This window comes from Sphingobium sp. TomMM35A (assembly GCF_054771735.1).
The window spans coordinates 1472013-1583453 of the sequence record NZ_BSRC01000001.1 but is presented as its reverse complement, the minus strand read 5'-3'; the positions used below and the strand labels follow the sequence as shown (position 1 = coordinate 1583453).

112 protein-coding genes and 3 tRNA genes (2 of these 115 running past the window's edge) are annotated in these 111441 nt (G+C 62.9%); 56 read left to right on the top strand and 59 right to left on the bottom strand.

Features of this window, described 5'->3' with window-relative positions; genetic code table 11:
• On the top strand, positions 1-13 hold the 3' end of the coding sequence (gene ahpF / locus ACYU8T_RS07840; RefSeq protein ID WP_461159025.1) for an alkyl hydroperoxide reductase subunit F. 1568 nt of this gene lie to the left of the window's left edge; the window shows 13 of its 1581 coding nt (coding positions 1569-1581); its start codon lies beyond the left edge, outside the window; the stop codon is at positions 11-13.
• A gap of 68 nt (positions 14-81) precedes the next feature.
• Here the strand turns inward: ahpF and ACYU8T_RS07835 are convergent, their stop codons facing one another.
• From ACYU8T_RS07835 to ACYU8T_RS07825, 3 genes are all read right to left on the bottom strand, one after another.
• Positions 82-993, bottom strand: coding sequence for an alpha/beta hydrolase (locus ACYU8T_RS07835; protein ID WP_461159024.1), 912 nt, complete (start codon positions 991-993; stop codon positions 82-84).
• 198 nt (positions 994-1191) lie between these two features.
• The gene (gene ubiG / locus ACYU8T_RS07830; protein ID WP_461159023.1) at positions 1192-1929 is read right to left on the bottom strand and encodes a bifunctional 2-polyprenyl-6-hydroxyphenol methylase/3-demethylubiquinol 3-O-methyltransferase UbiG; all 738 of its coding nucleotides are present in this window, start codon (positions 1927-1929) and stop codon (positions 1192-1194) included.
• A 42-nt stretch (positions 1930-1971) separates the two neighbouring features.
• Complete coding sequence (locus tag ACYU8T_RS07825) at positions 1972-2178, bottom strand: hypothetical protein (RefSeq protein ID WP_097092054.1); 207 nt, start codon at positions 2176-2178, stop codon at positions 1972-1974.
• Positions 2179-2337: 159 nt separating this feature from the next.
• Between ACYU8T_RS07825 and ACYU8T_RS07820 the strand changes: the two genes are divergently transcribed.
• The 3 genes from ACYU8T_RS07820 to ACYU8T_RS07810 all read left to right on the top strand — a co-directional run bounded on the left by ACYU8T_RS07820 (position 2338) and on the right by ACYU8T_RS07810 (position 5719).
• Entirely contained in the window at positions 2338-3603 is a 1266-nt protein-coding gene (locus ACYU8T_RS07820; RefSeq protein WP_097092053.1) for an aspartate kinase, read from the top strand.
• 135 nt (positions 3604-3738) lie between these two features.
• Positions 3739-4752 carry an NAD(P)H-dependent flavin oxidoreductase gene (locus ACYU8T_RS07815; RefSeq protein ID WP_461159022.1) on the top strand — a complete coding sequence of 338 codons (1014 nt, stop codon included), beginning with the start codon at positions 3739-3741 and terminating at the stop codon, positions 4750-4752.
• Between the two features lie 184 nt (positions 4753-4936).
• Positions 4937-5719, top strand: coding sequence for a hypothetical protein (locus tag ACYU8T_RS07810; RefSeq protein WP_236574979.1), 783 nt, complete (start codon positions 4937-4939; stop codon positions 5717-5719).
• A gap of 7 nt (positions 5720-5726) precedes the next feature.
• On the opposite strand, the gene ACYU8T_RS07805 is transcribed toward ACYU8T_RS07810, so the two are convergent.
• A complete protein-coding gene (locus ACYU8T_RS07805; protein ID WP_461159021.1) occupies positions 5727-6413 on the bottom strand; it encodes a winged helix-turn-helix transcriptional regulator in 687 nt (228 codons plus the stop codon).
• 112 nt (positions 6414-6525) lie between these two features.
• Between ACYU8T_RS07805 and ACYU8T_RS07800 the strand changes: the two genes are divergently transcribed.
• The 5 genes from ACYU8T_RS07800 to ACYU8T_RS07780 are packed head-to-tail and all read left to right on the top strand — an operon-like array spanning position 6526 to position 9148.
• Positions 6526-6969: a VOC family protein gene (locus ACYU8T_RS07800; protein ID WP_461159020.1), complete on the top strand. Its 444-nt coding sequence runs from the start codon at positions 6526-6528 to the stop codon at positions 6967-6969.
• A gap of 24 nt (positions 6970-6993) precedes the next feature.
• Positions 6994-7350, top strand: a complete 357-nt coding sequence (locus ACYU8T_RS07795) for a DUF1428 domain-containing protein (protein ID WP_097092858.1) — start codon at positions 6994-6996, stop codon at positions 7348-7350.
• Positions 7351-7378: 28 nt separating this feature from the next.
• The gene (locus tag ACYU8T_RS07790; protein WP_097092857.1) at positions 7379-8182 is read left to right on the top strand and encodes a VOC family protein; all 804 of its coding nucleotides are present in this window, start codon (positions 7379-7381) and stop codon (positions 8180-8182) included.
• 13 nt (positions 8183-8195) lie between these two features.
• Positions 8196-8684 (top strand): VOC family protein, encoded by a 489-nt coding sequence (locus ACYU8T_RS07785; RefSeq protein ID WP_461159019.1) that lies wholly within the window; start codon positions 8196-8198, stop codon positions 8682-8684.
• Positions 8681-9148 carry an SRPBCC family protein gene (locus ACYU8T_RS07780; protein ID WP_097092047.1) on the top strand — a complete coding sequence of 156 codons (468 nt, stop codon included), beginning with the start codon at positions 8681-8683 and terminating at the stop codon, positions 9146-9148. Before ACYU8T_RS07785 ends, ACYU8T_RS07780 begins: the two co-directional genes overlap by 4 nt.
• Before the next feature lie 40 nt (positions 9149-9188).
• Here the strand turns inward: ACYU8T_RS07780 and ACYU8T_RS07775 are convergent, their stop codons facing one another.
• On the bottom strand, positions 9189-10355 hold the full coding sequence (locus tag ACYU8T_RS07775; protein ID WP_461159018.1) for a pyridoxal phosphate-dependent aminotransferase: 1167 nt from the start codon (positions 10353-10355) through the stop codon (positions 9189-9191).
• A 173-nt stretch (positions 10356-10528) separates the two neighbouring features.
• On the opposite strand from ACYU8T_RS07775, the gene ptsP reads away from it, so the two are divergent.
• The 10 genes from ptsP to ACYU8T_RS07725 all read left to right on the top strand — a co-directional run bounded on the left by ptsP (position 10529) and on the right by ACYU8T_RS07725 (position 22151).
• Complete coding sequence (gene ptsP, locus ACYU8T_RS07770) at positions 10529-12805, top strand: phosphoenolpyruvate--protein phosphotransferase (RefSeq protein WP_097092045.1); 2277 nt, start codon at positions 10529-10531, stop codon at positions 12803-12805.
• A 91-nt stretch (positions 12806-12896) separates the two neighbouring features.
• Positions 12897-13820: a helix-turn-helix domain-containing protein gene (locus ACYU8T_RS07765; protein WP_097092044.1), complete on the top strand. Its 924-nt coding sequence runs from the start codon at positions 12897-12899 to the stop codon at positions 13818-13820.
• 130 nt (positions 13821-13950) lie between these two features.
• Positions 13951-14862, top strand: coding sequence for a tetratricopeptide repeat protein (locus tag ACYU8T_RS07760; RefSeq protein WP_247230696.1), 912 nt, complete (start codon positions 13951-13953; stop codon positions 14860-14862).
• Between the two features lie 9 nt (positions 14863-14871).
• The gene (gene tilS, locus ACYU8T_RS07755; RefSeq protein WP_461159017.1) at positions 14872-15822 is read left to right on the top strand and encodes a tRNA lysidine(34) synthetase TilS; all 951 of its coding nucleotides are present in this window, start codon (positions 14872-14874) and stop codon (positions 15820-15822) included.
• 151 nt (positions 15823-15973) lie between these two features.
• Entirely contained in the window at positions 15974-16165 is a 192-nt protein-coding gene (locus ACYU8T_RS07750; RefSeq protein ID WP_097092041.1) for a hypothetical protein, read from the top strand.
• Positions 16166-16239: 74 nt separating this feature from the next.
• Positions 16240-18189 carry an ATP-dependent zinc metalloprotease FtsH gene (gene ftsH, locus ACYU8T_RS07745; RefSeq protein ID WP_097092856.1) on the top strand — a complete coding sequence of 650 codons (1950 nt, stop codon included), beginning with the start codon at positions 16240-16242 and terminating at the stop codon, positions 18187-18189.
• Between the two features lie 87 nt (positions 18190-18276).
• Positions 18277-18627, top strand: coding sequence for a hypothetical protein (locus ACYU8T_RS07740; protein ID WP_461159016.1), 351 nt, complete (start codon positions 18277-18279; stop codon positions 18625-18627).
• A gap of 153 nt (positions 18628-18780) precedes the next feature.
• Positions 18781-20238: an IMP dehydrogenase gene (guaB, locus tag ACYU8T_RS07735; RefSeq protein ID WP_461159015.1), complete on the top strand. Its 1458-nt coding sequence runs from the start codon at positions 18781-18783 to the stop codon at positions 20236-20238.
• Positions 20239-20376: 138 nt separating this feature from the next.
• A complete protein-coding gene (locus tag ACYU8T_RS07730) occupies positions 20377-21552 on the top strand; it encodes an RsmB/NOP family class I SAM-dependent RNA methyltransferase (protein WP_461159014.1) in 1176 nt (391 codons plus the stop codon).
• Between the two features lie 77 nt (positions 21553-21629).
• Positions 21630-22151 carry a tetratricopeptide repeat protein gene (locus tag ACYU8T_RS07725; RefSeq protein ID WP_097092855.1) on the top strand — a complete coding sequence of 174 codons (522 nt, stop codon included), beginning with the start codon at positions 21630-21632 and terminating at the stop codon, positions 22149-22151.
• An 86-nt stretch (positions 22152-22237) separates the two neighbouring features.
• Here ACYU8T_RS07725 and rsmA read toward each other — a convergent pair whose 3' ends face one another.
• From rsmA to ACYU8T_RS07705, 4 genes are all read right to left on the bottom strand, one after another.
• Entirely contained in the window at positions 22238-23083 is an 846-nt protein-coding gene (rsmA, locus tag ACYU8T_RS07720) for a 16S rRNA (adenine(1518)-N(6)/adenine(1519)-N(6))-dimethyltransferase RsmA (protein ID WP_097092037.1), read from the bottom strand.
• Entirely contained in the window at positions 23073-24110 is a 1038-nt protein-coding gene (gene pdxA / locus ACYU8T_RS07715; RefSeq protein WP_097092854.1) for a 4-hydroxythreonine-4-phosphate dehydrogenase PdxA, read from the bottom strand. Before pdxA ends, rsmA begins: the two co-directional genes overlap by 11 nt.
• Entirely contained in the window at positions 24088-25476 is a 1389-nt protein-coding gene (locus ACYU8T_RS07710) for a peptidylprolyl isomerase (RefSeq protein ID WP_247230708.1), read from the bottom strand. The genes pdxA and ACYU8T_RS07710 overlap by 23 nt, the downstream gene beginning before the upstream one ends.
• Before the next feature lie 87 nt (positions 25477-25563).
• Positions 25564-27798: an LPS-assembly protein LptD gene (locus ACYU8T_RS07705; RefSeq protein WP_461159776.1), complete on the bottom strand. Its 2235-nt coding sequence runs from the start codon at positions 27796-27798 to the stop codon at positions 25564-25566.
• 226 nt (positions 27799-28024) lie between these two features.
• Here ACYU8T_RS07705 and ACYU8T_RS07700 point away from each other — a divergent pair, with 226 nt between their 5' ends.
• The 3 genes from ACYU8T_RS07700 to ndk all read left to right on the top strand — a co-directional run bounded on the left by ACYU8T_RS07700 (position 28025) and on the right by ndk (position 30421).
• Positions 28025-29470, top strand: coding sequence for a leucyl aminopeptidase (locus tag ACYU8T_RS07700; RefSeq protein WP_461159013.1), 1446 nt, complete (start codon positions 28025-28027; stop codon positions 29468-29470).
• Positions 29470-29907 carry a DNA polymerase III subunit chi gene (locus ACYU8T_RS07695; RefSeq protein ID WP_461159012.1) on the top strand — a complete coding sequence of 146 codons (438 nt, stop codon included), beginning with the start codon at positions 29470-29472 and terminating at the stop codon, positions 29905-29907. Before ACYU8T_RS07700 ends, ACYU8T_RS07695 begins: the two co-directional genes overlap by 1 nt.
• A 91-nt stretch (positions 29908-29998) precedes the next feature.
• Positions 29999-30421 carry a nucleoside-diphosphate kinase gene (gene ndk / locus ACYU8T_RS07690; protein WP_037461517.1) on the top strand — a complete coding sequence of 141 codons (423 nt, stop codon included), beginning with the start codon at positions 29999-30001 and terminating at the stop codon, positions 30419-30421.
• A gap of 81 nt (positions 30422-30502) precedes the next feature.
• Here ndk and ACYU8T_RS07685 read toward each other — a convergent pair whose 3' ends face one another.
• Positions 30503-31177 (bottom strand): glutathione S-transferase N-terminal domain-containing protein, encoded by a 675-nt coding sequence (locus tag ACYU8T_RS07685; RefSeq protein WP_461159011.1) that lies wholly within the window; start codon positions 31175-31177, stop codon positions 30503-30505.
• Between the two features lie 165 nt (positions 31178-31342).
• Between ACYU8T_RS07685 and ACYU8T_RS07680 the strand changes: the two genes are divergently transcribed.
• Positions 31343-32134, top strand: coding sequence for a sulfite exporter TauE/SafE family protein (locus tag ACYU8T_RS07680; protein WP_247230718.1), 792 nt, complete (start codon positions 31343-31345; stop codon positions 32132-32134).
• 17 nt (positions 32135-32151) lie between these two features.
• On the opposite strand, the gene ACYU8T_RS07675 is transcribed toward ACYU8T_RS07680, so the two are convergent.
• Positions 32152-32225 (bottom strand) — tRNA-Cys (locus ACYU8T_RS07675).
• A 189-nt stretch (positions 32226-32414) separates the two neighbouring features.
• On the opposite strand from ACYU8T_RS07675, the gene ACYU8T_RS07670 reads away from it, so the two are divergent.
• The 5 genes from ACYU8T_RS07670 (at position 32415) to ACYU8T_RS07650 (ending at position 39327) form a co-directional block, all read left to right on the top strand.
• Positions 32415-33047 (top strand): protein-L-isoaspartate O-methyltransferase family protein, encoded by a 633-nt coding sequence (locus ACYU8T_RS07670; protein WP_461159010.1) that lies wholly within the window; start codon positions 32415-32417, stop codon positions 33045-33047.
• A gap of 16 nt (positions 33048-33063) precedes the next feature.
• Complete coding sequence (locus ACYU8T_RS07665) at positions 33064-34533, top strand: TolC family outer membrane protein (RefSeq protein WP_201514660.1); 1470 nt, start codon at positions 33064-33066, stop codon at positions 34531-34533.
• Positions 34534-34550: 17 nt separating this feature from the next.
• Positions 34551-35027: a DUF2497 domain-containing protein gene (locus tag ACYU8T_RS07660; RefSeq protein WP_461159009.1), complete on the top strand. Its 477-nt coding sequence runs from the start codon at positions 34551-34553 to the stop codon at positions 35025-35027.
• A gap of 108 nt (positions 35028-35135) precedes the next feature.
• The gene (locus ACYU8T_RS07655) at positions 35136-37835 is read left to right on the top strand and encodes a valine--tRNA ligase (RefSeq protein ID WP_461159008.1); all 2700 of its coding nucleotides are present in this window, start codon (positions 35136-35138) and stop codon (positions 37833-37835) included.
• A 40-nt stretch (positions 37836-37875) separates the two neighbouring features.
• Complete coding sequence (locus tag ACYU8T_RS07650; RefSeq protein WP_461159007.1) at positions 37876-39327, top strand: MATE family efflux transporter; 1452 nt, start codon at positions 37876-37878, stop codon at positions 39325-39327.
• A 3-nt stretch (positions 39328-39330) separates the two neighbouring features.
• Here the strand turns inward: ACYU8T_RS07650 and ACYU8T_RS07645 are convergent, their stop codons facing one another.
• Entirely contained in the window at positions 39331-40983 is a 1653-nt protein-coding gene (locus ACYU8T_RS07645) for an ATP-binding protein (RefSeq protein WP_461159006.1), read from the bottom strand.
• A gap of 227 nt (positions 40984-41210) precedes the next feature.
• Between ACYU8T_RS07645 and ACYU8T_RS07640 the strand changes: the two genes are divergently transcribed.
• The gene (locus tag ACYU8T_RS07640) at positions 41211-42302 is read left to right on the top strand and encodes an acyltransferase family protein (RefSeq protein WP_461159005.1); all 1092 of its coding nucleotides are present in this window, start codon (positions 41211-41213) and stop codon (positions 42300-42302) included.
• Here ACYU8T_RS07640 and ACYU8T_RS07635 read toward each other — a convergent pair.
• The 11 genes from ACYU8T_RS07635 to ACYU8T_RS07585 form a co-directional block, all read right to left on the bottom strand.
• The gene (locus tag ACYU8T_RS07635) at positions 42295-43284 is read right to left on the bottom strand and encodes an LLM class flavin-dependent oxidoreductase (RefSeq protein ID WP_461159004.1); all 990 of its coding nucleotides are present in this window, start codon (positions 43282-43284) and stop codon (positions 42295-42297) included. The genes ACYU8T_RS07640 and ACYU8T_RS07635 overlap by 8 nt on opposite strands.
• 54 nt (positions 43285-43338) lie before the next feature.
• Positions 43339-43779, bottom strand: a complete 441-nt coding sequence (locus ACYU8T_RS07630; protein WP_461159003.1) for an Hpt domain-containing protein — start codon at positions 43777-43779, stop codon at positions 43339-43341.
• Positions 43780-43861: 82 nt separating this feature from the next.
• Complete coding sequence (locus ACYU8T_RS07625) at positions 43862-44077, bottom strand: sulfurtransferase TusA family protein (protein WP_097092022.1); 216 nt, start codon at positions 44075-44077, stop codon at positions 43862-43864.
• A complete protein-coding gene (der, locus tag ACYU8T_RS07620; protein WP_247230730.1) occupies positions 44064-45446 on the bottom strand; it encodes a ribosome biogenesis GTPase Der in 1383 nt (460 codons plus the stop codon). Before der ends, ACYU8T_RS07625 begins: the two co-directional genes overlap by 14 nt.
• A 33-nt stretch (positions 45447-45479) precedes the next feature.
• A complete protein-coding gene (locus ACYU8T_RS07615) occupies positions 45480-46829 on the bottom strand; it encodes a PQQ-like beta-propeller repeat protein (protein WP_461159002.1) in 1350 nt (449 codons plus the stop codon).
• A gap of 10 nt (positions 46830-46839) precedes the next feature.
• Entirely contained in the window at positions 46840-47538 is a 699-nt protein-coding gene (locus tag ACYU8T_RS07610) for a tetratricopeptide repeat protein (RefSeq protein WP_461159001.1), read from the bottom strand.
• 74 nt (positions 47539-47612) lie between these two features.
• A complete protein-coding gene (gene panB, locus ACYU8T_RS07605; protein WP_247230734.1) occupies positions 47613-48485 on the bottom strand; it encodes a 3-methyl-2-oxobutanoate hydroxymethyltransferase in 873 nt (290 codons plus the stop codon).
• A 148-nt stretch (positions 48486-48633) separates the two neighbouring features.
• Complete coding sequence (locus ACYU8T_RS07600; RefSeq protein WP_461159000.1) at positions 48634-51102, bottom strand: TonB-dependent receptor; 2469 nt, start codon at positions 51100-51102, stop codon at positions 48634-48636.
• A gap of 174 nt (positions 51103-51276) precedes the next feature.
• A complete protein-coding gene (locus ACYU8T_RS07595) occupies positions 51277-51468 on the bottom strand; it encodes a YezD family protein (RefSeq protein WP_097092016.1) in 192 nt (63 codons plus the stop codon).
• Between the two features lie 98 nt (positions 51469-51566).
• On the bottom strand, positions 51567-52235 hold the full coding sequence (locus tag ACYU8T_RS07590) for an RBBP9/YdeN family alpha/beta hydrolase (protein WP_097092015.1): 669 nt from the start codon (positions 52233-52235) through the stop codon (positions 51567-51569).
• A 148-nt stretch (positions 52236-52383) separates the two neighbouring features.
• Entirely contained in the window at positions 52384-52749 is a 366-nt protein-coding gene (locus ACYU8T_RS07585; protein WP_461158999.1) for a PRC-barrel domain-containing protein, read from the bottom strand.
• 86 nt (positions 52750-52835) lie between these two features.
• Between ACYU8T_RS07585 and ACYU8T_RS07580 the strand changes: the two genes are divergently transcribed.
• Positions 52836-53267: an OsmC family protein gene (locus ACYU8T_RS07580; RefSeq protein ID WP_201514647.1), complete on the top strand. Its 432-nt coding sequence runs from the start codon at positions 52836-52838 to the stop codon at positions 53265-53267.
• Here ACYU8T_RS07580 and ACYU8T_RS07575 read toward each other — a convergent pair.
• From ACYU8T_RS07575 to ACYU8T_RS07540, 8 genes are all read right to left on the bottom strand, one after another.
• A complete protein-coding gene (locus ACYU8T_RS07575; protein ID WP_461159775.1) occupies positions 53259-54095 on the bottom strand; it encodes a DMT family transporter in 837 nt (278 codons plus the stop codon). The genes ACYU8T_RS07580 and ACYU8T_RS07575 overlap by 9 nt on opposite strands.
• A 206-nt stretch (positions 54096-54301) precedes the next feature.
• A complete protein-coding gene (locus ACYU8T_RS07570; RefSeq protein ID WP_247230740.1) occupies positions 54302-55831 on the bottom strand; it encodes a CpaF family protein in 1530 nt (509 codons plus the stop codon).
• 202 nt (positions 55832-56033) lie between these two features.
• Positions 56034-56288, bottom strand: coding sequence for an ATP synthase F1 subunit epsilon (locus tag ACYU8T_RS07565; protein WP_066524624.1), 255 nt, complete (start codon positions 56286-56288; stop codon positions 56034-56036).
• A 153-nt stretch (positions 56289-56441) separates the two neighbouring features.
• Positions 56442-57887, bottom strand: coding sequence for a F0F1 ATP synthase subunit beta (gene atpD / locus ACYU8T_RS07560; RefSeq protein WP_097092011.1), 1446 nt, complete (start codon positions 57885-57887; stop codon positions 56442-56444).
• 24 nt (positions 57888-57911) lie between these two features.
• Entirely contained in the window at positions 57912-58796 is an 885-nt protein-coding gene (locus ACYU8T_RS07555) for a F0F1 ATP synthase subunit gamma (RefSeq protein ID WP_097092010.1), read from the bottom strand.
• A gap of 106 nt (positions 58797-58902) precedes the next feature.
• The gene (gene atpA / locus ACYU8T_RS07550; RefSeq protein WP_097092009.1) at positions 58903-60432 is read right to left on the bottom strand and encodes a F0F1 ATP synthase subunit alpha; all 1530 of its coding nucleotides are present in this window, start codon (positions 60430-60432) and stop codon (positions 58903-58905) included.
• Positions 60433-60434: 2 nt separating this feature from the next.
• Positions 60435-60989, bottom strand: a complete 555-nt coding sequence (locus ACYU8T_RS07545) for a F0F1 ATP synthase subunit delta (protein ID WP_097092851.1) — start codon at positions 60987-60989, stop codon at positions 60435-60437.
• Positions 60990-61174: 185 nt separating this feature from the next.
• Positions 61175-62722, bottom strand: a complete 1548-nt coding sequence (locus ACYU8T_RS07540; protein WP_461158998.1) for a S1C family serine protease — start codon at positions 62720-62722, stop codon at positions 61175-61177.
• A gap of 105 nt (positions 62723-62827) precedes the next feature.
• Here ACYU8T_RS07540 and ada point away from each other — a divergent pair, with 105 nt between their 5' ends.
• Positions 62828-63892, top strand: a complete 1065-nt coding sequence (ada, locus tag ACYU8T_RS07535) for a bifunctional DNA-binding transcriptional regulator/O6-methylguanine-DNA methyltransferase Ada (protein WP_461158997.1) — start codon at positions 62828-62830, stop codon at positions 63890-63892.
• Between the two features lie 85 nt (positions 63893-63977).
• On the opposite strand, the gene ACYU8T_RS07530 is transcribed toward ada, so the two are convergent.
• The 5 genes from ACYU8T_RS07530 to ACYU8T_RS07510 all read right to left on the bottom strand — a co-directional run bounded on the left by ACYU8T_RS07530 (position 63978) and on the right by ACYU8T_RS07510 (position 68291).
• Positions 63978-64328: a hypothetical protein gene (locus ACYU8T_RS07530; protein ID WP_461158996.1), complete on the bottom strand. Its 351-nt coding sequence runs from the start codon at positions 64326-64328 to the stop codon at positions 63978-63980.
• A gap of 555 nt (positions 64329-64883) precedes the next feature.
• A complete protein-coding gene (locus ACYU8T_RS07525) occupies positions 64884-65249 on the bottom strand; it encodes a hypothetical protein (RefSeq protein WP_461158995.1) in 366 nt (121 codons plus the stop codon).
• Complete coding sequence (locus ACYU8T_RS07520) at positions 65239-65409, bottom strand: DUF1289 domain-containing protein (RefSeq protein ID WP_461158994.1); 171 nt, start codon at positions 65407-65409, stop codon at positions 65239-65241. The genes ACYU8T_RS07525 and ACYU8T_RS07520 overlap by 11 nt, the downstream gene beginning before the upstream one ends.
• On the bottom strand, positions 65409-67580 hold the full coding sequence (locus ACYU8T_RS07515; RefSeq protein WP_461158993.1) for a primosomal protein N': 2172 nt from the start codon (positions 67578-67580) through the stop codon (positions 65409-65411). Before ACYU8T_RS07515 ends, ACYU8T_RS07520 begins: the two co-directional genes overlap by 1 nt.
• 45 nt (positions 67581-67625) lie before the next feature.
• Entirely contained in the window at positions 67626-68291 is a 666-nt protein-coding gene (locus ACYU8T_RS07510) for a DUF2490 domain-containing protein (protein WP_461158992.1), read from the bottom strand.
• 140 nt (positions 68292-68431) lie between these two features.
• On the opposite strand from ACYU8T_RS07510, the gene fsa reads away from it, so the two are divergent.
• Together fsa and ACYU8T_RS07500 are read left to right on the top strand one after the other, a co-directional pair.
• On the top strand, positions 68432-69085 hold the full coding sequence (gene fsa / locus ACYU8T_RS07505; RefSeq protein WP_461158991.1) for a fructose-6-phosphate aldolase: 654 nt from the start codon (positions 68432-68434) through the stop codon (positions 69083-69085).
• A 72-nt stretch (positions 69086-69157) separates the two neighbouring features.
• Positions 69158-69508, top strand: a complete 351-nt coding sequence (locus tag ACYU8T_RS07500) for an antibiotic biosynthesis monooxygenase family protein (RefSeq protein WP_461158990.1) — start codon at positions 69158-69160, stop codon at positions 69506-69508.
• A gap of 93 nt (positions 69509-69601) precedes the next feature.
• Here ACYU8T_RS07500 and ACYU8T_RS07495 read toward each other — a convergent pair.
• Positions 69602-69678, bottom strand: a tRNA-Arg gene (locus ACYU8T_RS07495).
• 88 nt (positions 69679-69766) lie between these two features.
• On the opposite strand from ACYU8T_RS07495, the gene ACYU8T_RS07490 reads away from it, so the two are divergent.
• Positions 69767-70486, top strand: a complete 720-nt coding sequence (locus ACYU8T_RS07490) for a queuosine precursor transporter (protein ID WP_461158989.1) — start codon at positions 69767-69769, stop codon at positions 70484-70486.
• A gap of 39 nt (positions 70487-70525) precedes the next feature.
• Here the strand turns inward: ACYU8T_RS07490 and truA are convergent, their stop codons facing one another.
• Positions 70526-71263 (bottom strand): tRNA pseudouridine(38-40) synthase TruA, encoded by a 738-nt coding sequence (gene truA / locus ACYU8T_RS07485; protein ID WP_461158988.1) that lies wholly within the window; start codon positions 71261-71263, stop codon positions 70526-70528.
• Positions 71264-71392: 129 nt separating this feature from the next.
• The gene (gene fmt, locus ACYU8T_RS07480; RefSeq protein WP_201514637.1) at positions 71393-72301 is read right to left on the bottom strand and encodes a methionyl-tRNA formyltransferase; all 909 of its coding nucleotides are present in this window, start codon (positions 72299-72301) and stop codon (positions 71393-71395) included.
• Between the two features lie 53 nt (positions 72302-72354).
• Between fmt and recR the strand changes: the two genes are divergently transcribed.
• Positions 72355-72951, top strand: coding sequence for a recombination mediator RecR (gene recR, locus ACYU8T_RS07475; protein ID WP_461158987.1), 597 nt, complete (start codon positions 72355-72357; stop codon positions 72949-72951).
• Between the two features lie 48 nt (positions 72952-72999).
• Complete coding sequence (gene def / locus ACYU8T_RS07470) at positions 73000-73530, top strand: peptide deformylase (RefSeq protein WP_097091998.1); 531 nt, start codon at positions 73000-73002, stop codon at positions 73528-73530.
• A 247-nt stretch (positions 73531-73777) separates the two neighbouring features.
• Here the strand turns inward: def and phoB are convergent, their stop codons facing one another.
• From phoB to ACYU8T_RS07435, 7 genes are all read right to left on the bottom strand, one after another.
• Complete coding sequence (phoB, locus tag ACYU8T_RS07465) at positions 73778-74479, bottom strand: phosphate regulon transcriptional regulator PhoB (protein ID WP_461158986.1); 702 nt, start codon at positions 74477-74479, stop codon at positions 73778-73780.
• A gap of 2 nt (positions 74480-74481) precedes the next feature.
• Complete coding sequence (gene phoU / locus ACYU8T_RS07460) at positions 74482-75177, bottom strand: phosphate signaling complex protein PhoU (protein WP_097091996.1); 696 nt, start codon at positions 75175-75177, stop codon at positions 74482-74484.
• A 17-nt stretch (positions 75178-75194) separates the two neighbouring features.
• Positions 75195-75983 (bottom strand): phosphate ABC transporter ATP-binding protein PstB, encoded by a 789-nt coding sequence (gene pstB / locus ACYU8T_RS07455; protein WP_028055672.1) that lies wholly within the window; start codon positions 75981-75983, stop codon positions 75195-75197.
• A gap of 5 nt (positions 75984-75988) precedes the next feature.
• Positions 75989-77233 (bottom strand): phosphate ABC transporter permease PstA, encoded by a 1245-nt coding sequence (gene pstA, locus ACYU8T_RS07450; protein WP_461158985.1) that lies wholly within the window; start codon positions 77231-77233, stop codon positions 75989-75991.
• A 106-nt stretch (positions 77234-77339) separates the two neighbouring features.
• Positions 77340-78734 (bottom strand): phosphate ABC transporter permease subunit PstC, encoded by a 1395-nt coding sequence (gene pstC / locus ACYU8T_RS07445; protein WP_461158984.1) that lies wholly within the window; start codon positions 78732-78734, stop codon positions 77340-77342.
• Positions 78735-78743: 9 nt separating this feature from the next.
• Positions 78744-79796 carry a substrate-binding domain-containing protein gene (locus ACYU8T_RS07440; protein WP_461158983.1) on the bottom strand — a complete coding sequence of 351 codons (1053 nt, stop codon included), beginning with the start codon at positions 79794-79796 and terminating at the stop codon, positions 78744-78746.
• Between the two features lie 145 nt (positions 79797-79941).
• Entirely contained in the window at positions 79942-81195 is a 1254-nt protein-coding gene (locus ACYU8T_RS07435; RefSeq protein ID WP_461158982.1) for an ATP-binding protein, read from the bottom strand.
• Positions 81196-81368: 173 nt separating this feature from the next.
• Between ACYU8T_RS07435 and ACYU8T_RS07430 the strand changes: the two genes are divergently transcribed.
• Genes ACYU8T_RS07430 through ACYU8T_RS07415 form a run of 4 tightly spaced genes read left to right on the top strand, consistent with a single transcriptional unit; the run spans position 81369 to position 83963 of the window.
• Positions 81369-81734, top strand: coding sequence for a hypothetical protein (locus tag ACYU8T_RS07430; protein WP_461159774.1), 366 nt, complete (start codon positions 81369-81371; stop codon positions 81732-81734).
• A 59-nt stretch (positions 81735-81793) separates the two neighbouring features.
• The gene (locus ACYU8T_RS07425) at positions 81794-82075 is read left to right on the top strand and encodes an HPr-rel-A system PqqD family peptide chaperone (RefSeq protein ID WP_461158981.1); all 282 of its coding nucleotides are present in this window, start codon (positions 81794-81796) and stop codon (positions 82073-82075) included.
• Positions 82072-82935 (top strand): HprK-related kinase A, encoded by an 864-nt coding sequence (locus tag ACYU8T_RS07420; RefSeq protein ID WP_461158980.1) that lies wholly within the window; start codon positions 82072-82074, stop codon positions 82933-82935. Before ACYU8T_RS07425 ends, ACYU8T_RS07420 begins: the two co-directional genes overlap by 4 nt.
• A complete protein-coding gene (locus ACYU8T_RS07415) occupies positions 82932-83963 on the top strand; it encodes a nucleotidyltransferase domain-containing protein (RefSeq protein ID WP_461158979.1) in 1032 nt (343 codons plus the stop codon). The genes ACYU8T_RS07420 and ACYU8T_RS07415 overlap by 4 nt, the downstream gene beginning before the upstream one ends.
• On the opposite strand, the gene ACYU8T_RS07410 is transcribed toward ACYU8T_RS07415, so the two are convergent.
• The 5 genes from ACYU8T_RS07410 to ACYU8T_RS07390 all read right to left on the bottom strand — a co-directional run bounded on the left by ACYU8T_RS07410 (position 83960) and on the right by ACYU8T_RS07390 (position 88689).
• Positions 83960-84547, bottom strand: a complete 588-nt coding sequence (locus tag ACYU8T_RS07410) for an arsinothricin resistance N-acetyltransferase ArsN1 family B (RefSeq protein WP_461158978.1) — start codon at positions 84545-84547, stop codon at positions 83960-83962. The two genes, ACYU8T_RS07415 and ACYU8T_RS07410, sit on opposite strands and share 4 nt — an antisense overlap.
• Before the next feature lie 25 nt (positions 84548-84572).
• Positions 84573-85928 carry an amidohydrolase gene (locus ACYU8T_RS07405; protein WP_461158977.1) on the bottom strand — a complete coding sequence of 452 codons (1356 nt, stop codon included), beginning with the start codon at positions 85926-85928 and terminating at the stop codon, positions 84573-84575.
• A gap of 122 nt (positions 85929-86050) precedes the next feature.
• Positions 86051-86605: an opacity protein gene (locus tag ACYU8T_RS07400; RefSeq protein ID WP_097091987.1), complete on the bottom strand. Its 555-nt coding sequence runs from the start codon at positions 86603-86605 to the stop codon at positions 86051-86053.
• Positions 86606-86722: 117 nt separating this feature from the next.
• Positions 86723-87514: a 3-hydroxybutyrate dehydrogenase gene (locus tag ACYU8T_RS07395; protein ID WP_461158976.1), complete on the bottom strand. Its 792-nt coding sequence runs from the start codon at positions 87512-87514 to the stop codon at positions 86723-86725.
• Positions 87511-88689, bottom strand: a complete 1179-nt coding sequence (locus ACYU8T_RS07390; RefSeq protein WP_461158975.1) for a DUF3734 domain-containing protein — start codon at positions 88687-88689, stop codon at positions 87511-87513. Before ACYU8T_RS07390 ends, ACYU8T_RS07395 begins: the two co-directional genes overlap by 4 nt.
• 144 nt (positions 88690-88833) lie before the next feature.
• Here ACYU8T_RS07390 and ypfJ point away from each other — a divergent pair, with 144 nt between their 5' ends.
• The 7 genes from ypfJ (at position 88834) to xth (ending at position 96435) form a co-directional block, all read left to right on the top strand.
• Entirely contained in the window at positions 88834-89709 is an 876-nt protein-coding gene (gene ypfJ / locus ACYU8T_RS07385; protein WP_461158974.1) for a KPN_02809 family neutral zinc metallopeptidase, read from the top strand.
• Positions 89710-90432: 723 nt separating this feature from the next.
• A complete protein-coding gene (locus tag ACYU8T_RS07380; RefSeq protein WP_461159773.1) occupies positions 90433-93105 on the top strand; it encodes a bifunctional [glutamine synthetase] adenylyltransferase/[glutamine synthetase]-adenylyl-L-tyrosine phosphorylase in 2673 nt (890 codons plus the stop codon).
• Complete coding sequence (gene bcp, locus ACYU8T_RS07375; RefSeq protein WP_461158973.1) at positions 93089-93550, top strand: thioredoxin-dependent thiol peroxidase; 462 nt, start codon at positions 93089-93091, stop codon at positions 93548-93550. The genes ACYU8T_RS07380 and bcp overlap by 17 nt, the downstream gene beginning before the upstream one ends.
• Positions 93551-93600: 50 nt before the next feature.
• Positions 93601-94356, top strand: a complete 756-nt coding sequence (locus ACYU8T_RS07370; protein WP_461158972.1) for a ferritin-like domain-containing protein — start codon at positions 93601-93603, stop codon at positions 94354-94356.
• Positions 94357-94465: 109 nt separating this feature from the next.
• On the top strand, positions 94466-95191 hold the full coding sequence (locus ACYU8T_RS07365; protein WP_201514620.1) for a M23 family metallopeptidase: 726 nt from the start codon (positions 94466-94468) through the stop codon (positions 95189-95191).
• A 77-nt stretch (positions 95192-95268) separates the two neighbouring features.
• Positions 95269-95595, top strand: coding sequence for an iron-sulfur cluster insertion protein ErpA (erpA, locus tag ACYU8T_RS07360; protein ID WP_097092845.1), 327 nt, complete (start codon positions 95269-95271; stop codon positions 95593-95595).
• A 66-nt stretch (positions 95596-95661) separates the two neighbouring features.
• A complete protein-coding gene (gene xth / locus ACYU8T_RS07355; RefSeq protein WP_461158971.1) occupies positions 95662-96435 on the top strand; it encodes an exodeoxyribonuclease III in 774 nt (257 codons plus the stop codon).
• On the opposite strand, the gene ACYU8T_RS07350 is transcribed toward xth, so the two are convergent.
• Positions 96436-97317 (bottom strand): metallophosphoesterase family protein, encoded by an 882-nt coding sequence (locus ACYU8T_RS07350; RefSeq protein WP_461158970.1) that lies wholly within the window; start codon positions 97315-97317, stop codon positions 96436-96438. It abuts the gene before it with no gap.
• 72 nt (positions 97318-97389) lie between these two features.
• Here ACYU8T_RS07350 and ACYU8T_RS07345 point away from each other — a divergent pair, with 72 nt between their 5' ends.
• Positions 97390-98280 carry a diacylglycerol/lipid kinase family protein gene (locus ACYU8T_RS07345; protein WP_461158969.1) on the top strand — a complete coding sequence of 297 codons (891 nt, stop codon included), beginning with the start codon at positions 97390-97392 and terminating at the stop codon, positions 98278-98280.
• Here ACYU8T_RS07345 and ACYU8T_RS07340 read toward each other — a convergent pair.
• Positions 98277-99443 (bottom strand): GNAT family N-acetyltransferase, encoded by a 1167-nt coding sequence (locus tag ACYU8T_RS07340; protein ID WP_461158968.1) that lies wholly within the window; start codon positions 99441-99443, stop codon positions 98277-98279. The two genes, ACYU8T_RS07345 and ACYU8T_RS07340, sit on opposite strands and share 4 nt — an antisense overlap.
• A gap of 142 nt (positions 99444-99585) precedes the next feature.
• Here ACYU8T_RS07340 and ACYU8T_RS07335 point away from each other — a divergent pair, with 142 nt between their 5' ends.
• Positions 99586-100653 (top strand): fatty acid desaturase family protein, encoded by a 1068-nt coding sequence (locus ACYU8T_RS07335; RefSeq protein WP_461158967.1) that lies wholly within the window; start codon positions 99586-99588, stop codon positions 100651-100653.
• Positions 100654-100709: 56 nt separating this feature from the next.
• Here the strand turns inward: ACYU8T_RS07335 and lptG are convergent, their stop codons facing one another.
• The gene (gene lptG / locus ACYU8T_RS07330; protein ID WP_461158966.1) at positions 100710-101810 is read right to left on the bottom strand and encodes an LPS export ABC transporter permease LptG; all 1101 of its coding nucleotides are present in this window, start codon (positions 101808-101810) and stop codon (positions 100710-100712) included.
• Positions 101811-101813: 3 nt separating this feature from the next.
• Positions 101814-103025: an LPS export ABC transporter permease LptF gene (gene lptF, locus ACYU8T_RS07325; protein ID WP_247231610.1), complete on the bottom strand. Its 1212-nt coding sequence runs from the start codon at positions 103023-103025 to the stop codon at positions 101814-101816.
• Between the two features lie 136 nt (positions 103026-103161).
• On the opposite strand from lptF, the gene ACYU8T_RS07320 reads away from it, so the two are divergent.
• Positions 103162-103656, top strand: coding sequence for a DUF2141 domain-containing protein (locus ACYU8T_RS07320; protein WP_097091230.1), 495 nt, complete (start codon positions 103162-103164; stop codon positions 103654-103656).
• 6 nt (positions 103657-103662) lie between these two features.
• Positions 103663-104631: a diacylglycerol/lipid kinase family protein gene (locus ACYU8T_RS07315; protein ID WP_097091231.1), complete on the top strand. Its 969-nt coding sequence runs from the start codon at positions 103663-103665 to the stop codon at positions 104629-104631.
• 78 nt (positions 104632-104709) lie between these two features.
• Here the strand turns inward: ACYU8T_RS07315 and ACYU8T_RS07310 are convergent, their stop codons facing one another.
• A complete protein-coding gene (locus tag ACYU8T_RS07310) occupies positions 104710-105558 on the bottom strand; it encodes a class I SAM-dependent methyltransferase (protein ID WP_247231608.1) in 849 nt (282 codons plus the stop codon).
• A 45-nt stretch (positions 105559-105603) separates the two neighbouring features.
• Between ACYU8T_RS07310 and ACYU8T_RS07305 the strand changes: the two genes are divergently transcribed.
• From ACYU8T_RS07305 to ACYU8T_RS07285, 5 genes are all read left to right on the top strand, one after another.
• A complete protein-coding gene (locus ACYU8T_RS07305) occupies positions 105604-106353 on the top strand; it encodes a ComF family protein (protein ID WP_201513489.1) in 750 nt (249 codons plus the stop codon).
• Between the two features lie 44 nt (positions 106354-106397).
• Positions 106398-106655: a glutaredoxin 3 gene (grxC, locus tag ACYU8T_RS07300; RefSeq protein WP_201513490.1), complete on the top strand. Its 258-nt coding sequence runs from the start codon at positions 106398-106400 to the stop codon at positions 106653-106655.
• 5 nt (positions 106656-106660) lie between these two features.
• Entirely contained in the window at positions 106661-107491 is an 831-nt protein-coding gene (locus ACYU8T_RS07295) for a carbon-nitrogen hydrolase family protein (RefSeq protein ID WP_461158965.1), read from the top strand.
• Positions 107488-107964: a DUF1178 family protein gene (locus tag ACYU8T_RS07290; protein ID WP_201513492.1), complete on the top strand. Its 477-nt coding sequence runs from the start codon at positions 107488-107490 to the stop codon at positions 107962-107964. Before ACYU8T_RS07295 ends, ACYU8T_RS07290 begins: the two co-directional genes overlap by 4 nt.
• 34 nt (positions 107965-107998) lie before the next feature.
• Positions 107999-108075 (top strand) — tRNA-Arg (locus ACYU8T_RS07285).
• A gap of 87 nt (positions 108076-108162) precedes the next feature.
• Here the strand turns inward: ACYU8T_RS07285 and ACYU8T_RS07280 are convergent.
• The 3 genes from ACYU8T_RS07280 to ACYU8T_RS07270 all read right to left on the bottom strand — a co-directional run.
• Entirely contained in the window at positions 108163-108498 is a 336-nt protein-coding gene (locus ACYU8T_RS07280) for a TM2 domain-containing protein (RefSeq protein WP_236576280.1), read from the bottom strand.
• Positions 108499-108598: 100 nt separating this feature from the next.
• Positions 108599-110818, bottom strand: a complete 2220-nt coding sequence (locus tag ACYU8T_RS07275; protein ID WP_461158964.1) for an amylo-alpha-1,6-glucosidase — start codon at positions 110816-110818, stop codon at positions 108599-108601.
• A gap of 10 nt (positions 110819-110828) precedes the next feature.
• Positions 110829-111441 carry the 3' portion of a glycosyltransferase family 4 protein gene (locus ACYU8T_RS07270; protein ID WP_461158963.1) on the bottom strand. The gene runs 488 nt beyond the window's last position, so only the last 613 of its 1101 coding nucleotides appear in the window; its start codon lies beyond the right edge, outside the window — the gene reads right to left on this strand; it ends in the stop codon at positions 110829-110831.

Genomic DNA, 111441 nt, shown 5'->3' with positions numbered 1-111441 from the left:
CGAAGCAGCCTGAAGAGACAACCCCGAGCGGGGGGTTGGGAAGCGGTCGCCCCCAAGGCCCGGTGGCGGCCGCTTCTTGATTTAGCCACCGTGTTGCGGGAGCCCCCAATGCTGCCGTGCAAACCGCTGAAGCTCGATCAGCAGTTCGATATCTTCAGGCGCGTTGCCGCCAAACCCGCCATGCGGCATGCCTTCAAATATGTGGAGTTCGACAGGCAAGGCTGCCCGGCGCAGTGCCCGATGCATCCTCACCGCATTGGAAAGGAACAAGTCTCGCGTTCCTGCCTGAATGAAGGCAGGCGGAAAGCCTGCTGAAAAGTCACCGAACAAAGGTGAAAGATAAGGGTGCGCGAGGTCGTGCCCCCCAGCGTAAAGCAGATTAGCGTTCATCAGCGGTCGCGGGAGCATCACGTCCACCAGCTGGTTTGTTTCGAAGCTGTCGCCGGATTCGGTGAGGTCTAGCTCTGGCGTCAAAAGGATCAAGGCAGCGGGCAAGGGCAAGCCCTCGTCACGGCCGCGCAGCACCGTCGCGGCCGCCAGATTACCGCCCGCAGAAGCGCCGCCGATGATGATCTTTTCAGGCGCGTGGCTGTCCAAAAGAGCGCGATAGACAGCGACGCAATCATCGAGCGCAGCCGGATAGGGATGTTCGGGTGGCATGCGATAGTCCACCGAATAGCATGACGCGCCGTGCTGGTCGGCGATGCGGCGCGCGCCTGTTCGGCAAAATTCGCCTTCACCATGGACCAGCCCGCCGCCGTGGAAGTCGAGATAGGCGCGGCCGTCTGGAACGTGATCTGCCGGCGTCGCGAGGTGCACGCGGACGCCTGCCATCTCGATGGTTTCGACGGTCGATTTCAGGCTAGGCGACAGGGCGGAGGAGAAATCGGCCATGAACTTGCCGACTGCCTCCTTGGAGCGGGTCCAGCCTTCCAGGTTGTCAGGCGCTGGCTGCGGCATGGCGTTCAGTGGCAGGCCGTCGGGCCCAGTCATGGTTGCGAGGAAGGCGCGAGCCTGCAAACTTACCGATTGAGGGAAGGGCACGGTTCTGCCGCTTATTCTCACGCCTGTTGGATCATCCATTGCTCATGTCCCTCCTCATTCCTGGCATGATGAGGAGCAAGCGCGCACTGATCAAGCTTGTTGGCGGCGGGTTCCAAACCGGCGCATAGGGACTTGCCTCTCAGTTATTCAGCGATGAGGATGGCGAGCGGTCAGCAGATAGTTGATTGCCTTGTTCGAAGAGAGCGTGAAGCCCCTGCGCGGGTCGAAGGAAAGGCCGGTAACATCGGTCACCTCCAGCCCGGCCTTCACCAGCATGTCGGTCAGTTCCTCCGGTGTCAGGAACTTGTCCCAATCATGCGTGCCTTTGGGAATGCCGCCGATGCTTTCGCCGATGCTGATCATGGCGAGGCGTGACAGGGGCGTGCGGTTGGGAGTGGACAGGATGAGCAAGCCGCCGGGGGCCAGTTTCGCCGCCAGCGCGCCTATGAACGCTGCGGGATCAGTGACATGCTCGATGACTTCCATCGACGTGACGAGGTCGAACCCTTCGCTGTCCAGCTGCTCGACCGGTGTGGCGCGATAGTCGATCAACAGGCCCTGACCTTCGGCATGGGCGCGGGCGATGGCGATATTTTCCTGCGCGGCGTCGAGGGCTGTCACCGTGGCGCCGAGGCGTGCCAAGGGTTCTGATAGAAGGCCCGCGCCGCAGCCAACGTCCAAGGCGCGCTTGCCCGTCAAGGGACGGAAGCTGCTTTCCTCACCCAGCCAGTGCCCATCGATCGCGCTGCGAATATAGCGCAGTCTTACAGGATTGAGCTTGTGCAGCATGGCGCTGCTGCCGGAAGGATCCCACCAGTCAGCTGCCATCGCGCCGAAATGCGCGGCTTCGCGGGGGTCTATGGTGCTGGGAACTGAGTTGGCCATGCACCCTGCCTATCAAGCTCCGCAATGGTGCGCCACGGGCATTTATTTCTTGCGCGGGGGCGGCCCATCGCCGTCGAGATATTTATCCTCCGCATCCAACTGCCGATGCAGTTCGCGCGTAGCCGCTTCCGTCCGCGCCAATTCTTCGGGACTTCTGTGCCGCCGGTTGCTCATGATCACATAAATGAGCACCGCCGCGAGCAGGATCGGCCCTCCGATCGTGAAAAGCCCGTAAAGGACTCCGTCCATGGCTTCCTCCTTCTAAATTTTCCACTCAAGGAATGAGCGATGACGCCATGGGGTTCCATATGGCCTTGCTTGCCATATCTGCCGCTGCTGCTATAGCGGCGCCGTTTTTCCCCGGAGGGGGATCATCTTTCCAGATCAGCAGACAGGTTCGACAAGAAAATGGCGCGCATCGTGATGAAATTCGGCGGCACCTCGATGGCGGGGATGGAGCGAATTCGCAACGTGGCCGCGCGCGTCAAACATGTCGTCGAGCAGGGTCATGAGGTCGCCGTCGTCGTATCCGCCATGGCAGGGGAGACGGACCGGCTGGTCGGCTTCTGCAAGGAAGCGTCCGCGCTTTACGATCCGGCGGAGTATGACGTAGTGGTCGCCAGCGGCGAACAGGTGACGAGCGGCCTGCTCGCCATGACGCTCAAAGCCATGGGCGTGGACGCGCGCAGCTGGCTGGGCTGGCAGCTGCCGATCCGCACCAACGAAGCCCATGCGAAGGCGCGCATCGGCGACATCGATACGATCGATCTGCTTGCATCGATGCGGTCGGGCACTGTCGCCGTGATCCCCGGATTCCAGGGCATGATGGAAGACGGCCGCATTTCGACCCTGGGCCGTGGCGGCTCGGACACTTCGGCGGTCGCCGTCGCGGCGGCGGTGAAGGCAGACCGCTGCGACATCTATACGGACGTCGATGGCGTCTACACGACCGACCCGCGTATCGTGGCGCGCGCGCGCAAGCTCGACCTCGTCACCTATGAGGAAATGCTGGAACTGGCCTCGGTCGGGGCCAAGGTGCTCCAGACCCGCTCCGTCGGCCTCGCCATGAAGGAAGGCGTGGTCGTGCAGGTGCTTTCCTCCTTCGATGATCCCACCCAGACCGACCTCCCCGGCACGCTGATCGTCAGCGAGGAGGAACTGGAAGCCAAGCTCAAGGAAGACAAGATGGAACGTCAGCTCATCACCGGCATCGCCCATGACAAGAATGAGGCGAAGATCACCGTCACCCGCGTGCCCGATCGTCCGGGCGCCGTGGCGCACATCTTTGGCCCGCTGGCCGATGCCGCGATCAACGTCGACATGATCATCCAGAATGTCGGCCGCGACAAGGGCGAGACGGACGTGACCTTCACCGTGCCGGGCGCCGACCTTGCCCGCGCGCTGGACGTGCTGGAAAGCCAGAAGGAAGAGATCGGCTTCAACCGCGTGATCCCGGACACGAAGGTCGCCAAGGTGTCGGTCGTCGGCGTCGGCATGAAGAGCCATGCCGGGGTTGCTTCGACCATGTTCAAGAGCCTGGCCGATCGCGGGATCAACATCCTCGCCATCTCGACCAGCGAGATCAAGGTTTCGGTGCTGATCGATGAGGATGAGACGGAACTGGCGGTGCGTGTGCTGCACACGGCCTATGGGCTGGACGCGCCGGTCGCATAATTCAAATGATCACCCCTCCCCTTGAAGGGAGGGGCCGGAGGTGGGACCTGGCCCCACTGAACAGCGCGTGGGGAGGGCCCCCACCCCAACCCCTCCCCTGAAGGGGAGGGGCTTTGTGCTTCTAGGATTAGACTGATGACCAACGCCAAACTCACTTCCCTGATGGCTCGCGGCACCGAATTCCTGGGCTGCGACGTCGCGATCATGTGCGGGGCGATGAGTTGGGTGTCGGAGCGGAACCTGGTCGCGGCCATTTCCAACGCGGGCGGCTTTGGCGTGATCGCCTGCGGCGCGATGACGCCGGAATTGCTTGACAAGGAAATCGCGGCGACGAAGGCGCTGACCTCCAAGCCCTTCGGCGTCAACCTGATCACCATGCATCCGCAACTGTTCGACCTGATCGAAGTGTGCGCGCGTCATGAGGTCGGCCATGTGGTGCTGGCAGGCGGCTTGCCGCCCAAGGGCAGCATCGAGGCGATCAAGGAAAAGGGCGCCAAGCTCATCTGCTTCGCTCCGGCGCTGAGCCTGGCCAAGAAGCTGGCGCGCTCGGGCGTCGATGCGCTGGTGATCGAGGGGATGGAAGCGGGCGGCCATATCGGCCCCGTGTCGACCAGCGTGCTGGCGCAGGAAATCCTGCCGGAGATGGCGTCGCAGCTGCCGGTGTTCGTCGCTGGCGGGATCGGGCGCGGAGAGCTGATCGCAGGCTATCTGGAAATGGGTGCGGCGGGCGTGCAGCTGGGCACGCGCTTTGCCTGCGCGAGCGAAAGCATTGCGCATGCTAACTTCAAGAAGGCCTTTTTCCGCGCTTCGGCGCGCGACGCGATCGCCAGCGTGCAGATCGACCCGCGTTTGCCGGTCATTCCGGTGCGGGCCCTCAAAAATGCGGGGACCGAAGCCTTTACCGCCAAGCAACGGGAAGTCGCCAATCTGCTCGATGGCGGCTCCGTCGACATGATGGAAGCGCAGTTGCAGATCGAACATTATTGGGCGGGAGCGCTCCGCCGGGCCGTGATCGACGGCGATGTCGAGGGCGGATCGCTGATGGCGGGACAGTCGGTCGGCATGGTGACGAAGGAAGAGCCGGTCACCGACATCATCACGCAGTTGATGGACGAGGCGGTTGTCGCGCTGGAGCGGCGTAGCGCCTGAGGCCGTCCTGATTATCGGGACGAACCGAATCCCTGAAGGGACGAAGTGATCCGGGCGATCATCGCCAGGAACGCGCAGCTTTGCCATGAGTTTGGGCCATGAGCTTTGGCGCTGACAATTGATCATAGGGGATAATGGGTTGCCGTTGCGTGCTGCTTCATGTCGCGTCTGGACAATCGCTTCGGTGGCCGCATTGGCGCTCGTTGCAGGCTGTTCCACACCCAAACAGGCGCCGACCCCTCCGCCGCCGGTCGTCCGCACGATCAAGCCGCTGCCGCCGATGGGTGCGGTCGAGGATATGAGCATTCCGGAGGTTGATGCCGAAGGGAAATATCTGACGCCCAATCGCGGGGTCACGGCCAACACGGCGTTGTGGCATGTCCGCATGGCGCTGAACGTTGCGGCGCTCTCCTGCCATGGTGCGGGCGAGCCTGCGCGGATTCAGTACAACAAGATGCTGCATGTCCATAAGGACATATTGCGGGAAGCCAACGCGGCGGTCGATCGCAACTATACCGCCGCTTATGGCAGCGCGGGGCTTCAGTCGCGCGAGTTGCTGAACACGGTCGTTTATAATTTCTTTTCGCTTCCGCCTGTGACCAAGAGCTTCTGTCCCGTGGCGGTGGATGTGGGCGCGAAGATACTTGCCATGCCTTCCAGCCAGTTGCTGGCCTATGCGCCCGAAGCACTGACGGCGCTGGAGAAGCCGTTTCAGGAATTTTACGAAGCCTATGCCGACTATCTGCGGCGGCTGGCGGAGTGGCAGTCCCGCTTTGGCGGCACGGTGACGGTGATCGTGTCGCCCACGCCCCTGCCGCCGCCGCCCAAGCCACCGGCCGAGATCAGCCCTGGCTTCGTGCCGCCGCCTGCGCTGCCGCCGCTGCGGGAAGAGAGCGGACAGGCGCTGGTGCCTGGCGCGACATCGGCGCCGCGCGTGAACGTGCCGACTTTCCCGATCAGACGGTAAGAGGACTTCAGTCGCCTGCCGGCATGAAAGTGACCGGAGCCTTTGAGGGCAGGGGGAAGAGGCGGACGAAGCGTTCTGCCAAATCACGGTCCCCCTCAATCTTCAGCGCGCCGCCGACATCTTCGAAGCTTGCCCCGCCATAGACCACGGCGGCGAGCGCATTCTGATCACCGCTGATCACCGTGTCTGCGCCCTCGACAGGCCCGCGATCCATGGTGAAGTCGCCGTCCTTGAACTGTGCGCGAAATTCTTCCTCGCCGAAACGGAAGCCTACCACCGCGTCTAAGTCAGCGATGCGGCTGCGGTCGATCATCGTGCGCATGGACAGGACGACCGACACATTGCTCATCGGCTGGCCGGGCTGCATCGTGGGCGAGCGGCAAGCCCAGCGGCCGAGCACCTGGAACAGGATTTCCGACTCGCGGCCCCATTCGGTCAGTTCGTAGATCTGGCTGGCGGCGGGCGGGGGGAGGCGGCGGCGGATGAGGACGCTGGCGGCTTCCAGTTCCTCCAGACGCTGCGTCAGCACATTGGCGCTGATTCCGGGCAGGCTGGCGCGCAGATCGGTGAAACGCTTGGGACCCAGCATCAATTCCCGCATGATCGGCATGGCCCAGCGGTCGCCGATGAGGTCGAGCGCATGGGCCGTTGCACAGCCATCCTGATAGGCGCGCTTTTTGGAACTGCGAGTCATTGGTTATCTTTTCTAACTTTGATGTTGCATAACATAATCATTGGGTCCAAAAAGTTCAAGGCGGTGAGTCGAGTTCCATAGTTCCTTGCCGCAATGTTCAAGGAGATGCGTGATGCCTGATGCCCCCACTCCCAAGATGATTTTCGTCAACCTGCCGGTGAAGGACCTGTCCGCCGCAATCGCCTTTTATGAGGCGGTTGGCGCGGTGCGGAACAAGGATTTTTGCGGCGAGGACAGCCAGATGATGAGCCTGTCCGACGCCATTCATGTGATGCTGTTGACGCACGAACGCTTCGCGAGCTTCACGCCGCGCCGCATCCCGAACGCGCATGAAACCGCGCAGGTGTTGCTGGCAATCAGCGAGGAAAGCCGGGCCGCGGTGGATGTGACTACGGAAAAGGCACTCGCCGCGGGCGGGACGGAGCCCAATCCGCAACAGGATCATGGTTTCATGTATGGTCGCAGCTTTGCTGATCTGGACGGTCATATCTGGGAAGTCACCTGGATGGACGTTGAAGCGGCGCTGGCGACCCATCAGCGGGAAGTTGCCGCCTGATCAATCCGAACAAGGAGAGAGATGATGAGCTATATCGACGGTTTCGTGGTTCCCGTGCCGAAGGGCAACAAGGAGCGGTATAAGGAGTTCGCGACCCGGGCCGCTCCGATCTTCCTGGAGCATGGCGCGCTGCGCATGGTGGAATGCTGGGGCACTGATGTTCCTGTCGGGAAGGTCAATGACTTCCGCACGTCCGTAATCGCCGAAGAAGGCGAGGACGTCGTCTTTTCCTGGATCGAATGGCCCGACAAGGCAACGCGCGACGCGGGGCAGGAGAAGGTGATGAACGATCCCCGCATGCAGGAAGATGGCGAGATACCCTTTTCAGGCAAGCGGATGATTTATGGCGGGTTCGACGTAATGATCGATCAGAAGGCCTGACCAACAGCATGCGACAAGGAGGCGGATGATGAGCGACCTGACCGGCAAATTCTTCTGGTATGAACTGATGACCAGCGATCCGGAGGGCGCAATCGCCTTCTATGGCGATGTGGTGGGATGGACGGCGCAGCCCTTTGGCGGCGAGCGGACGGACGATCCCTATCATGTCGTGTCGGGAAGCGCGGGGCCGCTTGGCGGCATCATGCGCATTCCGGCGGAAGCGAAGGATTGCGGCATGTCGCCCTGGTGGGGCGGCTATGTCGGATCGGCCGATGTCGATGCCGATGCCCAGCGACTGAGCGGCGCGGGAGCGAGCGTGAAGCGGCCGCCGGAAGATATTCCGGGCGTCGGGCGCTTTGCCGTGATGAGCGATCCGGGTGGCGCGATCTTCATGCTGCTCAAGGGATCGAGCCCGGACGGCATGGACGCCGCGCCGCCGATGGCGAGAGGCCATGTCGGCTGGCACGAGCTTTACAGCGGCAGTTTCGACGCGGACCTCGCTTTCTACACGTCCCAGTTCGGCTGGGGGAAGGGCGAGGCGATGGATATGGGGCCAATGGGCAGCTACCAGCTTTTCTCCATGTCCGGCGGGACCGACTTCAACAGCATGGAAGGCGGCATGATGCCCAGGCCCGAGCAGATGGCGGAGCCGCAATGGCTGTTCTACTTCGTGGTGCCGGACATCGATGAGGGCGTGGAGAAGGTGAAGGCAGGCGGCGGCACCGTGCTGAATGGCCCCGCCGAAGTGCCGGGCGGCGCGTGGATCATCCAGGCGACGGACCCGCAAGGCGCGATGTTCGCGCTGGTCGGCATGCGTTCGGCCGCAGCATAAGAGGAGAGAAAGGATGTCGAAGATTTCACCCTGTCTGTGGTTCAACGGACAGGCAGAGGAAGCTGCGCGCTTCTATGTCTCTGTCTTTGGCGGGTCGGTCGATTCGATCAGCCGTTATCCGCATGATGTTCCCGGCCCCGCGCCATTCAAGGAAGGCGACGTGCTGCTGGTGGAATTCACGCTGTTCGACCAGAGCTATCAGGGACTGAACGGGGGGGCGGAATTCGGCTTTACCGAAGCGGTGTCCTTGTCGATCTCATGCAAGGACCAGGCTGAAGTCGACCGCTATTTCGATGCGCTGACGGCCGACGGCGGCGCGCCCGGCCCATGTGGCTGGGTGAAGGACAAATTCGGCCTGTCCTGGCAGATCGTGCCGGAAGAGGTCATGGAGATGCACCGCAAGGGCGGCCCCGGCATTCAGCCGATGATGGCCGAGATGATGACGATGCAGAAACTGGACCTTGCCCGCATGAAGGCGGCCTATGAGGGAGCGACGGTATGAGCAGCGGGCAACATGAGCTGTCGGTCAGCTGCCACATCGCGGCTCCACGCGAGATCGTGTGGAAGGTTTGGACTGACCTGAAGGACCAATGGTTCTGCCCCAAGCCGTGGCGCGCCGAGGTGATCGAGGAAGATTTGCGCCCCGGTGGCCGTAGCGCCGTGCGCATGTTCGGCCCCGATGGCGAAGATACCGGGCCGATGGAGGGCATCTTCCTTGAGGTGGTCCCCGGCGAGCGGGTGGTATCGACCGACGCCTACGCCTCAGGGTGGATACCGCAGGAGCCGTTCCTGACCTCGATCTGGAGTTTCGTCGAAGAAGGCGAGGGAACGCGCTTTACCGCGACGGCCCGGCATTGGAGCGATGAGGCGCTGAAGCGGCATGAGGCGATGGGGTTCCATCCCGGATGGGACCAGATGGCGCAGCAGTTCAAGGATTTGTGCGAGACTTCGGCGGCGATCGCATGAGATATTTCCTCCCCATCAGGTGATGGGGAGGAATTTGGGGTCAGGCTTTCAGCACTTGCTCCACAGCGGATCGGAACTTCGCCATATCCTCGGCCGAACCGACCGTAACGCGCGAGACGGTGGGCCAGATGGGCCAGTTGCGGCCGATCTGAACCTTTTCGGGCGTTGCAAGCAGGGCAGCCTGCATGTCCTTGGCTGGTTTCTTCCAGTCCATCATGAACATGTTCGCCTGGCTGCCGGGATGCACGGCGATGCCCTTCTTCGTGAGCCAGGCGATGGTTTCGGCCCGGGTGGCGGCGCATTCCTCGCGCCGGGCCTTGATGAGGCCGCTTTCGGTGTAGACGGCGTTGCCGCACGCCATGGCGGTGATCGACAGGCCGCCTGCGCTGGGGCCGAACAGCATGATGCGCTTCTGTACCTCAGGATCGGCGAAGGTGAGGCCGAGGCGCATGCCTGCCATGCCGAACAGCTTCGAGAAGGTCCGCATGACGATGATGTCCTTGCGGCCCGCGATCAGGCTGACGGCGCTCGGCGCTTCGGAGAAGTGGATATAGGCTTCGTCTACCAGCAGCATCGCGTCGGCGGGCTTGTTGTCCAGCAGCCATTTGATGTCTGAAAGCGGCGTGATGGTGCCTGTGGGATTGTTGGGCGTGCAGATATAATAAAGGCCGGCATTGGGATTGGCGGCGAGCATCGCTTTGACGTCGTGGCCCTTGCCGGGCGCCTGGGCCGCCTTAGCGATCGGCGCCTTCATATAATCGGCGGTGCGCCAGGCGGATTCGAATGTTGGATCGGCGCTCACAAGCCCTTTGGTAGGTGAACAATAGGCAGCGACGATGCTGACCAGCGGCCCGCCGGAGCCCGGCCACAGCATGACTTGCGACTCCGTCAGCCCCTCCACCTTCGCCACGGTGGAGATAAGGTCGCCCCGGTAGTTGTCGGGATCATACCAGTTGCCGAAGGACGACGCCCTTGCCGCCGCTTCCACGCCGGAGGGGAAGGGGCCTGCCCAGCATTCGTTCGACCCGATGCGCACCGCGCCCTTGATCCCGCGCGCGGCCTGCTGCTGCGCATGGGCGGGTTGGATCAGCAGGGAATTTGCCGCAGCGCCTGCACCGAGCAGGGCGGCAATCTTGCCGATGTTGCGACGGGAATAGCCGCGATCCAGCAGGTCTTCGCGGGCATCCTTTTCCAGTATCAAGGTCATGTCATCTGTCCCCTTGTTCGAACCAACCGCATGGTGTTCCGATCGAGGAGACGAAGCGGTCGCTTGTTTCCGCAATATGTCGCCCAAGTTTTTTGACGATTTTGATCGGTTTCCCTGCCGATTGAATTGACTTCCCCTTGGAAAGGGGCCCCGCGATCTGTTAGCGCATTGACATGCCCACGACGCCCGCCGCCGCCGCCCGCCAGATCCTCACCAGCTTGCAGGAGGTGATGGCCGCGCGGACGAGTGCGCAGGCGAAGCTCAACAAGGTCGTGGATATTATCGGGCAGGCGCTGTCGAGCGAGGTTTGCTCCATCTATCTGGTGCGCGAAGGGCTGCTGGAACTGTTCGCGACGCGGGGCCTCAAGCAGGAGGCCGTCCATGTCACGCGGATGGCGATGGGCGAAGGTCTGGTCGGCCTGATCGCGACCAATGTCGAGACGTTGAACTTGGACGAGGCGGCGGCGCATCCGGACTATAGTTATCGGCCGGAAACGGGCGAAGAGTTGTTCCACAGCTTTGCGGGCGTGCCGATCGTGCGGCGGGAACGGGCGATCGGGGTGCTGTGCGTCCAGCATGTCGAGCCGCGCCGCTATGAAGAGGTCGAGATCGAGGCGCTGCAGACCGTGGCGATGGTGCTGTCGGAGTTGATCGCCAACGCCGAGCTGGCGGATGATGGCCCGGCAGATCTGCGGGTGCAGGATACGGGCACGATCATGCTGCAGGGATTGCAGCTGGTGATGGGCATGGCGCGGGGGCATGCGGTGTTTCACCAGCCGCGCGTCCATGTCGAACATACGGTGGCCGAGGATACCGAGGCCGAGCGGCAGCGCGTCATTTCCGCCTTCACCAAGATGCGCGAGCAGATTGACCGGATGACCGGGGCGGTCGAGTTCGGGATGGAGGGCGAGCATCAGGAGGTGCTCGAAACCTACAAGATGTTCGCCTATGACGAGGGCTGGATCCGGCGCATCAACGAAGCGATCGACAGCGGCCTGACCGCCGAGGCGGCGATCGAGCGCGTGCAGCAGCGCACCCGGATGCGCATGCGGCAGATCGACGATGCCCTGTTGCAGGACCGGATGCATGATCTGGAGGACATGGCCAATCGGCTGTTGCGGATCGTGTCGGGGCAATTGGGCACGGCAGCGCAACTGGGGCTGAGGCAGGATGCCATCCTGATCGCGCGTAACCTGGGTCCGGCGGAACTGCTGGAATATGACCGGCGGCGACTGAAGGGCGTGATCCTGGAAGAAGGGTCGCTGACCGCGCACGTCACCATCGTCGCGCGCGCCATGGGTGTGCCGGTGCTGGGGCGCGTCCGCGAAATCCGGCAAAAGGTGAATGAGGGCGACCTGATCCTCATGGATGTCGTGTCGAACAGCCTGCTGGTCCGTCCGACGCCGGACATGGACGAAGCGTTCGAGAACAGGCTGCACGTCACGCAGAAGCGGCGGGCGGAGTTCGCCGCGATGCGTGATCTGCCGTCGGTCACGGCGGACGGGCAGCGGATCGAGCTGATGGTGAATGCGGGCCTGCGGGAGGATGCGCAGGCGCTGGATCTGGTCGGCGCGGACGGGATTGGGCTGTTTCGCACAGAATTTCAGTTTCTGGTGTCGGCGACGCTGCCGCAGCGGGAAAAGCAGCAGCGCCTTTACAAGGACGTGCTGGACGCGGCCGGGGACCGTCCGGTGATCTTCCGCACGGTCGATATCGGCGGTGACAAGGCGCTGCCGTACATGCAGCGCGACGAGGACGAGGAGCTGGAGGACAATCCGGCGATGGGCTGGCGCGCGCTGCGGCTGGCGCTCGACCGGGACGGGCTGATGAAGGCGCAGGCGCGGGCGCTGCTGGAAGCGTCCGCGGGCAAGGTGCTGAACATCATGTTCCCGATGGTGTCGGAGCCGTGGGAATATGAGAAGGCACGTGCTCTGGTCGAGCACCAGCGCGAATGGCTTCTGTCCCAGCGCAAGAAGGTGCCGACGGCGGTACGCTATGGCGCGATGCTGGAGGTGCCTGCGCTGGCCGAAGTGCTGGACCTGCTGTTGCCCAAGCTCGATTTCCTGTCGATCGGCACCAATGACCTGACGCAGTTCCTATTCGCGGCCGACCGGGCGCATCCCAAGCTCGCCGAGCGCTACGATTGGCTGAGCATCGCTATCCTGCGCTTCCTGGACCGGGTAGTGCGTACCTGCGGTGAATATCAGGTGCCCGTCGGCGTTTGCGGAGAGATGGGCGGGCGGACGCTGGAGGCAATGGCGCTGGTGGGCCTGGGCGTGCGGCGTCTGTCGATCACGCCTGCATCGGTGGGGCCGGTCAAGGCGATGATCCGCGCGATCGACGCCGCCGAATTGCAGGCTATGATGCGCGACCTGCTGAATGATGGCGTCGTGGACGTTCGCGGGGCGTTGACCGAGTGGGCGACCGAGCGCGGCATCGAACTGAATTGAACAGGGAAAATGGGTCGGTCATGCCCGCCCCGGCGTTGACAATCCCTGTACCGGAATGAGACAAGACCAGCCTCTAAGATCGCGGAGCAGCATGGCAGAACAACCCGAACTGGAAAACGGCGCAACATCGCCGGACGTGCAATCCAGCACTCCCGGCGCAAAGCTGCGCGCCGCGCGCGAGGCGCAAGGCCTGTCGATGCAGGACGTGGCGACACGCACCCGCATCGCCCAGCGCCAGTTGGAAGCGATCGAGCGCGACGACTATTCCGCACTGCCAGGCATTCCCTATGCCGTGGGTTTCGCTCGTGCTTATGCCCGCGCGGTGGATCTGGACGAAGTGGCGATTGCCGCTGATGTACGCCATGCCGTTCATAATTCGGAACTTGGGACGAACCGGTACGAAGCGTTCGAACCGGCCGACCCGGCGCGGGTGCCGTCGCGCGTCCTTGCATGGACAGCTGCGGCTATCGTGATCCTGCTCGTCGCCGGTTTCACGATCTGGCGCACGCAGATGTTAACGCCCCCTACAGGGCAAGAGATTGCTGCCGAGCAGGCCAAGCCCGTCACTGCTGCGAAGCCAGCCGCTGGCGCTCGTCCCGCAGCGCCGGTCGTACAGACGGTGGTGTTCACCGCCAATGATGATGTGTGGTTGCGCATCTATGACGAGGCTGGCGAGCGGTTGAAGGACGGGCTGATGAAGAAGGGTGAGAGTTTCACTCTGCCTGCCAACGCTCGCAATCCCATGATCCTCACCGGCCGCCCGCAAGCCTTGTCGGTGACGGTTGGCGGCAAGCCGATTGCGCCGCTGGGCGCGCCGGATCGGACCATTTCCGACGTGCCTGTATCGGCGGCCGCCTTGCTGGCGCGGGCGGCGCCTGCTTCAGCGGGTGCGGCTCCACCCTCCGCCCCCTCGGCAGCGCAGCTGCCGCCGGTTCGGCCCGTCACCGGAAGTGTCGCGCCTGCGATACCGGCGGCACCTGCGCCAGCACCGGCTGCCCCGCCGGCAGCGAACTAAGATCGCGCGCATCCTCGCTTGAGCAGCCGCACGTCGCGCTTTACGGCGGCGAATATGGCCTTATGGTTAAAAGCGGGGAATGCGGCTTTTTAGCCGTGTCGTCGGTTAGATAGTTTAGTCGGGGATCATCATGCGTTACGCCTTATTTGCGACAACCGCCCTGTTGTTGGGAGCGCCCGCCATGGTTGCGCTTGTGCCAGCGGCGGCTGCCCAGAATGTGGCGATCGATGTGCGCATCGACCGGCTGGAAAAGGAAATGCGGGCGGTTCAGCGGAAGGTTTTTCCCGCAGGCACTCCGTTGGAGGCGGAGATCACCCGTCCATCTACGCCCGCAGTGCCGCCCGGCACACCGTCCTCGTCGCCCGTTGCCGATCTGACCGCGCGGGTGGCTGCGCTGGAGTCCCAGCTTGCGTCGATGACGGGGCAGGTCGAAGAGAACAGCTTCAAAATCCGTCAACTGGAAGAGGCGTTCAACAAATATAAGGCTGAAGCACAGAGCCGTGCCGAAGTCGTCACGCCGCCGGCGGTACGTCCGGCGGTACCGTCGGCCGATGCGGCTCCGATCGAGGCGAAGCCTCAGCCAGGGACCAATGGTGGCGCGACGGAAGCCCGCAAACTGGCGGTGGCTGCCATCGAGCGGCCATCGACGGGAGATGCCGCGAGTGACGCCTATAGCTATGGCTTTCGGCTGTGGGACGCAAAATTCTACCCCGAAGCGCAGGCTCAGCTGAAAGCGACCGTCGAAAAATATGGTGCGTCGCCGGTCGCGAGCCGCTCCGCCAACCTGTTGGGCCGGGCCTATCTGGACGATGGCAAGCCTGCGCTTGCGTCGGTGACATTCTACGACAATTATCAGAAGCGACCCAAGGGCGACCGGGCCGCCGACAGTCTTGCCTATCTTGGCGAGGCATTGATCCAGCTTAAAAAGCCGGCCGATGCGTGCAAGGTTTATGCAGAACTGGAGCAGGTCTATGGCTCCAGCATGTCGGCCAGCCTGCGCGGCATGATGGAGAAGGGCCGCACCCGGGCGAAGTGCAGCTAAGGCAAAGCCATGGCCGAACCCTCTTCGGCACAATCTGACCTGGAAGCCTTGCTGATCCAGACGGTCGGCGATCTGGTGGGCGAGGCAGCAGGCCTGCGTTTTGGCGTGGCAGTGTCGGGCGGCCCCGACAGCATGACGCTGCTTGACCTTGCCCACCGCTGTTTCGCTGGCCGGGTCGAGGCTGCGACTGTTGATCATGGTCTAAGACCCGAATCCGCGGACGAGGCGGCGATGGTGGCGCAGTGGTGCAGCGGGCGCGGCATCCCCCATGCGGTGCTTCACCCTGCGGCTCCTTTGACCGGTAACGTTCAGCAATGGGCCCGCGCCCAACGCTATGCCGCGCTTGAGGAATGGAGGGTCGAACGGCGGATCGACTGGCTGTGTACCGCGCACCATGCCGATGACCAGCTTGAGACGGTGCTGATGCGGCTCAACCGTGGTTCGGGGGTGAATGGGCTTTCGGGCATCCGTGCTCGGCAAGGACATGTGCTTCGGCCTTTGCTGAATGCGAGACGCGCGGATCTTCTGGACCATGTCCGCTCGGCAGGCCTGCCGTTCGTCAATGATCCTTCCAATGCCGATCCGCGTTTCGATCGCGCGGCGATCCGGCAGCATCTGGAAAATGTCAGCTGGCTCGATGCGCGGGCGGCTGCACGCAGCGCCGCTGCACTGGCGGAATGCGCCGAAGCGCTGGATTGGATGATCGACGATCTTGCTGCGGCACATGTTCGGCGGGAGGACGGCGCCTGGCTGCTGACGATGACCGATCTGCCCCGGGAACTGCTGCGGCGGCTCGTGATGCGCATTGTCGCGGAGGCGCAGCCGGGTGCGCTGCCGCGTGGAGACGGAATTGATCGCGCGATTCTTATCGCTGCTCAAGGTGGGCAGACGAGCCTGGGGGCGCTCTTGATCAAAGGCGGGGCTGTCTGGAAAATCAGCGTTGCGCCCGCCCGAAGATGATAAACAGGATCGCGCTTGTTGATCGTTACGGAAAGGTTCCACGATCTAACTTATCTGTGGCTCGGCCCGTCGAAATGTTGCAGCGCAATGACCTTTCCTTAATAGCCTCCATGCTTAATGAGCCTGCCCCTCAAAGCATGGAAAGCTGATTATGTTCGAATTTGCGGCGCTGACCTATGGCGTGCTCGCCAGCATCATCCTTTCGGCAGCGCAACGTAACCGGAAACTGGCGCGCCCGCATCCGCCGATGCTGCTATATGTCGGCTATCTGCTGTGCGGGCTGTCGGCGGGCGTGGCGGTGATCCTGGCCTATATCGCCCTGTCGCAATTCGCGGGGGGCTGAACGTCCGGCGGGCAAATCGCCCAACTTGCGATTTTGCCGGAGCACCCTATCTTGCCCGGTGAAAGAGAGTGATGATGAACGACGAGAAGGACCCGCAGGGCAATCCCTGGATCAAAAGCGCGATGATTTGGGCGGGGGTGATTATCGCCCTGCTGCTTTTCGTTTCGATGTTCGACAGCCGCTCCGCAAGCCAAGCAGGCAGCGGCATCGCCTATTCCGAATTCCGTTCGAAGGTTCAGGAAGGGCAGGTCAAGGACGTCGCGATCGCCACCGACAAGATCACCGGCACGCTGACCAGCGGGCAGCGGTTCAACACCGTTCCCGTCAATGACCCGGCTTTGACGGGCCTGCTTGACGACTATAACGTCAAATATTCTGGCCAAAGCGAAGAGCAGCCGAGCTTCTGGCAGATCATGCTCTACCAGTCGCTGCCGTTCCTGCTGATCCTGGGCATTGCCTTCTTCGTGCTGCGCCAGATGCAGAAGGGCGGCGGCGCGGGCGGCGCGATGGGTTTTGGCAAGTCCAAGGCCAAGCTGCTGACCGAAAAGCACGGCAAGGTCACGTTCGACGATGTCGCGGGCATCGATGAGGCTCGCGAGGAATTGCAGGAAATCGTCGAGTTCCTGAAGGACCCGAGCAAGTTCGCGCGGCTGGGCGGTAAGATCCCCAAGGGCGCTCTGCTCGTTGGTTCGCCCGGCACCGGCAAGACGCTGCTGGCTCGCGCGATCGCGGGCGAGGCGGGCGTGCCTTTCTTCACCATTTCCGGTTCCGACTTCGTGGAGATGTTCGTAGGCGTCGGCGCGAGCCGCGTGCGCGACATGTTCGAGCAGGCCAAGAAGAACGCGCCCTGCATCGTCTTCATCGACGAAATCGACGCGGTCGGCCGTCATCGTGGCGCAGGCCTCGGCAACGGCAATGATGAGCGCGAGCAGACGCTGAACCAGCTGCTGGTCGAGATGGACGGTTTCGAGGCGAATGAGGGCATCATCATCGTCGCGGCGACCAACCGCCCTGACGTGCTGGACCCCGCGTTGCTGCGTCCGGGTCGTTTCGACCGTCAGGTGGTGGTCCCGCGCCCGGATATCGAGGGCCGCGAGAAGATCCTCGCGGTGCACATGAAGAAGGTGCCGTTGGCGCCCGACGTCAATCCGCGCACCATCGCGCGCGGCACGCCGGGTTTTTCGGGTGCTGATCTCGCCAACCTTGTCAACGAAGCGGCGCTGATGGCGGCGCGGCGGGGCAAGCGGCTGGTCGCGATGGACGAGTTCGAGGCGGCCAAGGACAAGGTCATGATGGGTAGCGAGCGCCGCTCCATGGTCATGACCGACGATGAGAAGAAGATGACCGCTTATCATGAGGCAGGTCATGCTATCGTTGCGGTCCATGAACCGGCGTCGGACCCGATCCACAAGGCGACAATCATCCCGCGCGGCCGTGCGCTGGGCATGGTGATGCGTCTGCCGGAGCGGGACAGCTACAGCTATCATCGCGACAAGATGCATGCGAACCTGGCGGTAGCCATGGGCGGGCGCGTGGCGGAAGAGATTATCTTCGGCCATGACAAGGTGTCCTCGGGTGCTTCGGGCGACATTCAGTACGCAACCAAGCTGGCGCGCGACATGGTCACCCAGTGGGGCATGTCGGACAAGCTGGGTCCGCTGCAGTATGAAGAGCAGCAGGGAGAGACCTTCCTCGGCTATTCGCAGAGCCAGCGCGTCCATATGTCGAACGAGACCGCGAAGGCGATCGATCTTGAAATCCGCACGATCGTCGAGGGTGGCTATGATCGGGCCAAGGATGTGCTGACGGGACATGAAGATCAGCTGCACCTACTGGCCAACGCCTTGCTCGAATATGAGACGCTGACCGGCGAAGAGATCAAGACGCTGCTCGACAAGGGTGAGATCACTCGCGACGATGGCACGACCATCAAGCCCTCGACGGTGCCTGCGGCAGGATCGTCCATCCCCAAGACGCGCAAGCGCAAAGGGCCCTTCGGGGAGCCTTCACCCGCAGGGATCTGAGCGGCGGTCAAGGGTTAAAGGGGCGCTGCCATTGGGCGGCGCCCTTTTCCTTTTGCCGCTCCCCAATCATGGTGAGATAGGGCGCGCATGGCAAAAGCTGATCGATTGGAACGTCTGGATGCCCGCCGCCTGGAACTGGAGGCGGAATATACGGAGAAGCTGGTGGACGCCTTACGTGTCACGGCTTCAGGGAAATGGGGCTTGTTCGGCCATAAGGATGATCGGGCCAGTCGCGCGGCGATAGCGCCCGTGATCGAAGCACTGGCTGAAATTGGGGAAGCTATAGACAAGGCGCGGGAGCAGCTGTTGATGCCGCCGTTCGCGTTGCAACAGGACTTTCTCGCATCACGCGGCCCTGTTAGTTCGCAGGCCGTGGGAGAACCGAAGCAGGCGCAGGCATGGCTCGATCGGCTCGTGCCTGCAGCCGACAAATCCTGAAAGTGCAGTTTCTCTATACGGTGAGACGCCCAGCAACAAAATGCGCCTTAAGGTCTGGTCGTTTCGCTGGTTAATGGTTACATGGGCCGCCACGAATCCCCAGCGATCATGCTATGCCCCTTGGCCGATCGCGCAATAGAAAGTGGCTTTTACATGGATATCCGCCTCGGCCTCACCTTTGACGACGTGCTGCTGCAGCCCGGCGAATCTGATGTGCTGCCGAGCCAGGCCGACACCGGCACCTATGTAACGAAGCAGATCAAGCTAAACATTCCGATCCTCTCGTCCGCTATGGATACCGTGACGGAGGCGGACATGGCCATCGTCATGGCGCAATTGGGCGGCATCGGCGTCCTCCATCGCAACTTGTCGATCGAAGAGCAGGCAGACGCGGTGCGTGCGGTGAAGCGCTTCGAAAGCGGCATGGTGGTGAACCCTATCACCATCACCCCGCGCGCCACGCTGGCTGACGCGCAGATGCTGATGGAGCGGCATAAGATCAGCGGCATCCCCGTGGTCGAGGATTCGGGCAAGTTGGCCGGCATCCTGACCCATCGCGACGTACGCTTCGCTGAAAATCCGCAGCAGCCGGTCAGCGAATTGATGACCAAGGATAATCTTGCCACCGTGAAGGTGGGCGTTGGCCAGGAAGAGGCTCAGCGCCTGCTCCACCAGCGGCGGATCGAAAAGCTGCTGGTGGTCGACGACGACTATCATTGCGTCGGTCTGATCACGGTCAAGGACATCGAAAAGGCAGTCACCTATCCGCAGGCGACGAAGGACGGGTCTGGCCGCTTGCGTGTGGCTGCGGCGACCACGGTCGGGGACAAGGGGCTGGAGCGCAGCGAAGCGTTGATTGACGCGGAATGCGACCTGATCGTCATCGACACGGCGCATGGCCACAGCAAGCAGGTCGCGGTTGCGGTGGAGGCGGTGAAGCGCCTGTCCAACCATGTTCAGGTCGTGGCGGGCAATGTGGCGACGGCAGAAGCGACAAAGGCGCTGATCGATGCGGGCGCGGATTGCGTGAAGGTCGGCATCGGGCCTGGCTCGATCTGCACGACGCGCGTCGTTGCGGGCGTCGGCGTGCCGCAGCTTACCGCCGTCATGGACTCGGCAAATGAAGCGGCCAAGCAAGGCATTCCGGTGATCGCGGACGGCGGCCTTCGCACCTCGGGCGACGTCGCCAAGGCGTTGGCGGCTGGTGCGGGCTGCGTCATGGTCGGGTCGCTGCTGGCTGGCACGGCCGAAGCGCCGGGTGAAACCTTCCTCTACCAGGGCCGCGCCTATAAGAGCTATCGCGGCATGGGCAGCGTCGGCGCGATGGCGCGGGGATCTGCCGACCGCTATTTCCAGGCGGATATCAAGGACCAGATGAAGCTGGTGCCCGAAGGTATCGAGGGGCAGGTGCCCTTCAAGGGACCGGCCAAGGATGTCATTCATCAGCTGGTCGGCGGCGTTAAGGCGGCGATGGGCTATACCGGCAGCCGCACGATCAAGGACCTTCAGGAGCGCGCTCGTTTCGTTCAGATCACCAATGCTGGTCTGTCCGAAAGCCATGTTCATGACGTGACCATCACCCGGGAAGCGCCCAATTATCCGACGCGGTAAGATCGCCTATATCCCTCCACTCAATGGAGAGGTCGGGTGGTGAAAGCGTAGCCAGCTTCGGTCGAGTCTTTGAAAGTGCCGCTGGTGCGGCAAGCCCACCCCCGAGGCCCTCCCGCTTGCGGGAGGGGGGAGTATGATATGACACCTGCTGCGCGTGTTCAGGCTGCGATCGAATTGCTGGACACTATCATTGCGTCTGCGCGCGATGGCGGACCGGCGGCGGACACGTTGATCGCGCGCTATTTTAAAGAACGGCGTTATGCTGGGTCGCGCGATCGGCGGGCGGTGCGCGATCATGTCTATGACGCGGTAAGGCGGGTGGCTGAGCGGCCGGACAATGGGCGGGCGGCGATGGTTGGGCTGGCGCGGGAGCGGCCGGAGCTTGCGGCTCTGTTCGACGGATCGGCACATGCGCCCGCGCCGATCAGCAGCGATGAGCAGGGGGCCGAGGCTGGCGTTGTGCCGGGGTGGCTCAAGCCATTGTTCGCACCTCCGGTTGAGCAGGAAAAACTGCTCGGCCGCGCGCCTGTCGACTTGCGGGCCAATCGCCTGAAAGCCACGGCGGCAGAGGTTGCGCCGCTTTTTCCTGACGCGGAGCCGGTCGAGGGACTTCCCGATGCGCTGCGGCTGCCCGAGGGCTGGCCGGTCGAGCAGAGTGAGGCGTGGAAGCAGGGTCTTGTCGAGGTGCAAGATGCTGGAAGCCAGCTGATCTCTGCAGTGTGCGGGGTCGCACCGGGCATGACTGTCATCGATCTGTGTGCCGGGGCGGGGGGTAAGACGCTGGCCCTTGCTGCAGCGATGCAGGGGCAAGGAAGGCTGATCGCGGCGGATACGATCCGTTCCCGCCTTGCCCGGCTAAACCCACGGGCGGAACGGGCGGGGGCGACCTTCATCGAAACGCTGCTGCTCGATCAGGGTCATGAGGAGCGTGCGCTGGAGAGCCTGGGCGGGCGCGCCGACGTGGTGCTTGTCGACGCGCCATGTTCCGGCACGGGAACGTGGCGGCGCAATCCTGAGGCGCGCTGGCGGTTAACGCCTGCGCGACTGGACCGGCTGGTTGGAGAGCAGGCGCGAATATTGGACTTCGCCGCGCCGCTCGTCGCTCCGGGAGGGGTGCTTGTCTATGCTACATGCGCGCTCACCGATCGGGAAGGCGCCGGGCAAGTTCAGGCGTTCCTTGATCGTCACGACGGGTGGGCGGCCGAAGAGGTGTCGATGGGGGCGGGGCGAGCCCATGGGCAGGGGCGGCTGTTGACGCCCGGACATGATGCGACGGATGGTTTCTATTTCGCCGGGCTGCGCGCTGTTGCATGAAAGAGGCGATGGACAAGCCTGGCCAAAATGACGACACTCGGGTGGAATCATTGCCTGAAACATGGCTGGAGTTGTGCATGCGTTTTACCCCTGCTTCGATCGCCTTGGCCGTTCTGTTGACCACCGTGTCGAGCGCGGGGCTGACACAGCGGCCGGACGCGCAGATATCGCCCTTGTCGGTCGAATGGCAGCAGGCGGGCGTCGCGGCGCGCCAGGCGGGGAATTACGCGGCGGCGAATGATGCGCTGGAAACGGCGCTGGCCGTCGATCCGCGCAATCGCTCTGCCTATATCGAAATGGCCGAAGTGGCGCGTGCGCAGGGCCTTCAGGGCAAGGCGATCCGGCTTTATCGCGAAGCGCTGCTGCTCGATCCAAATGATGTTAATGCCTTGGTCGGTCAGGGCGAGGCAATGGTCGAAAAGGGTGCCATCGCCAAGGCCAGGGAAAATCTCGCCCAGGCGCAAAGTGCATGCAAGAGCGATTGTGCGGCCGTTGGCAAGCTTGCTGCGGCGATCCAGAAGGGGCCGCCCGCGACCGTGCTAAGCGCGAAGGAAGGCGTGACGGTAGTGCCGAAGGCTCCCGAGACGGAGACACCTTGAGGTTTTTAGGCCGGTTTGAGCGTCTTTAGGTAAGCCGCTCACCTCATTTGGCCTCCATGTTCGTTGAGTTCGAGAAAAACGAAGCTCTAGGATCGCTCGCTCATCAGACGGGCTAGAGCCACGAACTCCTCGACGCTCACAGTTTCGGCGCGTCTTTGTGAGTCTATGCCGATCTGTCCAAGCGCATCCAGCGCGCCGGGCACGCTCTTCAGGCTTTGGCGGAGCATCTTGCGGCGTTGGCCGAATGCGGCGGCGGTGAGGCGCTCGAGTTGCTTCAACTCCACGCCCTCCGGCGAGGGCTTGGGGGTGATGTGAACGACGGCGGACATGACCTTGGGCGGCGGCGTGAAGGCGCTGCGGTGGACCTTCATGGCGATGCGGGCCTCGCTACGCCACTGCGACAGAACGGCCAAGCGGCCATAATGGTCGCCACCCGGCTTCGCGACGATGCGTTCGGCCACCTCCATCTGGAACATGAGCGTAAGTGATGACCACCAGGGGAGGGGCTCCCAAGTCGCCGAAAGCCAGCCGACCAGCAGTGCCGTGCCGACATTATAGGGGAGGTTCGCGATGATGTGCGCGCCAGCGCCAGCTTCGGCCTGTGCATCCACCTGCATGGCATCGCCGGAAATGATCCGTAATTGCCCAGGAAAGCTGTCCGACAGTTCGGCGAGCGCAGGGAGGCATCGATCGTCGCGCTCCACCGCCACCAGCCGCGCGCCTGCCCGCAGAATCGCGCGGGTGAGGCCGCCGGGGCCTGGACCGACTTCGAACGCCGGTTGATCCTTTAACGGGCCTGGAATGGCAGCAATGCGGTCGAGCAGCTGTTCGTCGAGCAGGAAATTCTGCCCGAGCGCCTTGCTCGCTTGCAGGCCGTGCGCGGCGATGACTTCGCGCAGCGGCGGCAGGACCGGCCGTGGGTCAGAGGCCATGGGAAAGTCGCGACCGGGCCGCTTCCGCCGCCATCTTCAGCGCAGCCATCATTGCGCCGGGGTTTGCGTTGTCCTTCCCTGCGATGCCGAAGGCCGTTCCATGATCGGGGGAGGTGCGCACGATCGGGAGACCCAGCGTGATGTTGACGCCCTCGTCGAAATGCAGCGTCTTGAGCGGGATCAGCGCCTGGTCATGATACATGCACAGCACCGCATCGTAGGTCTCACGGGCACGCGCATGGAAAAGGCCGTCGGCGGAGAGGGGGCCGACTATATCCATGCCTTCCTCACGAAGGGAGTCGATTGCGGGGCTAATGATCTCTATTTCTTCCCGGCCTAGCGCCCCACCTTCGCCAGCATGGGGGTTAAGGCCAGCGACGACAATGCGGGGGCGGGGAATGCCGAAGTTGCGTTGCAGCCCCTTGACCGTGGTGGTCGCGCGGGCGCGGATCAGGTCGATCGTGAGGACGGAAGGCACGTCGGCAAGCGGAATGTGGATGGTGACGGGCACGACCTTCAGCGACGGCCCGGCGAGCATCATCACGGCATTGTGGGGCGCCACGCCACAGCGTTCCGCAACAAATTCGGTCTGGCCGGGATGGGTGAAGCCGACGCCGTAAAGCTGTTCCTTGCCGACCGGAGCGGTGACGATCCCGGCGGCGGATCCGGTGCGGGCGAGACCCACGGCCGCCTCCAGCGCCTGGAATGCGGTGCGCGCGCCATCGACGCTGGGGGAGCCTGGCACGATGTCGCCAGCGTCAGCGACCTGGAGGCACGGCAGAGCGGAGTCAAACAGTGCCACGGCTTCCTGAGGCGTAGCGATGGGGGCGACAGGGCCAGCCCAGACCCGGCGCAAGGAAGCGGCATCGCCCACCGCAAAGAAGCTGGGCAATCCGCGTGCTTTGCGCATCACCCAGCTTTTTGCGACGATTTCAGGACCTATGCCCGCCGGGTCGCCCAGCGGTACGGCAAAGGGCGCAAGCTCCGGACGAGCCGGGGCTGGATCAGTTATAGTCGATGACGGCATCGCGGCGAAGGTCACGCAGATAGATGCGGGCGCGCTTGTTGACCCGTTCTTCCTCCAACTGTGCCATGATCTGTTCCGCATTCGGCGCTGCGGCGCCGCTTGCTTCGTCGCGGCCGCAGACGACCAGCACGCGCACGCCATCGTTGACCGAACCGAAGGGCGGCGTGGCTTCACCGACCTGCAGGCCAAGAAGGATGTCCTGCAACTGCGGGGGAAGGTCACGGACCTTCACATTGTCATTGTCGACGACATCGGCACCGATCTTGCCGCCCAGTTCATTGGCCTGGCCACATCCTTTGAGCGCCTTGGTCTGCGCGGCGAAGCTCGCGGCCCGGGCGCTGGCTTGCTCCTTGGTGGTGCCTGCGGGGAAACTGATCGACAGCTGCTTGAGGCTGAGCAGGGAATCGCGCGGATCTGCGGTCAGCACCTTGCGCTTGTCCATGACATAGATAACGGAGACGCCGCCGGGAACGGGGATCGGCCCGGCAAGCTGCCCCACCTGCATTTCATTGGCAGCCTTGGCGAGTTCGTCGGGCAGCTGCGCGGGGCGGACCCAGCCAAGGTCGCCACCGACTGCTGCGGTCGATGCCTCCGAAAATTGCCGCGCATAGGCGGCGAAGCTGCCGCCCTGCTTGATCTGTTCGATGATGTTGCGGGCGTTGGAGACGATCTGGGCCTGATTTTCCGGTGTCGCGGACAGGTAGATCTCACCGATCCGATATTCGTCGCTGCCCTTGGCCGCGTTCATGCGATCGACGACGGATTTCACCTCATCGGCCGAGACATTGACGAAAGGCTGGATGTTGCGGCGGAGCAGGCGGCTCCATGCCAGTTCGCCTTCGATCTGGCGCCTGATGCTGGCGGGCGCGCTGCCCTGAGCCCGCAGATATTGGTCGAACTGGGCGGGTGACTGGCGGAAATTGGCCGCGACCCTTTCATAGCTCTGGTCGACCTCCGCCTTGTCGATCCTGATGTCGTGGGCGGCCGCTTCCTGAATCTGAAGCGTTTCGTCGATCAGGTTGCGCAGCACCTGTACCCGCAGACGCTCCCGCTCCTCGGGCGAAACCTTGCCACCGTTGGCGGCGATGATGAGGGCAAGACGCTGGTCTACGTCCGTGCCGGTAATGATGCGGCCGTTGACGATGGCCGTCGCCTTGCGGACGTTGGGGTCATTCTTGCCAAAGACGGTCACGTCCTTGGGCAGGTTCAACTGTTGTGCTGCGACGCCGCTATCATCGTCATTGACGGTTTGCGCAGTGAGGGTGTTGGCGAACGACCCCATGAGGATCGAGGACAGGAGCAGGGCGCGCGCGCTGGCCCGAAGGGATTGTCCAAGGCGGGAAGGCATGGGAACGACAGGCTGCATCGTCGGGAAAACTCTCCATTACGGTCCGTCGCCTGATGCGACGGTCCGCCTTAACCGGTCCTGAGCGGCAGGGGCGGAGGCTGATCCTTATATGCCGATATTCCGAAAAGCCAGCCGTAGTTGGAAGCTGTTGCCCTTTCGCGCGTCGCCAGCGGCCAGATAATCCCGCCGCCAGGTCAGCCCGAGCGTCAGACAGTCGTCCTCATAGGCGACGCCGAGGCGATGGCGGACGGGTTCGTAGCCGTCGGACGCGCTCAGCGGATCTTCCTTTCTGTCGGTCAGGTTGACGACCGTGGAGCCGAACACGGACCAGAAGCGCGCGAACTGCACGCGCCCGCCAAAGCGCAACTCCTCACGGTCCTGAAGATCCTCAAGGCCCGGCGCGGCGTTGCGGTTGAGCCGGAGATAGCCGACCATCGCGTAGGTCTTGCGGCTCCCCACGGTGGCATCGATTTCGTTGCGGCGGACGGCCAACCCGTCCTTATCCAGGCGAAAGCGATGGATGAGGCTGACGAAATCGCGGAAGCGGACGGTGGTGCGGCCGACGATATCGGACATGCGGTCGGAAAGGCCGGTGCCGTCGGGCAGGATGCTTTCGCGATTGTTGAGTCGATAGCTTTGGCCGACCACGCTTTCCAATGAAAAGCCGGGGAGCGAAAGGCTGTATTCCAGCCCATAGGTGATGCGGGTCGAATCTTCGAACCGGTCGTATCCGGCGAAGCGGTTGAGCGCGAACAGGTTGCTGTCTTCCAGGTCGATGGCGCGCGCATCTTCGTTGGGGACGGACAGGTTCGCCAGCTTCGGCGCGGCGACGATCTGCACGCGGGGAGCGATACGCTGCACGCCGCCAAAGGCTTCGCCCATGAAGGGCCAGCGGACATCGATCGCAGCGGCTGCGATGCCGCGTGCCTGCCAGCCTGGATCGCCGGCATAGCGCGCAATGCTGTTCAGGTCATTGTCGCTGCTGTGGTGCACGTCGCCGCGCAGATAGGTGGTGAAATTCACCTCCTGGCCCATGCCCGTCAGCTTGCGCAGGTTCCATTCGAAGGCGGCAAAGGCGCGCTGGGTATCCTCGCCATGCGTGCGGGTAATGGAAAGGCTGTTCGCCTGAAGCTGAATGCGGCCGCCAAGCAGCGGATCGAGAAGGCGCAGGCGGTAGTCGATGACGGGCAGGGCGATCGGCGTCTGCCCTTGAGAATCGCCAAGGCGCAAGGTCTGGACGGCCCAGCCAGCAATCGAGAAATAGCTGTTCTCGCCGATGCGTTGTGCGCCGAGGGTCGAACGCAGCCGGTCGTCGCGGCTGATGTCATAGCGGCGGAGGAAGGTGCGGTCGCTTGCCACGCGAAGCGATCCGTTTACGCTCCATTCCGGCGTCAGCTGCATGGCGCCGCTGGCATCCAGATAGCCGCGGAAGTCCCTTTCGGATCCGACAGGGCCCGTCGCCGTGGGAAGGGAACTACTGGCGTCGATGCGCCGCGCGTGGGTCGCGTAGCCGGTGATCTGATAAGCGCCCCGGTCCCAGCGGTGGCGGAAATTCGCCTCCAGCATCGGCAGCGTCTTGGAATAGATATGCGGCGTGATCGTCAGATCGCGGTTCGGCGCCAGTTTTATATAATAGGGCAGGGCGACTTCGATGCCATTGTTCCCGTCATAGCGGAGGTTCGGCACCAGCAGCCCCGTGCCTCCCGTGCCGCCGACGGGGTGCGAAAAGCCTGGCAGGGGAATGAGCGGGAGGCCGAATATTTCCACGCTGGCATTACGATATCGCACCCGCGCGGCGACCGGGTCATATACGACCTTCACCGCCTTGATCTGCCAGGTGGGTTCCTTGGGACAGCCATCGCTGTCCTCCACGCTGCAACCGGTATAAGCGGCCTTGTGCAGCGTGTAGACGCCGTTCACCCGAACGCCCTGCACGGCCGCAAGCCTGCCGCCTGACTGGAGGACGAGCAGCATATTCTCGACGGTTCCGTCCTTCAACGTGTCGGTGACCTGAAAGCGATCGCCGTAAGCGATGTTGCCTTCGGGATCGGTCGCCGAGACATTGCCGCGCGCTTCCACCTGGCCGGTCGTGCGGTTCCACACCACGGTGTCCGCGCGCAGCCGGTTGCCCTGCCGCAGCAATTGCACATTGCCGCTGGCTGTCACAATCTCCGTATTGCTGTCATATTCAAGCGCGTCGGCGGAAAAGCCGATCTGTTCGTCGCTGGTTGGCACGGGGGCATCCGGCGCGCTGACGGTCGCCTGCGGAGTTTGCAGGTCCTGCGCGAGAGCATGAGGGATCACAGCCAGGCAGGCCGTGGCCGCGCTTGCCGCCAGCATATGTTTCAGACGCAAGGTATGGGAGAAATTCTGCAAGGGGATCGTGCCTCTTCAGGGGCGCTTCGTTGCCCGCCTATCGCACTGCTTTGCGCGCGCCGCAATCTTTCGTCACGCTTCTTTTACGGGAAATCGGTCGAACGGCTTTGCCAGATGGAGGAAGCGACATTATCTGGCATGGAGCGCTTGGTAGCGCCCCACGATCACAAAGCACATAGAAGGACCCTTGATGGAAATCGCATTCGCCCCGGTGCGTCCGGACGCCGACACCCTGGTCTTTGCCGTTCCCAAGGGCGGCTTCGATGCGTTGCCGATCTCTGCGGCAGCGACTTTGGCGGCGGGCGCGGCGGCGGCGCGCTTCACTGGTGAGGCAGGCGGCAGCTTTGAAAGTTTCGCCGAAGAAGGCAGCAAGGTGCTGCGTATCGTTCTGGTGGGCACTGGCGGCGGAAGCGAGACCGACTTCGAACGCGCGGGAGCCGCGTTGACGGCGCGCCTGCTCACAAGCGGCGCGAGCCATGCGGCGGTGGAGTTCTTCGGCGGCGCAAGTGGCGACAAGGCCGCTCATTTCGCATTGGGCGCCCTGCTGCGGGGCTGGCGGATTGACACCTACCGCACACGGCAGCCGGAAAAGGCGAAGCCGACATTGACGAAATTGTCGATCGTCGCGGACGGCGCGGATGCGGAGTGGCAGCGGCTTTCGGCGATTGCCGACGGCGTGGCCTTCGCCCGCGAACTCGTGTCCGAGCCCGCCAATATCCTCTATCCGGAAAGCTTCGTCGAACGCTGCCGCCATCTGGAGCAATTGGGCGTCAAGATCAGCGTGCTCGACAAGGCCGCGATGGCGGAACTCGGCATGGGTGCGCTGCTCGGCGTGGCGCAGGGGTCGGTGCGTGAACCGCGTCTGCTCGCGATGGAGTGGGATGGCACGAATGGCGCGGGCGGCAAGCCTGTCGTGTTCGTGGGCAAGGGCGTTACGTTCGACACTGGCGGCATTTCATTGAAGCCCGGCGCGGGCATGGAAGACATGAAATGGGATATGGGCGGCGCTGGCGCAGTCGCGGGCGCAATGAAGGCGCTGGCGGGGCGCAAGGCGAAGGCGCGCGTCGTCGGCATATGCGGCCTTGTGGAAAATATGCCTGACGGCAATGCCCAGCGGCCCGGCGACATCGTCACCTCCATGTCCGGGCAGACGGTCGAGGTCATCAACACCGATGCGGAAGGCCGCCTGGTGCTGTGCGACGTCATCACCTGGGCACAGAAGACCTATGCGCCTGAGGTCATCATCGATCTCGCGACGCTGACCGGCGCGATGATCGTCGCACTTGGCGATCAATATGCGGGGTTGTTCGCCAATGATGAAGGACTGGCGGAAGACCTGATCGCTGCGGGCAAGGCGGCGGGCGACCAGTTGTGGCGCTTCCCGCTTGGCGATGCTTACAACAAGCTGATCGACAGCCCGATCGCCGACATGAAGAATATGGGCGCGCGCTATGCCGGTTCGATCACGGCGGCTCAATTCATCAAGCGCTTCGTCGATGATGGGGTGAAGTGGGCGCATCTGGACATTGCTGGCATGGTCTGGGCCGACAAGCCGGGGGCCACCTGGGACAAGGGCGCGACCGGCTATGGCGTGCGCCTGATCGACCAACTGGTGGCGGACAAGTACGAAGGCTGATGCAGGTCGATTTCTACCAGCTCAGCCGCGATCCGGTGGACCGGGTGCTGCCTGCCATAGCGGCACGCGTGCTCGGCCTTGGTGAACGGCTGCTGGTAGTTGCGCAGGATGAGGCGGTGCTGGGCCGAATCTCGGCGGGCCTGTGGAACGGTCCGCCTGAAAGCTTTCTGGCCCACGGCCGGGCAGGAGAGGGGGCGGAGGCCGTTCAGCCCATTCTCTTAGGTCAGGATTGCAGCGCCGCCAATGGCGCCCGGCATATCGCGATTGCCGATGGGCTCTGGCGTGAAGAAGCGTTGGAGTTCGAGCGCGCCTTCTACTTCTTCGATTCGCTGACTGTTGAAGGCGCGCGGCAAAGCTGGCGTGCTTTGTCGAAGCGGGAAGGGGTGACGCCTCGCTTCTGGCGGCAGGAGCAGGGGAAATGGGTGCAAGGACCCTAGGCAGGAAGGGCTCGTCGACGCCCCCTTGCGGTGCGGGGCGGCGCGGTCTAAAGGGCGCGCCAATTCCAACCATCCGGAGCTTTTGAGCCTCATGGCCGTAACCCGCACCTTTTCGATCATCAAGCCTGACGCCACGCGCCGCAACCTGACCGGTGCCGTGACCAAGAAGCTGGAAGAAGCGGGCCTGCGCGTCGTCGCATCCAAGCGCATCCGCATGAGCCGCGAGCAGGCCGAGGGCTTCTATGCCGTTCACAAGGAACGCCCTTTCTTCGCCGATCTGGTCGCCTTCATGATTTCCGGCCCGGTCGTTGTCCAGGTTCTGGAAGGCGAGGACGCCGTGAAGCGCAACCGCGACATCATGGGCGCCACCAATCCGGCTAACGCCGACGAAGGCACGATCCGCAAGGAATATGCCGAGTCGATCGAAGCGAACTCTGTCCATGGTTCGGACAGCGAGGAAAATGCTGCGATCGAGATCGCCTATTTCTTCAAGCCGGAAGAAATCGTCGGCTGATCTGCCAGATCATTTATGAAAAAGGGCCGGGAGCGAGTGCTTACCGGCCCTTTTCTTTGGACTGAGCTTGGCGACGGGCGGTCAGTTTGAGAGCGGCGGCGCTTCGAATCGGTCGATCACCCATTCTTCCGCCTGCGCGCCACCGATCCATTCCTGCATCCAGGGATGTGCGATAACCGCCTGCATATAGGCTTCGGCGAAGCGAGCGACCGGCAGTTGATAGGTGATGAAGCGCGTGACGACCGGCGCGAACATCACGTCCGCGGCGCTGAATTCACCGAAGAGAAAATCGGCCGTGCCGCCATAGCGGGCGCGCGCTTGCGCCCACAGCTGCATGATGCGCGCAATATCCTGCGCGACTGCTTCAGAGGGCTGAACGGCGTCATAGATCTGGCGTATGTTCATGCTGTGCTCGCGGCGCAGCGCGGCAAAGCTGGAATGCATCTCCGCCGCCATCGACCGGGCCATCGCGCGAGCGGCGGTATCCGTCGGCCAGAATTTGTCTCCGCCCGTTTTCTCGTTCAGATATTCGATGATCGCCATGCTATCCCAGACGACCGTGTCGTCGCCGTCCCACAAAATGGGGACCTTGCCCGAGGAGGGAGCGAATTCGTCGCCCTCGCGCCGTTTTTCCCAAGCTTCGTCATAAAGCGGAACCACGACTTCCTCGAACGGCAATCCGCTGAGCTTACAGGCGAGCCAGCCGCGCAGGGACCAACTGGAATATGCCTTATTGCCTATGAATAGCTTCATCATCGCCCTTCTTTAGACGGGCGAAGGAAGGGAAGTCGAGAGCTACCGGGCGGCGCATCTGACTCACTTTCTATATTATTGGTAGAAAATCCCACGGGCGGGGCTTGGCTGCATCATGGGCGTCGTCGTATGGCGCGACGGCGAGTTGAGTGCGGGAGTAGGGGGATTATGGACTGGCTGCATGGTGTAGCGGGCCTGTTCGTGGGAATCATGGTCGGCATGACTGGCGTCGGCGGAGGATCGCTGATGGCGCCGATCCTCATCCTGCTGTTCGGCGTCGCTCCTGCCACGGCGGTGGGCACCGACCTCTGGTTTGCGGCGATAACCAAATCGGTGGGCGGCGCGATCCATCACCGTCATGGCGGACCGGATGGCGGGCCCGATTATGAAGTGGTGAAGCGCCTTTGTTTCGGCAGCCTTCCCGCCGCGCTCATAACGCTGCTCATCCTTTCCCAGACCCATGTTCAGCAGATCAAGAGCGGTATCGTCACGAACGCCTTGGGCGGGGTGCTGATCGCGACGGCGATAGCGACCCTGCTGCGTGGGCGTTTTCACCGCTGGGCGCTGGCCCGTCGCGTCGGTACGGCGGACCGCTTCATGCGCTGGCAGCCCGCGCTGACCGTCGCCGCGGGCGCGCTGCTGGGTGCAATGGTGACACTGACATCGGTCGGTGCCGGAGCGATCGGCGCGACGTTGCTTCTCGCGCTTTATCCCCTTCGCATGCGGCTGCAGCGATTGGTGGCGACGGACATCGTCCATGCCGTGCCGCTTACCCTGGCAGCGGGGCTGGGCCATTTGTGGATCGGCAATGTGAACGGCACGCTGCTCTTCAACCTGCTGATCGGATCGATCCCCGGCATCATCATCGGGTCATTGCTTGCCACGCGCGCGTCGGATCGCGTGCTTCAGCCGCTGTTGGCAATCATCCTGGTCCTGGTGGGCTGGCGACTCATCGCCTGAGCAAAAGCTGAGCGCTTTGGAGGCCCGAGCCGGAATCGAACCGGCGTGCAAGGATTTGCAGTCCTCTGCGTAACCACTCCGCCATCGGGCCTCGGCGTGGGTGGCCGCAAATGTGCGGCTTTTAATCCAAAGTCAAGCGGGCGGGTGAACGCCGAGACCAAGATTATCATCTCCGCGCGCTGAAAGCCGCTTGGCGTGGCTTGTCCCGTGATCTAGAGGTCCCGATAATGTCAGCGCTGTATTGCCATACCAATACAGTTGTGCCAATCGAGGTAGTATCGTGACCGAGCAGAATTTTTCATCGATGCGGGCCGCAATGGTCGAAAGCCAGCTTCGCACCAGCGATGTCGATGATCAGCGCGTGATTGCCGCAATGGCCCGTGTGCCACGGGAAGACTTCGTGCCTTCGGAACGACGCGCGATGGCTTATGTCGACCGATCGATCCCCCTAGCTAATGGGCGCGCCCTCAATCCGCCGCTCGCCACCGGCCGTTTGCTGAAGGAAGCACAGGTGGAGCAGGGCGACCGCGTCCTTCTGATCGGCGCTGCGACGGGATATAGCGCAGCGCTGCTTGCTGCGCTGGGTGCGAAGGTGACAGCGGTAGAGGCTGAAGATGGTCCGCAATTGGCGGCGGAGAGCGCTACCATCATCCGTGGTCCGCTGGCAGCGGGAGCGCCCGACGGTGCGCCGTACGACATCCTGTTCATCGACGGGGCGGTGCAGGAAGTGCCCACTGCGCTGATCGCGCAACTAGCCGATGGCGCGCGCGTCGTGACAGGTCTGGTTGAGCGCGGTGTCACGCGCTTGTGCAGCGGCCGCGTGGTATCGGGCGTCCTGGGTCTTGTCAGCCTGACCGACCTAGAGATGGTAGTTCTGCCCGGTTTTGCTGCGCCGGAGCGATTTGTCTTTTAACCGGCCTGGGGGCGTCATGACCGCAAAGCAGGTGATTCTTCGGTGCTCCGCTGCCACGGGTCTGCTGCTCCTGAATGCTGGCAGTGCACAGGCCGAGACGCTGCAGGGCGCGTTGGCGAAGGCATACCAATATAATCCGACGCTCACCGGGGCGCGGGCGCAGCAGCGCGCGACCGATGAGAATGTGCCGATCCGAAAAGCGGATGGACGGCCTGACCTCGCCACGACTGCCGAATTCCAGGAACTGCTGGTCAAGCCTGCCCAGGCTTTTCTTGCGCCTGACCGATCGCTCGCCGGCACAGCGACTATCAACGTGCCGATCTATCAGGGTGGGGCGGTTCGGAACGGGGTGAAGGCGGCCAAGGTTCGTGTGCAGGCTGGACAAGCCAATCTGCGCGGAACGGAAGCATCGATCTTTTCGCAGGTCGTCGGTGCTTATATGAATGTCATCCGCGACAGCGCCATCGTTTCGCTCAACCTTGCCAATGTAAGCGCGCTCGGCGTCAATCTGCAGGCGACAAGCGATCGGTTCGAGGTGGGCGACCTTACGCGGACGGACGTCGCCCAATCGGAATCGCGGCTGGCGTTGGCAAGGGCCGATTTGCAGACGGCGCAAGCTAACCTGATCAACAGCCGCGAAAATTACATAGCGCTGGTGGGTGCTGTTCCGGACAATCTGGAGCCGCCGCCGCCGCTCCCCGGTCTTCCCAATGCACCCGAGACAGCGGTGCAGGTAGCGCTGGCCGACAATCCTGATCTCGCCGCCGCGCGTAAGGCACGCGAAGCGGCCGGATATGACGTGCGGGTGGCGAAGGCGGCTGTGCTTCCGACACTCTCAGGCTTTGCGCAGGGCAGCTACACGCATTATCTGGGATCGTTGAGCAGTGTCCAAGGGCAGCCTGATGTATCGCAGGTCAACAAACAGGCAGTAGCGGGCGCGACCTTGCGTCTTCCTCTCTATCAGGGCGGCCGCCCCGGAGCACAGGTGCGGCAAAGCCAGGCGCTGCAATCTCAGTCGATCGAGCAAGAGATCGAGGTGGAGCGGAACGTCATCGCGCAGACCCGATCCGCTTATGCAAGCTGGCAGGCTTCAGTGCAGAGCATCGAGTCCAACCAGAAGGCGGTGGAAGCAGCCAACCTGTCACTGGAGGGCGTGCGGGCGGAAAATTCGGTGGGCAGCCGGACCATCCTGGACATATTGAATGCCGAACAGGAAGCGCTCAATGCCCGGGTCCAGCTCGTGTCGGCGCGCCGCAACGCTTATGTGGCAGGCTTCAGCCTGCTCGCAGCGATGGGGCATGCGGAAGCGGATGACCTGAACCTGGAAACCGGCGCGCTCTACAACCCCATGGTTAATTATGAGCGGGTCAAGGGCAAGTGGTTCGATTGGGATTTCGACCCCGCGCCCCGTTCCCAAGCGACTAGAACCGTTGACACGCCTGCACAAAATGCCAATGTGCCTGCTGGGTTGGCGCAGCAACCTTAGGTTAACAGGGGCTTTTGATGGGTGACATGAGCAAGGAACCCTCGATGGAGGACATCCTCTCGTCCATCAAGCGCATCATTGCGGAGGAAGGCGAGGAGGCCGCGCAGGCGGTGTCGCGCCGTGGCAAGTCCGACACGTCATCCAAGCAGGCCGCCCAAACCGCCGACCCGGCTGTCGAAGAAGTGCTGGAATTGACTGACGAGCTTGGAGCGGAGGAGCCGATGCCTGCCCACAAGACTGCTGACGCCCCGCGAGTCGAACTGGCTGGGGATGACAATTCCATCCTGTCCGTTGAAAGCGAGGTGGCGGCGCGCCATTCCCTCTCGACCCTGTCGTCCATGTTGGTGACGCCGAAGGACGGAGAAGACAATACGCTGGATGGCCTGGTGCGGTCGATGCTGAAGCCGATGCTGAAGGAATGGCTGGACGCCCGCCTCCCGGCGCTGGTTGAGGAAATGGTGGCGAAGGAAATCGCGCGGATCACGGGCCGCTGAACCGGAAGCACCGCTGCTTCCTCATCACCGCGTTCGCTCCGGCGCTGGCTGGGGCGATCTGGTAAAAGCGCTGGAATGGTCGGGGAAGGGGCATTAAGGCGCCATCCCATGACCGAACTGCCCAAGACCTTCGACCCCGCTGAAATCGAATCCCACTGGTATGCCCATTGGGAGCAGAAGGGGCTGTTCCGCCCCGAGCGGCCTACCGCCGAGCCCTTTACCATCGTCAACCCGCCGCCGAACGTGACAGGTAGCCTGCACATCGGCCATGCGCTCGACAATACGTTGCAGGACATCGTCATCCGCTACGAGCGGTTGCGGGGCAAGGATGCACTGTGGGTCGTGGGCACCGATCATGCGGGCATCGCAACCCAGATGGTGGTCGAGCGGCAGATGGAGGCGCGGCAGGACAAGCGCACCAATTACACGCGCGAGCAGTTCATCGACAAGGTCTGGGAGTGGAAGGCCGAGAGCGGCGGGGCGATCACCCGCCAGCTTCGACGCCTGGGCTGCTCGATGGACTGGGCCAATGAGCGCTTCACCATGGATGAGGGCTTTTCGAAGGCTGTCGTCAAGGTGTTCGTGGAACTGCACAAGCGCGGGCTGCTGTACCGCGACAAGCGGTTGGTAAACTGGGACCCGCGCTTTCGTTCGGCAATCTCGGACCTTGAGGTCGAGACGCAGGAAGTGAAGGGCGGCTTCTGGCATTTCCGCTATCCGCTGGCTGACGGCGTGAAGCTCGCCGATGGCGCGGATCATATCGTCGTCGCGACGACGCGGCCTGAGACGATGCTGGCGGATATGGCGGTCGCGGTGCATCCCGACGACCCGCGCTACAAGGACGTGATCGGCAGGGATATCCTCCAGCCGATTACCGGGCGCCGCTTCAAGATCGTGGGCGATGAGCATGCCGATCCGGAACTGGGATCGGGCGCGGTCAAGATCACGCCGGGGCATGATTTCAACGACTTTGAGGTGGGCAAGCGGGCGGGCTTCCGTGCGGCCGAGATGCTCAACATGTTCGATGCCGACGCCAATGTCGTGCAGACGGCGGATGGCCTGATCCCGGAGCGGTTCCTTGGCCTGCATCGCTTCCGCCGCGATGGGGTGGATGGCGCGCGCGAATTGGTCGTCGCTGAAATGAAGGCGCTGGGCCTGCTGGTCCCGCATGTTTCCAAGAACAAGGAAGGCGAGGAAATCCTTTCCGACGCTGAGCCGCGCACCATCCAGACGCCGTTCGGCGACCGGTCGGGCGTAGTGATCGAACCTTGGTTGACCGACCAATGGTATGTCGATGCCGAAAAGCTGGCGCAAGCGCCGATGCAGGCTGTGCGCGACGGGCGGGTCGAGATCGTGCCCAAAACCTGGGAAAAAACCTTCTTCAACTGGATGGAGAATATCCAGCCCTGGTGCGTCTCGCGCCAGCTTTGGTGGGGGCATCAAATCCCGGCCTGGTATGATGAGGATGGCAATCCCTATGTCGCCGAGAGCGAAGAGGAGGCGCAGGCCCTCGCCGGCAACAAGGCGCTGACCCGCGATCCCGACGTGCTGGATACATGGTTCTCCTCGGCGCTTTGGCCGTTCGGCACGCTGGGCTGGCCTGAGCAGAGCGAGACGCTGGCCCGCCATTATCCAAACGACCTGCTCATTTCCGGGTTTGACATCCTGTTCTTCTGGGATGCGCGCATGGCAATGCAGGGAATGGAGTTCATGGGCGATGTGCCGTGGCGCAAGCTCTACCTTCACGGACTGGTGCGCGCGGCGGACGGGCAGAAAATGTCCAAGTCCAAGGGCAATGTCGTCGATCCGCTCGGCTTGATCGACAAGTTCGGCGCGGACGCGCTTCGCTTCTTCATGGCAGCCATGGAAAGCCAGGGCCGCGACGTGAAGATGGACGAGAAGCGGGTCGAGGGCTATCGCAACTTCGCGACGAAGTTGTGGAACGCAGCGCGTTTCCTCCAGTCCAACGGCGTCACGGCATCGGCCTCACATGAGGCGCCCCAGCCGCAAGCGCCTGTCAATCGGTGGATCATCGCCGAAACCGTGGCGACGGTCCAAGCGATCGATACCGCGATGAATGAGCTGCGCTTCGATGCCGCGGCGAACGCCATCTATCACTTCGTGTGGGACCAGTTTTGCGACTGGTATATCGAACTCACCAAGGGATCGATGGATGCGGAGACGAAGGCTGTCGCGGGCTGGGCATTCGACCAGATCCTGGTCATGCTGCATCCCTTCATGCCCTTCATCACGGAAGAGCTGTGGAACCTCACAGGCACGCGCGAGACCGAACTGATCGTCGCTCGTTGGCCGCAGGCGCTCTATGCCGTCGACAACGAGGCGCAGGCGGAGATCGACTGGCTGATCCGCCTGATCAGCGCGATGCGCACCGCGCGCACCGAGTTGAACGTACCACCGGGCGCCAAGCTGGCTGTGGTCGTTCACGATGCATCGGATGAGACGCGCCGCCGCATCGACAGGCAGGGCGCTGCGCTGGCCCGGCTGGGGCGCGTCGAAAGCCTGTCGTTCGGCGATGCCGTCACCGGCGGCGCGGCGCAGATTGTCGTTGACGAAGCGACATTCATCCTGCCGCTGGAAGGCGTGATCGACATCGAAGCGGAAAAGTCACGCCTCGCCAAGGCATTGGCCGCAGCGGAAAAGGAACGGGATTCGCTGTCGGGGCGTCTTGCCAATCCGAGCTTCGTGGAAAAGGCGAAGCCCGAAGCCGTTGCGAAAGCGCGGGAGGATCATGCGGAAAAAGCCGCAGAAGCGGAAAGGCTGGCGGCTGCGCTGGATCGCCTCGCCTGATCTGTTACTGATGTGGCGACATCATGGGAGGGGGGGGAGAATGGCGGCAGGAAAGCGCGAAGCGAGAGACCTGGTAAACGGACCTATCGCGTCGTCTTTGCTGTTGTTCGCCATACCTACCCTGGCGTCCAATGTGCTCCAGTCGCTGAACGGATCGATCAACGCCATCTGGGTTGGCCGGTTTCTGGGTGCGCAGGCTCTTGCCGCCACGGCCAATGCAAACATCACGATGTTCCTGATGTTTTCCATCGTGTTTGGCTTCGGCATGGCGTCCACGGTGGTGATTGCGCAAGCGGCGGGGCGCGGTGACATGGATGCCGCACGCCGGTCGTTCGGCTCGGCTACTGGTTTCTGCACCATATTGGGCATTGTCGTGGCTGCGGCTGGGTGGGCTTTCTCGCCCGCGATGCTGCGCTTGTTGGGAACGCCGGTAGAAGCGTTCGACATGGCGCTGGTCTATCTCCGCGTGATTTTCATCGCCATGCCGGCAACGCTGATCAGCGTCATGATGATGATGGGGTTAAGGGGGGCTGGGGACGCGCGCACCCCTCTCATCTTCATGTTCGTGAGCGTGGTCATCGATCTGGTGCTCAATCCGCTGTTCATTCTGGGGCTGGGACCAATTCCGGCGATGGGGATCGGCGGATCGGCTGCGGCGACCGCGGTGGCGGGGATCGTCAGCCTTCTGGGCCTGGTCGTCTATGTCTATGTCAAGGATTTGCCGCTCCGGCTGCGGGGACGGGAGCTTGGCTATCTGGTGCCCGCTCCGGACCAGTTGTGCATCCTGCTGGGCAAGGGACTGCCCATGGGTTTGCAGATGATCGTCATGTCGGCGGTCGGCCTGATGATCATCGGCCTCGTCAATCGCGAAGGTTTTATCGTGACGGCCGCCTATGGCGCGGCGCAGCAGATATGGACCTATTTGCAGATGCCAGCGATGGCGATGGGCGCAGCAGTCAGCGCAATGGCGGCGCAGAACATCGGTGCTAACCGCTGGGACAGGATTGGCCGGATCACGGCTTATGGCCTTGGCTATCTGCTGCTGATTACAGGCGCGATGATCGGCATCATCCTGCTGTTCCATGCACCCTTGCTGTCGCTCTTCCTCGGCGACAATAGGGCGGCCATCGATGCCGCCTGGAACATGCAGCTGCTGGCGACTTGGAGCTTTCTCCTGTTTGGAGCCACGATGATCCTGTTCGGCGTCATGCGGGCCAATGGCGTGGTCGTGAGGCCGCTGATCATTCTCGTCATCACGCTTTTTGGTGTCAGGCTTGGCTTCTATTACTTCGCCTACCCCTATTTGGGTGCTGATGCATTATGGTTGAGTTTCCCGGTGAGTTCGGGATCGTCTTTCCTGATCGCCGGAATCACTTATCTGCTTGGCGGCTGGCGCAAGGCGAAGCTGCTCGTCCCGGTGCATGAGGAAGAATGCCGGGAAAGCGTCAATGCCGAGAGTGAGCCTGCAGGTCGGTTCGCACCTGCCGGTTGACGATCAGCGGCCCTGGCTGCGCCAGCGTGTAATTGTTCGATCGAGGATGTCGGCTTCACCACCAGACTGGCGCCACAGGCTTGTGAAGCTCGGGTCGCCCGACGCAGGGCGCCGTTCTTCTTCCAGATTGTCGAGCGCAACGCGGATCGGCACGGCGACGCCTTCGCCGCATATGATTGCTTCCCGATTGCGCAAGGCCGGGATGGAATCGAGGAAGCCGCGCGCGCCTTCGGGCATTGCGGCCCTCACAAATGCCTGATCTCGATCATTGTTGAGGCGCATGGAGATGATCGTGCCGCATTGCGACAGCACGCCTTCGGCAAGGTCGGAGGGACGCTGCGTGATAAGGCCTAGCGACACGCCATATTTGCGGCCTTCCTTTGCGATGCGTTCCAGGATGCGGCGGACTGCCTGGCCGTTACCCGTCGTGGTGCTGGGAATGTAGCGGTGCGCCTCTTCACAAACTAGGAGTATAGGCCTCTGGGCCTCGTCACGCGCCCAGATCGCATAGTCGAACACCAGCCGCGACAGCACCGACACGACCACGGATGTGATGTCGGAAGGCATGGCGGATACGTCGATGATCGAGATGGGTTTTCCGCCGGATGGCAGACGAAAGATCTTCGCCAGAAATTCCTGCATCGTGTCCGCGACGAGCATTCCGGAGAACATGAAGCTGTATCGCGGGTCTGCCTTGATCTCCTCGACCTTGGTTTTGAGCCGCATATAGGGGAGGGCGCCCGTGCCCTTGTCGAGCTTCCCCATCTCGTTCTGCAGAATGTTGGTGAGATCGGACAGAAGATAGGGAATGGGCGAGTCTACCGTCAAGCGGCCAAGGCTTTCCGCCAACCGGTTCTTCTGCCGCGCGGCGAGCAGGCATTTGGCCAGGATGTCGCAATCGACCGTGCGGTCAGACCCCTGCGAGGTGACGAACACCTCGCAATGCTCCTCGAAGTTCATCAGCCAATAGGGCAGCGCAAGATTGCCAACGTCGAATACCGCGCCATTCTGGGCAAAGGCTGCGCCATATTCGCCGTGCGGGTCGACCATCACGATATGGCCTTCGGGCGACAGGTCGCAAATCCTGTGGAGGATGAGGGCGGCGCTTGTCGATTTGCCGGTGCCGGTCGATCCCAGCAGCGCGAAATGCTTGCCCAGCATGGAGTCTACATACAGCGCGGCGCGCGTGTCGGTGGTGGGATAGACCGTGCCGATCTGCACATGTGGCCGATCATCAGCGGCGTAGATCTGCTGCATGTCGGCGCTCGAGACGGCGAATATTTCCGTGCCTGGCGCCGGATATCGGGTTACGCCACGGCGGAAATGGTGGATCTGCCCGGTGACATCGTCCTCATCCCCTTCTCCAAGGAAGTCGATATCGGCGATGATGAGGCCATTGTCCTGCCGGTCGAGCGTCATCGAGCGTACGCTGGCGATCAACCATGCATTGCCTACGCGCATCTTGACCTGACTGCCGACCTGCCCCGCCATCGCCGTGCAAGGATCATGGTCATGCGCCAGCGCTGCCATGGAAGCTGCGTCGATCAGCACCTTGGAACTGGAACCGGCGATCTGGAACACCGCTCCGATAGCAGCAGCAGACGTAGGCTGCGTATGGCCATGCGTGAATTCGGCAGCTCCTGGCATGTGGCTCATACGCCCCCCTGAAATCTGTGCCCGGCGCAAGCGGCCGGAATTTGGTGCGTCGTTTTAGCCATGGAGAGGTAAAGAAATGGCTTATCCGAAAGGCTTGATAAGCGGTCTTTGCTACCCTTCGGCCCCGCTATCGCCACCTTCTGCCGTGAGCGGATGCCTTCCGCTCTGGTCCGAATCGTTGGCTATGCGTATCGGGTTCGCAACTGCCGTATGTTCAGGATTTGCCTTTGACCCAGTTGATGACGGCCGACGCGGGGCGTCGATCCGATGCGATTGCCATAGCGCGCGTGATTTGCATATTGGGTGTGGTCTATGTTCATGCCTGGACGGGCCTGAACGGGCATGATCTGGAGATTGCCCGGGGTACGCCACAGGAAAATCTCCGGTGGCTGCTGATGGAGATATTCGGCCGCAGCGCCGTGCCGTTGCTGGGCGTCATTTCGGGCTGGTTGGTGGGCGGATCATCCCGAACGCAGAACTGGTTTCGCCATGTCCTGCAAAAGTCGCGAACGATCCTGCTACCGATGATCTTGTGGAATGGCCTGGGCATCCTGCTGGTGTCCGGCGCGGCTTGGTCTCTCGGGCTGTCGGCTCCCGTGCCGGTTTCGTTCGACTGGCTGTTCCAGGAACTGTTCATCGTCAGCCGCAATCCCGACATCAATGTGCAGATGCCTTTCCTGCGGGACCTGTTCCTGTGCATGGTCTTCGCGCCGCTGCTGATCCGCCTTCCTAGCCGCTTGTTGATGGGCGTGGCGATGTTGGCTGCGGTCGCTCAGATTGCGGGCTGGGGGCCGCCGATCCTGATGCGCCCAGCAATCCTGTTCTTCTTCGTCATCGGTATGATCGCGCGTCGTGCGGGCCTTGCCGAACGGGTGGCTGCACTAGGTTGGATCGCGGCGGCGACGCCCTTTCTCCTCCTCATGACGGTGCAGCTTCATTTCTCCCTGAAACCCGTCCAGGGAGCCGCCATCGGCGTTGCGATGCTCGACCTGGCGGTGCGTGTCGCGGCCGCTACCTGCTTCTGGCGGCTGTCCTGGGCGCTGGCTGCGAGCCCTCTACGTGGCATATTGTTGAGGGTTGAGCCGTTCGCCTTCCTCATCTTCTGCTCACATCTCATCCTGATCTGGCTGGGCGGCCCCGTGCTGGGCGCATTGTTCGGAAAGCTTGGATCGCCATTCTATCCGGCTTACCTGTTGATCCAGCCGCTCTTGGTGCTGGTGGCCGTGCTGTTGCTGGGCTCGCTGCTCAGCCGGGCCTGGCCGGGTCTTGCCAAGCTGTTGAGCGGCGGGCGGTTGCAAGGGGCGCCAGCACTCAGTTGATTGCCTTGGCGGCGGCCATGGCGATCTCCAGGCTGCGTTTGCGTGCTTCAAAATCATAGATTTGGCCGCCAAGGATCAACTCGTCCACGCCGGTACGATCGATGAAGGCGGCGAGATCCTGCTCCACCTTGTCCTGCGTCCCGATCGTCGTCGCGCTGAGGACGTCCGACAACATGGCCTGCGCACCGGGCGGCAGGCTTTCAAAATAGCCGGGCACAGGCGGTTGCAGCTTGCCAGGCTGGCCCGTGCGCAGACGCACGAACGCCTGCTGCATGGACGTGGCGAGCAGCCGCGCCTCTTCCATGCTGTCGGCTGCGAAGACATTATAGCCTGCCATCACATAGGGACGGTCGAGTTGGGCCGAGGGCCTGAAGTCCCGCCGGTAAACAGCGATCGCTTCATCAAGTGCCCCAGGAGCGAAATGAGAAGCGAAGGCGTAGGGCAGGCCCAGCGCGGCAGCGAGTTGAGCGCCATACAGGCTGGAGCCCAGGATCCAGAGCGGCACATTTTCGCCGGCGCCCGGCGTCGCTTGAAAACCAAGCCGTGCGTCGCCCGCGAAATAGGCCTGCAATTCCATCACGTCGCGGGGGAACTCATCCGGACCGCCGGTAAGTGTGCGCCGCACGGCTTGAGCCACCCGCTGGTCGGACCCCGGCGCGCGGCCCAGTCCAAGATCGACGCGGCCGGGGAAAAGGGCCGCAAGCGTGCCGAACTGCTCGGCTATCAGCAAAGGCGCATGGTTGGGCAGCATGATACCGCCGGAGCCTATGCGGATCGTGGATGTCGCCTGTCCGATATGGGCCAGCACAACCGAGGTTGCAGCAGAGGCGATGCCGGGCATGCCATGATGTTCGGCCACCCAATAGCGATGAAAGCCGAGATTTTCGGCGTGTGCGGCAAAAGCGGCTGCGTTGGAGAGAGCCTCGCCAACGCTGCTTCCTTCAATGACGGGGACAAGGTCCAGAACGGAAAAACGGATCATCGCCTGCATATGGGGCGCTGATCCGTTTTATTTCAATACGCGATATGCAGCCGATCAGGCCATGCGGCCAAAACCTGCCGATGGGCTATCGGCGCGACGGCCGAAGGTGGCGGGGCGACGGGCTACGAGCGGATTGGAGTCGCGATCGAGGATCGACATGGTTTCGGTAAAGCAAGGCCGCAGGGCGACGACGACTTCGATCAATTCGTCAGGTCCTTCGTGGCTCTCGACACAGCGCCGCGCGACCATTTCGATCCGTTCGGCCATGCCGCTCAGCCGATGGGCGCCGAACTGGGCTGATTCGCCCTTCAGCGTGTGAGCCGGAGTGACAAGAGCGATGGCGTTGCGTTCGCGTATGGCCTGCTCGATGGTGCTGATGGCTTTTTCGCCGTCTTCGCGAAAGTAGCTCAGGATACGGACAAATGCGCTGCCCAGTTCCGCTCTGGACTTGGCCAGATCGGGCTGGTTGACCAGTTCTGCCTCTTGATATGACACGGTGTCACTCCCTGTTTCACCTTCACGATAGAAGGGGTGCGTAAACAGCAGGTTAAGCCGTAGCGTCAGAACCGGGCAAGCTTCAGGAATTGCGCGACAATTGGAACCGGTCCGGAGCGGTTTCGGCAAAGCCCCAGCCATGCTGCCGGGTCAGCGCCTCCAGTTCGCGGGCGGCGTTGGGATCGTCCGCTTCTACCGTCACCAGATCGGCCGACCGCATGGCCCGGGCGGCACGCAGGGCAGGCCAGGGGCATTTCATTCCCCTGGCATTCACATGCACCGGATCATTTGTTGGCATAAGGATTGCGCGCGCTACGCAACGTCAGGCGCACCGGAACGGCGCCGAAGCCCAGCTCCTTCCGGATGCCGTTGACGAGATAGCGCCGGTAGCTTTCCGGCAGTTCGTCCAGACGCGTGCCGAACAGCACGAACGTAGGAGGACGGGTCTTGTTCTGCGTGATGTAGCGCAGCTTGATCCGCTTGCCGCCAGGGGCAGGAGGAGGATTGGCTTCCAGCGCGCGTTCGAACCAGCGGTTGAGAATGCCGGTGGACACACGTTGCGACCAGGCCGTGCGCGTTTCGAAGGCGACGCGGATGAGATCATCCAGGCCTTTTCCGGTCGCGCCGGAGACTGTCATGATAGGAACGCCGCGAATTTGCGCGAGTCCGTCAGAAAGCGCCTGCTTGATGCCCTGATAGAGGGCCGAGCCATTTTCCACCGTGTCCCACTTATTGAGCGCGACGACGAGGGCGCGGCCTTCCTCGAGCACTTTGTCAGCGATGCGCAGGTCCTGCGCCTCAAGCCCCCGCGTGGAATCGAGCAGAAGCACGACGACTTCGGCGAAGTTCACAGCGTTCAGACCGTCCGAAACAGCGAGCTTTTCAAGCTTGTCCTGCACCTTGGCGCGCTTGCGCATACCTGCGGTGTCAATCAGGCGGACAGGGCGCGGGTCGGCATCCTCATCGCGAGGATCGGTCCAGGCCCAGTCGACCGCGATGCTGTCTCGGGTGATGCCTGCTTCAGGACCGGTCAGCAGACGATTTTCACCTAGCAAGCGGTTGATGAGGGTCGATTTGCCCGCGTTGGGGCGGCCCACGATGGCGAGCTTGAGGGGGGCGGCCTCAAGGTCTGCCTCGCTCGGTTCGGCCTCCTCTTCATCTTCCTCTTCCTCGCGGTCGATATAGGGGAGGAGCGCCTGGAAGAGGTCGGCCATGCCCTGGCCATGTTCGGCCGACAGCGGGACAGGCTCGCCAAGGCCCAGGCTGAAGGCTTCCATGACGCCGTCGGCACCCGTTCTGCCTTCCGCCTTGTTGGCGACCAGCACGACAGGCGCGTCACCTTCGCGCAGCCAGCGAGCGATTTCCTCATCGAGCGGGGTCACGCCTGCGCGGGCGTCCATGAGGAACAGCGCGACGTCGGCGCTTTCAACGGCAGCCTGCGTTTGCATGCGCATGCGGCCGGGCAAGGTCTGGGGATCTTCATCCTCATAGCCTGCCGTGTCGATGATGGTGAAATCGACACCGAGCAGATTTGCCTGCCCTTCACGCCGGTCGCGCGTGACGCCGGGCTGGTCATCGACCAGCGCCAGCTTCTTGCCGACGAGCCGGTTGAAAAGGGTGGACTTGCCCACATTGGGCCGCCCGACAATGGCAACTGTGGGCAGCATGATGAGGGCCCGTTTCCTTTCTATGGCGCCGCCTTAGCGCAGCGCCGTCAGCTTGCCGTCGTCAGCAAGAATATAGAGCATGTTGTTCGCGACAACGGGGGAAAGCGACATGGACCTGTCCATGTCCACCTCAGACTGGATCGCTCCGGTCGCCGGATCGACATAGTTGAGATCGCCATGCGTGGATACAAGGATCAGGCGTCCTCCAGCGAGTACCGGCCCTGTCCAGCGGATAGCGTTCGCCTTCTTCTTTTCCTTTTCCCACCGGCGAAGCTGGCTGATCCAGCGGATCTTGCCGGTCGCGCGGGCGACGCAGAGCAGCTTGGCGTCGCTGGTCACGACAAACACCCATTCGCCCGCCACCCAAGGGGTTGAGATGCCGGCGATGTTGATTTCCCACAGGCGCTGGCCGCTCACCAGTTCGTAGGAGGCCATGCGGCCACCCTGTCCGATGGCAAAGACGCGGCCGCGGTCGACCACAGGATTGGCGTCGATGTCGGTGAGCGACGCGACCGCGGTCGAAATGCTGGTGCGCGACAGGGCGTCGCCCCAGAGGGTGCGGCCATTTTCATAGCGATAGGCAGTGAGTTCGCCCGAGCTATAGCCTGCGATCACCGTCCCCTGCGCGGCGGCGGGAGCCGCAACGCCGAACACGCCCGTGACCTGCAATGTGCCGCTGTCGGTCCACTGCACTTCGCCGTCGCTCTGGTTCAGCGCGAAAATCTGGTTGTCCTGGCCCATGACATAGACATGGCCATTGGCGAGCGTAGGCGCCCCCCGCAGCGGGCCGCCAGGACGCTTCTTCCACAAGATGGAGCCGTTCGCCGCACTAAGTGCGGCCACGTCGCCGACGCCCGTGCTTGCGTAAATCTTGTCATCGACGATGCTGACGCCGCCACCGAACAGGGCCCGGCCGCTGCCTTCGGCGGGAAGGGCGGTCTGCCAGAGTTTGGCGCCACTTGTGGCATCGAACGCGATGACACGCGCACCCGCGTCGATGACGTAAAGCTTGCCGTTGGCGATGACGGGCGAGGAGGCGAGGCGCGCGCGCGGCGTGCTTCCTTCTATCGAGCTGGTCCAGGCGGTAGCCGGGGAGGCGCTCAGAGCAAGATGGCCCATCGCCTTGGAAGGGCCGCCGCCCGGCTGGGACCATTGATCATTGGCATAGGCGTCCGGGAGCGTGACGGGCACATCGGCCAGCGTCGGATCGACTTCCACCCCCTGCTCATTGGTCAAGATCGACACGCGGTTGCCGACCACGGGGGTCTTGGGGCCGCCCTTCTTGCCACCCACGATGCCACAGCCCGCCAACAGCGCGACCATCGCGGCAGCGGTCACGGCCCGGCGGGTGGCTGCGAATTTCGTCATGCTGTGCATCCCCATGCGCTTATCTTCATCCCTGTCCCGGTGCGGCTGGCGTTTCGACCGCGTCTATGCCCAATAAGCCCGCCATCTGTCGCGCACGTGAACGGATCGACTGCGGCACAGTGGCATCCTTTGCCATCGCGGCGAACAAGGGTCCGGCGAGTTCACGTTTGCCCATCTTCATATAGGCGATCGCGACCAGTTCACCGGCGCTGCCGAACCAGGGAGCGCCCTCCACGGCCAGCGGCTTGAGCCGATTGACAATTTGTTGCGGCTGAAGCGCTTCGAATTCCAATACGGTCTGTCGGATGAGCGCCAGGTCACGATAGGGCTGATCGAGCGAGCTGTCCGCTGCTATCGCCTTGTAGGCGGCGATGGCACCCTTGTCGTCGCCCTTGCGCGCGGCAACGCCAGCTTTCACCAGCAGGGCCGATGCGCGGAAGCCAGGCTGGCTGGCATTGGTCAGCCCGTCAAGCTGCTTGGCATCAGGCGTTCCACCACCTGCGGCCGCCGCGAGCACCTTGTCCATTTCCTCCGACACGGCCTGGGACTGGGTAGTGCTGTGGTGCTGCCAGTAGAGCCAGCCCGCAAAGGCCAGGAGGCCGATCACGACAGCCGCGAGAATCCAGCGGCCAAAACGCTGCCAGAAGGTCAGCAGCTGGTCCTGGCGAACGGCCTCATCGACTTCGCGCATGAAGGCTTCGCTGTTTTGCGGCGTCAGGGCCACTTGGGTCTCCAGATATGCGTCAGAAAAAGCTGGCGGAAGGCGCGATCAATAGCGGCGGCGGCGCTTAGCGCAAATCACTTTTTGGGCCGGTACACCTGATCTGCCGTGGGGAAGCTGCGATCGCGCACTTCGGCGGCATAGCGTTCGGCTGCATTGCTGATGGTTTCGGCTATGTTTTCGTATCGTTTCACGAAGCGGGGCACGCGTTCGAACATGCCGAGCATATCCTCGGCAACCAGCACCTGACCATCGCAATGTGCCGATGCGCCGATGCCGATGACGGGTATGTCTAGGCTGTCGGTGATGGCGACAGCCAGGTCCTCCAGGACGCCTTCGAGAACTACCGCGAATGCTCCGGCGCTCGCGACGGCGCGGGCATCGTCCATGATCTTGGCATGTTCTTCCTGGCTCTTGCCGCGCGCGCCATAGCCGCCGAGCGCGTTGACGGCCTGAGGCGTGAGGCCGACATGCGCCATGACGGGGATGCCGCGCTGGGTGAGGAAGGCGATGGTGTCGGCCATGGCCTGGCCCCCTTCCAGCTTGACGGCTGCACAGCCGGTTTCGGCCATGACGCGGCTGGCGCTGGCGAAGGCCTGGGCGGGGGAGGCTTCGTAGCTGCCGAAGGGCATGTCGACGAGGACGAGGCTGTGATAGCTGCCCCGGACCACGGCGGCGCCATGGGCGATCATCATGTCGAGGGTGACGGGAAGGGTGGAGGGCAGGCCGTAAATCACCTGGCCGAGTGAGTCGCCCACCAGCAGCATGTCGCAATGGGGATCGAGCAGTTGCGCCTGACGGGCGGTGTAGGCGGTCAGCATGACCAGCGGCTCGTCCGTCTTGCCCTCCACTTTCCGGCGCTGGATCGCGGGAACGGTCAGGCGCTTCATCGGCGCGGGCGTGGGATTGGCGCGGCTGGTGGATGTGTCGAGCGTGAAGGTGGTGGACATGAGGCCGCTCTACTCCAGCGGGGCCGGGGGCGCAAATCGGGGGCGGGCCGGTTTGCCCGGATTGGAATTCAATAAGGAAATAGCGAAATAAAAAAGAACGGGAGCGGCAGGCCTGTGCCGCTCCCGCAGGGGGTGACTTGTTACGGTATCAGAACGAGAATTTGAGTGTTCCGCCCCAAGTGCGCGGGTCGCCGACCTGGCCTGCGATCAGGCCGGTGTTGCCGGGTGCGACCTGGAGATTTTCGATATAGTTCACGTCGAAGGCGTTGCGGACCCAGCCGAAGATGTCGAAACCTTCGCCACGGAAGCCAGCGCGGAAGTTGGTGAGGGCGTAGCCCTTCACTTCCGTATAGCGTGAAGGCGACGCGTTCGAGTTCCAGTGCGAACGGTAGTTGCCGTCGACGCCCAGATAGACCTGGCCTTCCTTCGCCAGCAGCGTGACCGGGATGTTATATTCCGCGCCGTAGGAGAAAGCCCATTTGGACACGCCGGGCAGGTCCTGGCCGGAGATGTCGCACTGGCGGGGGCTGGGAGCGCCCGGAACACCCGGCTGCGAATAGTCGGCCGGGACGCCGGAAGGCTGCGAGGGGCCTCCGGACAGTTCAGGCGGGCAGGGCGCGTTGGTGAACTTCTTGTACTTGGCGTCGGTATAGGCCGCGTTCGCATAAGCGGTGAAGCGGTCGCTTGCGACCACCTTGAAGTCCGCTTCGATGCCCTGAGACCGGACCTTTTCAGCGTTGGCAAGATAGCCGCGCACAGTGCCGAACTGGCCGCCGTTCACCGTCGCCTGGAAGTCCTTGATGGTGGTGCGGAAGGCCGAAATATTGAAGGTCGCGCGGCGATCCCAAAGCTGAGTCTTCAGGCCGACTTCGAAATGATGGACCGATTCCGGCTTCACCGTCGCGGCATCGAAATTGACCGTATTGTCGATGTTGAGCGGCAAGCCGTTCTGGTTGATGCCGAGCGTCTTGAAGCTCTTGGCGTAGGTCGCATAGGCCAGAATGTCGCGCGCAACCTTATAGTTGACGTTGAAGTCATAGGTGAAGTTCCACGCGCTGTCGGACGGCGCGCTGACCTGCGGCTGGTAGACGCCGCATTGCTGCGACGTGCCCGCGATCGTGCCGGGCGCAGGAGTGGGCGTGCAGCTGATCGCCTGGCCCTGTGCGTTGGTCACGACACGCTGATAGAAGCCGGACTTCTTGTCATAGTTGAGGCGAAGGCCAGGCTGCAGCGTCAGCGCATCGGTGACTTTCCAGCTGAGCTGACCGAACAGGGCGGCGCTCTCGGCCTTCAGATACTGGGTATTGCTGGCCGTCAGGCCCGCAAGGGTTGCGGGGTTGTTGGCCGGGTTCAACGGATTGGTCGAGGGCGCAAGGCTCCATTGGGCAGCGTTGACGCCTTGCTGTTCGGTGCCCTGGGTGTCGATCCGCTGCTTGAAGCCAAAGAGGCCGACCACGAAGTCGATCTTCTGGCTTTCGTAATTATAGCGGAATTCCTGGCTATACTGATCCTGCTGCGAAGGATTTTGCGAGCGCGACACGATCGACAGGCCAGTGAAATCGCGATCATTTTCCGGTTTCCAGTCCCAGAAGCGCCAAGCGGTGACGGACGTCAGCGTGCCTGGGCCGATGTCCCACTTGATACGCGCCGACACGCCGCCGATCTTGTTGCCCGCGTTCAGGTTGCTGTCGAGATCAGTCAACCGGTCATAGGGATTGCGACTTGGCACGACATAGCCCTGCGCTGCCGCAAGCGCGTCATATTGACGGTTCAGCGGACGCTGCGTGCGGCCTACGCGGACGAAGGTGGTGCCGCAGCATTCCGGGTCTTGCCTGCTGTAGTCACCCGACAGCGTGATATCGAGATCGTCATTGGGCCGGAACAGCAACTGGCCGCGAATGCCGAGATTGTCCTGTTCGTTGATCCAACGCTGCGACGTGACATTGTACAGCGTGCCCCGGCGGCTGGTCGCCGCCACGGCAAGGCGCGCGGCGACGGTGTCGGACAGCGGGCCGGAGATCGCGGCCTTTGCCTGGCGATAGTTCAGGTTGCCGACGCTCAGTTCCGCGCGGCCTTCGAAGTCGAAGGTCGGCTGGTTGGTCGTGATGTTGATCGCTCCCGCCGTCGTGTTCTTGCCGTAGAGCGTGCCCTGGGGGCCGCGCAGCACTTCGACCTGGTTCACGTCCAGGAAGTCGAAGGTGGCGGCAGCGACGCGCGAATTGTAGACGTCATCGACATAGATGCCGACGCCCTGTTCGAACCCGTCGCTGGTGAGGCCGAACGGCACGCCAAGGCCACGGATATTGACCGAGGTGTTGCGGGGATTGGTGGTGTAGACCTGCAATGTCGGCGCAAGCTGCTGAAGCTTCACGACGTTGAAGTTGCCGGTCGCTTCGATGCTGTCGCCGCGAATGACGGAGATCGCCAGCGGCACTTCCTGCGCCGTTTCAGCACGGCGGCGGGCGGTGACGATGATCACGTCGCCGCGCGGATTGGCTGCCTGATCGACCTGTGCAGCCGGATCGGCGGCTGGTGCAGGCGCTTCCTCAGCATGGACGCTGGACGCAAAGATGGATGCGCTCGCCACGCCGGCGAGCAACAGAGAACGCGCAATCATAGTAATTCCCCTTCCGGAGGTCCGGTGAATGTTGATCGCGGCATTTCCGGTGGGCCGGTCAACGCCGATGGTCTGGGAATGGTATTGGACAGTCAGCGGCCCACCCCCTGCCGCCTGTTATTAACCGCCTGTCCGGCGGCTTGGCCTTGCGACCCTATTGCCCCCCGATCTTAGTCAAGCGGTAAGGCGAGTTTTTTCCGTCACATCGATCTGGACGACGCGCGCGTCATGCACGGTCAAGGTGATCGATCCGAAGCGTAATGCTTCCAGCACGCCACGAACCTTGTCGATGCTGACGGCTATGTCTGCCCTTTGGCCGTCTGCGCGGCCATTGCGGGCAAATTCAACTGTTCGGCTGTCACTCATAAGCACCTCTTGGCCCCGCTTTTATCTCAACTAATTCAATAGACAAAAAAGCAAATATATAGGGCGCCCAAGTTTGACTTGTAGCGCCCGTCCTTTTTTCAGCCGATCATCCGCATTGCTGCCAGCTTCCTTTCCTTATGAGCCATGGGGATGGCGGGCCGCATCTGGCGCATCACAGAGGCCTGTTCATGCGCATTGTCGATCAGCTGTTCCAACAGGGATTGGCCAAATTCCCAACTGCCAAGGTCGGAGTCAGCGTTGATGTGGCCGCTGAAGCCCGCATCGACGAAGGTGCTGCCCCAGTTCTTTGCGATGCTGTGTGCCCGTTCGAAGAATATATAAGGATCATTGCGGCTGGCGACGACCAGCGAAGGGAAGGGCAATTGAGCGCGGGGAGTGGGGCCAAAGCCGCCGATCGTCTCCGGCGTTTCCATTCTGTCGCAATCGGGAGGGGCGACCAGCAAAGCGCCGGTCACTGGCCAGCCATAGGCCTGGCTCTGCAGGGCACCCCACCAAGCGACCGCAAGGCAGCCAAGGCTGTGTGCGGCCAGGATGATCGGCCCCTCAGCTTCCCGGATCGCGGCGTCCAGGCGCGTGACCCATGCATTGCGATTGGGACTGGCCCAACTGCCCAGGTCGACGCGCTGGCAATCTCCTCTGACCTCTTCCCAAAGCGTCTGCCAGTGGCCGGGGCCGCTGTTGTTCAGACCGGGAATGGTCAGCACGACCGGATTGCGCGTGTCGCCCAGATGTCCGAATCGGTCCATTGTCTGATCCTCGTCCAATTACAGGTTGAACATAATTCTATTCTTTAAGTAGACAATGCTTGAGCGACCAATTGTGTCCAAATTTGGGCGACCGGATTCATCTGGCGTTCAGGTCGGGCGAACGGCTTGGGCTTGAGCCGGGAGCCCATTACCAAGGATATATGAGGCCATAATAGGAGAAGACGGTGCGGCCATATGTGTCGTCATAATCCGGCGGAGTGTCGGGCGTGTGACGGGGTGCGCTTTCCAGCATATCCTTGCTGAGATCCAAGACATAGCCGCCCTTATCGGTGTCATAGTTCAGCATCGACCAGGGGATCGGGTAATGATCGTTGCCAAGGCCGAGGAAGCCGCCGAAGGAAAGCAGGGCATAGCGGACCTGCCCGCTGCGCTTTTCCACCATGAAGTTGGAGATATGGCCGAGCCTTTCTCCTTGCCGGTTGTAGACGGCGGTTCCTTCCACACGGTCGGAGGCGATCAGGTCACTGGAATTTTGGGTTGCGGGATCAGTCATCGTCACCCTCCTGCATCATAATGCGCTAGACCCATGAAACCGGGGAGGATCAGCGGGGTTCCCACTCTTCGAAACAGGAGGATGAGATGAAGATCAATCGCAGCGGATCGGCGGTATGGAGCGGCGGCCTGAAAGACGGCAAGGGCGCGATTTCGACGCAGAGCGGCGCTCTGGACGCGCACCCTTATGGCTTTGCAATGCGGTTCGAGGGCGTGCCGGGTTCCAACCCGGAAGAGTTGATCGCGGCGGCGCATGCGTCCTGCTTCACCATGGCGCTGTCGATGATCCTTGGCGAAGCCGGGCTGACGGCGGAGAAGATGGAAACCAATGCCGTCGTCACGCTGGAGCAGCAGGAGGGTGGCTTTGCGATCACGGCCAGCAAGCTGACGCTGAAGGCCACGATCCCGGGCGCCGACGACGCGCAGTTTCAGGAACTGGCGGCGAAGGCGAAGGAAAATTGCCCCGTGTCGAAGCTGCTGAAGGCTGAAATTAGCCTGGACGCGGAACTGCTAGGCTGAGGCGGGTCGGCGGGAGCGTATATGTTCCCGCCACGCGATGTAGAGGCCGCTCAGGATGATGAGCGCTGCGCCGATCCAGGTCGTGTACATCGGCCATTCGCCCCAGATCAGCAGGCCGAGCATGGTCGACCAGATGATCGTGCTGTAATCCATCGGCAGCACGACCGACACGGGGGCATGGCGCAGCGCCCCGGTCATGCACAGTTGCGCCACGCCCCCGGTGATGCCGACGCCCATCAGCATGGCCCAGGTGATGGGATCATGTGCTTTCCCGACGAAAAGCATCAGGATGCCGAGGGGCGGGATCGAGAGGATCGTGAACCAGAAGACGATGGCGCCCGTCCTTTCCGTCCGGCCGAGGTCGCGGAGCAGCAGGCCGATGCAGGCGGTGATGACGGCGGCGGAAAGCGCGACGGCGAGGCCCAGCGGCGGGAAGTGCATGCCATCCGGGCGGACCATGATGATGATCCCGACGAAGCCGAGCAGGATGGCGGCCCAGCGATGCGGGCCCGTTGCCTCCCGCAGCAGGAGCGCAGAGAGCAGGGTGGCGAAGATTGGCATGGTGAAACCGATGGCCGTCGCCTCGGTCAGGGGCAGCAGCAGGTATGAGCCGAAGTTGAGGACCATGCCGGTGAGGCCGAGCACGGTGCGGCTGACATGCGCGCCGAGGCGGTTCGTGCGGACCGAGGCGAGGCCGTCTGTCATTGCGACCCAGGTGACGATCAGCGGCAGAGCCAGCGCCTGGCGGTAGAAGATGAGTTCGATCAGGCTGACGCCGCGCGTGCCGACGACTTTGCCCAGCGCGAACATGACGGCCATGAACATCATGGCCAGCAGGCGCAGGCCTATGCCCTTGAGCGGATGCTCTTCGCGGACCGGCGGCGGTGGCGGAAGCTCTTCGGGCGGGCTGATCGGGGCGGGCGGTTGCACGCGGTTCGCTTTAACCGGCGGACACGGTCACGCAACCACCGGGCGGATAAATTACGATTTATGCGGTGGATAGCGGCTGGGTTGCCGCTATCGCGCGTGCAGGATCAGAGGCAGGCTTCCAGGAAGGGCTGGTCGAAACCGAACTGCCGGGCCTTGTCCAGCGTGTAAGGGCGGAGGCCCATCGACCGATATTCGCCGACGATCTTACCGCTGTCGTCCTCGTCATGATATTCGAACTTGAACAGTTCCTGGGTGACGATGACGTCGCCTTCCATGCCGATGACTTCGGTGATGTTGGTGACGCGGCGCGAACCGTCGCGCAGGCGCTTAACCTGCACGATGAGGTCGACGGAGTCGGCGATCTGTTTCGAGATGGCCTCCTTCGGAATCTTGATGTCGCCCATCAGGATCATGTTCTCCATACGGCCGAGGCATTCGCGGGGCGAGTTGGAGTGGAGCGTGCACATGGAGCCGTCATGGCCCGTGTTCATCGCCGCGAGCAGGTCGAAGCACTCCGCGCCACGAATTTCGCCCAGGATGATGCGGTCAGGGCGCATACGCAGGGCGTTCTTGACGAGATCGCCGATGGTGATGGCGCCCTGGCCTTCAAGGTTGGGCGGGCGGGTTTCGAGGGGTAGCCAGTGCGGCTGTTGCAGGCGCAGTTCGGCCGCGTCCTCAATGGTGAGGACGCGCTCGCCCGGGTCGATCATCTTCGACAGGGCGTTGAGCATGGTGGTCTTGCCCGAGCCGGTGCCGCCCGAGATGACGATGTTCATGCGCGATGCGCCTGCGATCTTGAGCGCGGTGGCCATCTTCGGGCTCATCGCGCCCCATTGGGCGAGCATGTCGATGGTGATCGGCTTGGCGGAAAATTTACGGATCGAGATGGCGGTGCCGCGCAGCGAGAGCGGCGGCACGATCACGTTGACGCGGCTGCCGTCGGGCAGGCGGGCGTCGGCGAGCGGCGTGGTCTGATCAACGCGGCGGCCGACCTTGTTCACGATGCGCTGGGCGATCTGGAACAGATGCTCTTCATCGCGGAACTTGATGGGAGCGATCTGGAGCTTGCCCTTCTTTTCGATGTAGGTCTGCTCCGGGCCGTTGACCATGATGTCGCTGACGTCGGGATCGGCGAGCAGTTCCTCTAGCGGACCGAGGCCGAGCAGTTCGTCGACCAGCACCTTTTCCAGCGCGAATTGTTCGCGGCGGTTGAGGGTGAGCTTGAGCTCGGCCAGCACCTCCATGATGATGGGGCGGAATTCCTCGGCCAGTTCATCCTTGCTGAGGGTGGCGGCGGCTTCCGGATCAACGCGTTCCAGCAGGCGGGGGAGGACCTGTTCCTTGATCTTGTGGACGGAGGCTTCGAAGCCTTGCGGCCCTGCATCGGCGACATGCTCAGCGTTGGCGCGGTCCGACAGGCGTTGCAAGGCGTCGGCGTTGCGTTGCATCTGGGTCGTGGGAGCGGACAGCGGATCGACCGGGCTTTCGCTGGCGGGCAAGGGCGCCATGTCGAGCGGAGGAAACTGGTCGCCGCCGCGCGCTTCTTCACGCGGTGCGCCGCCCTGCATGGGCCGGGCGACGCCGAAACCCGGCTTGATACCCGCAGGTCCATTTTTCCGTCCAAACGCGCTCATAATTCTCCGCCGGCATGTTCCGATCGATCGAGCCAACCACAAAGAGACCGATCAAATATGGCTGGAGATGGTGAATAGGCTGGAAACTTTGACAAATGGCTAATGGCCGAGGCGAGCGCGCTCCGTGCCGCAATGCAAGAAGGCCGCGTTCCTTGGCGAACGCGGCCTTCTTGGGCAAGCGGATCAGGAGGTGCGCTTTGGCTTAGCCAGCATGCTCCGCAAGGACGGTCAGGCCCTTTTCGTTGACTTCAGCGAAGCCGCCCTGGACGGGGATGACTTCGGGAGCCGAACCGGCCGAGGCGAAAATCTGGATCGCGCCGTCGCGGACGGTGGACATGAAGGGCGCGTGCCCTTCCAGCACGCCGAAGTCGCCATCGGTGCCGGGGACGACGACCTGATAGACCTCTTCCGAGCGGACGAGCTTTTCGGGAGTCACGAGTTCGAAATGCAGTGCCATCTGTAACTCTCCCCCCTCCCTTTCAAGGGAGGGGCAGGGGTGGGTGCGGTTGCGTTAGCAATCGCCTGCAAACTTCAGGGATAGGTCGAGGCTCGCTCCGCTCGCGGCCCACCCCCGACCCCTCCCGCTTGCGGGAGGGGGACATTGTGGAGCTTACGCCGCTTCGGCGGCCAGCTTCTTTGCCTTTTCGATGGCTTCGTCGATGCCGCCGACCATGTAGAAGGCGTTTTCGGGCAGATGGTCATATTCGCCTTCGACCACGGCCTTGAACGACTTCACCGTGTCTTCGATCTGGACGAACTTGCCCGAGATGCCGGTGAAGACTTCGGCGACGTGGAAGGGCTGCGACAGGAACTTCTGGATCTTGCGGGCGCGGGCGACGGTGAGCTTATCTTCTTCCGAAAGCTCGTCCATGCCCAGGATCGCGATGATGTCCTGAAGCGACTTGTACTTCTGCAGGATCGCCTGAACCGCACGGGCGGTTTCATAATGCTCCTGGCCAACGACGCGGGGTTCCAGAACGCGGCTGGTCGAGTCCAGCGGGTCGACCGCCGGATAGATGCCGAGTTCCGAAATAGCGCGGTTGAGAACGGTGGTGGCGTCCAAGTGCGCGAACGAGGTCGCAGGCGCCGGGTCGGTCAAGTCGTCTGCGGGGACATACACGGCCTGAACCGAGGTGATCGAACCCTTGTTGGTCGAGGTGATGCGCTCCTGCAGCGCGCCCATGTCGGTCGACAAGGTCGGCTGGTAGCCCACGGCCGAAGGAATACGGCCGAGCAGCGCCGACACCTCCGCGCCCGCCTGGGTGAAGCGGAAGATGTTGTCGACGAAGAACAGCACGTCCTGGCCTTCCTGGTCGCGGAAATATTCCGCGATGGTGAGGCCCGACAGAGCGACGCGAGCGCGGGCGCCCGGGGGCTCGTTCATCTGGCCATAAACCAGCGCCACCTTCGAACCTTCGCTGATCGCGTTGCCGTCGGCGTCCTTGGCGATAACGCCTGCGTCGAGGAATTCGTGATAGAGGTCGTTACCTTCGCGGGTACGCTCACCGACGCCCGCGAACACGGAGGTGCCGCCATGGCCCTTCGCGATGTTGTTGATCAGTTCCTGGATGAGCACGGTCTTGCCGACGCCCGCGCCGCCGAACAGGCCGATCTTGCCGCCCTTTGCGTAAGGGGCGAGAAGGTCGATGACCTTGATGCCGGTGACGAGGATCGACGCGTCGGTCGACTGGTCGACGAACTCCGGCGCCTTGGCGTGGATCGGGGCGGTGACGGTGGTGGCGACAGGGCCACGCTCGTCGATCGGCTCACCGACGACGTTCAGGATGCGGCCGAGCGTCGCCGGGCCGACGGGAACGCTGATCTGCGCGCCGGTGTCGGTGACTTCCTGACCGCGGGTCAGACCGTCGGTCGAGTCCATCGCGATGGTGCGGACGGTGTTTTCACCCAGATGCTGGGCGACTTCCAGAACAAGGCGGTTGCCGTTGTTGCTGGTTTCCAGCGCCGAGAGAATAGCGGGGAGCGCATCGGGGAAGGTCACGTCGACGACGGCGCCGATGACCTGCGAAATGCGGCCTACATTGTTGGTGGTTGCCATGACTGCTTCCTTGCGTGCGTGATCTTAGAGGGCTTCCGCGCCCGAGATGATTTCGACCAGTTCGGTGGTGATCGCCGCCTGACGGCTGCGGTTATACTGGATGGTCAGCTTGTTGATGAGGTCGCCGGCGTTGCGGGTCGCATTGTCCATGGCGGTCATCGATGCGCCCTGTTCGGACGCGTTGTTTTCCAGCAGCGCCTTGAAGATCTGTACCGTGACGTTGCGCGGCAACAGGTCGTCGAGGATCGCTTCCTCGCTCGGTTCATATTCCACCGTCGCGCCGATGGCGTTGCGGTCGGCATCGGCAGGGATCTTCACCGGGATGATCTGCTGTTCGGTCGGGATCTGCGCGAGCGCCGACTTGAACTGCGAATAGAAGAGATGCGCGACGTCGAACTTGCCGTTCAGATACATGTCGGTCAGTTCATGCGCGATTTCGGACGCCTGGTTGAAGCCGGGTTCCTTGACACCGGTGGTGTCGAACTGCGCGACGATCATGCCGGGGAAGGTGCGGTTGATCACCGGACGACCCTTGCGGCCGATCAGATAGAAACGAACGGTCTTGCCCTGCGCGATCAGCTCGTCCGCCTTGGCGCGCGCAGCCTTGACGATGTTGGCGTTGAACGCGCCAGCAAGGCCACGGTCGGAGTTGGCGACGACCAGCAGATGGACGTCATCCTTGCCGGTGCCAGCAAGCAGCGGCGACGCGCCTTCGCCCGAACCGCCTGCGATCTTCGACGCGAGGCTGGCGACCACGGCTTCCAGACGGCTGGAATAGGGACGCGCTGCTTCGGCGGCAGCCTGCGCCTTGCGCAGCTTGGCCGCGGCGACCATCTGCTTCGCCTTGGTGATCTTCTGGGTCGATTTCACCGACCCGATGCGGATCTTCAGTTCCTTGAGGCTGGCCATGACGAACCTTCTGTTCGTCATCCTGACGAAGGTCAGGATCTCGTGCCTCCAGGTTGAACCTTCGAGGCCTGAGATCCCAGCCTTCGCTGGGATGACGGATTATCCTTTACGCAAACGTCTTGCCGAAGCTGTCGAGCGCGGCCTTCAGCTTGCTCTTGGCGTCGTCGCCCAGATCCTTGCTGTCGCGGATCGCGGCGAGAACGTCGGCATGGTCGTGACGCAGATAGGCGAGCATCAGCTCTTCGTAGCGGGTCACGTCCTTGACAGCGACGTTGTCGAGATAGCCGTTGGTGCCGGCGAAGATCGACGCGGTCTGCTCTTCGAAGGGCAGCGGCGAGAACTGAGCCTGCTTCAGCAGTTCAGTGAGGCGCGCGCCACGGTTCAGCAGCTTCTGGGTCGAAGCGTCGAGGTCCGAACCGAACTGGGCGAACGCCGCCATTTCGCGGTACTGGGCCAGCTCCAGCTTGATCGAACCCGAAACCTTCTTCATCGCCTTGGTCTGCGCGGCGGAACCGACGCGCGACACCGACAGACCGACGTTAATGGCCGGACGGATGCCCTGGTAGAAGAGGTTGGTTTCGAGGAAGATCTGGCCGTCGGTGATCGAAATCACGTTGGTCGGAATATAGGCCGACACGTCGCCTGCCTGCGTTTCGATGATCGGCAGCGCGGTCAGCGAGCCAGCGCCATTGGCGTCGTTCATCTTGGCAGCGCGTTCCAGCAGGCGGCTGTGCAGATAGAAAACGTCGCCGGGATAAGCTTCGCGGCCCGGAGGACGACGCAGCAGCAGCGACATCTGACGATAGGCGACGGCCTGTTTGGAAAGGTCGTCATAGACGATCACGGCATGCATGCCGTTGTCGCGGAAGAATTCGCCCATGGTGACGCCGGTGTAGGGCGCCAGATACTGAAGCGGAGCGGGCTCCGAAGCGGTCGCGGCGACGACGATCGAATATTCCATCGCGCCATTTTCTTCGAGCTGCTTGACGATCTGCGCGACGGTCGAGCGCTTCTGGCCGACGGCGACGTAGATGCAGTAGAGCTTCTTGCTTTCATCGCCGGAAGCGTTGACGCCCTTCTGGTTGATGAAGGTGTCGATCGCGACGGCGGTCTTGCCGGTCTGGCGGTCGCCGATGATCAGCTCGCGCTGGCCACGGCCGACGGGGACGAGGGCGTCGATCGCCTTGAGGCCGGTCTGCACGGGTTCGTGCACAGACTTGCGGGGGATGATGCCCGGAGCCTTGACTTCGACGCGCTTGCGCTCGGTGTACTGGATCGGGCCCTTGCCATCGATCGGGTTGCCGAGGCCGTCGACCACGCGGCCGAGCAGGCCCTTGCCGACCGGCACGTCGACGATGGTGCCGGTGCGCTTGACGGTGTCGCCTTCCTTGATCTCGGCGTCCGAGCCGAAGATCACGACGCCGACATTGTCGGCTTCGAGGTTGAGCGCCATGCCCTGCACGCCATTGGCGAACTCGACCATTTCGCCCGCCTGGACGTTGTCGAGGCCGTGGACGCGGGCAATGCCGTCACCCACGGTCAGCACGGAACCGACTTCGCTCACCTGCGCTTCGGTGCCGAAATTGGCGATCTGGTCCTTGATGACCTTCGAAATTTCTGCGGCGTTGATATCCATGTTCAGCCTTTCATCGCCTGGGCGAGACTATTCAAACGGGTGCGGATGGAGGAATCGATCATCTGGCTGCCGATCTTGACGACCAGCCCGCCCAGGATCGCGGGATCGACCTTTGCATCGAGCGCGACTTCGCGGCCGACGCGCGCCCGCAGATTCTGCTGCAGGGCGGTGACTTGGTTCGAATCGAGCGGATGTGCGCTGGTCACTTCCGCGCGGACTTCGCCCTTGTGATTCGAAAGAAGCGTTTCATAGGCGCGGATAACCGCGGGCAGCTGCGAGAGGCGACGGTTAGCCGCCAGAACGCCCAGGAACTTGGTCGTCAGCGCGTCGATCCCCATGGAAGATGCGACCGCCGCGATCGTCTTGCCCGCTGCGTCGCGGCTGAGCACGGGATTGTTGATCAGGCTTTTGAAATCAGCCGATTCGGCAATCGCCGCCTTGATCGCGCCGAGGCTGGCCGCCACGGTGTCGAGGGCGTTGCCGTCGCGAGCCAGATCGAACAGCGCAACCGCGTAGCGTCCGCTGAGGCTGGCCTGAATGCCGCCGGTAGTCTCCACGCGCTTACCGTCCTCCAATTGATTTGCCGGTCATGCAAAAAAGAGGGGCGCGGTCTATCCGTCCCGATCCCCTGTTGCCCGGCCGGTTAGCAGCGGGATTATGACTATGCAAGCCATGGAACGCGATTCCGTCACAAGGATGGAATCGAAGCGAATAAGCGGCCCGCTTTACCGCGCGGATCGCTTCAGTTCGCCGGGTCGGCCGGGGCGAGCCGTCCCTTGCGGCAGCGGTAGACCAGGCGCTCGTTAGGCTGGGCGGGCAGGAGTGCGCCAAGGTCGCTGCGCAGCGAGGCTATGCGGGCGAGGAGATCGGGATTGTTGCCGCATTCCTTGATCGACCCATCCTTCAGCAGCGCGCGTGCCTTGTCCATCGTGTCGCCATCGGGCAGCCAGCGCTGGACGCGCAATGTGCCGGTTGCGGGGTCGAAGCGGCTCAGCGCGATGAAGTTGCCGCTTTCGGGGATGGTGGCGCGTTCCCAATCATTGCCGGCGGTCACATATTGGCTGTTGCCATTGGCGCAGCCGGTCGCGGTCCAGTTGAAGGGGATGTCGTTCGCCTGCGATATGGTGACGCGGCTGCGATCGAGATCGATCGCGCAGATATTTTCGCCTTCCCACGCATAGGCGCTGTTGCCCGTGACCTGGTCGCTGGCGGCGAGCTTTACCCGGTCATCGATGCTGGAAAAGCTGGGCTTCAGGAAAAACAGCGCGAGCGCGCCGAACAGCAGCACGCCTCCGCCTGCGAGGAACCATGTGGCGCGGCGTTCGCGGCCCTGGCTGTAGAAAAGCCCGCCTGCGCCAAGGCCAAGCACTGCCAGCGCCAGCAGGACAGCCGCGCCCGCCATCGCATTTTCACGGCCGGAGATGACGTCGCGCTCGGCGGCGTCGCGGGCCTTGTCCAGTTCAGCTTCGCGGGCATCGGCCTTGGCGCGCTCGGATTGTTCGCTGCGCTGCGCCTCCCGCTGCGTCAGCATGGCTTCGGCAGCGTCCGCCTCCGCCATGGAGCGGCAGGGGACGACGGTATGAAGAGAGGACACGCCCGCCTGACGCAGGAAGGAGGCGACTTCGCGCCAGGACACGGCAAATCCGAACTCCGCGTCATTGCCGTCCGAGATCGATCCGAAGCTGTTGACGCCGAGCACCCGGCCGCAATCGTCCACCAAGGGCCCGCCGCTGTTCCCGGCAGCAAGGGGTGCGGTATGGAGGATCGTGTCGAAGCTTTGGCTGGAGCGGCCGGAGGACACATTGCCGCTGGTCTTTACGGTGCCGAGCGGTTCGATCATCTGCTTGAGACCAAGGCCCTGCGCGCGGTCGACATTGCCGGGATAGCCGATCGCCGTCACATGCTGCCCATCGCTGACGGCGCCGCCGTAGAAGGTGCTCACCGGCAGGCGGCCTTCCTCCAGCTGGATGAGCGCGAGGTCGTTGCCGGGCGAATAGGCTATGACGCGGCCGCCATAGCTTTTGCGCCCTTCCGAAGGGATGACGCCGATGACGAGGTTCTTTTCCTCGCGCGTCAGTTCAACGACATGGGCGTTGGTCAGCACTTTGTCCGGCGCGACGGCAAAGCCGCTGCCATGGCCGACGAAATAGGCATCGCTGCCATCGGTCGCCACGATGGCGATGCGGACGACGCCGCGCGCGGCGGCGGCGATGTCCTGCTGTTCCGCCTGCGCGGCGACAGGCGAGGCAAGGGCCAGCAGGAGGCAGAGACGGCGAAGAAATGCGACCATGATGCGGCGCATTCATATGGTAAAGCCCGGCGGAGGCAATGGCAGAATTGCTTTGAGCGCAAGGCGCGGGAAGGCTGGCCCGATCGCGCCTGCTATCCCATATGGATGAACCAGATGACCGACCTTTCCGCCTCGACGCCATTGGCGCTGGATGATGATGCCTGCTGGGACGCGTTCCTGCGGCGGGACCGGGCCATGGATGGGCGCTTCGTGGGCGCGGTGCTGACCACCGGCATCTATTGCAAGCCGAGCTGCGCTGCGCGGCATCCGCGGCGGGAAAATATGATCTTCCTGCCGGATCCGGCTGCGGCGCGGCAGGCTGGATTTCGGGCATGCCTGCGCTGTCTGCCGGATGAGGTCGGGCGGGACAGGGTCGCCGTGGAGGCGGCGAAAGCCTTCATCGCGGCTTCAGAGATAGCGCCCTCGCTGGAACAGGTCGCCGCGCATGCGGGCTATGCGCCGCATCATTTCCATCGGCTGTTCAAGCGGGAGACGGGGCTGACACCGGCCGCCTACGCTCGATCTCTGCGTGCGGAACGGCTGAAGGCGGCGCTGGAAGAAGAGGGCAGCGTCACCAGTGCGATTTATGAGGCGGGATATAATGCGCCCAGCCGCGCCTACGCCGATGCGGAGCGGCATCTGGGCATGAGCCCAAGCGCCTGGAAGGATGGCGGGCGGGGCGTAACGATCCGTTATGTGGTGATGGGATCCAGTTTGGGGCCTGTGTTGGTCGCGGCGACGGCCAAAGGGCTTTGTCGGGTCAGTTTCGATGAAGGCGAGGACGATTTGCGGCGACGCTTTCCCAAGGCGGAGATTCTGCCGGGCGATGGGGCGTTGAGCGCGCTGGCGGGGCAGGTGGTGCAATTGATTGAGGAGCCGGGGCGGCCGGTTGATGTGCCCATGGACGTGCGCGGCACCGCCTTTCAGCAGGCGGTGTGGAGCGCGCTGCGGGCGATCCCGGCGGGTGAGACGCGCAGTTATGGGGAGATTGCCGCTGCCATCGGGAGGCCGGGTGCAGTACGTGCGGCTGGGACTGCTTGCGGGGATAATGGGCTGGCGGTGTTGATCCCCTGCCATCGCGTGTTGCGCGGCGATGGGAGCTTGGGTGGCTATGCCTATGGTGTGGAGCGGAAGAAGGTGCTGCTGGAGCGGGAAAGAGGAGTCGGGTGAGGGGCGCTTTTGGGTGGATGGCCGACTGGCGGGTTTCAGGGCCATCACTCAAATAGCGGACATAGCGCTGGCTCAGTCCTGTAAATCAGCGAAGAGGCCTAATTCGGTCTCGGCGGCGGCGTATCCATCTTCGCGTCAAAATGAAGCTGATCGTTGAAACCGTCGACGCCGGAATAAACCAGAGCCAAGCGAATAGCAGCAACTCATAAAATTTAGCGGTGTAGAGCAACTTATAGCTATGGCCCAACTCAATCCATAAACAGCCTTTACCGCGACAATGAAAACCGTAGGCATCGGGCCATTCGATCTTTGCTGCGAGCCACCAGCCAACTGTTCCAAAGCCAACGATGATGATCGTCAGCCCTCCGAAAAAAAGAATGAAGCGAAGAGCGCCCATGGTTTGCCAGAGGTCTCTCATCTGGGAAAACCAACCCAACTACTTATCCTTAAAATAGCTCGCTGCGGGACGCATTGTGTCGGCTTTGAGGACCGTCTGCAAGTGTGGCGGGCATCCAAGTATGATCGCTACCTGTTCAACCAAACATCGGAAATATGACCATCGCACTTAGCGATGCGGAGGGATAGCTGGCCGCCGCCTTGCGTGACCATGATATCTCCTTCCACAGTAACCTCCGGCGATTTCCCCCGACTGACGGACCAATGCGCGCCATCGTCGTCCACATCGATGTCAGGAAAAGCGGTTCGATCTGCTGTCGGGAAGAAGTCCTCTTCTACAGCCAAAAAGATAGCCGTGGCAGTCTCAGACTTGGTGACCAATGGCTTCGTAGGTTGGCCCGCACGCATACAATGGTCTGATCCAGCCAAAGCGTGAGGGACCGGACACGTCACGGCAGATGTCGCGAACACTAGAAGTGCCCTCATGGCTTTCCGTAAGCTCGGCTTCATCGGCTGCATATAACCCCGCGATCATCATGTGAATTTCAGCTGTAGAGGGACCGTACAGCTCAACGGAAGGCCCGCAATTGGTTGGTCAGAGCCGATGAAACGCGACAGTTTCGCTTGTACAAAAAGGTGGATGAACGACGGCTTCATACCAATCGGCCCGGAACTCCGGCAATGCCGACAGATGTGCAATGAGATCCACCCAACCTTTCATCTCCTCATGGAAGGTCCAAATCTTACCAGCCATGTCGACGTCGCAGCAAATCAGGTCAGTCGTGATCTGGTCCCTCTTGTAGAATACGACAGCATCGATATTCGCCAGCGGCAGTTGTGCAATCCCGGCTGGTGTGATGATCATTGCGGCATAATGCCCTCTGGAACGAACGTCCGCAATCAGGAACCTGCGAAGCATTCCTGGATCGCAATTTAATGGTCGTGAAAAGTCATCGCCCATTGCGTTCGTCACGCGATCGTTTCAGCCGCTCCATGATCGCCTGCCGCTGCGCCTTGCTCATGCCGCGCCAGCGCGCGATTTCTTCGGTTGTGCGGCCGCAGCCGGTGCAGGTGCGGCCTGCTTTGTCCAGCTTGCAGATATTGACGCAGGGGGTCTCCATCACATGAAGCTGTAGGGATCGACATCCACGGCGACGCGCGTTCCTGACTTCCAGGTGATGTTGTCCAGCCACTCGCGGATTGCTGCCTGCACATCGATCTGGCGGCTGGCGTGGATCAGCAGGCGGTGGCGGTGGCGGCCGCGCAGGACGGAGAGGGGCGCGGGGGCGGGGCCGTAGACGCGCATGCCGTCGATCGGCGGGGCGGACTTGCCGATCAGGCGGGCGACCTGGGCGGCTTCATCGGCATCCTCGCTGGAGATGATGATGGCGGCGAAGCGGCCGAAGGGCGGGGCGTTGGCGCGGCGGCGGTTCTCCGTCTCCACTTCGTAGAAGCGTTCCGAATCGCCCGCGATCAGCGCCTTGATGACCTCCGCTTCGGGCATGCGGGTCTGGATGAAGACGCGGCCGGGTTTTTGTCCACGGCCCGCGCGGCCAGCGACCTGGACGATCTGTTGAAAAGTGCGCTCGGATGCGCGCAGGTCGCCGCCTTCAAGGCCAAGGTCGGCATCGATAACGCCTACGAGGGTGAGGTTAGGGAAATGATAGCCCTTCGTCACCAGTTGCGTGCCGATGATGATGTCGACCGCGCCTGCCTCCACAGACTTCACGAACTCGGCGGCCTTGGCTGGCGACCAGAGCGTGTCCGAGGTCACAATGGCGGTGCGCGCCTGTGGCCAGAGCGCCTTCACCTCGTCCGCGATGCGTTCGACGCCGGGGCCGCAGGCGACCAGGCTGTCCTCTTCCTTGCATTCCGGGCAGAAGCGGGGCGAGGGGATGACGTGACCGCAATGGTGGCAGGCGAGGCGCTTGGTCAGGCGATGTTCGACCATCCAGGCGGTGCAATTGGGGCATTGGAAACGATAGCCGCAATGGCGGCACAGCGTCAGCGGCGCATAGCCCCGGCGATTGAGGAAGAGGAGGCTCTGTTCGCCCTTCTCCATCGTCTCGTCGATCGCCTTGATAAGGGGCGGGGCGATCCAGCGGCCGCGTTCCGGCGGGTCGGTGAGGAGGTTGATTCCCTCTATGCCAGGCATTTCCGCGCCGCCGAAACGGGCGGGCAGCTTGATCTCGCGATAGCGGCCAAGTTCGACCTGATGCCGCGTTTCGATGGCGGGCGTGGCTGACGCGAGGATGACGGGGAATTTTTCCATGAGCCCGCGCATCACGGCGACGTCCCGGGCGTGGTAATGGACGCCGTCCTCCTGCTTGAAACTGGCCTCATGCGCTTCATCGACGACGATGAGGCCGAGATTGGGATAGGGCAGGAACAGGGCGGAGCGGGCACCCACGACGACCGCTGCCTCACCCGCAGCAATCGCGCGCCATGCCCGGCGGCGCTCGGATTGACGCAGGCCGCTGTGCCAGCTGATGGGCACTGTGCCGAAGCGCTTTTCGAACCGTTCGAGAAAAGGCTCGGTCAGCGCGATTTCGGGCAGGAGGACGAGGACCTGACGGCCTTCGCGAATGGCCGCGGCGATGGCTTCGAAATAGACTTCCGTCTTGCCCGAGCCGGTGACGCCGTCGAGCAGGAAAGGGGCGAAGTCGCGTTGGCGTACTGCGTCCACGAACTCGGTTGCGGCGCTGGCCTGACCGTCGGATAGCTGCGGCGGCGCATGATCCGGGTCGGGACGGGGGAAGGGGGTGTCGATGCTGACCTCCACCGCTTCGAATGCGCCTGCCTTCACGAGGCCACGGATGACGGCATCGCTGACGCCGCCGATCAGCGCCAGTTCGCGGATCAGGCCCTGCCGCTCGCCGATGCGCTCCATCGCCTGGGCTCGCTGTTCGGTCGTGCGGTCGGGCAGGTCGCCGGTGGCGCGATATTCGATGACGGTGCGCGCGCTCTCCAGCGCCGACATGGACGCCAGCGTCATGCGCAGCACCGATGCGATGGGCGCGAGATAATAGTCCGCCGTCCACTCGATCAGGCGGCGGAGGGTTTCGGGGATCGGAGGCGCGTCGACTGGCCCCACGATGTTGCGCAGGCGGTTGTCGCCGACGCTTTCGACATCGGGGAAGCTGTCCTCTTCCCACACCACGCCGATAAGCTGACGGGGGCCGAGCGGGGCGACGATGATGCTACCGGGCTGCACGGTCATGCCGTGCGGCACGCGATAGTCGAGCGGCCCAAGGGCAGCGTTCAGCAGGATGACACGGGCGCGCGAACTCATCCGCCTCTCCCTATCGCCTCAAGGGCGGGAGGCAAGGCAGCGCGTTCAGATTTTCCAGCTGAGGGTGAGCCAGGGGATATGGGCGACGGCGTCGGGTGCGTTGTCGCGGAAGGTCTGTTGCCGCATGTAGAGCAGCTGCGCGTCGAGCGATTTGCCGAGCGGCTGGCGCAGGCCGACCTGCTGGCGCATGACGGCAAGGCCGGTCTTGTCGCTGGGCTTCGCGCGGTTGAGGTGGAAGAAGAATTCCGTCGCGGCGATAAGCGTAGGGGCCTTTGATGAGCCGAGGGGAATGGACGCCTGAACCCTTTGACGAAGCCGCCAGCTTGGCCGGTCGGCCGTGTCGAAGAAGCGTTGCTCCATGCGGGTGCGAGCGAGGAAGATGCCGCGCGTGAAGGTGGCCTGCTGGAACAGGCGCAGCTCCTGTTCCGGTTCGGAGTGGAAGAAGGCGATGCCGCCGCCGATCTGGACGCCCCTGGCTATGCGATGATCGATGAGGATGCGGGCCGTCTGCTGCTCTCCATTGGAGCTGTCGCGGCGGAACCGCTGGCTGAGGTCGAGCATGATCGTGTCGGCTGGGGTGGCTGTAACGACCAATGATTCGGTGATCCAGGCTTGCGATTCTTCGGTGGCAGCAGCGGCGGGCGTGGCGCAGGCCGCAGCCAACGGGAGAAGCGCGCCCTTGATGTGGTGCGGGCGCATATGGCGGTGCATCGATCGGTCCTTTGGAAAGGTGCCGCCGTCATAATGTTACGGAGCTGTTTCCGTAAAGCCTGCCGCTGGCAATAATGGCTAAAGGCGGGATCAGCCGCTAAAGGGGAGCCGATTCGCACATCCCGCCCGGAGCAGACCCCATGAAGTTCTTCGTCGATACCGCCGACACCAACGAAATCCGCGACCTGGCCGCCACTGGCCTGCTGGACGGTGTCACCACCAACCCGTCGCTGATCCACAAGTCGGGCCGCAAGTTCGTCGAGGTGGTCGAGGAAATCTGCGCCATCGTCGACGGCCCCGTCTCCGCCGAAGTCGTCGCTCTTGACCATGAGACGATGATGAAGGAAGCCGCCGTGCTGCGGAAGATCGCCGACAATGTCTGCATCAAGGTTCCGCTGACGATCGACGGTCTCAAGACCTGCAAGGCGCTGACCAGCGACGGCGTACAAGTGAACGTGACGCTGTGTTTCTCCGCCAACCAGGCGCTGCTGGCGGCGAAGGCGGGCGCGACCTTCATTTCCCCCTTTGTCGGGCGGCATGATGACAATGGCTTCGACGGCATGAAGCTGATCGAAGACATCCGCCTCATCTACGACAATTATGCGTTCGACACGGAAATCCTGGTGGCAAGCGTGCGCCACCCGATCCATGTGCTGGAAAGCGCGAAGATCGGCGCGGACGTAATGACGGCGCCGCCTTCGGTCATCAAGGCGCTGTTCAACCATGTGCTGACCGACAAGGGCATTGCGGGGTTCCTGGCGGACTGGGAGAAGACCGGGCAGTCGGTTCTTTAAGTCCAACGGGGGGTAACATCCCCTCGCAACCTCTGACCCGCTGCGTCATTCTCTCCATGAAGGAGAGGTGCGATGTTCGTCGCGGTTTATTGGTGGCGGGTGCATCCCGGAAAGGAAGATCAGTTCCGCGCGGCATGGCGGCGCGGCACTGACCTTATCCGCGAAAAATATGGCAGCTTCGGTTCGCGGCTCCATCAAGACGCGGACGGGCGCTTTGTCGGCTACGCCGAGTGGCCGGACGAAGAGACCTGGCGGGCGGCGTTCGACCGGAAGATGGTCTATGACGAGCCGGAAACTCGCGCCGCCTTTGTCGATGCGATCGCTGAAGTGCCAGCGGACGCCGATCCGATCTTCACCATGACCGTGACCGACGACCTGCTGATGTGGGGGCGGCCGGACGACAGCCCGCTCGATGGTGAATAGGAACGGCCTTGATTTCGGCTGGGGTTTCCTGGCCGCCGCGATCCTGATCGCCGGGTTGCTGATGCTGCTGTTTGGCTGGCGCTTGTAAGCGGATGGCGACCCCGACAGGATTCGAACCTGTGACCATTCGCTTAGAAGGCGAATGCTCTATCCAGCTGAGCTACGGGGCCGCACCGGCGCTTCGATAGCGGGGCTTGTGCCTGCGCGCAATCATGCCTGCCATTGCAATTGGGCGGCAGGCCGATATGCAGGGGCCCCATGACCGATTTGGGGGTTCGGAAAATCGATGCGCAGGCGCTTCGCGAGCGGCCGATGCGCTATTTCGATTTCTTCATCGCGGCGTTCGTCGCCATATTGCTGCTGTCGAACCTGATCGGAGCGGCGAAGCTGTCCACCGTGGGCGACTTTACATTTGGTGCTGGCATCCTTTTCTTTCCACTCGGCTATGTGCTGGGCGACGTGCTTACGGAAGTCTATGGCTATGCCCGTGCGCGGCGATGCGTGTGGGCGGGCTTTGGCGCGATGCTGTTCATGGCGCTGATGAGCTGGGTGGTGGTGAAGCTGCCGCCTGCGGAAGGCTGGCCGGACCAAGCAGCTTATGAGGCGGTGTTCGGCAATACCTGGCGCATCGTTTTTGCGTCGCTTGCGGCATTCTGGGCAGGGGAGTTGGCCAACAGCTTCGTGCTGGCGAAGATGAAGCTGCTGACACAGGGCAGGCATTTGTGGATGCGGACGATTGGATCAACGATCGTCGGGCAGGGGGTGGACAGCCTGCTCTTCTATCCGCTCGCCTTTTTCGGGGAATGGAGCAATGCGCAGGTGCTGACCGTGATGGTCACCAACTGGCTGATGAAGGTGACATGGGAAGCGGTGCTGACGCCTTTGACCTATGTTGTGGTGAACAGCCTGAAGCGCGCCGAAGGGTTGGACGTCTATGATGAGGGGACGGATTTCACGCCGTTTCGGACGAAGCTTTAGGGGGCTTGAGATCCCAGCTTTCGCTGGGATGACGCGACTTTAGTAGGCCGCTCTCACGAAATACAGGCCATCGGGCGGCGCGTTGAGGCCCAGAGCCGCGCGGTCCTTCGCATCGCGGGCGTCGCGCATGTCGTCGACCGACCAGCGGCCCATGCCGACCAGCGCGAGGCAGCCCACCATCGAGCGGACCTGATGGTGAAGGAAGGAGCGCGCTTCGGCATGGATGGCGATCCTGTCGCCTGTCCGTTCCACGTCGAGGCGATCGAGCGATTTGAGCGGGCTTTCGGCCTGGCAATGAGCGGAGCGGAAGGTGGTGAAGTCGTGGCGGCCGACGAGGAGCTGGGCGGCTTCCTGCATTGCGTTCGCGTCGAGCGGCTGGATGACGCGCCAGCACAGGCCATCCTCGAAGGTCAGCGGCGCGCGGCGGTTGGCGATGCGGTAGACATAGGCGCGGCCGACGCAGGAAAAGCGGGCGTGCCAATCATCGGGCACCACTTCGCAGGCGAGGATCGCGACCGGATTCGGCCGCAGGCGTGCGTTCATCGCTTCCATCAGGCGGAAGGGGGCGATCGGCTTGTCGATGTCGGCATGGGTGCGCATGGCGAGGCCATGGACGCCTGCATCGGTGCGCCCGGCGGCGTGAATGACTGCGCGCTCGCCGGTGATTGCGTGGATGGCATCCTCCAACGCCTGCTGGACGCTGGGGCCATGTGATTGCCGTTGCCAACCCATGAAGGGGCGGCCGTCAAATTCCACGGTGAAGGCGAAGCGGGTCATGAGCGGGGTGGCGCGATCTCAATCCTCTCATACGTCATCCCAGCGGAAGCTGGGATCTCGGCAGAGGGAGCGCCACATGGCCTGAGATCCCAGCTTTCGCTGAGATGACGGGGTGGGGGTGAGGCGACGTTAGCCATCGACGCGCGACCCAGCGGGCATGTCATATCCACGGAGCAGTTCGCCCGGAGACATGGCGCCCTTGCCTGCGCGCTGGATGAGGGCGGGACGGATCGCGCCGTGACCGCAGCCGATGAGCAGGCTGTTGTCGAGGAGTTCGCCTGGCTGGCCGTCATGCTCCTCGACATGGGCGGCGAGGATGCGGAAGCGTTCTCCGCGATACTCCAGGAAGGCTCCGGGCATGGGGTTGAAGGCGCGGATCTGCCGTTCAACCTGATGGGCGTCGCGAGAGAAGTCGATGCGCGCCTCGCTCTTGTCGATCTTCGCCGCATAGGTGACGCCATCATCCGGTTGCGGGACAGGGGGGTGTGCGGGGAGGTCGTCCAGTACCTCCACCATCAATTCCGCGCCTGCCTGCGCCAGTTCGGCAGTGAGGGTGCCCGCCGTCTTGTCCTCGATCGGGGTCACATGTTTTGCGCGCATCGGGCCCGTGTCGAGGCCAGCCTCCATGTCCATGATCGTGACGCCGGTTACATTGTCGCCTGAGAGGATTGCCCGCTGGATGGGAGCTGCGCCGCGCCAGCGGGGCAAGAGCGACGCGTGGATGTTGAGGCAACCAAAGCGGGGCGCATTCAGCACGGCGCGCGGCAGGATCAGGCCATAGGCGGCCACCACAGCGACATCGGCGTTCAACGCGGCGAAGGCGGATTGCACCTCCGGGTCCTTGAGCGAGACGGGCGTGCGCACCTCTATGCCCATCTGCTCTGCCCGGGCCTGGACCGGGGAGGGACGCAACGCCTTTCCGCGCCCGGCGGGACGGGGCGGCTGGCTGTAGACCGCAACGACCTCGTGCCCAGCCTTGGCCAGCGCGACGAGGGCGGGGACGGCGAAATCCGGGGTTCCCATGTAGATGATGCGCATAGTGGCCTCTCAACTCTTTTGACCCCGGACTTGCAAGCCCCTATCTCGGTTCCATGGCTTCTCCAGAGATCGATGCGCTGACGCAGGCGCTGTCCCGCCTGCCAGGCCTTGGCCCGCGTTCGGCACGGCGCGCTGTGCTGCATTTGCTGAAGAAGCGGGAAAGCGCGCTCGAACCGCTGCTGCGCGCGCTCGATGCGGTGAACGATCGGCTCGTGACCTGCGGCATTTGCGGCAATGTCGACACGGTAGACCCTTGCGGCATTTGCGCGGACCCGCGCCGGGACGCGCGGGCGATGTGCGTGGTGGAGGATGTCGCGGACCTGTGGGCGCTGGACAAGTCGCGGCTGTTTCCGGGCCGATTCCATGTGCTGGGCGGTCGATTATCGGCGCTGGAGGGAGTGCGGCCGGAGGACATTTCCATCGACGCCCTGATCGCGCGGGTGGAGGCGGGCGGCATCGACGAGGTGGTACTGGCCATGAACGCGACGCTGGAGGGGCAGACGACGGCGCATTATCTGGCAGAGCGGCTGGAGCGCTTTCCGGTGCGGCTGACGCAGCTGGCCCATGGGGTGCCGGTGGGCGGCGAGCTTGATTATCTGGACGAGGGGACTTTGGCACAGGCGCTGCGGGCACGGCGTCCCGTTTCGTGAGCTTGGCGGTCGCTTGAAAAAGCCCGCCATTGCGGCTATTTTAACCACATGGCCATTCTTCCGATCCTTGAGGCGCCCGATCCGCGCCTGCGTACCATTTCGTCTCCGGTGGAGGCGATCGATGACGATCTGCAGCGCCTGATCGACGACATGTTCGAGACCATGTACGACGCCCCCGGCATCGGCCTGGCTGCGATCCAGGTCGGCGTACCCAAGCGCGTGCTGGTGATTGATTTGCAGGAGCCCGAATCGGACGAGGAGGGGGCACCCTCGGTGAAAAAGCCGATGGTGTTCATCAATCCCGAGATTCTGGAAGGCTCGGCGGACCTGTCGGTTTACAATGAGGGCTGCCTGTCGGTGCCTGACCAATATGCCGAGGTCGAGCGCCCCGCGACGATCCGGGCGAGCTGGATGGACCGGGACGGGCGCATCCATGAGGAACAGCTTGAGGGTCTGCTGGCAACCTGCCTGCAACATGAGATGGATCATTTGCAGGGCGTGCTGTTCATAGATCATCTGTCGCGGCTGAAGCGCGACATGCTGCTGAAGAAGCTGACGAAGGCGCGCAAGGCGGCTTGATGCGTCCTTAAAAGGTTGCGGAAACGCTCTGGCTCTACGGCTGGAGCGCTTTTTCTGTTGATATATTGATGACCTTCAGCTCACTTGCCCCTCCCGCAAGCGGGAGGGGCTAGGGGTGGGCGCGAGCGCAGCGAGCTTCCGGGCTGGCCGTTGGCGACGAACTCGAACGTCGCGCTGGCCTACCCCCTGACCCCCTCCCGCTTGCGGGAGGGGGGACATGTGCGAACCAACAAGTAAACTGACTTTTTTACCCTACGCCATCCGTATCCAGCGCATAGCCCGCCGATCGGACCGTGCGGATGATGTCGCGATATTTGCCATCCGCGTTGATCGCCTTGCGCAGGCGGCGGATGTGGACGTCGACGGTGCGCAGTTCGATGTCGCTGTCCTGACCCCATACGCTGTCGAGCAGACGCTCGCGCGAGAAGACCCAGCCGGGATGCTCCAGGAAATGCTTGAGCAGGCGGAATTCTGTCGGGCCGAGCGGGATCACCTGGCCACCGCGCCGGACCTTGTGACCGACCGTGTCCATTTCCACGTCCCCGAAGGTCAGCGTCTCGCCCGCAAGCGCCGGCCGCACGCGGCGAAGGACGGCGCCGACGCGGGCGACCAGTTCGCGGGGAGAGAAAGGCTTGGTGACATAGTCGTCGGCGCCGGTTTCGAGGCCACGCACACGGTCTTCTTCTTCGCCGCGCGCGGTGAGCATGATGATGGGGACATTGGCGGTCCCGTTCATGCGGCGCAGGCGGCGGCAGACTTCGATGCCTGACAGGCTTTCGACCATCCAGTCGAGCAGGACGATGTCGGGCACATTCTCCTGCGCGAGCAGCAGCGCTTCCTCGCCATCGACGGTGTGCGCGACGTCGAAATCCTCGCGCTTGAAATGCCAGATCAGAAGTTCTGCGAGGGCCGCGTCATCTTCAACCAGAAGCATCTTGGCTCTCGCCATATTCAGTCCTCCAGGGGCTGGGTGCCGCCGCGCTCGCGCTCCGGCAGGGTCTGGCCGGTCGCGGCGTAGTAGACCATCTCGGCTACGTTGGTCGCGTGGTCACCGATCCGTTCGATATTCTTGGCGACGAACAGCAGGTGCGCGCACTCGCTTATCGTCTTGGGATTTTCGACCATGAAGGTGACGAGCGTGCGGAAGACGCTGTTGTAGAAGTCGTCCACAACCGTGTCGCGCTCGATGACAGCGAGCGCGAGATCTGCGTCACGCGCGGCGAAGGCATTGAGGGCGTCATGCACCATTTCAGCCGCGACTTGACCCATGGATGGAAGCAGCGAGACCGGCTCCAGCGTACGCTGGTTGGCGGCAATCAGCGGCACGCGCTTGGCGATATTCTTGGCATAGTCGCCAATCCGCTCGACCACGCCGACAATCTTGAGCGCGGCGATCACGTCGCGCAGGTCGTTTGCCATGGGCGCGCGCAGGGCGATGACCTGGATCACCAGCTTTTCGACTTCGGCCTCGATCGCGTCGATGCGCTTGTCGTCGGCGACGACCTGGGCCGCGAGCGACTTGTCCTGACGTTGGAGCGCCAGCATCGCGTTCTCGATGGCGGCTTCCGCGCGTCCGCCCATTTCGGCGATGAGGCCGCGCAGCTTGTCGATTTCCTCGTCGAACGCCTTGATCGTATGTTCAGCCATGTCTCGTCTCCCCCGGTTCAGCCGTAGCGTCCGGTGATATAGTCCTTGGTCCGCTCCTGGCGGGGATTGGTGAAGATGTCCGATGTCACGCCATATTCGACCAGTTCGCCCAGGTGGAAGAAGGCGGTGCGCTGCGACACGCGGGCGGCCTGTTGCATATTGTGGGTGACGATCACGATGGCATAGCGGCCGCGCAGTTCGTGGATCAGTTCCTCGATCTTGGCGGTGGCGATCGGGTCGAGCGCCGAGCAGGGCTCGTCCATCAGGATGACTTCCGGTTCGACCGCGATGGCGCGGCCGATGCAGAGGCGCTGCTGCTGGCCGCCCGAAAGCGCGGTGCCGCTGTCGTGCAGGCGGTCCTTCACCTCGTCCCACAGGCCCGCGCGGCGCAGCGACTTTTCGACGATGACGTCGAGGTCCGCCTTGCCATGCGCCAGGCCATGGATGCGGGGGCCGTAGGCAATGTTTTCATAGATCGACTTGGGGAATGGGTTGGGCTTCTGAAAGACCATGCCGACCCGGGCGCGCAGCTGCACCACGTCCATCGACGGGGCGTAGATATCCTCGCCATCGAGCGTGATCGTGCCTTCGACCCGCGCCGAAGCGACGGTGTCGTTCATGCGGTTGAGTGTCCGCAGGAAGGTCGACTTGCCGCAGCCCGATGGGCCGATGAAAGCCGTCACATTGTCCATGTCGACGTCGATCGAGACGCCCTTGATCGCCTGCTTTTCGCCGTAGAAGACCTTCACGTCGCGCGCGGTCATCTTGGTTTCGGTGGCGGGCACCAGTGTTTGCGGTTCGTGCATCATTGTTACCACCGTTTTTCGAACTTGTTGCGCAGGTAGATGGCGAGGCCGTTCATCGCGAGCAGGAAGACCAGCAGGACGATGATGGCGGCGGAGGTCTTTTCGACAAAGCCTTTCGAGACTTCGTCCGACCAGAGGAAAATCTGCACCGGGAGAACCGTTGCAGGATCAGTGATCCCGCCCGGCGGCGTCGCGATGAAGGCGCGCATGCCGATCATGAGCAGCGGGGCCGTCTCACCCAGCGCGCGGGCCATGCCGATGATCGTGCCGGTGAGGATGCCGGGCAGGGCGAGCGGCAGGACGTGGTGGAAGACCACCTGGACCGGGCTTGCGCCGATGCCGAGCGCCGCGTCGCGGATGCTGGGCGGCACCGACTTGATGGCGTTGCGGCCCGCTATGACGATGACCGGCATGGTCATGAGCGCCAGCGTCATGCCGCCGACCAGTGCGGCGGAACGGGGCAAGTGCAGGAAATTGAGGAAGATCGAGAGGCCAAGCAGGCCGAAGATGATAGAGGGAACGGCCGCGAGATTGTTGATCGACACTTCGATAATGTCGGTCAGCCAGTTCTTGCGCGCATATTCCTCAAGATAGACGGCGGTCGCAACGCCGATCGGGAAGCTCAGCACCAGCGTCACCAGCATGGTTAGCAGCGATCCCTTGAACGCGCCCCAGATGCCCACGCGGGTCGGGTCCGTACCGTCGCTGCCGGTCAGGAAGCCGCTGTTGAAGCTGGTCGAAAGCAGCCCGGCCTTTTCCAGGCGGTCCACTGCGGCTTCCGCTTCCGCCGTGCCGTCGCTCTTGGCTGCGAGATCGATCCCGGTCGAAGCGGGCAGGCGCAGGGTCTCCGTGCGGCCGAGAATATCGGGGTCGGCCTTGATCGCATCGCGAACGACCGTCCATGCGGCAGGCGACACCCATTCTTCGGCATCCGGGCCCAGCGCCTTCTTCACAGCCTCCCCCGTCACCATCGGCAGATTGGCGTTGGCAAGCGCTTCGTCCGTGATCGCGGAGGGATCAAGCAGGATGGGAGAGGCCGGGAAGTCGATCTTCACGGCGATTTCCGTCTGGCTGAAGCCGCGCAATCCATTGCCGAGCATGCTGAAGAGCAGGAAGGCGAGGAAGGCGGCTGACAGCCCCACGGCGAGAAGGCCGGCAGCCTTGAAGCGGCGTTCCGACGCATAGCGGCGGGCGATCCGCTTGCGCATTGCGTCCGACTTCCAGTCGGTGGGGAGGCGTTCGCTGTTCACAATATTGACCCCGTTCGCCCTGAGCCTGTCGAAGGGCTCTTCAGTTCTGGACGAGAAGTGAAGGGCTTCGACAAGCTCAGCCCGAACGGATGACGGATATGAAGGCTCATTCGTAAGCCTCGCGATATTTCTTCACGACCCGCAGGGCCACGATGTTGAGCAGCAGGGTCACGACGAAGAGGACAAGGCCAAGGGCGAAGGCCGCCAGAGTCTTTGCGCTGTCGAATTCCTGGTCCCCGGTCAGCAGCTGCACGATCTGGGTCGTGACGGTGGTGACACTCGCGAAGGGGTTCAAGGTGAGGTTTGCCGCCAGGCCCGCAGCCATGACAACGATCATCGTCTCGCCGATCGCGCGGCTGACGGCGAGCAGCACGCCGCCGACGACACCGGGAAGGGCGGCGGGGATCAGCACGCGGCGGATTGTTTCGCTGGTGGTCGCGCCCATGGCAAGGCTGCCGTCGCGCATGGATTGCGGCACGGCGGCGATGCTGTCGTCAGCCATGGAGGACACGAACGGGATGATCATCACGCCCATGACGAGGCCAGCGGCAAGCGCGCTTTCCGAAGAGGCACCCTGAATGCCGATCGCCACGGCGAGGTCGCGCAATGCGGGGGCGACGGTCAAAGCGGCGAAATAGCCGTAGACGACAGTCGGAACGCCCGCGAGCACTTCAAGGATGGGCTTCATCCATTTGCGGACGGTGGGGCTGGCATATTGGGTGAGATAGACGGCGCCCATCAGACCGAGCGGGATCGCAACGACCATGGCGATGATCGCGCCGATGAAGATGGTGCCCCAGAATAGCGGGACGGCGCCGAACGCATCGTCATTGCCATAGCCCATCGCCGCAGACTGCGGGCTCCATTTGGTGCCGAAGAGGAAATCGAACGGGTTCACCATCGAGAAGAAGCGGAGGCTCTGCCACAGCAGCGATACGACGATGCCAAGGGTGGTGACGATGGCGAGCAGGGAGGCGATGAGCAATACGGCCATCACGAGCCTTTCAACCCGCGTGCGTGCCCGGAAATCAGGCCGCACGCGGGTGAAGGCGTAGGCACCTCCGGCAAAGGCCAGCACCAGGGCCAGCGCCGCGCCAGCCATGCCATATTTGGCGAGCGCGTCACTATAGGGTTGGACGAGGCCCTGCGAGAGCGGGTTGAACGCTCCCGCTTGCGATCCCACCGCGATTGCCCGCGCTTCGCCCAATATCGCCGAGCGCGAGAAATCATCGGCCGGCAGGTTCTGCGCGGCCGGGCTGTGCAGCACATCCTGGGTAACGAGCCCAGGCGCGATGTTCGCCCAGATGGCGAGGAATATCGCCGCCGGGACAAGCGTCCACAGCGCGACATACCAGCCATGGTAGCCCGGCAGGCTATGCACGGCATCGCGGCGGCCCGAGGCGCGCGCGGCGGTTTGCAGCCGCAGTGCGCGCGCCCGGGCGCTGACCCAGGCGATCGCGCCAAGGCCCGCCAGCAGCAGGAGGATTGCAGGACCTGTCATGTCTTCCGCTTACTTGAGCTGCGAACCGTCGAGAACGGCAAGCGACTTGACCGTTTCCGCGCTCGCCTTGCGCACATCATCAGGCGCGGCGACCATGCCACGCTTCGTCAGCGCGCCACCTGGACCCCAGTTGGCGGCGAAGCTGTTGAGGAATGCCTGAAGACCTGGGATAGCGGTCATGTGCGCTTTCTTCACATAGATGTAGAGAGGACGCGCGCCGGGATATTTGCCGGTGGATACGGTCTCATAGCTGGCTTCGACACCGTTGAGCGAAACGTCCTTCAGCTTGTCCTTGTTTTCCTCAAGATAGCTGAAGCCGAACACGCCAAGCGCATTGGGGTTGGCGGCGAGCTTCTGGACGATCAGATTGTCGTTTTCGCCCGAATCGACATATTTGCCGTCTTCACGGACGCGGGTGCAGGTCGCCTTGAACTCGTCCTCGCTCTTTTCCTTGAGCGTCTTCATGGCAGGATCCGTTTCGCAGCCCTTGGTCAGCACCAGTTCGGCGAGAGAGTCGCGCGTGCCGCTGGTCGATGGCGGGCCGAAGACGCTGATGGCGGTCGCGGGAAGGCTCGGATCGACGTCCTTCCAGGTTTCCGCCTTGTTCGGACCCTTGCCATAGGGGTTTGCGGCAAGCGCTTCATAGACGATCTTGGGCGTCAGCTTGAAGCCGGGTCCGGCCTTCGATTCAGCGAAGGCGAGGCCGTCGACGCCGACCTGGATTTCGATGATGTCCTTGACGCCATTCTTCTGGCAATCTTCGAACTCGGCCTTCTTCATGCGGCGCGAGGCGTTGGCGATGTCCGGATATTGTGCACCGACGCCAGCGCAGAACAGCTTCACGCCGCCACCGGTGCCGGTCGATTCGATGATCGGCGACTTCATGCCGGAATTGCCCTGCACGAACATCTCGGCGACGGCCGTTGCGAAGGGGTAGACGGTGGATGAGCCAACCGCGCGGATCTGGTCGCGCGTTGCGCTGGCGCCGCCGCCAGATTCGCCGCAACCGGCGAGGGTAAGAGCGGCTGCTGCGGTAGCAGCCATCAGAGCGAAATGCTTCACGGATAGTCTCCTTGATCAAGGCCGCGATTCGCAATCGCCGCCCCCCTGCGGGCGCCTTAGCCGCGGTACGTCGCGCCTTTGTGACAATCCAATTGCACTTTTATGACATAGCCACCGGTCTGCCCACCGGATCGCAGATTTTCTTTCAAAGCCTGGACGCGGATATCTTCTCTTCGAGGGGCATTGGAGGCAGCAGCACGGTGATCGTCGTCCCTTTGCCGGGCGTGCTCGTGATGTCGAGCCTGCCACGGTGTCGTTCCACGATATGTTTGACGATGGCGAGGCCAAGGCCCGTGCCGCCCACGGCGCGGCTGCGGCCCGAGTCCACGCGGTAGAAGCGTTCGGTGAGCCGGGGAAGGTGATCGGGGCCGATGCCTTCGCCTTCGTCCGCGACCATCAGGCGGGTCATGCCGCTTGGGCCTGCGGCCAGGCTCACGCGGATCGGCGTGCCCGCCTTCCCATATTTGACCGAGTTGCCGATCAGGTTGTGCAGAAGCTGCGACAACTGCGGCCGGTCTCCGGCGACTTCCGGCAGGCCGGGGGTGACGTCCAGTTTCACCTCACGGCCCCGCTCGCCATGGCTCGTCCGGAAGACTCCCACTACTTCAGCCGCCAATGACCCCAGATCGATCGGGCTGTCAGGCGCCCGATATTTTTCCGCTTCGATCCGAGAGAGGGAAATGAGATCGTCGATCAGCCGCTGCATCCGGCGCGCTTCGCCATCCATGATCTTGAGGAACCGCTGCCGGGTATCATTGTCGCGGCCAAGGTCGGGGTCGCCGAGCGTCTCGATAAAGCCCAATATGCCCGCGAGCGGGGTGCGCAGTTCGTGGCTGGCATTGGCCACGAAATCGACCCGCATCTTTTCCGCTGCATAGGCTCCGCTATGGTCTGCAAGATGGACGAGCCGACGGATATCACCTTCAGCGCCGAGCGGCGCGATGCGCATCTGCCAGCGCTGATCGCGTGTCCCAAGGCCGACGAGGTCGAGCATCATGGCCTCCGACATGGGAGCGAGGCTCGCAAGCCGTTCGGCCGCGGCGGGATGGCGGATGGCTATGCGGGCGTCCTCACCTTCGATATGCGCGCCCAGCAAGCGTTGGGCGGCGCGATTGGCGCGGACGATCCGGCCGCGCTCGATCAGCATCAGCGGGTCGGTGATGGCCTCCATGAGGTCGGCAAAGTCCGGGTGGTCGGCGATATTGGCCGCTTGTTCGGCCGGAGATGGCGGGATCGGTTCAAGCGGCGTTCCTTGCGCCGTGATAAGGAGGACGGCGATACCCGCAAGTACCGGGAGAGCTATGGCCCACAGGGGCGCGCCCATCAGCAATGTCGATCCGGTAGCCAGGAACAGCATGGCCAGCGAGGCGATGATCTGGGAAATGCTCAGTCGATTCATGGTTACCGTGCTGGATTATTGGCTGCTTTGCTGCAATGGCTGGCGCAATAGCGTGGATTCTTTACGCTTTGGCAAGCGCGATAGCGGATCAGGATGATATGACAGAGCCATCGTCCGGACAGCATCTTTCCGATTCCGCACCTGCAGAAGGTACGGAGCGGAACGTCGATTCCATGGTGCCTTCGCGCCGCCAGATCTTGATGGGTGGCGCGGTGGCGGCGTCTGCGATCGTGTCCATTCGTCCGGCGCTGGCCAACACGGCTGCATCGGTGCTGAACTGCACGATCCCGGTTCCCGATCAGGCGCGGGCTGGCAAATATATCGCCCCCAATGGTCAGGTCGTTCCGGCTGGGACGGCGGGAGCCGTGCCGACGCAGGGACGCAGCTATAGCGGTGAGGAGGTCCGGCGGGCCCTGCGCGGCGGACGGCTGCCCGGCACCAGCTATGAGCAGAATCAGGCCTATCTGAACTATATCCGCCGTCTTCAATCCGGGACCAGCGGCTTTACCTGCTACGCATCATTGCAAATGCCGCGTTAGGCAACTGCTTACTCCTGTACGCTACAGAGGAGCGCCGCCGGGGGAGTTGAAAGCAGATCGTGACCGCAGAGCGTCGTTATCATCGAGACAAGGACGCTGTTGCATGCGTGCTGGAGGATATCACGCTCCTTTATCATCGCGCGTCAGGCCAGACACATATGATGATCAGCCCTGTACCGGAGATATTGGACGCCCTGGACGAGGAAGCTGACGCTACGGCAGCGCAACTGCATGCCCGGCTGGAACGTCATTATGATCTGGGCGAGCCGGAACAGGCCATCGCTGAGCTCGAAGCGCATCTGGAATCATTGACTGCGCTCGGTCTGGTGTGCCGGTCGTGAGGCACCAGCTTTCCCTGACGATCGGCCCTGCGTCCTTCCGCATCGGTTCCGCATGGCGCCAGCCGCTGCATCAGCTGGCGGAGCTCTATGCGGGCTATCCCCAGTCGAGCGGAGAGACAGCCGATTTCACCGTGAGGCTGGAGCCGACGGCTTTGCTGAGGAAATGGTTCCGCCCGTCCATCTTCATAACGGGCGACCATGGGCTGGCGGATGCGGCGCCGATGAGCCTGAACCACGGGCTGCTCGCCGCCGAAATGGGGATGAACCTACAGATGGCGCTGGGTTGGCGGCGGCATCTGCTGCTCCATGCGTCGAGCGTGGAGAAGGGCGGGCGAGCCCTTGTCATGACCGGCGAGTCCGGGTCCGGCAAATCGACGCTTGCAGCCCAGCTTGGCGAACGCGGCTGGCGTCTCATGGGTGATGAATTCGCGTTGCTGGACTTTGTTACAGGGGAGTTGCTGCCGTTTCCCCGGCTCGTTTCGCTCAAGAACGGCGCCATCGACGTGATCGCCGCCGAAGTCTCCGCCGATCGCATGGGGCCTTTGTTGGGGAATACGGCGAAAGGGGACATCCGGCACCTCGTCCCCCGCGCCGATGCGGTTGCACGGATGCGAGAGGGAGCACGGCCCGCGCTGTTGCTTTTCCCGCGCTTCGGACATGCCGTCGATGTCCGGCCGGTTGGTCAGGGCGAGGTTTTCATGCGCCTGACCCAGGCTTCCACCAACTATGTCGCCTTGGGAGAAGCGGGCTTTGGCGCCCTGACCCGATTTGTGAAGCATGTCCCTGCGCGGGCCATCGACTTTCCTTCGGGAGAAGACGCGATCGCCATGGTCGAGCGTCTGTGGGAAGAACTCGCATGAGCGCGGCGCTGCTGGTTTCGGTCCTGAGGGATCCGGATGTGGTCAGCGCTCTGGATGAGGCTGGATGGAACGCGCTGATCGCGGCCGCGAGGGCGGAGCGGCTGATCGGAACATTGGCGCTGGCGCTCGATGAGCGATGCGTGCCCGAGAGCGTCCGGCCGATCCTTGCCGATGCCCGGCTGGACGCTGCGCGGGAGGCGCGGCAGGCCCTGTGGGAGGCGGACAGGGCGGCGGAGGCGCTTGGGGAGCCAGTGTTGCTGCTCAAGGGCACAGCCTATGCTGCCGCTGGGCTGAAAGCCGGGGAAGGGCGGTTCATCGGCGATCTCGACATCCTGCTTCCTCAGAATGAGTTGAGCCAAGCCGAAGACCGGCTGATCGCGGCGGGTTGGGAGTGGGTCAAGGAAGACGCCTATGACGACGCCTATTACCGGCAATGGATGCATGAATTGCCGCCGATGATCCACCGTGAGCGCGACAGGATGATCGATGTGCATCATACGATCCTGCCGCTGACAGCGCGTCCGACACCCGATGTGGAGGTGATGCTGGCGGATGCGGTGCCGGTGACTGATCGTCTGATGGTGCTGGCGCCCGAGGACATGATCTGTCATTCGGCCGCGCATCTGTTCGCAGACGGCGACCTGGCGGGTGGGCTCCGCAACCTGTGGGATATTCATTGCCTGTGCTGCCAGTTTCGGGAACGGACACCGGATTTCGACCTGGCTCTGCTCAAAAGGGCTGCGGAACATCAGTTATATGCAGTGGTGTTGCGTGCGCTCAGGCTGGCGCATGGCTTGTTCGGCTCTCCTGTCCGCCAGCTTCGCGCGCCCATTCAGGCCGATTATTGCCCCAGATGGAGTGACCGCATTTTCATTGCTCGCTTGCTCGCGCGCGATGGCTGGGGTCGCGAAACGCGCAAGCTGCTCCGCTTCGCATTTTACGTCCGTTCCCACTGGCTGCGCATGCCGCCGCTCATGCTGGCGCGGCATTTGCTGACCAAGTGGCGCAAGGGGCACCGGCCCGTCTAGCGATCGGGCCCCGCGCCAAGACCCGGGACGATCTGCGCAAGATCTTGAAGCGCCGCGAAAGGTGTCGGCCGTGCTGGCGGGGCTGTGGCGGGCGAGATTGCCATGCCCATCCACATGACATCATGCCACGCACCGAATTTGAAACCGACTTCCTTGTAGATGCCGACCTCTTTCATGCCCAGAGCGGTATGGATAGCTACGCTGGCCGGGTTCGGCAGGGTAATGCCTGCAAATAGACTGTGATAACCCTGATGGCGCAGCAGAGTGACCAACATGTCGTAAAGGCGCTTTCCTATCCCCTGCCTGTGATGATCGGCGGCAAGATAGACGGAGATGTTGGCGGACCAGTCATAAGCGGCTCGCGCGCTATGGGGTCCGGCATAAGCATAGCCGGCGACTTGGCCTTCCACCTCTGCGATCAACCAGGGATAGTCGGGTAGGCAGGCAGCTATCCTGGTCCTGAACTCTGCTGCGTCCGGCGGCACGCTTTCAAAGGAGATCACGCTGTTCAGCACATAGGGAGCGTAGATTGCTGCCACGCAAGGCGCGTCATCCTCTACCGCGATCCTTATCCTTGCCGTCATGTTCTAGGCCCCCCGATGCCGCGACTTATCGCTTGAGGATGTTGAGGGCGAGCACGGTCATGGCCTTGCTTGCGGTGGCGATGACCTTGTCGGCCTCTGGCGCCCAGAAGGGGCTGTGGAGGGAGGGTAGGGTGAGTTGACCGGCTGCTGCCTTTGCCATCTGGTCCGCGGGAACGCCGCCGACCCAGAAGATGAAGCTGTTGAGGTTTTTGTCAGCCCGGTAATAGCGGCCGAAATCTTCGCCCCCCATTGATGGCTTTGTCTCGATCACCCGGCCTTCGGGGAAGTGCGCCTTGAGCAGCCCTGCCATTTCATTGGCGAAGGCGGGCGGATTATAGGCGGCTGGCGTGAATTCATCTTTCACGGACACGATCGGCATTCGATCATCGGGAACGCCTGCCGCAATGGCTTCGCCGCGCGCGATACGCTTGATGCCCTGGATGAGGCGTTCGCGCGTTTCGTCGGAATAGCTGCGGACGGTGAGGAGCAGCTTCGCCTCGTCAGGGATGATATTATGCTTGGCGCCGCCCACGAAGCTGCCGACCGTGACGACAGCGGGGTCGAGAGGGTCCTGCTCGCGGCTGACCAGGGTTTGCAGCGCTCCCACGATCCGTGCGCCGAGCACGATGGGGTCCTTGGCAGTCTGGGGATAAGCGCCGTGGCCGCCGGTGCCGCGCACCACTATGTCCACGCTGTCGACATTGGCGAGCGTATAGCCTGGCGTGTAGCCGATGACGCCTGCCGGCAGGTTGGCCGCGTCATGAAAGGCAATGGCATGGGTCGGATGGGGAAAGCGGGTGTAAAGCCCATCGTCCAACATCGCGCGTGCGCCGCGTCCGACCTCTTCTGCTGGCTGAAGGATCATGACCAGTGTCCCCCGCCAACGATCCTTCCTTGACGAGAGCAGATGGGCGGTTTCGATGAAGGCGGTCATATGCGTGTCATGGCCGCAGGCATGCATAACGCCGGTTTCGATCCCATCCGGCGTCTTGGTGCGCACTTTCGATGCGAAAGGAAGGCCAGTCTGTTCCGTGACCGGCAAGCCGTCCATGTCCGCGCGGATGAGGAGAACCGGTCCCTCGCCATTTTTCATCACCGCGACGACGCCGGTGCCGCCTACCTTCTCAGTCACATCGAACTTCATCGCCTTAAGGCGGCGCGCAAGCTTTGCAGCGGTCGCTGTTTCTTGTTCCGACAGTTCAGGATGGGCATGAAGGTCGCGGTAAAGCGTCATGAGGCCGCTCATGTCGCGGCTGATCTCAGCATTTATCTCGTTCAGTTGCGGAACGGGAGATGTGTCAACAGGCGCGGCACCGGTCTGTGCAGTCGCGGCAGACGAAAAGGTGGCGGCGGCCATGATGAGATTGAACGCGTGACGCATCGGCTATTCTCCCTGTGCGATGGGAGCATAGGAAGATTTCGCGGCACAAGGAAAGTGGCTGACATGAAAAGGCGCCCGTCCTTGGGAGGACGAGCGCCTGATCCTATTCTGCCGCGACGGGATCAGAAGTGGAAGATCACACCTGCGGTCGGACGGAAGCTGTCGAAATCATAGGTTTCGGTCTGGAAGCGCAGGCGAATGCCGCTGTTGCCGGTGATGCCGCCAAGGCCGATATCCTTCGGACCGACTTCAACGCCGACGCCGTACATCCAATCCTTGCGGTTCGGCCAGCCCTGCTTGCCGTTGACCCACTGATAACCGGCCGAAGCGAAGATCATGCCGCTTTCACCAGCGCGCGCGCCGAAGCGGCCCTTCACGCCATATTCCCAGTCGATGTCCGAAAAGCCCTTGGTGGCGTTACCTTCGACGCCGACGAAGACGGGGCCGAGGGGAACGTTGACGCCTGCAACGCCGCTGATGATCGCGCCGTTCATGATCGTTTCACCAGGTACGCTGCCGAATTCGGAACGGCGATCGAAGGTGTGATAGCCGCCCAGAATACCGACATAGGGTTCGATGCCGAAGGCTTCGGTGCCGTCAGGTGCAGCTTCTTCCTGCGCATGAGCTAGCGAAGGCAGCGCCGCCAGCATGGCGGCTGCGAAAAGATACTTCTTCATATGTGGCTACTCCCTTGAGCCTTGATCATCAGATGCCCGAGGGTAACGGGAGCAGCCCCTTATGGTTTCCCCGCCAAAAACAATTGCTTCAACAGCGTGGCAAAAATGCCACGGCTGTCACTGCGCCGTCCAGCCGCCATCTATGGTCATATTCGCGCCTGTGATGTTGGCTGCCGCGTCGCTGCACAGGAACAGGGCCATGGCGGCGACCTGGTCCAACGTCACGAATTGCTTGGTGGGTTGTCCTGCCAGAAGGACATCGTTCATCACCTGCTCGCGCGTCATGTTACGTGCCTTCATCGTGTCGGGAATCTGGTTCTCCACTAGGGGAGTCCAGACGTAACCCGGTGATATGCAATTGGCGGTGACGCCGAAGGTGGCGAGTTCCAGCGCCAGCGTCTTGGTGAACCCCGCAAGGCCGTGCTTGGCGGTTACATAGGCGCTTTTGAAGGGCGATGCCCTCAATGAATGGGCGCTGGCCGTCTGGATGATGCGCCCCCATTTCCTTGACTTCATATAGGGGATGGCGAGGCGTGAGGTGTGGAAGGCGCTGGTCAGGTTGAGCGCAATAATGAGGTCCCATTTATCGACCGGGAATTCTTCGACCGGAGCGACATGCTGCATGCCCGCATTGTTGATCAGGATGTCGACGCCGCCGAAGGCACTTGCTGCCTCCTGCATCATGGCTTCGATCTCGGAGGCCTTGGTGAGGTCGTGTCCGCTGTAGAGCGCCTTTGCTCCGCTGGCCTGTTCCAGCGCCTGCCGTTCCTGCTCGATTGCGGCGCTGTCGCCGAAACCGTTGATGATGATGTTTGCACCCTCGGCCGCGAGGGTCTTGGCATAAGCAAGGCCGATGCCGGAGGTGGAGCCTGTGATAAGCGCTGTCTTTCCGGCGAGGGACTTGGTCATGCGTTCTTCTCCTTGAGAGTGTCGGGGGCCTGAAGATCGAAGGTGGCGCTTTTGCCGTTGATGATGTTGCGCGCGATCAGGTCGCCCTTGTGCATCACCTCTTCCACGGCGTCGCGGCCCTGGCTCCAATGATCCAGCATGGTGGAACGGGAAAATTCAAAGTCGCGCGCGCCGCTTTCCCAGGCGCGGCTGCGATAGATGAGGTGGACGATGTTGACCGATCCACGGTCGAGATATTGCCTGAGGCGCAGGGCGTCGGCATCGTCCCTCAGGTCCGGCGGCAACTTGTCCAGCAATGCCTTGATCGCCTTGTGCTCGCGGCGCAGGCGCAGATATTGATCGGTCACCTGACGGGTGCGGCTGGAATATTGAATGTCCTTGGCGCGGGAATATACGTCCGTCATCTGGCGCGGCATCGGACCTTCGGCAGGGAACAGGTCGACCTGAAAGACGAGCATGTCGTCATTTTGATGTTCCAGCACATGGGCGAGGGGCGTGTTGGACACGATGCCGCCGTCCCAATAATGCCGCCCGTCTATTTCGACCGGCGGCAAGCCCGGAGGAAGGGCGCCGGAAGCCATGATATGCCGCGCGTCGATCCGCGTACGTCCATGGGGTCCGCGCGTGTCCCAATAGGCGAAGTTGCCGCTTTCCACGTCCACCGCGCCGACCGAAAGGCGAACCGGCCCATCGTTCAGCAGGTCCCAATCGACGCAGGCATCCAGCGTTTCTTTAAGAGGCGCGCTGTCATAGAAGCTGATCGCCCCTGACGTGCCTTCCGGCATCAGCACGGAAGGCCATAGGCGCGGGCGGAACATGCCGGGCACGCCAAAGGTCGCGACCGCGCCAGCTGCCATCAGATGAGCCGCCTCGCGAATATGATCTATTTCGGGGAGGACGATATTGGGAAGTCCGCCGGACACCGTCAGCCAGAATTTCTTCATGCGGCTGATGCGGCGGTGCGGTGGATTGCCCGCGATGATCGCCGCGTTGACTGCTCCGATCGAGATGCCTGCAACCCAACTCACGTCGATGCCCAGTTCGTCCAGGCGTTGGTAAACCCCGGCCTGGAAGGAGCCGAGCGCTCCGCCACCTTGCAGCAGCAGCGCGACTTCTTGCGGCAGAGGGAGCGGCGTGCCTGCCCGGCGCGGGATTTGGGGATCTATGTCGGCCATGTCGCAGTGCAATATAACGACAAGCGCGGAGGTTCCAACTTAATGTGCTGTAACAATCCGATAAGCTGAAGCAACCAACTCCATATCGCAGCCGTTCCAACCTTCGCAGCAATCAGCTAGGCAGGTGAGGAAAGAGAGGGCGTCATGCGGCTGGACGATGAACGGGAAAGCTCCAATTTCGAGGTTCAGAGCGGCCGTGGCGGCTTCGGAGGCGGGCTAGGTGGCGGCCTTGGCATGCTGTTGCCCTTCATTGGCAGCCGGTTCGGCTGCGGCGGGATCGTGGTCGTGTTCATCATCCTGGCGGTCATGGGGGTCAATCCGCTCAGCCTTATAGGCGGCGGGGGTGGCGTTCAGCAGAATGTATCGGTCAGCCGCGATCCGCAGAAATTATCGGAAATCCAGCATTGGTCGCTCAAGGTGCTGGGATCGACGGAAAGGGTCTGGGGCCAGATTTTCCAGCAGTCCGGCCAGCAATATCAGCCGACCGTCCTGTCCTTCTACTCGCAGGCTGGGGCGTCGGGCTGCGGCGCGGCGCAAAGCGCGATGGGACCTTTCTACTGCCCGAACGACAAGAAGGTTTATCTGGACACCGATTTCTTCACAGAGCTTCGCCAACGCTTTGGCGCCCCCGGGGACTTTGCCCAGGCCTATGTGATCGCGCATGAAGTGGGCCATCATGTGCAGGACCTCGAAGGCACTTTGGGCCAGGTGCAGCAGCGCCAGCGGAGCGTCGGCGAGGAAGAAGGCAATGCCTTGCAAGTGCGCGTCGAATTGCAGGCGGACTGCTATGCGGGCGTCTGGGCGAAGCGCACGGGGCTGATGGAAGCGGGCGACCTGGAGGAAGGGATGACTGCCGCGCAATCGATCGGCGATGACACATTGCAGAAGTCAGCCGGACGTCGTCCCGTACCGGAAAGCTTTACCCATGGGTCCAGCGAGCAGCGGATGACCTGGCTGCGGAAGGGGCTGGACAGCGGCGATCCTGCTCAATGCGATACTTTCGCGTCGGCGCCGCGATGAGTGCTCTTGTCAGGGATCAGAATTGAGGAGCGTCCGAACTTGCATCCGCATCATTGTCTGCCGCTCCGCTTTCCGGAGCAGATGATGTGCCGGGAAGCCCGTTTCCGGGTGAGAGAAAGGGTTTTCCAGCCTCCGGCATCGGTTGGCCGAACGACATGGGCGGGGATGCGGGCTGCTCCGCGGCAGGCGCTGCGATAGATTGCGGTGACGGGACGGCTTGCTCAACGACGGGCCGCATGGGAGCGGACATGTTCTGCGCAGGCACGTGAGGCGCGAGCCCCTGAACCATCAGGACGATCAGGGGTGCCGCCACCAGCGTAATGACAGCAAAAGCCTTGTAGAGCATGCAAGCGCATCCTGGATCAAAGAGGCGCTCGTCTTAACGGTTTGCGGTAAATAAAGTCCTGCCGCCAGCCTCAGTGTCGGTCGAGCTTGTCCAGCAAATCGAGCATGTCCGAAGGCAAGCTCTCGCGTCCTGCGCGAAAGGTGGAACGAAGCGCATTGCCAACGCCTTCATATGGCTGAGGCACGCCCACGGTCATAAAACTGCGGTCAGCGCTCGCTCGCCCATTGCCCGATCGGCTTGCTGATTTGCGCTGCATTTCCATGTTCATACAACGGGCATAGGCGGGAAAAGTTTCTGGCTTTCAGTGCAGCCTCGGGCGATAGCTCCGGCATGATTGGAGAAGTTGCGTGACGGATTGGGCGGCTGCATTGGAGCGGATGCGTGCGCATTCGCCGTTTCTTGCCAGGCAGATGGACCGGTTTCCGGATGTGACGGGCTTGCTGGCTGCGGGTGATGTCGAGGCGGCACTGAATGCGGCGCGTGACGTGTCTGGTCCGGATGACGGCATCGCCAGGTCGTTGAGACGGCGCAAGGGCGCATTGTCGCTGGTGACGGCTGCTGCTGACCTGTCAGGTGCGTGGGACCTGAACCGCGTTACGCGTACCCTGTCCGACTTTGCCGACCAAGCCCTGGAAGAAGCGCTGCTCGCGACCTTTGCCGAACGCTATCCGGACGCGGAACCGAAAGGGTTCGTCGTTCTCGCGTTGGGCAAACATGGCAGCCGCGAACTCAACTACTCATCCGACATCGATCCGATCCTGCTCTACGATCCGGCCACCTTGCCGCATGGCGAGCGGGAGGACCCGGCGGACGCGGCGGTGCGGATCGGCAGGCGGGTCAGCGAACTCCTGAACGCGCGCGATGGCGACGGCTATGTGTTCCGCGTGGACTTGCGGTTGCGGCCATCGCCTGAAGCTACCCCCATTGCGCTGCCGGTGGAGGCGGCGATCGGCTACTATGAGTCGATGGCGATGGGATGGGAGCAGTCGGCCTTCATCCGCGCTCGCCCGGCAGCCGGGGACATGGCGCTGGGTGACTATTTCATGCAGCAGATCCGCCCATTCGTATGGCGGCGGAGTCTGGATTTCGGCGCGATCGATGCCATCACGGATATTTCGCGGCGGATACGCGACCATTATGCGCAGGGTCAGGCTTTCGGGCCTGGCTATGACCTGAAACGGGGACGCGGGGGCATCCGTGAGGTCGAGTTTTTCGCCCAGACTCACCAGCTGATCCATGGCGGGCGCGATCCGGCGCTGCGGTCGGGAAATACGCGGGAGGCGCTGCTAGCCCTGGCGGCGGCGGGGCTGTTCGATGCCGAAGTGTCCCGGAAGCTCGACGAGGCCTATGTTCTGTTCCGCACTATCGAGCACAGGCTGCAGATGGTGGAGGATCGGCAAACGCATGAGCTGCCCAAGACCGCTGAAGCGATGGACAATGTGGCGCGGCTGCATGGGCTGGAAACCGGCGGCGATCTGATCGAGCTGCTGCGGCCCAAGGTGGAGTGGGTCGGAACCAATTATGACCAGCTGACACCATCCCAGAAAGCTGAGTCGCTGTCGCATGATGAAGAGCGGCTCGCGGACCAGCTGGCCGAGATGGGCTTTGCTGATCTGGAAGCGCCGGTTGCGCGGATCGGGCGTTGGCGCACGGGGACAGTCAGGGCGTTGCGCAGCACGGCCTCCAGGGAAGCGCTGGAAGATTTGTTGCCGAACCTGATGCGGACGCTCGCCGCCGCTCCGGACCCAGTGCGGGCGCTTAACCGCTTGGACGACCTGATCGGGCGGTTGCCGAGCGCGATCAACTTTTTCAAGCTGCTGGCGGCGCGGCCGGGTCTGGCGGAGTTGATGGCGGAGCTGCTGAGTCACGCGCCGACTTTGGCGGATGCGTTGGGGCGGCGGGCCGAGCTGCTCGATGGTCTTATCGATACATCGGCCTTCGATCCGCCGCCTTCAGTGGAGCAGCTCGCGGAACAGTTCGCGCAGCTGGAGCAGGGGGAGGATTATCAGGCGCTGCTGGATCGGGTGCGGCAGCGCGTCAATGACCGGCGGTTCGCGCTGGGGGCCCAGATTATTCGTGGAAGCGATCCGCTGGAGGCAGGGCGCGGATATTCGCGGGTGGCGGAAGCCGCGATCGAGGCGCTGACGCGGGCGACCATCCAGGAATTTGAAGCGGTGCATGGGCGGGTGCCGGGGGGCGAGATGCTGATCCTGGCGCTGGGCCGATTGGGCGGGGGCGTGTTGACGCATGCGTCTGATCTGGATCTGGTCTATCTTTTTTCCGGCGATTTCATGAAGGAATCCGATGGAAAAAAGCCGTTGGGGGCGACGCAATATTTCAACCGCTTGGGGCAACGCATAACCAATGCGTTATCGGTTCAGACTGCGGCTGGGCCGCTTTATGAGGTCGATACGCGGCTTAGGCCATCGGGCGCGCAGGGGCTGCTCGCCGTCAGTCTCGACAGTTTCGCCAAATATCAGCGGGAGGAAGCCTGGACCTGGGAGCATCTGGCGCTGACGCGGGCGCGGCCGGTGTTCGGGTCCGCAAGCGGCCGGGCTGCGTTGAGCGCCATACTTGCCGAGACATTGGAGCGGCCGCGCGATTTTCCGGAACTGGCGCGGCAGGCGGTGAAGATGCGGAGCGACATTGCCAAACACAAGCCGCCTGCCAGCGAACTGGACGTGAAGCTGGTGCCGGGAGGGCTGGTCGACCTGGAATTCCTGATTCATGTGTCGCAGTTCAAGCATGAGATGGCGTTCAATCCCGACCTTCGCGCGGCGTTGGATGAACTGGTCGGGGCGGGCCATCTGCCAGTCGAACTGATCGACGCGCACGACCTGATCACGCGCTTCCTGATTGTGTCGCGGCTGGTTTCGCCCAAATCGACGGAGCCGCCGGAAGCTACCCGTCCGCTCGTCGCGCGGGCATGCGGCGTCGAAAGCTGGGACGCGCTGCTTGAAAGCTATGCGCAGGCCCGGCAAAGGGTAGGCGATGCCTGGGCCGCGCTGTCGGCGCCCTATTCGGAGGAAGAAGATGCTGGAAGCCGGTGATAGCCTGCCGAACGTGACGTTGAAGGATGCGGACGGCGCCGACTTCAGCTTGGAGCGGTTCAGGGGCAGGCCGGTCGTGGTCTATTTCTATCCCAAGGCGGATACGCCGGGCTGCACGAACGAGGCGAAGGACTTTACGGATCTATCGAGCGAGTTCGCCGCGCTGGGCGTGCCGGTGGTGGGCATTTCCAAGGACAAGCCCGCCAAGCTCAAGAAGTTCGCTGACAAATACGGCCTGAACGTCACGCTTGCTTCCGACGAGCCTGGTGACGCGTGCGAAGCGTTCGGCACCTGGGTCGAAAAATCCCTCTACGGCCGCAAATATATGGGGATCGAGCGGGCCACGTTCCTGGCGGACGCATCGGGCAAGATCCTGTGCGTGTGGCCCAAGGTGAAGGTGAAGGGCCATGCAGCCGAGGTGCTGGAGGCCGCGAAAGCGCTTTGAATTTGCCGCGCGAGATTGAAGGCGTAGGCCAGGCCTGCGCGCATGTACTGATGACGCCGGAGCCGCGAGCCAAGCTGATGGCGGCGCGCGCCGCCGCCCGGTGCTGGCGGCAGGGCCGGTTGGCGCATCGCTTTGACGGTGCGATGCCGGACACGCCCGCGCGACCGGATGCTCCGTTGCTGTTGCCCGCCAACCAGATGCCCAAGCGCGGCAAGATCGGTTCCGATCGGTCGCGGATCGCGATGCTGCATGCGCTTGCCCATATCGAGTTCGTGGCAATCGACCTCGCGTTTGACCTGATCGGACGGTTTGGAAGCGCGTTTCCGCAAGGCTTTGTCGATGACTGGATGCAGGTGGGCGCGGAGGAAGCGATGCATTTCGCCTTGCTGGACCGGCGCTTGCGGCAGTTGGGGAGCTTTTACGGTCAATTGCCCGCGCATGACGGTTTGTGGCAGGCGGCGTCCGAAACTGCGCAGGATGCAATGGCACGGCTGGCGATCGTTCCGATGGTGCTGGAAGCGCGTGCGCTGGATATCACGCCGTCCACGATCGAGCGGTTCGAAAGCATCGGGGACATTATATCGGCGCGCATGTTGCGCCGCATTATGACAGACGAGATTCGCCATGTGGCGGCGGGGACAAGGTGGTTCGAACATGCGGCGAAGCGAGAGGGGCTGACCCCCGCAAATCATTACCAAATCCTTGTAAAACGCCATTTTCGCGGGTCGCTCAAACCTCCGTTCAACGACTCGGCGCGCCGACAAGCCGGTTTAACGCTGGATTTTTACGGCGCGCTTGCACAATGAGATGGGAAATGTCCTTTTGATGATGCGGGTGGCGATCTAGGTCGCATTTGGTCAACACGGGGAGCGCCGAGAGGCTTAAAGAGCCTCCGGAGGATAAGTCGGGGTCGGCATGTTGTTTCTTCGTTCTATGAATGCGCGTGGCGCGCGATGGTTCCTGTCTGCGTGCAAGTCTGTTGGTGTGATGAGTGTGGCGGGTGTGTTGTGCGCCGCCGTCCCAGCCCAGGCGAAGGCGGTCGGTGACGATCCTTATGGTGAGGCGTCGGAAATCAACAACAGCGCGCTCGGCCCGGCCGACATCGGTTTTTCCAATCTCTTTTCCAGCATGCAGCGGCTTGATGGTGGCGTGAAGGCCGCCAACAACAATATCCCGACCGGACGTCCGGTGCTGAAGCTGTCGCTGACGTCGAACTTCGGCGTTCGTTCCGATCCTTTCAATGGCGGCGCGCGGATGCACAAGGGCATCGATATTCCAGGGCCCGTCGGCACCCCGATCTACGCTACCGCAGATGGCATTGTGAGCCGCGCCGGTTGGGCCAGCGGCTATGGCAATCTGGTCCAGATCACCCATGGTGGCGGTCTTGAGACCCGTTACGGCCACATGTCCAAGCTGGTCGCAGCCCCCAACAGCTTTGTCCGTCGTGGCCAGCTGATCGGCCTGATGGGATCGACGGGCCGCTCGACCGGCAGCCATCTTCACTATGAAGTCCGCGTGGATGGTCAGGCGATCAATCCCATGCCTTTCGTCACCGGCCCCGACGTCCTGGTGGCGATGAACACGAAGCCGCCGATCGCGATGGGCGGCCCGACCAAGGCGCAGGAAAAGGAAGCCGATTAACGGCCAAGCCGCTTTTGCGTGCAAAGGCTCGGCGCCGATGGGTTGCCGGGCCTTTTGCTTGACCTTATCTAATGCGCATGTCTGACATCGACCTTACCCCTTCCGCCGCTGCCCGTGTGGCCGCGATCGCCGCCAAGCAGGGCAAGCCAGCGATCCTGCGGCTTGCCGTCGAGGGTGGCGGATGTTCGGGCTTTCAGTACCGGTTCGGTTTGGCCGATGCGGTGGAGGCGGACGACCTGGCCGTGGAGCGGGATGGCGTGACGCTGGTCGTCGATGATGTCAGCCTGGACCTGGTGCGCGGCGCGGCGGTGGACTTTGTGTCTGACCTTGGCGGATCGGCGTTCAAGGTGACGAACCCCAATGCTACCGCTGGCTGCGGCTGCGGATCGAGCTTTTCCATTTAATCTTGGGGGCTCCCTTGTCTAAGGGCTGCTCACCTCTTTAGGGATGCGCGGGAGGAGAAAAGCCCCATGCGCATCGCGACATTCAACATCAACGGCATCAAGGCGCGGTTGCCGCGCCTGCTGGAATGGCTGAACGAAACGCAGCCTGATGTCGCCTGCCTTCAGGAAATCAAGACTTCGGACGAGACCTTCCCGCTGAAGGACATCGAGGATGTCGGCTATGGCGCGATATGGCACGGGCAGAAGGGCTTCAACGGCGTTGCCATCCTGGCGCGAGGCGAGACGCCGGCCGAGATACGCCGGGGTCTGGAGGGCGAGCCCGAGGATGAGCATAGCCGCTATATCGAGGCCGATGTGAAGGGCGTGCGCGTCGCCAGCATCTACCTGCCCAATGGCAATCCGCAGCCGGGGCCGAAGTTCGATTACAAGTTGCGCTGGATGAAGCGCCTGCGCGACCGTGCGACCGAAATCTGGGCGGAGGAAGTGCCCGCCATCCTTGCTGGCGACTATAATGTCATCCCACGCGACCGGGACGTCTATTCGGTCAAGGCCATGGCGGACGACGCGCTGATGCAGCCGGAGAGCCGCGCCGCTTACCGCCGATTGCTGGGCGACGGGTGGACCGACGCGATTGCGAGCCGCCACCCGGCAGGCGGGGTGTGGACCTATTGGGATTATCAGATGAACGCCTGGCCACGCGACGCCGGTTTCCGCATCGACCATCTGCTGCTGAGCCCTGCGGCGGCCGATCGCCTGGTGGACGCACAAGTGGACAAGGATTTTCGCGGGCGGGAAAAAGCAAGCGACCACGCGCCGACCTGGGTCGAACTGCGCGAGTAATCAGCCGCGTGCGGCCTGCGCCACGCGGACGCCGGGGCGAGCGGAGGGGTCTGCCAGTTCACGCGCCTGCCAACCGTCCGCGTCCCGGCTATATTCGACATGGTGGCCGCGCTGGAAGCTTGCGCCGTCCCAGACGATGACTTGCAGTTCGATCCGGTCGTTGCGGTGGACGTGGAGCCAGTTGAAGCTTTGCGGTTCGGCATTGCGCAGGCGGGTCGATGTGGCGGTGCCAGCCTGGATGACGAGCGCGCCGCCTGCGTCTGCGACCATCTTTTGCGCGGATTCGGCATAGGTGCGGTGGAAATGGCCCGCGAGCGCAATGTGGATTCCGGCTTCTGCTGCTGCCTCCACCGCGTCATCATGACGGCCGACGGCTTCGCTGAGTTCGCCGCCCTTGCCGATTGGCATGGCAAATAAGGGGTGGTGAGTAACGAGGATGCGCGTTTTTTCCGGCGCGACCGGGGCGAAGCGTTTCTTGATCATGTTCATTTGATCATGATTGATGCGCCCATCCTTGATCGTCAGCGACCGGGCGGTGTTGATACCCAGGATCGCGACCTTTTCATCCTCATACCAGGGGCAAAGCTCATTGCTGATATAGCGCTTGTAGCGGTGTAGCGGCGCGGCGAAGCGGCGAAAAACGTCATAGAGCGGCACGTCATGATTGCCGGGGATGACGAGCAGGCGCATGCCCGCGGCGCGCAGCCGGTTGAGCCAGGCGGATGCGGCGCGGAACTGCTCGACACGGGCGCGCTGGGTAAAATCGCCGCTGATGATGACGAGGTCGGGCTGGCTGCGTTCGAGCCAGGCTTCGGTGGCCGATACGATCTTGGGATCATTGGCGCCGAAATGAACGTCGGAAAGGTGAGCGATGCGAGCCATGGCCTTCCAACGACTGTTCCTGCGGATTTGTTGCGGGCAGGAGCCGATCCGCGCCTGGCGAGTTGTTGGGGCATGGAAACGAACTCCCTGCCGCGCGAAGCGGCGCTGATCGTCAATGTCCACAGCCGCAAGGGGGAGGCGCTCTTCGAACAGGCGCGCGAAAAGCTCGAGGCGGCTGGGGTGCGCCTGATCGCCGCCCTCGCCGTGCGCGATCCGGCGCGATTGCAGGACACCGTGCGCCAGGCCGTGAGCAGCGGAGCGCCGATGGTCATCGTGGGCGGCGGAGACGGTTCCCTGTCAGGGACGGTGGATGAGCTGGTGGGCAAGAATTGCGTTTTCGGCGTGCTGCCGCTCGGCACCGCGAACAGCTTTGCGCGGACGCTCGGTATCGGGCTGGACCTGGATAGCGCGGTAGAGACGATCGCCAATGGCAGGCGGCGGCGGATCGACCTGGGCATGATCGACGGCGATTATTTCGTGAACGCGGCTTCCTTGGGGCTGTCTCCGATGATCGGGGAGACGGTGCCGCATAAGCTGAAACGTTATCTGGGGCGTGTCGGTTATCTGCTGTGGGCGGTGAAATGTTCGGCCGGGTTCCGGGCGTTCCGCCTGACCATCGATGATGGCAAGGCCGAGCGGCGCATGTGGTCGACCGAGGTGCGGATCTTGAACGGGCCTTATCATGGCGGGGTCGAGCTGTCCGACCGTGCTGATGTGGACAGTGGCGAGATCGTGATACAGGCGGTCGTAGGGCGCAGCCATGCGCGGCTGGCGTGGGACTGGTACGCCAAATTCTTCAAGTTGCGCGATCGGGATGCCCGAACCGAAGAGTATCGAGGCCAGTCCTTCCGCATCGAGACGCGGCCGCGGCAGCGCATCTCGATTGACGGGGAAGTCGTCGCCAGGACGCCCGCGACGGTGAAGATTGCGCCGGGCGCGATCGACGTGGCGGTGCCGCGTTAGGGCGTGACGAGGTCTTTCTCGTAGATTTGGTAGACTTTGTTCACCTTGCTGTCGATCGCGTCGGCGATGGCGTTCATGCCCTGATTGTCGTCCAGCACCCAGCCAATCTCACCCCGCGTGGCGCCATAGCGGGTGATAGCGTTGCGGCGGATATATTCGATCATCATGAAGGCAAGCTGGCTCGCGAGGCGCGACGATTGCAGCCGCTGAACCACGCCCATGAGGGGTACGCGCATGGTGCGAACCTGGGGCTTGCGCAGCCACCAAAGGAGCTTTGCCCAACCGAAGGGAAGCAGCGAGCCATTGAGCGGCGCGGTGGCTTCGTTGAGGTCGGGCAGGGTCATCATGAAGGCGACGGGTTCGCCATCCAGTTCTGCGATCATGATGAGATCCTCGAACACGATGGGCTTCAGCTTCTTGCCGGTGTGGGCGACTTCGGCGTCGGTGATGGGAACGAAGCCCCAGTTCTTGCCCCAGGCGTCGTTGAGGATACCAAGGAGGATCGCCGCTTCCGCATCGAATTTCGACTTGTCGACAGGGCGAATGTGGATGCGGTCGCTCTTTTCGCCCGACGATACGATGCGCTGGATGAGGGGCGGGAAGGGGTGAGTGATGTCGAGCTCATAGGTTTTGAGCTGCTTGATGGGCTGATAGCCCGCGCCCTCGATCATCGCCTGGTAGGCTGGGCTGTTGTGGCCCATCATCACCGTCGGCGGATGGTCGTGGCCTTGGATCAGCAGGCCGGGTTCTTCCCAGATCGACAGGGAAATCGGCCCCAAAACCCGGGTCATGCCCTTGGCGCGGAGCCAGGCTTCTGCCGCTTCGATCAGCGCTTTGCCGGTTTGCGCGTCCTCCGCTTCGAAAAAGCCGAAGTTTCCGGTGCCGGGGCCCATTCCCTGTTCGACTGGCTGGGCGAGCGCCAGATGATCGATATGGGCAGAGATGCGACCGACGACGCGATTGTCGCGGCGGGCGAGGAAATATTGCGCCTCGGCATGGCCGAAAAACGGGTTCTTGGTCGGCTCTATGACGCCGTACACTTCACTTTTGAGAGGCGGCACCCAATTGGGATCATTGGCATAGAGGCGCCATGGCAAGTCCACGAAGGCCTTTTTGTCGGCCTTGGAAGTGACGGGGGTGATTACCAGATCGGAATGAGCCACGGCAGAGCTTTCGCTAAAGGACCGCAGCAGTTCGGCGCTTGTTTCGCGATTGTCAATCCGGAGCGCGCCTGATGACCCACCAAGGCGGATATGTCATGCCGCTGCCACGATTTCAGCGCATTTACCATTTAGGAGCGCATGCATGACTGTGCATGATCCCATCAGAGCGGACGCGGCCGTCAAGCGCGTCGCCATTGCCGATGACGCCGCGATGCTGCGCGCCGCTGCGGAACTGTCGCGCGAATTTGCGGTGGCGAACCCACGGATTTACTGGCCCGACCTGCTGGCATCGGCGCTGATCGGCTATGCGGCGCTTGCCGGAGCGATCCTTGCGAACAATGTCGCGCTGGCGCTGGTTTGCGGGCTGGTTGCGATGCTGGCGCTCTACCGGGCGGCGAGCTTCATCCATGAGCTGACGCATATCCGCAAGGACGCGCTTCCCGGCTTCCGGCTGGGCTGGAACCTGCTGGTCGGCATTCCGCTGATGATCCCGTCCTTCATGTATGAGGAAGTGCATACGCAGCATCATGCGCGCACCCGCTATGGCACGGCGAATGATCCGGAATATCTCCCGCTGGCGCTGATGAAGCCGTGGTCGCTGCCTTTGTTCATCCTGATCGCGTCGCTTGCGCCCGTGGGCCTGATCCTGCGCTATGGCGTGCTGGCCCCGCTCAGCATCTTCGTGCCCGCGCTGCGGCGGAAGGTCGTCGCTGAATTTTCCGCGCTGTCGATCAACCCGGCCTATCGCCGCCGTCCGCCGGAGGGCGCGTTCCGCCGCCGCTGGCTGTGGCAGGAGGCGGGCGCATCGCTGTTCGCGCTTGCCCTGATCGGTAGCGTGTTTGCCTTCGGATGGAAGCCGCTGCTGGTCTATATGGCGGTGCACTCGGCGATGACCGTCATCAACCAGTTGCGCACGCTGGTCGCGCATCTGTGGGAGAATGAGGGCGACGCGATGACCGTGACGGCGCAATATCTGGATTCCGTGAACGTGCCGCCGCCTTCGCCGCTGGCCGCCATCTGGGCTCCGGTAGGCCTGCGCTATCATGCGCTGCACCATCTGCTGCCGAGCGTGCCCTATCATGCGCTGGGCAAGGCGCACGCCCGGCTGATTGCGGCGCTGGGCGAGGAGTCGCCTTATCATCGCGGCAATTATGCGGGCATGTGGCCGCTCGTCGGGAAGATCGCGCGGAGCACGATGGTTCGGCGTTGAGCACTCTTAAACGCTTGAGACCCCAGCTTCCGCTGGGATGACGGATGTAAGTGGATTTATTCCTCCGTTCGGAACAGCACTGTTTCGCCTACCAGTAGGAACAGGAAGAAGGGCGCCCAGGCCGCGAGGATGGGCGGGTAAGCGCCAAGATTGCCCATGGCGAGCGAGAAATTGTCCGCGACGAAATAGGCAAAGCCGAGCGCCATGCCGATCACAGCACGGACGAACAACTGGCCGGAGCGCGCAAGGCCGAAGGCGGCAACCGATCCCAGGATGGGCATGAGCAGGGCTGACAGCGGTCCCGACAGCTTGTGCCAGAGGCTGCCTTCCAGTTCCGCCGTCGGGCGGCCGGCGTCGCGCAAGTCGCCGATGGCGGCCTGCAATTCGGAAAAGGTCATGGCGTCCGGATCGACCTTCGCCAGCGTGAACTGGTCCGGCCGGATCGCATGGCCGAACCGGACGGTGCCGATCTGCCGCTCCGTGCCGCGCGCCACGTCGAACTGGCGCGCATCCTCCAGCACCCAACTCTTGCTGGCCGCATCATAATGGCCACGCGGCGCCTGAATGATGGTGGTGAGGCCATTGTTCACGCGATTGAAAATCTCGACCTTGCGCAGCTGCACCGCAGTGCCGCGGCCCGCCACAATCGCGGCGGTAACGAGATTGTTGCCATCGCGCACCCAAGGGTTGGTCTTGATGCCGCTGTCGGTGGGAACCGGGCCATAATCGACCGCTTGCCATGCGCTGAGCGCAGCCGTCGCGCGGGCGACGACGCGTTCGTTGAAGGCATAGCTGATCACGGCGACACCAAGCGCGGCGGCGATCAGCGGCGCCAATATCTGATGTGCGGACAGGCCCGCCGCCTTCATCGAGATGATCTCGCTATTCTGGTTGAGGCTGGCGAGCATGATCAGCGTGCCGAGCAGCACCGAGAAGGGCAGGAACCGGGCAATGATCTGCGGTACGCGCAGGCCGACATAATGCCATAGCTGCGCATCGCCATTGCCCGCATAGGACAGGATGTCGCCGGATTCGCCGAGCAGGTCGAGCGTTTGCAGCACGACTACCAGCAGCGCGAGCACCGCAAAAGTGCGCGTCAGGAACAGCCGCGCCATGTACCAGCTGAGCTGGCGGGAGGGGAAGAAGTCGAACTGCATGGGTCAGGCTGCTCCCTGCGCGGTGGCCGTCCGCTTTCGCCCGAAGCGAAGCAGTTTGGCGACCTGCTTGCCAAGCTTGGCAAAGGCATATTCCAGCGCGCCGATCGGCTGGCCGCCGGGGCGGTGCGCGACGACATGATACATCCACAGGATCAGCCCTGCGGTCAGCAGGAATGGCGTCCAGAGCGCGATGATGGGGTCGATCCTGCCCAATGCGCCGACGCCTTGGCCATATTCGTTGATCTTGTGATAGGTCACGATGAAGACGATCGACAGGAACACGCCCAGCGCGGAGGTCGATCGCTTGGGCGGGATGGCGAAGGCGAGCGCGGCGAGCGGCAGCAGCAGCATCATCGCGACCTCGACCAGGCGGAAGTGGAAATTGGCGCGGATTTCGTTGCGCAGCTTCTCCGGCGTCGCGGGGTCGTGACCCATGACGGCCAGTTCTGGAATGGTCTTTTCCCGGTCCACGCTGCGTCCACGGAACCGCTCGATCTGCGGCAGATCGATCGGCAGGTCATGGCTGGAGAAGGACAGGATGCGGGGCGACTTATATTTGGGGGCATCGTTGACCAGCACGCCGTCGCGCAGGCGGAAGATGATGGTGTCCGGGTCATCCGTCGCCAGGAAGCTTCCTTGCGCGGCGGTCACGGCGACGGTCTGCCCGTCCTTGCCAGCGGCGCGGACGAATATGCCCTGAAGGTTGCGCCCCTCATCCAGGCTGCGTTCGATGCGCAGCGTCATGCGCTTGCCGAGGCTGGTGAATTCACCGACCTTGATCGAGGCGCCCAGCGCGCCTGATCGCAGTTCGAAGCGCAACGCTTCATAGGCGTGGCGGGAGAGGGGCTGGACGAAACCGACGATGCCAAAGTTGAGCAATGCAAGCGCGATCGCATACATATAGGGTACGCGCAGCAGGCGTCCGTAGGACAGGCCGACCGCGCGCATCACGTCCAGTTCCGACGACAGGGCAAGCTTGCGAAACGCCAGCAATATGCCGAGCATCAGGCCGATCGGAATGCCGAGCGACAGATATTCCGGCATCATGTTGGCGAGCATGCGCCACACGACGCTGACTGGACCGCCCTCCGCCGCGACGAAATCGAACAGGCTGAGCATCTTGTCGAGCACCAGCAGCATCGCGGAAATGACCAGCGTGCCAAGCATCGGCAGCGCTATCAGGCGGGCGAGATATCGGTCCGTGGCGGTCAGCATTCTCTATGTGGTCGTCCCATCACCATGATTTGGCCGCAAACCCCGCTCATAGCAGAATCACGGAAATGAAGTTCGCGGGGGCGAACAGGGGCTCGCCGTCCGGTTTCCTCGGGCGGCTATAGCTTCACGGAGTTGGATGGTCATGTTCAAAGTTGCGATGGGTCTTCTGCCGGTGGCGGCCATATTTGCGGCTGCCCCAGCGCTGGCTCACAGCGAGGTCATTGCAAACGACCTTGCTCGTTGCGGCGAGTCCGCGAAGGGACCGGCGCTGCTGGTCGATGTCCGGGGTTTCGCGGCGGCGACCGGCAAGGTTCGCGTTCAATCCTATCCCGCCACCAAGAATGCCTGGCTGTCGAAGGGCGCATGGCTCAACCGGATCGATACCGTAGTGCGTCCCAGCAATGGCGGTATGCGCTTCTGCATGCCGGTGCCGGAGCCGGGCCGCTATGCCATCGCGGTGCGTCATGATCGCGACGGCGACGGGAAGACCAGCATTTCGCGCGATGGCGGCGGCTTTTCCAACAATCCGTCCATCAGCATCTTCAACCTGGGCAAGCCCTCGGTTGAAAAGGCCGCCGTCAAGGTCGGGCCGGGTGTGACGCGGATCACCATTAAACTTCAATATATGTGAGTTCCGATGGTCCGGGTCGCGCTTCTGTCCAATCCCAAGTCGACGGGCAACCGGCAGACGCTACCGCGCGTGCGGAGCTATTGCGCCAGCAACCCGGATATCTTTCACTATGAGGTTGAGCATGTCGACCAGATCGGCCGCGCGCTGCAGACCATCGCGCGGGTCGATCCGGTCGTCATCGTCATCAATGGCGGTGACGGCACGGTGCAGGCCGCGCTGACGGAGCTGTACCAGGGCGAGCATTTCACAGGGCGCGTGCCGCCGATTGCGGTGCTGCCCAATGGCAAGACCAATCTGATTGCGCTCGACCTTGGCATCCATGGCGATCCGATCAAGGCGCTGGAGCGGATAGTCCAGATCGCCAAGGCAGGCGTCGACAATCATGTAGTGGCGCGCGAGTTGATCGCCCTGTCGGACGGCCGGGCAGAATCGCGGCCGGTGCTGGGCATGTTCCTGGGCGGCGCGGGGCTTGCGGACTATATGCTTTACTGCCGCAATCAGATTTATCCTCTGGGGCTATCCAACGGCATCAGCCATTTCCTGACTGTCATCGCGGTGCTGGTGTCGTTGATCTTCGGCATTCGCGCCCGGTTCCTGCCGCAGTCCAGCCATCCGGTGCGTATTTCGCTGATCCGGGAAGGGCAGCTGGCGGGGCGCTTTGCCGTGTTGATCGTAACGACGCTCGACCGGCTGCTGCTGGGCGTGCAGGCGGGGGACAGCCGTCGCGGCAACATGAAGTTGATGGCGGTGGACCAGAGCCTGGCAGCGCTCATGCGGCTGGCCTGGGCAAGCATCACGCGCCGGGTCGGCAAGTCGCAGGTGCAGGGCGTGCATCTGGAGCAGGGCGACATCATTCGGATTGAGGGCGACCATAGCAGCGTCATCCTGGACGGCGAGCTGTTCGAAGCGTCGGAGGGCAAGCCGATCGTGCTGCGGTCGACGGAGCCGGTGCCTTTCCTGCGGTTGGCGGCGTAGAGCTACGCGACTTGCTTAAGAGTTCTTATCACTGTTCGACGCTCAGCCCGAACGGAGTTGAGAGGCGCTGAAAGGGCCTTAATCCTTCCGCTTGAGCGCTTCAGCCAGCGAAACGGTCGCGCTGCCCCGCTTGGCAGGCTTGGCCTGGCTCGGATCCGGCTTCCACCCGCTTAGATAGACTATCGCCATGTCCTCTGCCGTGCGGCCATCCGGGTCCGCCGCGGAGGCGAAATGCTGGCTTGCCCCTATCAATGTGTCCCTGCGCAGGGCCGGAGGATGCGACGCCAGCACATTGCCCGCACCCATCCCGCGCAAGTCATGCATCAGGCGCACTATGTCGCCATAGCGCACGGTCAGCGTCTCGCTATCGGCGACCGGCATGGCGAAACCCGCGCGGCTCAAAAGGTCGCCTGCCGCGCGCACGTCCACTTGCGGGTGGATATGCTGGGCGGGCCGATCGCCCTCCCCGGTCATCAGCGCGGCGCGCAGGCGCGGAAGGCTGCCCGCGCCGGCGAAGGCCGCGAGCAGCAGGCCATCGGGCCTCAGGATGCGCCGCATCAGGATAAGCGCGCCGGGCAGGTCGTTGACGCTGTCGAGCGTGCCGCAGGCGATGATGAGGTCGAAACTGTCGTCGGCGAAGGGCAGCGCGTCCTCTTCCGCCTGCACCCCGCCTTGCGCGCGGGCTGCGGCAAATCCGGGGTCGGCGCACACCACTTTCTTGCCCCTCGCTTCCAGGGCGGCGCGAGCGCTGCCATCCGGGCAGCCGATGACAAGGGTTTCGGGAAGTTCGCGCTGCACATCGGCGAGCCGGTCGAGCAATTCGTCCAGCATCGCGCGGTAAAGGAAGTCATGCTCGGAAAAGCGCGGCATCATCCGGTCCCGCCGCCTGGCGCGCAATTGGCGATCGAAGATGTCGGGCTGGGTCATTGGCGGGCCTTGTGCATTGGAGCGGGAGCGGGAACAAGGGAGATCATGCATCTCGCCTCCCTTCTCAAGGGCGCTGTCCGCCCGGCGCTCGATTATGCGCTGCCGCCGCGTTGTCCCGGATGCGGCGTTATCGTCGAGGCTGACGACGCCTTTTGCCTGACCTGCTGGAGCGGCATGCGCTTTCTGGGCGAGCCATGCTGCGCGCGATGTGGCGTGCCGTTCGAGCATGACCGGGGCAGCGACGCGGCATGCGGCGCTTGCCTTGCCGAGCCGCCGCCGTTCGACAGCGCGCGGGCGGTGCTGGCCTATGGCGACATTGCGCGGAATGTGGCGCTCAAGCTCAAATATGGGCGGCGTATCGGCCTCGCGGGGCTGATCGCGCGGCATATGGCGCGGCGCTTGCCGGCTTTCGAAGCGCCGCCCGTAATCGTCCCGGTGCCGCTGCATCGCTGGCGGTTGTGGTGGCGCGGCTTCAACCAGTCGGCGCTGATTGCGGATCATCTTGGCAAGGCGTCGGGGCTCGTCGTGGACAAGCATGCGCTGCTCCGCGTCCGGGCGACGCAGCCCCTGCGCGGCATGCATGCGCGGCAGCGGACCAAGGCGGTCGCGGGCGCCTTTGCGCTGGCGAAGGGGCATGGCGTCAAGGGCAGGGCGGTTCTGCTGATCGACGATGTCCATACCAGCGGCGCGACCGCCGCCGCCTGCGCTCGGGTGCTGAAACGCGGCGGCGCGTCCAGCGTTCACCTGTTGTGCTGGGCGCGGGCTTTGCCGGAAGGCGCCGAAGGCACTGATTGACAAAGGCTTGCCCAGCCACAATTTCAGCGCGCAAGGAGTATCGAATGGCGAAGGTTGAAATCTACACGAAGGCATGGTGCGGCTATTGCGCGCGGGCCAAGGCGCTGCTGGAAGGCAAGGGCGTCGCCTTTGACGAATATGACATCACGATGGGTGGGCCCAAGCGCAGCGAAATGCTGGATCGCGCCAATGGCGGGACGACGGTGCCGCAGATCTTCATCGATGGCAGGCATATCGGCGGCAGCGACGACATGGCGGCGCTGGATCGTCAGGGCAAGCTCGACCCGCTGCTGGGCCTGTAAGCCACATGCGCGCGGCCGTCCTTCAGATGACGAGCGGGATCGATCCCGCGGCGAATGCGGCGGCCATCGTCGAAGCTGTCCGCCAAGCGGCCGAGCAAGGCGCGGATATGCTGTTTACCCCGGAAATGGCGGGTTATCTGGACCGCAACCGCGCGCGGGCGGCGGAAACATTGCGCAGCGAAGCCGACGATCCGGTGTTAGCAACGGTGCGCGAAGCTGCGGCCCGGCACGGCCTTTGGGTGCATCTTGGTTCATTGCCGCTCAGGCAAGAGGATGGCGACGAGCGCTGGGTCAATCGCAGCTTCGTGATCGACAACAAGGGTGAGATCCGCGCCCGTTATGACAAGATCCACCTGTTTGACGTCGATCTGGCGACAGGGGAAAGCTGGCGCGAGTCAGCGGTCTACCGCCCAGGCGAAAAGGTTGTGGCAGTTGATACGCCATGGGGCCGGATGGGCTTGTCGGTCTGTTACGACCTGCGGTTCCCGGACTTGTACCGCGCCCTCACCAATTCGGGCGTGACGATGCTGCTCGTGCCCGCGGCCTTCACCGTGCCGACCGGCCAGGCGCATTGGCATGTCCTGCTCCGCGCCCGTGCGATCGAGGCGGGCTGCTTCGTGATCGCGCCTGCGCAAACGGGCCGCCATGAGGATGGACGCGAGACATATGGTCATAGCCTGGTCATCGACCCTTGGGGCGACATCCTGCTGGACATGGAGGAGAAGGCGGGACTGGCTCTTGCCGACATCGACCTGTCGCGCGTAGAGGAGGTGCGCGGGCGGGTGCCTGCTATCGCCAACCGGCGAGATATTCCAGTGGACGTGACCCTTTCGTGATTGTCTTCGACCTCAAATGCAATTCCCATGGCCATGTGTTCGAAGCTTGGTTCGGGTCCAGCGCGGACTATGAGGATCAGTTGGCCCGCGGCTTGCTGGCGTGCCCGATGTGCGGCGATCCGGAGGTGTCGAAAGCGCTGATGGCGCCCGCCGTCGCAGCAAAAGGGAACAGCAGGAAGCCGGAAATGATGCCTGCGAACGCGCCGACCGCTCCGGTCGCCATGGCAGGAGACGAGGCGCGGATGCGCGAAATGGTGCAGGCGCTGGCACAGGCGCAGGCAAAGGTCCTGGAAGATTCGACCTGGGTCGGCCGGGGCTTTGCCGAACATGCCCGCGCCATGCATTATGGCGAGAAGGAGCGGTCGAGTATCCACGGCGAAGTCGCCCCCGACGAAGCGCGCGCGCTGGTTTCGGAAGGCGTCGAGGTCGCGCCGCTGTTGTTTCCTGTCGTGCCGCCCGAAGCGAAGAATTGACCCCGCCGCATCGGCAGCATAGAGCCACCATCGGGCGCCCATAGCTCAGCAGGATAGAGCGTCGGATTCCTAATCCGAAGGCCACAGGTTCGAATCCTGTTGGGCGCACCACTTCTTCAAACAACGGGGAAAATGGCGGCTGGCGCTACTCAGCCGGATGTGGTGAGCCGCGCTGCCATGGCAGGCGGCCCCCTTCATTCACGCCATGGCTTCGATCGTCATGCGATGGCGCAGCGTGTCGACGCGCTCCCGGATGATACCCGGAATGAGGAACAGGTCGATGAACGCCCAAAGGCCTGAGATGATGAGACCGATGATTGTGAGGCCAAGGATCAGCATCACGGCACCGGTGCCCTTTTGACCTAGATAAAATCGGTGGATGCCAAAGCCGCCAAGAAAGAAGCAGAGCAGATAAGCCGCTCCCGTCGATGGCTTTTCATTGGTGATCCGCTGCTCGATAAGCATGCGCTGCGTATCGGTAAGACGGCCCGCATGTTGCTGTTCGACAGCCGGAGCCGCTGTTTCGATGGTCATCATTCCCCCCTGATCTTCGCTCCCCAAGCGAAGCGGCCATATACCGCGTTTTCCGGACGTTACGTCAACGCAAATCTCACCGCTCAGCCCGGCGGACGTATCAGGATATGGTCACGACCCGCGCAGGTCCGGTTCGGTCGAGCGGCTTGACGACCACCTTGTCGTCCATCCGGTCAAAGGCGATGTCGACCGACGCTTCCCCCACGCGCAGGCCATATAGCCTCAGTTCGTCAAGAAAACGGGGAAGGGCAGGTTCGCGCAGGGAGATTTCCGGCCCGGCCACATCGAAGCCGATGCCAAGGCTCGACTGGATGAGGGAGAGAGGCGCGGCGGCTGACCATGCCTGCGGGCTGCAGGCGACCGGGTAGAACGTCGGTCCTTGCGCACGGCGGCGCGGGAATCCGCAGAAGAGTTCCGGCAGGCGCATGAGATCGACATAGGTGGCCGCCGCGAACAGCCCCTCGAATATCTGGGCCGCCTCCCGCTTGTAGCCGTAGCGCGAAAAGCCCGCCGCGATGAGGGCATTGTCGTGCGGCCAGATCGACCCGTTATGATAGCTCATCGGATTGTACCGCGCTTCGGTGGAGGCGATGGTGCGCACGCCCCATCCGGAAAAGGAGGCTGGCGCCATCAGCGTCCGAACCACGGACTCCACCCTGTTTTCCTTTGCCAGGCCAGTGAAGAGCACATGGCCAGCGTTCGACGAACGCACACGGCATGGCCGCTTTTCCCCGTCGAGCGCAAGCACATAGGTGCCAAGTTGCGCGTCGAAAAAGGCATCGTCAAAATGGTCGCGCAGGCGATCCGCCCTCGATCCATAATCCAGCCCGCGCGCAGCATCGCCGAGCGCGGCATAGATGGCTTCGGCGGCTTTCCAGGCCCCGTAGACATAGGCCTGAACCTCGGCGAGGGCGATGGGTCCCCGTGCGATCGACCCGTCTTCGTGGAAGACGGAATCATGGCTGTCCTTCCAGCCCTGATTGGTAAGGCCCTGGTCCGTCAGGCGGCCATATTCGACGAAGCCGTCCTTGTCCCGGTCGCCATGATCGTCGATCCACAGCAGTGCCGCTTCGATATTGGTGAGCAGTCCGGTGACGAAGGGGAGGTCGCCGGTGCGCTCCAGATACGCGCCCGCGAGCATGATGAACAAGGGGGTGGAATCAATGCTGCCATAATAGTGGCGGAAGGGCACTTCGCCCAGTTCCGCCATTTCGCCATGGCGAACCTCATGCAGGATCTTACCGGGTTCCGCATCCGCAGCGGGATCAAACTGCGTCGCTTGATGCTTGGCCAGATAGCCCAGCACGCCACGGCTCATCGCAGGATCCAGCCAGAGCGTCTCCAGCGCCGTGATGATCGCGTCGCGGCCGAAGACGGTGCTGAACCATGGGATACCCGCATAAGGGTAGGGGCCATATTCGGTATCGGTGGACAGCATCGTGATGTCCGCGACGGACCGGCGCGTGACCTCATCGAACAGCGGGTTAGACGATCGCACTGTCGCGCCACGTGCCCGCGCCTGTTTCAGCGACTGCATGGACTCGCGAAGGGCTTTCAGGAACTGGCGCGAGAAGGGTTCTGCCGCTAATTCCACACGTTCGCAAGCGATCCGCATGTACAAGGTGCGCCGTTCTCCGGCTGGCACGACCACTTCGAAGGCGGCGTGGCTGTCGGTAAGTTCCTGGGGCTGCGGATCGAAGCAGATATGGGTTTCGCGCGTCTTTGCGTCGCGCCCCTCATAGGCGAGCAGCACGTCTGCGGGGCCAAGCACCGGCGACTTCATCGATCCTTTCCGCAGCCGCGTCATGCCACGTATCTCGAACAGGTCGGCAAAGTCGGCGGCAAAGCCCACGTCGACCCGCACGGTTCGCGCTTCGGCATCGAAATTGCGGATCGTGATCCGCTCGTGAATCGCGGATTCCCAGAGGAACCGGGTGCGGCGGAAGTGGATAAGGTCATGTTCCACCGCGACCCTGCCATCATCGCCCGGAAAATCCGGGTTGGTGAGGTCGCATGTCAGGATGGCATTGTCATCACGCAGCGCTGAACTCAGCAGGATCGGCCGCTGTCCGTTGATCGTCAGGTACAGGTGCGACAGGTGCCGGGTGTCCCGATGGTACAGTCCCTCCGGACTACCGGGCCCGGCAATCGCGTCGCCGCTATGATCGAACACCGCAAAGCTGTCGCCATGCTTCAACGTTCGCGGCCGCCGCTCGTGCAGGGAAGCAGTGGCCGGAATGAAGAATTGGGTCTGCTGCTGGGACAGGGACTTTGCCGGTTCGGCTGCCAAAGCTTCTGGCTGCAACTGGCTCACTGTCATGCAACGCTCCTTATCCGACTACCTGCAAATGAAGTTCCGCTTCGTCCCCGCGCTCGCGGCGGAGCCTTGCGGCATCGGTTCGCGCGCCGGGCAGAGCATGGTAGAGCGAGACATAGCCTGCCGCCATCCGGTCTGCCGTGAAGCGTGCGTCAAAGGCGGCGCGCACGGCGCTGCGGTCCAGTTCGCCGAGCCGGGACACGGCTTCCACTGCCTGATCCTCGGTATCGACGATGAAGCCGGACACGCCATGGTCGATGATCTCCGGCACCGAACCGCAGCGGAAGGCGATGACGGGCGTGGCGCAGGCCATCGCCTCGATCATCACAAGGCCGAACGGCTCGGGCCAGTCGATCGGGAAAAGAAGCGCGCTGGCGCCGCCAAGGAATTCCGCTTTTTGCGTTTCGTTGATCTCTCCGATAAAATCGATGTTGGGATAGAGGCTGAGGAGCGGCGCAATCTCCGCTTCCCAATAGCCCTTGTCCACATTGTCGATCTTTGCGGCGATCTTGAGCGGCTTGCCTGAGCGGGCGGCGATGCGGATCGCGCGATCGGGCCGCTTTTCAGGCGATATGCGCCCGAGGAAAGCGAGATAGCCATCGTCACAGCCGATCTTGGGTGGCAGC

Coding starts and splice junctions, on each gene's coding strand:
- ACYU8T_RS07835 (WP_461159024.1), bottom strand. CDS start 993: ATGACTGGGCCCGACGGCCTGCCACTGAACGCCATGCCGCAGCCAGCG.
- ubiG (WP_461159023.1), bottom strand. CDS start 1,929: ATGGCCAACTCAGTTCCCAGCACCATAGACCCCCGCGAAGCCGCGCAT.
- ACYU8T_RS07825 (WP_097092054.1), bottom strand. CDS start 2,178: ATGGACGGAGTCCTTTACGGGCTTTTCACGATCGGAGGGCCGATCCTG.
- ACYU8T_RS07820 (WP_097092053.1), top strand. CDS start 2,338: ATGGCGCGCATCGTGATGAAATTCGGCGGCACCTCGATGGCGGGGATG.
- ACYU8T_RS07815 (WP_461159022.1), top strand. CDS start 3,739: ATGACCAACGCCAAACTCACTTCCCTGATGGCTCGCGGCACCGAATTC.
- ACYU8T_RS07805 (WP_461159021.1), bottom strand. CDS start 6,413: ATGACTCGCAGTTCCAAAAAGCGCGCCTATCAGGATGGCTGTGCAACG.
- ACYU8T_RS07800 (WP_461159020.1), top strand. CDS start 6,526: ATGCCTGATGCCCCCACTCCCAAGATGATTTTCGTCAACCTGCCGGTG.
- ACYU8T_RS07795 (WP_097092858.1), top strand. CDS start 6,994: ATGAGCTATATCGACGGTTTCGTGGTTCCCGTGCCGAAGGGCAACAAG.
- ACYU8T_RS07790 (WP_097092857.1), top strand. CDS start 7,379: ATGAGCGACCTGACCGGCAAATTCTTCTGGTATGAACTGATGACCAGC.
- ACYU8T_RS07785 (WP_461159019.1), top strand. CDS start 8,196: ATGTCGAAGATTTCACCCTGTCTGTGGTTCAACGGACAGGCAGAGGAA.
- ACYU8T_RS07780 (WP_097092047.1), top strand. CDS start 8,681: ATGAGCAGCGGGCAACATGAGCTGTCGGTCAGCTGCCACATCGCGGCT.
- ACYU8T_RS07775 (WP_461159018.1), bottom strand. CDS start 10,355: ATGACCTTGATACTGGAAAAGGATGCCCGCGAAGACCTGCTGGATCGC.
- ptsP (WP_097092045.1), top strand. CDS start 10,529: ATGCCCACGACGCCCGCCGCCGCCGCCCGCCAGATCCTCACCAGCTTG.
- ACYU8T_RS07765 (WP_097092044.1), top strand. CDS start 12,897: ATGGCAGAACAACCCGAACTGGAAAACGGCGCAACATCGCCGGACGTG.
- ACYU8T_RS07760 (WP_247230696.1), top strand. CDS start 13,951: ATGCGTTACGCCTTATTTGCGACAACCGCCCTGTTGTTGGGAGCGCCC.
- tilS (WP_461159017.1), top strand. CDS start 14,872: ATGGCCGAACCCTCTTCGGCACAATCTGACCTGGAAGCCTTGCTGATC.
- ACYU8T_RS07750 (WP_097092041.1), top strand. CDS start 15,974: ATGTTCGAATTTGCGGCGCTGACCTATGGCGTGCTCGCCAGCATCATC.
- ftsH (WP_097092856.1), top strand. CDS start 16,240: ATGAACGACGAGAAGGACCCGCAGGGCAATCCCTGGATCAAAAGCGCG.
- ACYU8T_RS07740 (WP_461159016.1), top strand. CDS start 18,277: ATGGCAAAAGCTGATCGATTGGAACGTCTGGATGCCCGCCGCCTGGAA.
- guaB (WP_461159015.1), top strand. CDS start 18,781: ATGGATATCCGCCTCGGCCTCACCTTTGACGACGTGCTGCTGCAGCCC.
- ACYU8T_RS07730 (WP_461159014.1), top strand. CDS start 20,377: ATGACACCTGCTGCGCGTGTTCAGGCTGCGATCGAATTGCTGGACACT.
- ACYU8T_RS07725 (WP_097092855.1), top strand. CDS start 21,630: ATGCGTTTTACCCCTGCTTCGATCGCCTTGGCCGTTCTGTTGACCACC.
- rsmA (WP_097092037.1), bottom strand. CDS start 23,083: ATGGCCTCTGACCCACGGCCGGTCCTGCCGCCGCTGCGCGAAGTCATC.
- pdxA (WP_097092854.1), bottom strand. CDS start 24,110: ATGCCGTCATCGACTATAACTGATCCAGCCCCGGCTCGTCCGGAGCTT.
- ACYU8T_RS07710 (WP_247230708.1), bottom strand. CDS start 25,476: ATGCAGCCTGTCGTTCCCATGCCTTCCCGCCTTGGACAATCCCTTCGG.
- ACYU8T_RS07705 (WP_461159776.1), bottom strand. CDS start 27,798: ATGCTGGCGGCAAGCGCGGCCACGGCCTGCCTGGCTGTGATCCCTCAT.
- ACYU8T_RS07700 (WP_461159013.1), top strand. CDS start 28,025: ATGGAAATCGCATTCGCCCCGGTGCGTCCGGACGCCGACACCCTGGTC.
- ACYU8T_RS07695 (WP_461159012.1), top strand. CDS start 29,470: ATGCAGGTCGATTTCTACCAGCTCAGCCGCGATCCGGTGGACCGGGTG.
- ndk (WP_037461517.1), top strand. CDS start 29,999: ATGGCCGTAACCCGCACCTTTTCGATCATCAAGCCTGACGCCACGCGC.
- ACYU8T_RS07685 (WP_461159011.1), bottom strand. CDS start 31,177: ATGATGAAGCTATTCATAGGCAATAAGGCATATTCCAGTTGGTCCCTG.
- ACYU8T_RS07680 (WP_247230718.1), top strand. CDS start 31,343: ATGGACTGGCTGCATGGTGTAGCGGGCCTGTTCGTGGGAATCATGGTC.
- ACYU8T_RS07665 (WP_201514660.1), top strand. CDS start 33,064: ATGACCGCAAAGCAGGTGATTCTTCGGTGCTCCGCTGCCACGGGTCTG.
- ACYU8T_RS07660 (WP_461159009.1), top strand. CDS start 34,551: ATGGGTGACATGAGCAAGGAACCCTCGATGGAGGACATCCTCTCGTCC.
- ACYU8T_RS07655 (WP_461159008.1), top strand. CDS start 35,136: ATGACCGAACTGCCCAAGACCTTCGACCCCGCTGAAATCGAATCCCAC.
- ACYU8T_RS07650 (WP_461159007.1), top strand. CDS start 37,876: ATGGCGGCAGGAAAGCGCGAAGCGAGAGACCTGGTAAACGGACCTATC.
- ACYU8T_RS07645 (WP_461159006.1), bottom strand. CDS start 40,983: ATGAGCCACATGCCAGGAGCTGCCGAATTCACGCATGGCCATACGCAG.
- ACYU8T_RS07635 (WP_461159004.1), bottom strand. CDS start 43,284: ATGATCCGTTTTTCCGTTCTGGACCTTGTCCCCGTCATTGAAGGAAGC.
- ACYU8T_RS07625 (WP_097092022.1), bottom strand. CDS start 44,077: ATGCCAACAAATGATCCGGTGCATGTGAATGCCAGGGGAATGAAATGC.
- der (WP_247230730.1), bottom strand. CDS start 45,446: ATGCTGCCCACAGTTGCCATTGTCGGGCGGCCCAATGTGGGCAAGTCC.
- ACYU8T_RS07615 (WP_461159002.1), bottom strand. CDS start 46,829: ATGGGGATGCACAGCATGACGAAATTCGCAGCCACCCGCCGGGCCGTG.
- panB (WP_247230734.1), bottom strand. CDS start 48,485: ATGTCCACCACCTTCACGCTCGACACATCCACCAGCCGCGCCAATCCC.
- ACYU8T_RS07600 (WP_461159000.1), bottom strand. CDS start 51,102: ATGATTGCGCGTTCTCTGTTGCTCGCCGGCGTGGCGAGCGCATCCATC.
- ACYU8T_RS07595 (WP_097092016.1), bottom strand. CDS start 51,468: ATGAGTGACAGCCGAACAGTTGAATTTGCCCGCAATGGCCGCGCAGAC.
- ACYU8T_RS07590 (WP_097092015.1), bottom strand. CDS start 52,235: ATGGACCGATTCGGACATCTGGGCGACACGCGCAATCCGGTCGTGCTG.
- ACYU8T_RS07585 (WP_461158999.1), bottom strand. CDS start 52,749: ATGACTGATCCCGCAACCCAAAATTCCAGTGACCTGATCGCCTCCGAC.
- ACYU8T_RS07580 (WP_201514647.1), top strand. CDS start 52,836: ATGAAGATCAATCGCAGCGGATCGGCGGTATGGAGCGGCGGCCTGAAA.
- ACYU8T_RS07575 (WP_461159775.1), bottom strand. CDS start 54,095: ATGATGTTCATGGCCGTCATGTTCGCGCTGGGCAAAGTCGTCGGCACG.
- ACYU8T_RS07570 (WP_247230740.1), bottom strand. CDS start 55,831: ATGAGCGCGTTTGGACGGAAAAATGGACCTGCGGGTATCAAGCCGGGT.
- ACYU8T_RS07565 (WP_066524624.1), bottom strand. CDS start 56,288: ATGGCACTGCATTTCGAACTCGTGACTCCCGAAAAGCTCGTCCGCTCG.
- atpD (WP_097092011.1), bottom strand. CDS start 57,887: ATGGCAACCACCAACAATGTAGGCCGCATTTCGCAGGTCATCGGCGCC.
- ACYU8T_RS07555 (WP_097092010.1), bottom strand. CDS start 58,796: ATGGCCAGCCTCAAGGAACTGAAGATCCGCATCGGGTCGGTGAAATCG.
- atpA (WP_097092009.1), bottom strand. CDS start 60,432: ATGGATATCAACGCCGCAGAAATTTCGAAGGTCATCAAGGACCAGATC.
- ACYU8T_RS07540 (WP_461158998.1), bottom strand. CDS start 62,722: ATGGTCGCATTTCTTCGCCGTCTCTGCCTCCTGCTGGCCCTTGCCTCG.
- ada (WP_461158997.1), top strand. CDS start 62,828: ATGAACCAGATGACCGACCTTTCCGCCTCGACGCCATTGGCGCTGGAT.
- ACYU8T_RS07525 (WP_461158995.1), bottom strand. CDS start 65,249: ATGGGCGATGACTTTTCACGACCATTAAATTGCGATCCAGGAATGCTT.
- ACYU8T_RS07520 (WP_461158994.1), bottom strand. CDS start 65,409: ATGGAGACCCCCTGCGTCAATATCTGCAAGCTGGACAAAGCAGGCCGC.
- ACYU8T_RS07515 (WP_461158993.1), bottom strand. CDS start 67,580: ATGAGTTCGCGCGCCCGTGTCATCCTGCTGAACGCTGCCCTTGGGCCG.
- ACYU8T_RS07510 (WP_461158992.1), bottom strand. CDS start 68,291: ATGCACCGCCATATGCGCCCGCACCACATCAAGGGCGCGCTTCTCCCG.
- fsa (WP_461158991.1), top strand. CDS start 68,432: ATGAAGTTCTTCGTCGATACCGCCGACACCAACGAAATCCGCGACCTG.
- ACYU8T_RS07500 (WP_461158990.1), top strand. CDS start 69,158: ATGTTCGTCGCGGTTTATTGGTGGCGGGTGCATCCCGGAAAGGAAGAT.
- ACYU8T_RS07490 (WP_461158989.1), top strand. CDS start 69,767: ATGACCGATTTGGGGGTTCGGAAAATCGATGCGCAGGCGCTTCGCGAG.
- truA (WP_461158988.1), bottom strand. CDS start 71,263: ATGACCCGCTTCGCCTTCACCGTGGAATTTGACGGCCGCCCCTTCATG.
- fmt (WP_201514637.1), bottom strand. CDS start 72,301: ATGCGCATCATCTACATGGGAACCCCGGATTTCGCCGTCCCCGCCCTC.
- recR (WP_461158987.1), top strand. CDS start 72,355: ATGGCTTCTCCAGAGATCGATGCGCTGACGCAGGCGCTGTCCCGCCTG.
- def (WP_097091998.1), top strand. CDS start 73,000: ATGGCCATTCTTCCGATCCTTGAGGCGCCCGATCCGCGCCTGCGTACC.
- phoB (WP_461158986.1), bottom strand. CDS start 74,479: ATGGCGAGAGCCAAGATGCTTCTGGTTGAAGATGACGCGGCCCTCGCA.
- phoU (WP_097091996.1), bottom strand. CDS start 75,177: ATGGCTGAACATACGATCAAGGCGTTCGACGAGGAAATCGACAAGCTG.
- pstB (WP_028055672.1), bottom strand. CDS start 75,983: ATGCACGAACCGCAAACACTGGTGCCCGCCACCGAAACCAAGATGACC.
- pstC (WP_461158984.1), bottom strand. CDS start 78,734: ATGACAGGTCCTGCAATCCTCCTGCTGCTGGCGGGCCTTGGCGCGATC.
- ACYU8T_RS07435 (WP_461158982.1), bottom strand. CDS start 81,195: ATGAATCGACTGAGCATTTCCCAGATCATCGCCTCGCTGGCCATGCTG.
- ACYU8T_RS07430 (WP_461159774.1), top strand. CDS start 81,369: ATGGTGCCTTCGCGCCGCCAGATCTTGATGGGTGGCGCGGTGGCGGCG.
- ACYU8T_RS07415 (WP_461158979.1), top strand. CDS start 82,932: ATGAGCGCGGCGCTGCTGGTTTCGGTCCTGAGGGATCCGGATGTGGTC.
- ACYU8T_RS07410 (WP_461158978.1), bottom strand. CDS start 84,547: ATGACGGCAAGGATAAGGATCGCGGTAGAGGATGACGCGCCTTGCGTG.
- ACYU8T_RS07405 (WP_461158977.1), bottom strand. CDS start 85,928: ATGCGTCACGCGTTCAATCTCATCATGGCCGCCGCCACCTTTTCGTCT.
- ACYU8T_RS07400 (WP_097091987.1), bottom strand. CDS start 86,605: ATGAAGAAGTATCTTTTCGCAGCCGCCATGCTGGCGGCGCTGCCTTCG.
- ACYU8T_RS07395 (WP_461158976.1), bottom strand. CDS start 87,514: ATGACCAAGTCCCTCGCCGGAAAGACAGCGCTTATCACAGGCTCCACC.
- ACYU8T_RS07390 (WP_461158975.1), bottom strand. CDS start 88,689: ATGGCCGACATAGATCCCCAAATCCCGCGCCGGGCAGGCACGCCGCTC.
- ypfJ (WP_461158974.1), top strand. CDS start 88,834: ATGCGGCTGGACGATGAACGGGAAAGCTCCAATTTCGAGGTTCAGAGC.
- ACYU8T_RS07380 (WP_461159773.1), top strand. CDS start 90,433: ATGCGTGCGCATTCGCCGTTTCTTGCCAGGCAGATGGACCGGTTTCCG.
- bcp (WP_461158973.1), top strand. CDS start 93,089: ATGCTGGAAGCCGGTGATAGCCTGCCGAACGTGACGTTGAAGGATGCG.
- ACYU8T_RS07370 (WP_461158972.1), top strand. CDS start 93,601: ATGACGCCGGAGCCGCGAGCCAAGCTGATGGCGGCGCGCGCCGCCGCC.
- ACYU8T_RS07365 (WP_201514620.1), top strand. CDS start 94,466: ATGTTGTTTCTTCGTTCTATGAATGCGCGTGGCGCGCGATGGTTCCTG.
- erpA (WP_097092845.1), top strand. CDS start 95,269: ATGTCTGACATCGACCTTACCCCTTCCGCCGCTGCCCGTGTGGCCGCG.
- xth (WP_461158971.1), top strand. CDS start 95,662: ATGCGCATCGCGACATTCAACATCAACGGCATCAAGGCGCGGTTGCCG.
- ACYU8T_RS07350 (WP_461158970.1), bottom strand. CDS start 97,317: ATGGCTCGCATCGCTCACCTTTCCGACGTTCATTTCGGCGCCAATGAT.
- ACYU8T_RS07345 (WP_461158969.1), top strand. CDS start 97,390: ATGGAAACGAACTCCCTGCCGCGCGAAGCGGCGCTGATCGTCAATGTC.
- ACYU8T_RS07335 (WP_461158967.1), top strand. CDS start 99,586: ATGACTGTGCATGATCCCATCAGAGCGGACGCGGCCGTCAAGCGCGTC.
- lptG (WP_461158966.1), bottom strand. CDS start 101,810: ATGCAGTTCGACTTCTTCCCCTCCCGCCAGCTCAGCTGGTACATGGCG.
- lptF (WP_247231610.1), bottom strand. CDS start 103,025: ATGCTGACCGCCACGGACCGATATCTCGCCCGCCTGATAGCGCTGCCG.
- ACYU8T_RS07320 (WP_097091230.1), top strand. CDS start 103,162: ATGGTCATGTTCAAAGTTGCGATGGGTCTTCTGCCGGTGGCGGCCATA.
- ACYU8T_RS07315 (WP_097091231.1), top strand. CDS start 103,663: ATGGTCCGGGTCGCGCTTCTGTCCAATCCCAAGTCGACGGGCAACCGG.
- ACYU8T_RS07310 (WP_247231608.1), bottom strand. CDS start 105,558: ATGACCCAGCCCGACATCTTCGATCGCCAATTGCGCGCCAGGCGGCGG.
- ACYU8T_RS07305 (WP_201513489.1), top strand. CDS start 105,604: ATGCATCTCGCCTCCCTTCTCAAGGGCGCTGTCCGCCCGGCGCTCGAT.
- grxC (WP_201513490.1), top strand. CDS start 106,398: ATGGCGAAGGTTGAAATCTACACGAAGGCATGGTGCGGCTATTGCGCG.
- ACYU8T_RS07295 (WP_461158965.1), top strand. CDS start 106,661: ATGCGCGCGGCCGTCCTTCAGATGACGAGCGGGATCGATCCCGCGGCG.
- ACYU8T_RS07280 (WP_236576280.1), bottom strand. CDS start 108,498: ATGACCATCGAAACAGCGGCTCCGGCTGTCGAACAGCAACATGCGGGC.
- ACYU8T_RS07275 (WP_461158964.1), bottom strand. CDS start 110,818: ATGACAGTGAGCCAGTTGCAGCCAGAAGCTTTGGCAGCCGAACCGGCA.